Here is a 115,343-nt window from a genome sequence, read left to right as displayed (position 1 = left end):
ATCAGGGCAATGGTTTCGGCCAGGTCGCCGACGGCGTGATAGGCCTCGTCGAACAGCCAGGCATCGAGGCCCGCCCGTTCGGTCGCGTACTCGCGCAGCAACTTGGTGGGCACGGCCTGGCGCGGCTTGCCGCCGGCCAGGAAGTACACGGCCCAGGCCGCGTTTTCCGGCGAGGCGCCACGAAAATACGCTTGCAGCGCCGCCAGCTTGCGGCTGGTGGAGGTCGTCTCGTCGAGTTCCGCATACAGCCGGGCAAAGTCACGCATGGGCGACGTCCTCCGCTGCCGTGGATGCACCGGGCGCACCGTCATCGGCCTCGTCGTCGCCATACTCCGTCTCGAAGCCGCCCGCCTGCCAGCCATTCTGCTGCAGCCAGCGCACCATCACGGGAATCGAGCCGTGCGTGACGATGATGCGCTCGGCCTGCGTGGCCGTGATCGCTTGCATCAGGCCGGGCCAGTCGGCATGGTCGGACAGGACAAAACCCCGGTCCACGCCACGCCGCCGGCGCGCGCCACGCAGCAGCATCCAGCCGCTGGCGAACGCGTCGCTGTAGTCGCCGAAACGCTTCATCCACGGCGAACCGGCGGCCGACGGCGGCGCGATCACCATCGCCGTCTTCAAGGCCGCCTTGTCCGTCACGTCGCTCACCATCACGGTGGCGGGCAAGGCCACGCCCGATTCGCGGTACACCTGCGTCAATGCCTGCGCCGCGCCATGGCAGATGATGGGGCCGATGCTGGCGTCCAGCCCCGCCAGGATGCGCTGCGCCTTGCCGAAGGCATAGCAGAACAGCACGCTGGTGCGCCCTTCGGCCGCATTCCTGCGCCACCATTGGTTGATGTCATCATTGATTTCCTGCGGCGCCTGCCAGCGGTAGATGGGCAGGCCGAACGTCGATTCCGTAATAAAAGTATCGCAGCGCACGGGCTCGAACGGTACGCAAGTGGGGTCGGGCTGCAGCTTGTAGTCGCCCGAAGCCACCCACACTTCGCCGCCCACTTCCATGCGCACCTGGGCCGAACCCAGCACGTGCCCGGCCGGATGCAGCGACACGCGCACGCCGTGGTGGTCGATGCTCTCGCCATACGCGAGGCCCTGGATGGACACGGCGCCCAGGCGCGCGCGCAATACCTGCTCGCCGGGCGCGGCACACAGGTAATGCCGATGGCCAACTCTTGCATGGTCCGCGTGCGCATGGGTGATGATGGCCCGCTCGACGGGGCGCCACGGGTCGATGTAGAACTGACCCGGCACACAGTACAAGCCTTCCTTGCGCACCACCACCATGTCTGCCATACCCTGCCCCCTGCGTTAAAAAAAGCGCGTTGGAATGGTCTGATTCTAGCGCGCTTGCGCCAGATCACTGTTCGGCAGCGCACCATGGCTTCACGCGGGGACAACGAACTCCGCCATGAAGGTGCGCGTGGTGTTTTCCGGAAAGGCAATGGTGACCTGGTCGCCTGCCACCGACAGCACGGTGCCGATCTGGTAGCGGGGCACGCGCACGCGGCTGCCGACGGCGATCTGGGCGGCTGGCGCTGGCGGTGTCGCTTCAGCAGGCACTGGCGGGAACTCGTCAAGGCTGATGGGCGCGGCCAGCGCGGGCGGCGACTGGCAATTGTCGCAGGTGCAGCAGCGCTCGAAATCTCCGGCATCGCCGAAGTAATCGAGCAGCAGTTTCCAGCGGCACAGGCCGCTTTGCGCGTACGCCACCATCTGCTCGAGCGCCTGCTTGTCGCGCTCCTGCTTGTCGACATAGATCTGCGACAGCTGCGCATACGCAGGCGTGGCGGCCGACTGGGCTGTCAAGCGGTAGCCGAGCTTGCGGTCCTGGCGCAGCAGCTTGCCGTCTTTTAACAGTTTCAGGCACACCTTCAAGTGGCCGTCGGAAAACTCGGGCAGGCGCGCTGCCAGGGCGGCGAACGCGAACGTGGCAGGCAATTCTTGCGCCGCCGCCACGATGGCCGCCAGTTCTTCCGCCGTGGGATAGTGCTTGGCCAGAAAGAATTGCTGCACCCGCTTGTCTTCCTGGAAGTACAGCAAGGTGCAGTCGGCGGGCAAGCCGTCGCGCCCTGCCCGGCCCGATTCCTGGTAGTACGCTTCCAGGTTGGCCGGCACTTGCAAGTGGATGACGAAGCGCGTGTCCGGCTTGTCGATGCCCATGCCAAACGCGTTGGTGGCGACCATGATGCGGCGCTCGCCATTCATGAACAAGTCCTGGTTCTGCTTGCGCTCGCGGGCCGCCAGCTTGCCGTGGTAGCACGTGACGCTCTCGCCCAGTTCCGCCAGCCGCGCCGCCAGGTCCTCGACGGCCTTGACGGTGGCCGCATACACGATGCCCACGCCGGGCGTCTCGCGCAGCAGGCGCAAGACTTCGTCCTGTTTCTCTCCCGCATTCGTGACCTGGATCACGCGGTAGCGCAAATTGGCGCGGTAGATGCCCGTGTTGATGACCTGCAGCTTGCGCGCTTCGAGCTGCGCGTCGATATCGTCTATCACTTCGCCCGTGGCCGTGGCCGTCAGCGCCAGCACGGGCGGACGGCCCAGCGCGCGCAGGGCGGCCGCGATTTCCAGATAGGCGGGACGGAAGTCGTGGCCCCACTGGGAAATGCAATGGGCTTCATCGATCACGACCAGGCTGGGCGGCGTGCCGGCCAGCAGGGACAGGAAATCGGGCATCGCCAGGCGTTCCGGCGTGCAAAAGATAATGAGCCTGCCGCCCTGGGCAATGCGGGCGAGGGCGTCGTCCTCTTCGGCGCGCGACAGGCTGCTGTTGAGCTGCACGGCCGTGATGCCCAGTTCGTGCAGCTTTTCCAGCTGGTCTTTCATGAGCGAAATCAGCGGCGACACGACCAGGGTCGCGCCCGGCAACAGGGCGGCGGGCAGTTGGTAGCACAGGGACTTGCCGCTGCCGGTGGGCATGATGGCCAGGGTGTCGCGTCCGGCCAGCACGCTGTCGATGACTTCCTGCTGGCCCGTGCGCAGCCGCGCCACGCCAAAAACCGAGCGCAGCAGGCGCTGAATGTGTCGACCGGACTTGTTCGCAGTAAGCTGCATCGTTGCCATCCCAAAAGTAAAAGCGCCATGCCGACGCCCTTGCGCCTGGCTGCAATTACTTTAAGGCCGGGCCTGGCGCGCCGCCATAGGACGGCTGCTACAGCCCGTGTAGGATATCAAGAAGCAAACAGGATGGCCCAGAACAGCATCAGCAAGCCGGCAATCGACACGCACCACACGAGCGTGCGCACGACGGGCACGCCAAACGCATACAGGGGCAGGTACAGCACGCGCGCGGCCAGGTACAGGGCGGCCCCGTACAAGGTCAGCGCGCTTTCCTGCGCCGTCACGTGGGCGATCAGCACGGCGGCGGCGAACAGGGGCAGGGTTTCAAACAGATTCGCCTGGGCCCGCCGCAAGCGGCCCGTGATCTTGCCCACGGGCGGCCCGTCGCCATCGCGCGCGCTCACGTTATAGGCCGTGCCCGTTTCGCACGTGCGGAACAGCGCGGGCAGGAGGATTTGCACCAGCGCCAGCACCAGGGTGCAGGCCAGCATCGTCAGTTCAGGGGTCATGCTTTACCTCGTGGATGAGACAGGCAAGCCGTGCGGCGCATGCCCGTCAGGGTTGGTCGAGTGCCGCTTGCAACTCCAGCAAATCATAGGGCTTGCGCAAGACGCTGGCGGAAAAGCCCAGTTCATCCATCGACTCCTTGCCATAGCCCGTGGAAAAGATAATGCGCATATCAGGTTTATCGCGCAGCACCATGCGCGCCAGCGCGATGCCGGACATGCCGGGCAGGCTGACATCCGTAAACAGGATATCGAAGTCTTGCTCGTTGAGCAATTTCCACGCCGCCTCGCCATCGGACACGCCGCTGACCGTGTGGCCCAGCATGCCCACCAGTTCGCACACCATCAGCTGCGAATCGAGATTGTCTTCCACCACGAGTATCTTCATCGATGTCGGCATGTCCCCCTGCGGTTCTGGCGCATGCCCCGTCAAGTCCAGCCCCGGCGTGCCGCCTCCCAGCATGCTGACCGACGTGCTGCTGCCAGCCACCGGCGCGCCGGACCGTTCAAACTGGCGCGCACGCATTTGCTGCTGGCGGTTGGCCAGCACGTGGCGCAGCTTGCGCGCCAGCTCTTCGCGCCGGTACGGTTTGCTGAGCAATTCCACTCCCGCGTCGAGACGCCCTTCGTGCACGATGACATCCTGCGCGTAGCCCGACGTAAACAGCACGGCGATATCGGGCTGCAACTCGCGCGCCTGGCGCGCCATCTCCGTGCTGCTGACGGGACCGGGCATGATCACGTCCGTAAACAGCAGGTCGATCTGCGCGCCGCTGTGCAGCACGGCCAGCGCGCTTTCGCCATCTTCGGCCTTGAGCACCTTGTAGCCAAGCGCGCCCAGCATGTCGACCACGGTGGTGCGCACGCCCACGTCGTCTTCCACCACCAGCACCGTTTCCGTGCCGCCCGTGACGACGCCGCTCAATTCCAGTTCCTCGTCCGCTTCGGCCATCAGGGAACGGGGCAAATAGATTTTGACTCCCGTGCCCACGCCAGGTTCACTGTAAATACGGATATGGCCGCGGCTTTGCGTGACAAAGCCATACGCCATCGACAAGCCCAGGCCCGTGCCCGCGCCTTCCGGCTTGGTGGTGAAGAACGGCTCGAACGCGCGCTGCAGCACGGGGCCGCTCATGCCACGGCCCGTGTCCGTCACCGACAGCATCACGTACTGGCCGGCAGGCACGTCGACCAGGTTGTGCACATACTGTTCATCGAGCACGACGTTGCCCAGCTCGATGGTCAGCTTGCCCACGCCATCCATGGCGTCGCGCGCATTGATGGCCAGGTTCAGGATGACGTTCTCGATCTGGCCGCGGTCGACCAGGGTATTCCACAGTCCGCCGCCGCCCACCAGCACGATGTCGATCGCTTCGCCCAGCGCGCGCCGCAGCAGCGCATCCATGTTGCGCACCACGCGCGCCAGGTCGGCCACCACCGGTTGCAAAGGCTGGCGCCGGGCAAACGCCAGCAGATGCGACGACAGCTTGGCGCCCCGCTCGACGGCGGCAATCGCCGTATCGAGGCGCTGGCGCATGACGCCATCCGTGCCCGCCAGGTGCTGCAGCAAATGCAAATTGCCGGAAATGATTTGCAGCACATTATTGAAATCGTGCGCGATGCCGCCCGTCAGCTGGCCCACGGCTTCCATCTTTTGCGCCTGGCGCAAGGCGTCTTCCGCCTTCGTGCGCTCACCGACCTCCTGTTCGACCCGGTGCTCGAGCGTTTCGTTCAATTCATGCAGCGCTTTTTCCACGCGGCGCCGGTCCGTGATATCCGTCTTGACGGCGATCAAGGAACGCGTCTGTCCCTGTTCATCAACCAGACGGCTGACATTACTCGACACCCACACTTGCGAGCCGTCGGGCTTCAGGTAGCGCTTTTCCAGCGAGAACGATTCGCCCGTTTCCACCAGGCGCTGGAACAGCACGCTGTTGCCGGGCACGTCCGCCGGATGCATGATGTCGTTCATGTTCAGGCTCAGCAGCTCTTCGGCCGAGCGGCCCAGCATGCAGCACAGGGCGCCGTTGACCCTCTGGAAGCTGCCGTCGAGGCCCAGTTCGGACAAGCCCACCGAGGCCTGGCCGAAAATGGCCGCCATGCGCTCCTGGCTGGCGTTCAGTTCATCCTCGATCTGGCGCCGCTCCGTCACATCGAACGACACGCCCACGTAGCGGCGCTGGCCCGGCACGCGGCCTGCCACCACCTCGCCCTGGCGCGCGATCCAGCGCAGCGCGCCATCGGCCGGGCGGCGGATGCGGTACTCCACGTATTCGAGGGGATTGGGCGCCACAGCAAGCTTGCTCGGTCCGACCTTTTGCTGGTCGCGCGCATCGACCAGGCTCACCAGCAAGCGTTCCGTCACTTCCACCTCGTCGGCAATGCCCCACAGGCGGCGGAAGGTGGGCGACACCAGCATCGCGCCCGTCTCGGGGAACCATTCGAAGGTGCCGATGCCGCCGGCCTGCTGGGCCAGGCGCAAGCGCTCCTCGCCTTCCATGCGTTCGGTGACGTCGATGCCTTCGACGAGGATGCCCGTGACCGCGCCCTCGTCATCCTTGATGGGCTGGTAGACGAAGTCGATCTGGCGCTGTCCCGTCTGCCCGTCCGCCGTCTGCAAATCCACCTTCACCTGGCGTCCCTCGTACGGTTCGCCCGTGCGGTAGACCTGGTCGAGCAGTTCGATGAAACCTTGCTCCTTGACTTCAGGCAAGGCCGCTTCGACTGTCTTGCCCAGCAGATCGCGGTGACCGACCAGGCGCAGATAATGTTCATTCGCCAGCTCGAACACGTGCCGCGGCCCGCGCAGCATGGCCATGAAACTGGGCGCCTGCTGGAACAGGGCGCGCAGCAGCGCGCGTTCCTCGCCCAGGCGGCGGTTGGCCGCGCGCACGGCCTCGCTCTCGGCCTGCAAAGTCGTGTTGAGTTTGCCCAGCTCGGCCGTGGCCAGCTTCAGCTGGCGCCCTTCTTCCATGCGCGCCGTCAATTCCAGTGCCGTGCACAGCACGCCGTCCACCTGGCCCTCGTCGCCATGCACGGGCGTATAAAACAGGTCGAAGCAGACGTCGGTGCGCTGTCCGCCGCGCAACAGCGGCAAGCAGCATTCGCGGTGCACCTGTGTTTCCCCGCGCAACCCCGTTTCGAGGATGCGCGCATTCCAGTCCCAGATTTCAGGCCAGATGGCCGGCACCGTGCCGCCCAGCGCGGCAGGATGGCGCTCGCCTGCGATCTGGATGTAATCGTCGTTGTAAATCATCACGTGCTGCGGGCCCCACATCAGCACCATCGCCATCGGCGAATTGAGCACGATGTCGACGCTGGTGCGCAAATGGGCGGGCCAGCCATCGAGCGGGCCCAGGCTGGTAGCGGACCAGTCGCGCTGGCGCACCAGCTCGCCCATGCTGCCGCCGCCGCGCGGCCAGGCTGGCGCGCTCATGTAACCAATCCCGCTTGCACGCGCACCTGGCACTGGCGCGGGATGCGCACGGTCGCCAGCGTGCCCTGCGCGGCCGTCGAACTGATCTCGACCGTGCCGCCGTGGGCCTTGACGAACATGTTGACCGTGTACAAGCCCAGCCCCAGGCCCTGCCCCGTCCTGCGCTTCTCGCCCGCCTGCTGGAACGGCTCGAACAGGGTCGGCAGCAAGGCGGCCGGGATGACGCCGCGATTGGCGATGCGCAACTCGATATGGTCGGCGGCCCGTCCATCGAGGTCCAGTTGCACGGGCGTGCCCGGCTCGCCATGTGTGATGGCATTGTTTAACAGATTCGAAATGACTTGCGACAGCAAGCCCGCATCGCATTGCCCGTGCAGATTACCCGCGCTGCCGACCTCGACCAGCGGCGCCTGGCCGGCCGTCTCGAATTCCTCGACGATGGCGCGCGCCAGCGCCAGGTAGTCGTGCGTGCTGCTGCGCAACTCCATCGTGCCGGAACGGATGCGCGCCAGGTCCAGCAGCTGGTCGACCATGCGTCCCATGCGCTTGGCGCTGCTTTCGATACGCTGCGCCGTGACGATCACCTTCGGGTGGTCGCTCATCATCGGCAACAGCATGGCGCCGTTCATCACCACCGACAAGGGCGTGCGCAAGTCGTGGCCCAGCACGGCCGTGAACAGTTCATTCAGGTGCAAGGCATGCTTGAGTTCGTCGAGCTGGGCCGACAATTCGCGTTTCTGCTGGTACAGCTGGACCAGCACGGCCACCTTGCTTTGCAAGGCCTTCACGTCGATGGGCTTGTAGAGGAAATCGACGGCGCCCGCCTCGTAGCCGCGGAAGCTGTAGCTCGGTTCGCGCGACGCCGCCGTCAGGAAGATCAGCGGAATGCTGCGCGTGCGCTCGCTGCCGCGTATCAGCTCGGCCAGCTCGAAACCATCCATGTGCGGCATTTGCACGTCGATCAGGGCCAGCGCCACTTCATGCGTCAACAGCAATTCCAGCGCTTGCGCGCCTGAGCTTGCCTTCAGGATGACAATACCGGGCCGTGCCAGCACGGCTTCGGCGGCGACCAGGTTTTGCGCGATGTCGTCAACGACGAGGATATGGATAGGTGCGGTCACGGAATCATCTTCAGGCATCGCAACGGCAAGATGCCATCGTGTTTCGATATAAACATCAACATTGTTTCAATTCTCACATATATTACACGCACTACACCACTCTCATTCACTTGTGTTCGCCATCGCCGAGCAATGCCAGGCTGGCGGCCATTTGCGGCAAATCGAGCACGCGGTCGGCGCCCGCCAGCTTGAGCGCGGCCGCCGGCATGATGCCACAACTGGCCCGCTGCGGGTCTTGCACCCAGGCACTGCCGCCCAGCTGCCGCACGCGGGCCAGGCCCGCCGCACCGTCGGCCGAGGCGCCCGTCAGGATAATGGCCAGCATGGCGCGCCGGTAAGCGTACGCAGCCGTTTCCAGCAGGACATCGATGGACGGGCGCGAAAAATACACGGGCGCTTCCTGCGACAGGGAAAAGCAGCCATCGGGCTCGACTTGCAGGTGGTAGTCGGGCGGGGCGAAATACACGGTTCCGGCCTTCAGCGGTTCCTTGTCCTGCGCTTCGCACAAGGGCAGCGCGCAGCGCGCCGCATACAGATGCGGCAACTGGCTCGAGCGGCCTGGTGCCAGATGCAGCACCACCACGACGGCCGCGCGGCAACTGGCGGGCAAGGCGCGCAGCACGATGCCCAGCGCTTCCACGCCGCCGGCCGAGGCGCCGATGGCGATCAGGCGCAGGCCGGCGGGCGGTGGCGCGACGTCGCAGCTTGGCAGCATGTCAGGCACGCTGGAAGATGCGTTCGGCCGGGCTCAGCTCGTTGAAGCTGTCCGCATGGCGGCTGAAATGCAGGCTTTCCTTCATGCCCAGCCCCAGGAAGCCCCGGTTCACCAGCGCTTCATGGAACAGGCCAAGGCTGCGGTCTTGCAAATCTTTGTTGAAGTAAATCATGACGTTACGGCAGGAAACCATGTGCACCTCCGAAAACACGCTGTCCGTCGCCAGGCTGTGGTCGGCGAAGACGAACTGGCGCCGCAAGCGCCGGTCAAAGATGGCGCCCTTGTAGGCGGCCGTGTAATAGTCGGACAGCGAGCGCTTGCCGCCCGCCAGCTGGTAATTCTCGCTGAACTGGGCGATGCGTTCGATGGGATAAATGCCCGCTTCAGCGGCGGCCAGCGCTTCCACATTGATGTCGGTCGCATAAATCATGCTGCGCTCGAGCAAGCCCTCTTCTTCCAGCAAGATGGCCAGCGACCATACCTCTTCGCCGCTGCTGCAGCCGGCCACCCAGATCTTGATCGAGGGATAGGTATGCAGGATGGGCACGACTTTTTCGCGCAGAGCACGAAAATACGCGGGATCGCGGAACATCTCGCTCACTTGCACCGTGAAAAACTGCAGCATCTGCGCGAACATGGCCGGCTCGTGCAAGATGCGGTCCTGCAATTGCGACAGGCTGGCGCAGCCGAAGCGCTCCATGGCCTGGCGCATGCGCCGGCGCAGGGACGCCACGGAATAATCGCGGAAATCGTGCTGATAGCGCAGCAGTATTCCCTCAAGCAATAACTTCAGTTCTATATCGAAAATATCGTCATCTAACAACATCCACCTCATCGGATACCTGACCATTGAACAGCGTGCAAAGCGCAGCGCGCAGTCACTGCCAAATGCTAGCAGATCGCCGGCAATTATCCTGCAGAGAAAGTTTCAGTTAGGTACGCTGGCGTACACTCGCGCGTTTTTTTCGGCTCTGTCCTCGACAAGTAGGGGAATTCCGGGAATCTTCCCGTGTCCCTGCTGTCTGACTGAGCATCGCAGACAAGCGGGAGCCTTCCATGCAGCCAGCCCAATGGAAAACCTTCATCGCCCAGTTCGCCGAACTGAACCGCCGCCAGCGCCTGGCGGGCATCGCCCTGCTGCACGGGGCCGCATCGCAAGACGTCGCCGTGGCATTGATCGAAAGCGTGGCCCGCCAACAACCGCACTGTCCGGTTTGCAACAGCAACCATGCTCACCGGCACGGCCATGCACACGGACTGCAGCGCTACCGTTGCGTGCCTTGCGGCCGCACCTTCAATGCACTCACCGGCACGCCGCTTGCCCGCTTGCGCCACAAGGCGCTGTGGCTTGAGTATGCCCATTGCATGCTGACATCGGATTCCGTGCGTAAGGCGGCGTTACAGCTGGGCGTGCACCGCAATACCACGTTTCGCTGGCGCCACCGGTTTTTATCATTGGCAAAAACGGACCGGCCCCATCGCCTGCATGGCATCGCCGAAGCGGACGAGCTGTATGTACTGGAATCGGAGAAGGGATCGCGGCATTTGACGCGCCCGGCGCGGCGCCGTGGTGGTCATGCCTTTAAACGTGGCATATCGAATGAGCAAGTCTGCATCCTGGTGGCGCGTGACCGCACTGGGCAAACCCTCGATTTCGTCACGGGAAAAGGAGCACTGACCAAGGCACAGCTACATGCTTGCCTGCCACCCGTCATCGACAAGGATATCTTGCTGGTCACCGATGGTCATGCCGCCTACCGCGCCTTCGCCCATGAAGCAGGGGTCAGCCACCAGGCCGTCAACTTGCGTGCCGGCATCCGCGTGCGGGGCGCCGCCCACGTGCAAAACGTCAATGCGTATCACAGCCGCTTGCGGGATTGGCTACGGCCGTTTCACGGCGTAGCCACACGCTACCTGTCGAATTACCTGGGCTGGCGCTGGATACTCGACGCCGGGCGCATCCGCTCGCCAGAAACATTATTGAAGGCAACACTAGGAGCATTCCCACATCTAACGGTGACATAGCCTTTTTTCAGGCATCCACGCCCTTCATGCCTTCTTCCGTATAGCGCGCGCCCGCCGCCATGCCCAAAGGAAAGGCCGCGTTCATCGCCGCCAGTTCCGCCCCGTCCAGCCGCACGGCCAGCGCGCCGAGGTTGTCGTACAAATACGCGATGCGCTTGGTGCCGGGAATGGGAATGATGTCGTCGCCTTGCGCCAGCAGCCAGGCCAGCGCCAGCTGGGCCGGCGTGCAGCCTTTTGCGCGCGCGATGTCCCTCACTTGCGCGACGATGGCCTGATTGCGCGCCAGGTTATCGGCGGCAAAGCGGGGATTGAACTGGCGAAAGTCGCCCGCGTCGAGGCTGGCCGCATCGGCAATGGCGCCCGTCAAAAATCCCCGGCCCAGCGGACTGTAGGCAAAGAAGCTGGCGCCCACGTCGCGGCAGGCGGCCAGCACGCCCTGCTCCGGTTCGCGCGTCCACAGCGAGTATTCGCTCTGCACGGCGTCCACGGGGCAGATCGCCGCCGCGCGCCGCAAGGTGGCGGCGCTCACCTCGCACAGGCCCACGGCGCGGATCTTGCCCTCTTGCCGCAGTTGCGCCAGCGCGCCCATCGATTCCTCAAGTGGCGTCTCGAGATTCAGGCGGTGCAGATAGAACAGGTCGATGGCCTCCACGCCCAGGCGCGCCAGCGACGCTTCGCACGCCTGGCGGATGTAGGCGGGGGAATTGTCGACGCGGCGCGCATAACTGCCCGCCTCGCGCGCCAGCCCGCACTTGGTGGCGATCAGGGCCTGGCCGCGATGGCTGGCCAAAAAGCGCCCCAGCAACTGCTCGTTGTGGCCGAAACCGTAGGCGTCGGCCGTGTCGAACAGGGTCACGCCCGCCGCCAGGGCAGCTTCCAGGGTGGCCAGGGATTGCGCCTCGTCCGTGGCGCCATAGAATTCCGACATGCCCATGCAGCCCAGGCCCAATGCCGAACTGGTCAAACCGCTATTGCCGATGTGTCGCTGTTGCATGCTGCTCTCCTCAGTTGTTGACTCGATGCCGCCAGTGTGGACCGCGCCAGCTGGCAAGGGAATGCCCGATTTCGTGATACCTTTCTGGTATGAGAGCCCTCGATACCCATGCCTTGACCCTGTTTTGCGCCGTCGCCCGCTGCCTGAACTTCCGCCAGGCGGCGGAGCAATTGCACATGACCCAGCCACCATTGTCGCGCGCCATCAAGGGGCTGGAAGACAAGCTGGGCGCGCGCCTGTTCGAGCGCGACACGCAGGGCGTGGCCTTGACGCAAGCGGGCCGTACCCTGCTGCCGCAGGCGCTGCACATCCTCGATTTGCTGGAGATGGCGCAGCAATCGCTGCGGCAAGACAGCGCACCCGCGCGCCTGCGCCTGGGCTTGACCAGTTCCGTGGCGGCAGGCCTGTTCCGTCCTTTGCTGGCGGCGCTGGAGGAGCAACTGGGCAATGTCCGCCTGGAATTGACGGCGGCCCCGTCGCCGCGCCTGGTCGCCGCCGTGCGCAAGGGCCAGCTCGATGCAGCCCTGCTTGCCTTGCCCAGCGCCACGTTCGAGCTAGCCGTGCAGCCGCTGGCGCGCCAGCCCATGATGCTGGCCCTGCCCGCCGGGCACCGGCTGGCGAAGAAGCGCAAGCTCAGCCTTGCTGACATCGCCCAGGAACCCATCTACTGGTTCGAACGGGTGCGCCAGCCCGCCTTTTTCGACCATTGCCAGCAAGTGTTCCGCCGGCATGATTTCGCGCCGCATTTCCTGCGCGAAGCACCCGACCACCATGTGCTGCTCGGCGACGTGGCCGCAGGCAAAGGTATGGCGCTGCTGGCCGACTCGTTCCGCGCGCTGCGCATGGATGGCGTGATCTACCGGCCATTGGCGGAAGGCGAGGAATTGGCGGCCGGCATCGGCCTGGCATGGCAGGCCGATCACGGCCATGCGGCCCTGCACCTGCTGCGCCAGCTGGCGCAGGAATATCTGAAACAGTGACGGCCGCGCGCGGATGCGCCAGACGCGCTACCATATCGCCTTCCCCATTTTCAAGCGCCACCACGACCATGACGTTTACCATCAGCGACGCCGCCTACGGCACCGATACCCCCGCCGCCAAGCAAGCCATGTATGCGGACTTGCGCTCGCAGCTGCAAGGCTTGCTGTCAGGCGAGACCGACTTCATCGCCAATACGGCCAACTTCAGTTCGCTGGTCTTCAACACCATGCCGGGCCTCAACTGGGCCGGCTTTTATTTCCTCAAGGGCGAGGAATTGGTGTTGGGACCGTTCCAGGGCAAGCCCGCCTGCATCCGCATCAAGAAGGGGCGCGGCGTGTGCGGCACCACGGTGGTCGAAGGCAAGTCCATCGTCGTGCAGGACGTGCATGCATTTCCCGGCCACATCGCCTGCGACGTCAATTCCCGCTCGGAACTGGTGGTGCCCGTGTTTGCGCACGGCCAGATCATCGGCGTGTTCGACCTCGACAGCCCGTTGATTGGCCGTTTCGACGACGTCGACGCGCAAGGCGTCGAATCCTTGGTGCGCGTGCTGGAAGCGGCTATCGTTGCTGAATAACTAGTTGCCCGCCTTGACGGCGATGAATTCGCCCTTGCCGACCGTCGCCAGGCACGTCGTGTAGCGGCTGTCGGCGCGGATGGTTTCGATGAAGCCGGCCATGTCCGCGTAGTGCGAACTGGCGTTGTCGACCACCAGCACGCCGCCAGCCGCCAGCGCGCGGTCCAGCTGCGGCCACCACTGCGCGTATTGCTGGCGAGCGGAATCGAGGAAGATGAAATCGTAGGCGCCGTCCGCCGCATCGCGCAGCACGTCGCCCGCGTCCGCCAGCAGCTGGCCGATCACGCCCTGCAATTGCGCGCGCACGAAGTTGTCGTGCGCCATGTCGAACTTGTCCTGCGCCTTTTCCACCGTCACCACCTTGCCGCCCAGCGCCTGCACGGCGCGCGCCAGCCACAAAGTGGAATAGCCGTTCGACGTGCCGATTTCCAGCACTCGCCGGGCGCCGCGCGCGTGCACCATCACGGCCAGCAATTCGCCCGTGTCGCGCGTGATATTGAGCATGCGGCTGGCGCGCGCCGTGTGCGCCGCATCATTGGTGTTACCGAATGCTTCCAGTTCACTCAACAGAGTATCGATGCTGGGCATGGCGCCTCCTTGTTCAAAACACCAGCATAGCAAAAAAACTATGCCGGTGCGCGGCGCAGCGGACGTTTCAGGTATTGCACCATCACCACGCCCAGCAGGGTCACGCCGCCGCCGATCACATCGTAGCTGTGCAAGGTTTCGCCGAGGAACAGCATGGCGATGATCACCGTGAATACGGGCAGCAAGTTCATCAAGGTCGTCGCGCGGCTAGGCCCCAGCTTGGCCAGGCCATGCATCCACAAGAACGGCGCGATGATGGAGGCGGGGATGCCGGCAAACAGCACCAGCGGCAAGCCGGCGCTGGTGACAGGCGGCGCGGACTGGCTCAGGTAATACACGAACAGCACGGGCACGGCGCACCAGACCTGGATCAGCAGCGAATGCCAGTTATTCAGGGGAATCTTCCAGCGCTTGAGCAGCACGCCATAGCCCGCATACGACAGGCACGCCAGCAGCATCAGCGCGTCGCCCACGGCTGCTCCATGGGCCAGCAGGGCGGCCGGGTCGCCATGGCTGAGCAAATAAGCGAGTCCCAGCAGCGACACGAGGCCGCCAAACACGCCGCCCACGGTGGGCGCCTCGCCCAGCAGCAGCACGGACAGGCCCACGGCCAGCAGCGGCATCATCGATGCGAGGATGCCCATATTGGTGGCCGTCGTCGTTTGCGCGGCGATGTAGGCGAGGCACTGGTACATGACCATGCCCAACATACCCAGCACAAACAGTTTGCCCAGATACGGTCGCACCACGGAGCGCTGCTTCCACACGGGACGGGCAAACACGAGCGCCAGCAGCACGCCGGCCAGCAGCCAGCGGTAGAACGAGATGGCGGCCGGATCGATCACGCCCACGGCCATCTTGCTGACAATGGTATTGATGGCCCAGATCAGCACGGCGATCACGGGTAACAGATAGTGCTTCACTTGCATGCGGCGTACTCCAGTATTCAAGACCGCCATTTTCGCACGGTCCGATTCCATGGATATAATGCATAGCGGACAATCGATGCGAAGAACAGGACAAAGACACCATGGCCAGCAACCAGCATTTCCCCGCCGTTTCCGACACCCTGCCCTATCCCGTGTATTTCCGCCTCGACGATTACCGCGCGCACCAGCAGTTCGATTACCAGAGCCATCCTTGGGGCCAGCTCACGTATTGCTCCACGGGCGTGATGGAAATCATGGTCGCGGGCCAGCGCTACCTGTCGCCGCCCCAGTACGCCGTGTGGATACCGCCCGAGACTTTGCACGACGGCTATATCCGCCAGGATGTCGTGTTTCACTCGGCCTACATCGACGCCAGCCTGTGCGCGCAGCTGCCGGCCCAGCCGTGCGCGCTGGTATTGAGTCCTTTGCTCAAAGCCATACTAGGCGACTTTGCCGGGCGCAACGTCACCACGCCCGCCACCGAAGCCGACCAGCGCCTGGCGCAGGTGCTGGTCGACCAGCTGCAGCTGGCGCCGTGCAGCCGCAACTATCTGCCTGGCAGCGACGAGCCCGTCATTGCGGCGCTGCTGGCGGCCCTGCAGGCGGAGCCTGGCAGTAACCGCTCACTGGCCGAGTGGGCCGCGCAATTGCACGTGACGGAGCGCACCTTGGCGCGCCGCTGCCAGCGCGAACTGGGCATGCCGTTCGGCGAATGGCGCCAGCGCCAGCGCTTCCTGGCCGCCCTGCCCCTGCTGGAACAAGGAGACACCGTGCAGGCGATCGCGCTGGAACTGGGCTACAGCACGGCCTCCGCTTTCATCGCCATGTTTCGCCGGCAAAGCGGCGGCACGCCTGACCAGTTCCGTCGCGGCCTGCGCTGAAAAAGCGGGTCCGCTTTGTCATGGTTTGTCATATTGGGATGCTAAAATTCAAACATCTTTCCAGAGAGCAAAAGGACGCGCATGAACCCCAGCACCGAGACGGCCACCGATACCCAAGGCAACGAGGACATGCCCCAGGCATCAGCAACGGCCGTGACGGCGCCAGCGCCCCTCAAGCTCGACAAGGAAGAGATACCGACGGTGCTGGGCAAGCTGCGCACCCTGGTGCAGGACAAGACGCGTTTCGAACCGCACGACATCACGCCGCTGGACGAAGAAGACGTGCTGCAGGAGTTTTCGCTGCAAGCGAACTACGCGCTCGAGGCGCGCTTCGAGCAGCGCGTCATCAATGGCTATTTCACGCCAGCGGGCAATGACTGCCGCTGTGGCTCCCACGAGGTGGGAGCGCTCGCTCACGCGCAGGAGAAGGAACGGCTGCGCCGCGCGGCGAGCAGGCTCGACAATGCCTTGCGCCAGGCGGGCCAGGCCTACAACGGCGTCGAGGCGGGCGTCTACCTGCCGCACGCCGTCAAGTACTGGCACCTCGATACCTGCAACAACTGCACCGGCAGCGGCCGCATCAACTGCCACACCTGCTACGGCGCGACGACGGAAACATGCTGGAACTGCCACGGCGGGCGCACCGTCAGCTGCGACGCGTATGGCTGCTACGGCAGCGGCAAGGTGTCGTGCTCGTATTGCAGCGGCAGCGGCACGGTCTCCGAACAAGTCACCGACTACATCACGGTGCAAGTGCCCACTACCACCTACAGCAACGGCAGCTCGCACACCAGCTACCACAGCGAGACGCGGCCCCAATACCGCACCGAGTACCGCTCTTGCTACCATTGCAGCTACGGCAAGGTCAGCTGTAACACTTGCCACGGTTCCGGCAACATCAATTGCGGCACCTGCCGCGCCAGCGGCAAGGTCACGTGCCGCACCTGCAGCGGCGTGGGCGACTTGCGCTGCAACCCGTGCGGCGGTTCCGGCAAGGTGGGCAAGGCGGCCTGGGTCGACGTGCATGTGACGCCCGGCTACAGCGTCAGCCTGCCCAAGCAGGCGCCCGACGATGCGCGCCGCATCCGCGACAAGGAGAGCGTGCACTCACTGGCAGCCATTGCCAGCAGCCTGGCCCTGGCGAAAGTGAGCATTTACAATGAAGACCAGCCGCAGGAAGTCGACGCCCTGTATGCGGCCAAGCTGCGCATCGTGCGCCTCGATGCATCGTGCAACGCGGAAAAGCACCACCTGGTCGCATACGGTACGGACTTGCGCTGGCTGACCCTGGACGACATCGTGGAAAAGCTGCTGCGCGGCGACCTCAAGGCGCTCAGCGACGCGCTGGCCGGCAGCGCCGACGACGGCCTGTTCTCGGCCCACGTGCAAGGTTTGCTGACGCCGCTGCGCGACGTGGCCGCCTCGGAACTGAACTCGGACGTGATCGAGTCCGTCCTCAGCGGCGACGCGGATCACGCGCACGTCGATGTCGTCTCCGCCGACTATGCCAACAATGTACGTACCTGCGTGCTCGGCGCCCTGCGCCAGGTCTACACGCGGCTGGCCAAACAATTCTGGTGGAAAAGCGCGCTGGCCGCGCTGGCCGCCGCCATCGCCACCTGGTTCTTCGCCGGGCGCGGTGCGGCCGCCGTCGCAGGCTTGCTCGTCACGGGCGCCGGCTACTGGCTGTTCAACCGCAAGGTGAAAGCCGTGCTGAGCGAAGCGCTGGGCGGCGAGCGGCAAGCCGAACGGGCCATGGGCATCGCCGGCAAGGGCCGCCGCAACCAGCTGGCGCAAGTGCTGATCCTCGCGCCCGCGAGCGTGGCCGTGCTGGCCGCCAGCTATGGCTTGCCCGTGCGTGTGCGCCCGGCGGCTCCACCGCCGCAAACGGCCATCGCGTCGGCGCCCATCGCGCCCCATGCGCCAGCCGTTGTGCCGGCAGATGCGAGCAGCGCCAAGGCCGTCAAGCTGTACGAAAATGGCGACAAGGTGCAGGCGCTGGCCATGCTGGAAAGCCTGGTCGGCAAGGGCGACGCCGGCGCGTATGGCCTGTATGGCTGGATGCTGCTGATGGGCGAAGGCAAGCCGGGCCCCATCACGGCGCCAACGGCGCAGCAGCGCGAAGCGCGCCAGGTGGCCGCCAAGCCCCTGATCGGCAAGGGCCTCGTGAAAAACGACAGCTATGCGCTGGCGGCGAAAGGCGTGATGCTGGCCGAAGGCTGGCAGGAACCGCGCAACATGGCGCGCGGCCTCGACTTGCTGAAACAGGCCGCGAACAAGGGCAATGTGCAAGCCATGCACTTATTGGGCCTGTACCACGTGCGCGGCTACCAGATTCCCGTCAACCACAAGGAAGCGCGCAAATGGTTCACCCTCGCCGCCGACAAGGGCAGCGCGGGCGACATCTACAATCTGGGACTGATGGACTGGGAAGGAGCGGGACTGAAACGCCCCGACCGCGCCAGCGCCATGCAGCGCTGGAAGATCGCGGCCGCCATGGGCGAGGAGCGCGCAATCAAGGCGGTGGCGCAGGGAAAACCTTAAGCGGCTGCCGCCAGCGCCTGCAGCGCCATCGGGTTCGGCGTCGGCTCGGCGATTTTCGTCAGCAGGTTGCGGTCCGTGTGGTGGAACGGTTCGTCCTTGCCGCGGATGAGCATGACCGTGTCCTCGTCGTAGCCCCACGTGCCATCGGGGTGGATATCGACCTTGATCCGATATTCGACGGTGGTGAACGCATGTTCGAGGAAGGGGTTCGAGCAGATGCCGTACGCCGTCGAATCGCGCTTGGCCACCAGTTCGAAACTGGTGGCGTCCGCCGTCGCCGTGCCGGACGCCATGGCGATCTGGCCACGCGGAATGGCCAGGGTCTGGATCACGGCGCCCGTGGCCGGCTCCCACAGCCAGTAGCCCACCTGCTCATGGTACGTTTTGACTTGATCCGGCTTGGTGATGTGGATGTAGTAGCGCAAGCCGTAGAACAGTTGCGGGCCATTGGTGACGGGGTCGATCGGCTGCAGTTCGATGCGCTCGACGAAGGCCTGCTTGCGCGGGCCGTCCGCTTTCGGCTTGACGTCCAGGCCGCGCGTGCCCGTCCAGATGCCGGCCATGCCCGTCAAGGGGCCCAGGTTGTTCAGGGTATGCACGTCGGCGGACGGCTCGGTGTAGATATCTTCGGGAAAATCGCTCATGCGGAAGTCTTCAAAATGGGGCAACAGTGCTTGCCGCCATTGTAAGACGCAGGGCACTCTCAGGGAAAGAGCGCGATGTGGCGTTCGATGAACAGCAGAGCGGCGGCTGCCAGCGCGGGGCGCTGCGCTTCGAACACCGTTTCGTCGCGCGCCTGCAGCAGATTGGCCGCCACCTCGGGCAGGTCCAGTGCGCCGGCGATGATCGCCGCCACCGCGTCGATATTCGCGTACAGGGCGCTGTCGTAGCCTTCCCAGTCCACATAGGCCAGCCATTCGGCCAGCATCACCATGCCGGCGACGGACGGCGCCAGGGACGCGATGCGCTCCGCGCGCAGCACGCTGTCGCTGCCGATGCCTTCCTGCTGCAGCACGGCCAGCGCCACGTGCTGCAGCGCGTCTTCCGGATCGCGCCGGTACTTGTTCAGCAGACGCTGCGTCAGCGTATAACGTTCGGCGTCGATGCCGCGCAAGGCGGCCGCCACGTCGTCATCATGCAGCGCCAGGTGGCGGGCCGCGCAAGCGACATCCACGCCGGCTTTCGCGGCGACGATATCGGTGAGCTGCTGCCGGCGCGCGTCCTCCATGCTTACACCAGCGGCTCGGTCGAACCGGTCAGGGTAAAGATTTCAAAGCCCGTTTCCGTCACGGCCAGCGAGTGCTCGAACTGCGCCGACAGCGAGCGGTCCTTCGTCACCGTCGTCCATTTGTCGGGCAAGACCTTGACCTGGTAGCTGCCCACGTTGAGCATCGGTTCGATCGTGAAGATCATGCCCGGTTCCAGCACGATGCCCGTGCCGGCGCGGCCGTAATGCAGCACTTGCGGCGTGTCATGGAAGACCTGGCCCACGCCATGGCCGCAGAAGTCGCGCACGGAGGAAAAGCCCTGCGCCTTGGCTACCGCTTCGATGGCGGCGCCCACGTCGCCGAGGGTCGCTCCGGGACGCACGGTGTGGATGCCTGCCATCATGGCGTCATACGCCGTGTTGACGAGGCGGTTGGCCAGGATGGAGACGGCGCCCACCTTGAAGGTGCGGCTGGTGTCGCCGAACCAGCCGTTGAACTTCGGCGTCACGTCGATGTTGAGGATGTCGCCCACTTTGAGGATCTTGGTCTCGGACGGGATGCCGTGCGTGACCACGTTATTGACGGAGATGCAGCTGGCGTGCTTGTAGCCGTGGTAGTCGATGGTGCCGGGGATGGCGCCGGCCGCGCGCATGAATTCTTCGCACAGGGCGTCGAGTTTGGCCGTCGAGACGCCCGGTTTGACGAAAGGCGCGATGTAGTCGAGCGTGTCGGCGGCGATGCGGCCGGCCGCGCGCATGCCGATGAAACCTTCTTCGTCGTGCAGCGGGATTTTCTTGCCGTGTTCAAGCTGGGTGGAATAGCGCATGGGGATTCTTTTCTTTGTTAGTGTGAGGTGGTATGGGCGGCCCAGCCGCGCACGGCGTCGTGCGAGGCGCGCAGCATGGCGTCGACGCTGGCCGGTATCGGCCGCTCCTGGGTCAGGTAAGGTTTGACGACGGCCACGGGCGCATCGATCAGCACGAATTTGAGCAGCATGTGATCGAGGTCAAGCTCCGCGGTGGCGGGCATGGCTTCGGCACAGCGGACAAAGCAGGCGTCGAGCGCGGCCTGCTCCTCTTCCACGGCGGCCAGCAATTCCTCGCTGAGGCCACTGTTGAAATCGGGGCTATCCGCGCATTGCAGCAGGAAGCGCGCATATACGGGCTTGCGCCGGCACCAGTCCAGCAAGCCATGCACGCCGGCCCAGGTGTCGCCGCCGAGCCAGCGGCTGGCCACTTCCTCGCGGAAGTCGCTTTTTACGCGCAGCCACGCGCGCGCCAGGATGGCGTTGCGCGAATCGAAGCGGTGATACACGGAGCCGATGGGCGCACCGGCCTTGACGGCGATGGCGGCCATCGAGACGGCGCCCACGCCGCACTGGGCGGCGACGGCGATTGCGCTGTCGATGAAGTTGTTTTCGTTGAATTTAGCAAGTCTGACCATTCAAATAGAATACAGATTCTATTTGAATTCGTCAAGCACCCAACCATGGACCCACACGAGCGGCAACACGACTGGCCCTGCTGCCTTACAATGGTATGCACGAACCGCCACAAGGAGAATCCGCTTGCTTACGCCCCCCTTCATCGCCTCCTCCCGCTTCGACGATCCACGCCTGGCGCTGGAACAGGTGCAAGCCATCTACCGCAGCAGCATCGAACACTTGCGCGATGCGCTGCAGCGCTTTGTCGCTGGCGAAGACATGCACGAACGTGTGCGTGCCTGCTACCCCTTCGTGCGTATCCAGACGGACACCGTGGCGCGCGCCGACTCGCCGCTGGCCTACGGTTTTGTCGCCGGCCCCGGTGTGTTTGAAACCACCTTGACGCGCCCCGACCTGTTCGGCGATTACTACCTGGACCAGTTCACCCTGCTGCTGAAAAACCATAACAGCGGCCAGAAAGTGCACCTGGAAGTGGGCGTGAGCGCCCAGCCCATCCCCGTGCATTTCTCGTTCGCCGAGCATGACCATATCGAAGGCAATATGGATGCGGGCCGCCGCTTGGCCATGCGCGACCTGTTCGACCTGCCCGACCTGTCGGCCATGGACGACGGCATCGCCAACGGCACGCACGAACCGGCGCATGGCGAAGCGCAGCCGCTGTCGCTGTTCACGGGACCGCGCGTCGATTATTCGCTGCAGCGCTTGCGCCATTACAGCGGCACGTCGCCGCAGCACTTCCAGAACTTCGTCCTGTTCACCAATTACCAGTTCTACATCGACGAATTCATCCGCCTGGGCCACGCCATGATGGACCGCGCGCCCGATGCGGCCGCGCCCTCGGACGACGACGGCTACATCGCCTTTGTCGAACCGGGCAACGTGGTCACGCGCCGGGTCGGCCAGACGGTCGAAAGCGAGGATGCGCTGGGCGCCGCGCCGCCGCGCCTGCCGCAGATGCCCGCCTACCATTTACTGCGCGCGGACGGCAGCGGCATCACCATGGTCAATATCGGTGTCGGTCCCGCCAATGCGAAGACCATCACCGACCACATCGCCGTGCTGCGCCCGCACGCCTGGCTGATGCTCGGTCATTGCGCCGGCTTGCGCACCACGCAAAGCCTGGGCGACTACGTGCTGGCGCATGCGTATGTACGCGAAGACCACGTGCTCGACGAAGACTTGCCGCTGTGGGTGCCGATCCCGCCGCTGGCGGAAATCCAGCAGGCGCTGCAAACGGCCGTGGCGGAAATCACCCAGCTGACGGGGCATGACCTGAAACACATCATGCGCACGGGAACCGTGGCCAGCACGGACAACCGCAACTGGGAATTGCTGCCGCAGCGCACGCCGGAGCGCCGTTTCAGCCAGAGCCGCGCCATCGCGCTGGACATGGAAAGCGCGACGATCGCCGCCAACGGCTTCCGTTTCCGCGTCCCCTACGGCACCCTGCTGTGCGTGAGCGACAAGCCGCTGCACGGCGAAATCAAGCTGCCCGGCATGGCCAATCACTTCTACCGCGAGCGCGTCGACCAGCATCTGCGCATCGGCATCCGTGCCGTGGAACTGCTGCGCCGCCAGGGCGTGGACAGGCTGCACAGCCGGAAATTGCGCAGCTTTGCGGAAGTGGCGTTTCAGTAACAAGCGCCTTTCCCAGCGCCAGCCGCCCCTGCCGGGCGGCTTTTTTTTGTCCTGCTGCCCGCCTTGTTCACCCCCGACATTGTCACAAAAAAACCACAGCTGTCTAGACAGGCGATCAGCAAAGACCAAACTTTCAATGATAATTGAACATAATTGCAAATTTAATTTATTTAACAATTGAAATTTAATACTTTCCTGCTTGCCACAAATAAAATTCATCCACCTTCATTCTGCCTCGTGCCATGCACCTGAACAAATACCCGGCAGTTCTTGACAGTCAAGATCAAAAAATGGTCTGATGAATTGCAAATTTAAAATACTAAATTTGTAAACATAGTCATTTTGAAAATACTTTCAAATAGCTACATAAAACCCTAAGGAAACTAAAGTTTCCTAGTTGGAGGATGGACAATGATTGAAAAGAAATTGAGCAAATCCTTGCGCATGATGTTTGCCGGCACTTTGGTCATGAGCGCAGGTTTCATGCACCAGGCCGTCCAGGCGCAGGAAGCCAAGGCTGGCGAGGAAAAAGTGCAGCGTGTGGTCGTCACCGGTTCCGCCATCAAGCGCGTGGATGCCGAAACGGCCGCACCGGTGGAAATCTACAGCAAGAAAGATATCGAGCGCACGGGCGCCACCAGCGTCGCTGAACTGGTGCGCAACCTGGCTTCCATCGACATCAATGACCAGGGCGAACTGAGCGCCAGCTCGCCTTCCGGTTCCGGCACCACCAACATCAAGATGCGCGGCTTGAGCGAACGCAACGTGCTGATCCTGTTGAACGGCCGCCGCCTGCCGACCAATGCGCTGGCTGACGGTTCGGGCGCGGGCGCCGCGGTCGACGTCAACGCCATCCCGCTGAGCGCGCTGGAACGCATTGAAATCCTGAAGGACGGCGGTTCGGCCATTTATGGCGCCGATGCCGTTGCCGGCGTGATGAACTTCATCACCAAAAAGAATTACCAGGGCCTGGAAGCGAAAACCAGCTACGGCCAAAGCTCGCGCTCGGACGCAAAGGAAAAGACGGCCAACCTCGTGTACGGTTTTGGCGACTATGACACCCAGGGCTTCAACGTGCTGGCTACGGTCGACATCTTCAAGCGCGATCCGATCTACCGCAAGGACCGCGACCTGACCCGTTCGGCCGACTTCCGCCGCTTTGGCGGCCCGGATGGCCGCAGTGGCTATCATCCTAGCGGCAATATCGTCGGCGGCGGCACCCTGGTGCCATGCCCACCTGACGATTTGAGCGACGGTTCCTGCCGTTTCGACGTCAACAAGACCTTGCTGACCTCGACCAACGGCGCCGACCGCGCCAGCGGCATGCTGATCGGCAGCCTGAAAATCAGCGACAGCATTCGCGCATTTGCGGAATTTACCTATTCCGAAAGCAAGGATGACTTCTCGTCCCAGCCTGCGCCAGGCAACTTCAAGGTCGGCAACCAGACCGTTGCCGGCCGCTTCATGCAAATGGGCCCGCGCCAGACCAACCGCAAGGGCACGATGACCCAGTTCTCGACGGGCCTGGAAGGCACGACGCGCGGCATCGACTGGGACGTCGCCATCGGCAAGGGCGTCAGCAAGGCTACCAACCGCGATTCGAACTACGCACACTACGACCTGTTCAACGAAGCGATCGAGAATGGCACGATCAACCCGACCCGCACCGACAACCCGCAGGCCGCCGTCGACAAGATCCGTCTCACGCCTACGCGCGCCGGCAAGTCGGAACTGACCTTCTTCAACGCCAAGGCATCGGCGCCGATCATGGACCTGGCAGGCGGCGCGATGGCTTACGCCGTCGGCGTGTCGTACAACAAGGAAACGCTGAGCGACCAGCCCGACCAGAACCAGATCGATGGCCTGGTCTTCGGCAGCATCCAGCAGGCTGCCGTCAAGGCGGACCGCAATTCCAAGGGCATCTTTGGCGAACTGTCGATTCCATTCCTGAAAAACGTCGAAGCGCAAGTGGCCGTGCGCTACGACGACATCTCGAATGTCGGCAGCAAAACCAGCCCGAAACTGGCCTTGCGCTATCAGCCCCTGAACAACCTGATGTTCCGTGGTTCGTATGCGGGCAGCTACTTGGCACCATCGCTGAAACAGATGTATGGCGGCGTCGATGCGGGCGCCTATACGACGAATGACAAGGAAATCTGCGATGCATTCCCTTCGATCGCCGGCAACTGCAAAAACTTCGCCTACTACCAGGTCTCCGGCTCCAACAAGGACTTGAAACCTGAAACGGGCAAGACCTACAACCTGGGCATGGTGTTCTCGCCAGTGAACTCGCTGACGGTCAGCATCGATTACTTCAAGATCGACAAGAAGAACGAGATCGGCACCCTGACGGAAACCAAGGCGATCGAGCGCGGCAATGTCGAAATCAAGAATGGCGACGCACGCATCCTGCTGAACAACCAGAATCTGGCCACCACCGAAGTGCGCGGTTTCGATACGGACCTGCGCTACACCTCGCCGCAAACGATGTTCGGCAAATTCACGATCCGCAATGCGTCCACCATCTACACCCGCATGGAAACGCAGGATACGGAAACCGATCCGGTGCAAAGCACGCTGAAGACGTTCATGAATCCGAAGTACCGCAACACGTTCACTGCCAGCCTGGAAAAGGACAATATGTCCGGCTCCCTGGTCATCCGTACGACGGGCGACATGATCGACTCGGACTTGCGCCGCGACGAAATCAAGCCGGGCACCCGCACGATTCCTTCGCACACGGAAGTGGATCTGACGGGCCAGTACGTGGCGATGCAAAACCTGACCTTCACGGCCGGCATCAAGAACCTGTTCGACAAGATGCCACCGTTTAGCGCGATGGGCGCCGGCAACCAGTACGGCACTCTGGGCTTTGCCCAGCTGTACAACGTGCGCGGCCGTTACTTCTACATCGGCGCAGGCTACAAGTTCATGTAATGCAGCGCCATCCCGGCGGCCTGAAATGGTTGCCGGTGCTACCCATGAAAGCCGCACTCCTGTGCGGCTTTTTCATGCCCGGCAGACGAAAAAAAACCGCTGCAGGCAGCGGTTTTCAGGCAAGTCCAACGCTTACAGGAAACGATCGAGTATCTTGCGCGTCGTCTTGTCGATATTGAACATGTCGCGTATCAGAAAGTGGATGCCGTGGTTATCGGCGATCAGCAGCGACGTGGCGCCGATGCGGCGGATGTCTTCCTCGCCTTTCAGCACGAATTGCGTCTCGCCCCGGTCCGTGTCGACATACCAGGTACATGGCGTGGCAAAGCTGCTCACGCTTTTCACGCGCGCGATCTCGGGCATGAATTCGCGCCCTTCCAGCTCTTCCTGCAGCAGGCTGCGCGCCGGCTCCGGCAAGGCGTCGATATGGTCGATCCACGCCACTTCCTTGCCATTGCCCAGCACCAGCGAAATGCCTTCATCGGGCGACTGGATGGGAAAGGCGCGCACGGGCGCCACGCCTTCAAAGACCTGGCCATCCGCATCCGTCATCACCAGCTTGCCGAAGGTGTCGCGGCTTAATGTAAAAGTTGTACTGGCCATGCTTATTCCTTGTCGTCGAGCGCGAGTTCGTTGTTGCGCGCCTGTGCTTCGTAGAGGCGGAAATAGGCGCCCTCTTTCGCCATCAGTTCATCGTGACTGCCCACTTCGACGACCTGGCCGCGGTCCAGCACCACCAGGCGGTCGGCGCGGTGCAAGGTCGACAGCCTGTGCGCGATGGCGATCGTCGTGCGGCCCTGCACCAGGTTATCCAGCGCCTTCTGGATTTCCTTCTCTGTTTCCGAGTCGACCGACGATGTCGCTTCATCCATGATCAGGATGCGCGGGTCGATCAGCAGGGCGCGGGCGATCGAGATGCGCTGGCGTTCGCCGCCGGACAAGCCCTGGCCACGCTCGCCCACCATCGAATCGTAGCCTTGCGGCAGGCGCAGGATGAATTCGTGCGCATGCGCGGCGCGCGCGGCGGCGATGATGTCCTGGCGCGTCGCGTGCGGCTTGCCGTAGGCGATGTTTTCCGCGATGGTACCGAAGAACAGGAACGGCTCCTGCAGCACCAGGCCGATATTGCGCCGGTAGTCGGACACGGCGAACGAGCGGATGTCGACGCCGTCGAGCAGGATCGCGCCTTCCGACACGTCGTAGAAACGGCAGATCAGGTTGACCAGGGTGCTCTTGCCCGAACCGCTGTGGCCCACGAGGCCGATCATCTCGCCCGCCTTGATGTTCAGGGTGATGCCGCGGTTGACGGCCCGGTTGCCATAGCGGAAACCGACTTCGCGCAGGTCGATCCTGCCTTCGATCTTGTCCAGTTTCACGGGCTGAGCCGGTTCCGGCACGCTCGACACGTGGTCGAGGATGTCGAAGATTCGCTTGGCGGCCGACGCCGATTTCTGCGTCACGGAGACGATGCGGCTCATCGAGTCAAGACGGCCATAGAAGCGCGTGCTGTAGGCGATGAAGGCGGTCAGCACGCCGACGGTGATTTCGCCGCGCGACAGTTGCCAGATGCCGAAGCACCAGATGACCAATAAACCCATCTCCGTCAGGAAGGAAACGGTGGGCGAGAACAGCGACCAGACCTTGTTCAGTTTATCGTTGACGGCCAGGTTGTGCGCATTGGCGTCGCGGAAGCGGGCCGCTTCGCGTTTTTCCTGCGCAAACGCCTTCACGACGCGGATGCCGGGAATCGTATCGGCCAGCACGTTGGTCACTTCGCTCCACACGCGGTCGATCTTTTCAAAGCCCGTGCGCAAGCGGTCGCGCACCAGGTGGATCATCCAGGCGATGAAGGGCAATGGCGCCAGGGTCATGATGGCCAGCCATGGGTTCATCGACCACAGGATCACACCCGTCATGATGATCATCAGCACGTCGGAAGCGAAATCGAGCAAATGCAGCGACAGGAAGACGCAGATACGGTCGCTGCCGCTGCCGATGCGCGCCATCAGGTCGCCCGTGCGCTTGCCGCCAAAGAATTCCAGCGACAGTTTCATCAGGTGTTCATACGTGGCCGAGCGCAAGTCGGCGCCCATGCGTTCGGACACCAGGGCCAGCACATAGGTCTTGCCCCAGCCCAGCAGCCAGGCCAGCAGGGCCGAACCGAGCAAGCCGCTCATGTAATACACGACCAGCCATGGGTCGATATGCTTGCCGTTCTGATACGGGATCAGCACATTGTCCATCAGCGGCGCCGTCAGATACGGTGGAATCATGTGCGCGGCCGTACTCAGCAGCATCAGCATGAAGCCCAGGGCCAGCTGGCCACGGTAGGGATGGGCGAAGCGCCACAGGCGGAACAGGGTCCAGGTCGATGGCGGCGTATGCAGCACCTTGGCGCAGATCGGGCATTCTTCCTGTTCCGGCTCCAAAGGCGCCTTGCAGCTGGGGCAGACTTCCTGCTCCGCTTCCAGCACGGGCTGGCCCGTCAAATGGCTGTCGAGGCGCTCGACGAACTGTTCCAGCACGCGGATCGCATGCAGGTTCTGGCCCAGGGTAAAACGCCACGACGCCAGGCGGCCGTGGTCGTCGAACAGTTCCAGGTGGCCGACGCCAGCGTGGTCATGGTGCGTCAGGCGTAATCCGTGGCGGAAAGACCAACTTTTCCAGGTGGTATCGCCCGGCGAACGGGCCAGCAAACGCTTCTCAGTGACAACTATTATGCCTTTTGTGAAACGTAATCGCGCATCGAGGTCAACCTCAACGCTACTTAAAACGTTCTCCCCTGGAGAAAGGTTGCTCTCCACTTCCGCCAGCCAGTGTTCCGGCAGCGATGTGAGGGGAATAGTTGTTGCAGGAACACTCAGTTCAGTTGTCATCGTAAAGCATACTCCGGCTCGAGGCCAAGCCCTTCAGGGCGGGATTTGGGGGATGGGGCAGACGCCCGATCAATGTTTGTGTACTGCGCGATGGCGAGGTGGATGCACCAGTGGCAATTTCCTGTATTGTATCGAATGGATGCCTGCCGGTAAGGAATGATGGCAAAACGGCGCAAAAAAATCAGCGTCCGTCGTACGGGAGCAAGTATACAACAGCCCGCTGTTGCGCAAATGCTCCAGCTTTAAGCAGAGTCGGTATCTTTATAACAAGTATGGCAACAATTAGTAACAATTAGAATGACAACACCAGCAGAATAAGGGCAGCAAACGCGACAAGAGGCCGCTAAAAGTGGCACACTGCGCATACCCGGGATAAAGAACCAAGCACGAGCCTGAAAAGACTCTGTAGAGCCAACATAAAGTATCTGGCGCCCAGACGCCTGGCTTGTTATCAAGAAACCACTTACATGATCAAGAAGAAGAACATCGAATTTGCCCGCGTCACCCACTTGCGCGGCCCGAACATCTGGACTTACCGCCCGGTGATTGAAGCCTGGGTCGACATCGGCGAACTGGAAGACTATCCATCCAATACCCTGCCGGGCCTGTACGAACGCCTGGTGGCGTGGCTGCCCGGCATGATCGAGCACCGCTGCGGCGTGGGCGAACGGGGCGGCTTTTTCGAGCGCCTGCGCGAAGGCACGTGGGCGGCCCACATCCTCGAGCACGTGGTGCTGGAGCTGCAAAACCTGGCAGGCATGCGCACGGGCTTCGGTCAGACGCGCTCGACCAGCCAGCGCGGCGTCTACAAGATGGCCTTCCGCACGCGCGAAGAGCACGTGGGCCGCGCCGCTTTGGCCGCCGCGCGCGAACTGCTGATGGCCGCCATCAACGATGAAGCCTACGACCTGGAAGCGGCGCTGGCGCCCCTGCGCGACATGGTCGACTCGCGCTGCCTGGGCCCGAGCACGGCCAGCATCGTCGATGCGGCCACCGAGCGCCGCATCCCTTCGCTGCGCCTGAACGACGGCAACCTGGTGCAACTGGGCCACGGCGCCGCGCAGCGCCGCATCTGGACGGCCGAAACGGACCGCACCAGCGCGATCGCCGAAGGCATCGCCAGCGACAAGGATCTGACCAAATTCCTGCTCAAATCGTGCGGCGTGCGCGTCCCTGAAGGCAGCCTGGTGCGCAGCGCCGAAGCGGCTTGGGAAGAAGCGCAGGACATCGGCGTGCCCGTCGTCGTCAAGCCGTATGACGGCAACCATGGCCGCGGCGTCTCGCTGAACCTGATGACGGAAAGCGACGTGAAGGCCGCCTACGAGCTGGCCGCGCGCAAGGGCGACAGCTCGGCCGTGCTGGTGGAAAGCTTCATCACGGGCGACGAACACCGTCTGCTCGTCGTCGGCAACAAGCTGATCGCGGCCGCCAAGGGCGAATCGCTGTGGGTCGACGGCGACGGCGTCTCCACCGTGCTGGAACTGGTCAACACGCAGATCAATACCGACCCGCGCCGCGGCGAAGGCGAAGATTTCCCATTGGGCACCGTCAAGCCGCACGAGTCGGGCGAAATCGTGCTGGAACTGCAGCGCCAGGGCATGACCGCCCTGTCCGTGCCGCAGGCCGGCCAAAAAGTGCTGATCCAGCCGAACGGCAACGTGGCCATCGACGTCACGGATGACGTGCACCCGTCCGTCGTGCATGCGGCCCTGCTGGCCGCGCGCGTGGTCGGCCTCGATATCGCCGGCATCGACCTGGTCACCACCGACATCACGCGTCCGCTGGAAGAACAGCGCGGCGCCATCATCGAAGTCAATGCCAGCCCTGGCTTGCTGGCGCACATCAAGCCGGGCGTGGGCCAGCCCCGCCCTGTCGGCGCGGCCATCGTCGACCACCTGTTCGCGCCCGAGGAAACGGGCCGCATTCCGCTGATCGGCGTGACGGGCACGCGCGGCGCCAGCCTGATCGTGCGCATGCTGTGCAAGCTGCTCAACCTGTCGGGCCTGCACACGGGCGCCGTCTGCAGCGAAGGCATGTACCTGGACCAGCGCCGTGTCGTCAGCAGCGATTGCGTGAACTGGGACGCGGGCCAGCGCCTGCTGCTCAACCGCACCGTGCAGACGGCCCTGTTCGAGAGCAATCCGCGCATGATCCTGGCCGAAGGCCTGGCCTACGACAAATGTCAGATCGGCGTCGTCACGGACATGGGCAGCCTCGATAGCGTCAAGGATTTCGACGTGCTGGACGAAGCGGGCCTGTACAAGGCCGTGCGCAGCCAGGTCGACGTGGTGGTGCCGACGGGCGTCGCCGTGCTCAACGCCGCCAACGCGCACGTGCTGGAACTGGCCGAACTGTGCGACGGCACGGTCACCCTGTATGCGCAGGATGGCGGCTTGCCAGCCATCGCGGCGCAACTGGCCGCCGGCCAGCGCGCCGTGTTCGTGCGCGGCAACCACATCGTGCTGGCCGAAGGCGGCATCGAAACGGTCCTGCTGTGCCTGGACCTGCTGAAACCGGCCACGGCCGGCAATGTCGACAGCGTGCTGGCCGTCGCCGCCGCCGCCTGGGCCCTGAACCTGCCAGTCGACCTGATTTGCGCAGGATTGCGCACGTTTGACGCGGCCCCTGGCTGCATCGGCAACTAATCGGCAACTAAGGCAAAGCAGCACTCAAGCCCGGCCAGGAAGGCCGGGCCCACAAGAACACAACAGGATTACGGTTTAATTATGGAAGTATCTCGCGTACGGGCCTTGCGGGGCCCTAACCTCTGGAGCCACGACACCGCCGTGGAAGCCATTGTTTCCTGCACCACGCAGGAACTCGACATCGCCCAGCTGCCCGGCTTCGAAGCCCGCCTGCGCGCCCTCTTCCCGCAACTGAGCCCGCTGCAACCGCTGGGCAACTACAACGCCGCGCCGATGGCGCAGGTGCTGGAACTGGCGGCGCTGGGCCTGCAGGCGCAAGCCGGCTGCCCCGTCACCTTCAGCCGCACCACGCCGACACTGGAAACGGGCATCTTCCAGGTCGTCGTCGAATATTCGGAAGAAGCCGTCGGCCGCCTGGCCCTGGAACTGGCGCAGCAGCTGTGCCAGGCCGCGCTCGACGATGCGCCATTCGACCTGGCCGGCGCCCTGCACCAGTTGCAGGAACTCGATGAGGACGTGCGCCTCGGTCCATCGACGGGCGCCATCGTCAACGCCGCCGTGGCGCGCAACATCCCGTTCCGCCGCCTGACCGAAGGCAGCCTGGTGACGTTCGGCTGGGGCAGCAAGCAGCGCAAGATCCAGGCCGCCGAAATGGACGGCACCAGCGCCATCGCAGAAGCCATCGCGCAAGACAAGGAACTGACCAAGAAGCTGCTGGACTCGGCCGGCGTGCCCGTGCCGCAAGGCCGCGTCGCCGTCGATGCGGACGATGCCTGGGCCGCCGCCTGCGAGATCGGCCTGCCCGTCGTCGTGAAACCGAAGGATGGCAATCAGGGCAAGGGCGTGACCGTCAACGTCACCACGCGCGAACAGCTGACGGCCGGCTTCCTCGCGGCGCAGGAATTCCGCGACGATATCCTCGTCGAACGCTATCTGCCGGGCCACGATTTCCGCTTGCTCGTCATCGGCAACAAGATGGTGGCAGCGGCCCGCCGCGACCCGCCGCAAGTGGTGGGCGACGGCCAGCACACGGTGCGCGAACTGGTCGACCAGGTCAACCTGGACCCGCGCCGCGGCAGCGGCCACGCCACCTCGCTGACGAAGATCCGCTTCGACGACATCGCCCTGGCCAGCCTGGCCAAGCAGGGCTATGTGGCCGACTCCATTCCACCGGTCGGCCAGCGCGTCATCCTGCGCAATAACGCCAACCTGTCGACGGGCGGCTCGGCCACCGACGTCACCGTCGACGTGCACCCGGAGGTGGCGGCGCGCGCCGTCGCGGCCGCGCACATGGTGGGCCTCGATATCTGCGGCGTGGACGTGGTCTCCGACAGCATTCTGAAACCGCTGGAAGAGCAGAACGCCGGCATCGTCGAAGTGAATGCCGCGCCGGGCCTGCGCATGCATTTGGCGCCATCGTTCGGCAAGCCGCGCCCCGTCGGCGAAGCCATCATCGCCGCCATGTTCGCCGAGGGCGACGATGGCCGCATTCCCGTCGTTGCCGTCACCGGCACCAACGGCAAGACCACCACCGTGCGCCTGATCGCCCACCTGCTGACGGCTTCCGGCCTGCGCACGGGCATGACCAATACCGATGGCGTGTACATCGAAGGACGCCAGATCGACAGCGGCGACTGCAGCGGCCCGCGCAGCGCGCGCAACGTGCTGCTGCATCCGGACGTGGACGCGGCCGTGTTTGAAACGGCGCGCGGCGGCATGCTGCGCGAAGGCCTGGCCTTCGACCGCTGCCAGGTTGCCGTGGTGACCAACATCGGCGCGGGCGACCACCTGGGCCTGAACTACATCACCACCGTGGAAGACCTCGCGGTCCTGAAGCGCGTGATCGTGCAGAACGTGGCCGACAGTGGCGTGGCCGTGTTGAACGCCACCGATCCGGCCGTGGCCCGCATGGCCAAGAATTGCAGCGGCACGGTGACCTTCTTCGCCGCCGACAAGACCCATCCTGTGATGGCCACGCACCGCGCGCAGGGCAACCGCGTCGTGTACGTGGAAGACGGCAAGCTGGTCGCGGCGCAAGGCAAGGAGCGCCACGAAATCGCCCTGTCGCAGGTACCGATCACGCGCAACGGCGCCATCGGCTTCCAGGTCGACAACGTCATGGCGTCGCTGGCCGCCGCCTGGGCCGTGGGCCTGGACTGGAAAACCATCGCGCTGGGTTTGAAAACCTTTGCCAATGAAGCCGACAATGCGCCAGGCCGCTTCAACGTGTTCGATTACAAGGGCGCCACCCTGATCGCCGACTACGGCCACAATCCGGACGCCATTCTGGCGCTGGTGCAGGCAGTGGAAAGCATGCCGGCCAAGCGCCGCTCGGTGGTCATCAGCGGCGCCGGCGACCGCCGCGACGAAGACATCCGCCAGCAGACGGAAATCCTCGGCGCCGCCTTCGACGACGTGCTGCTGTACCAGGATCAATGCCAGCGCGGCCGCGCCGACGGCGAAGTCGTGGCATTGCTGCGCCAGGGCTTGAACGGCGCCAAGCGCACCAGCCATATCGATGAAATCAACGGCGAATTCGTCGCCATCGACAAGGCCCTGGCGCGCCTCGGCGAAGGCGATCTGTGCCTGATCCTGATCGACCAGGTGGAAGAAGCACTGGCGCACATCGCCAAGCGCGTCGCCGAAGCCTAAGCGCAGCCTGACGGCATACGAGGGCGGCCTGCGGGCCGCCCTTTTTCATCCCTGCGCCTCAGTCGGCGCCAGCTTTCTCGATAGCCTGCGCGGCCAGCGCGCCGGCCCGCATCTCGCTGGCAAACAGCGTCGCCGCATGCGCGATGGCGCGGGTGGCACGCGCGAGGAAATGCGTCCAGTGCTGCTGCTCGAGCAGCAGCATCTCGATGCAGAACCATACCTGACCGCGCTGCACATGGCCTTTCACCAGCTTGATGCGGCGGTTGACTTCATCGAGCGCGGCACGCACGCGCAGCAACTCTTCCGGCGTATCGGTGGTCCACACATTCGGCAACAGCAGTTTCCCAAATTGCGCGTCATCGGCGTCAAAGCACAGGACATAGCCCATGCCTTCGAAACGGAAGACGATATCGCCATCGCTGTCGATCTGCGCCTGATATCCGTCCGCTTGCAAGTGCCGCAGCAACGGTTCGGTGATAGTGGATGCCAACATGGTGCTTCCTTTCATTGAGTGGGATGGCGACGCCCCATCTGGTGCCGCTGCATCGCTACCTCAACGCCGCCACCGGCAAAAAATACAAAACTATTTTCGCCACGTGTGGAGAGCGGGCAAGGCCGGCAGGTGCATGAATGCGGCAGGGATACCGGAATTGATATGGACATCGCAAAAGAAGTCATTTGTGGCGCAAAGTCATTCGCCCCTACCATGCTTCCTGAGCCAGTTCCAGCTCTGGCGGCGACTGCCGCAGCGTTCTCAACATAACTAAAATACAGGTGGAGACAAGATGATGCAATTGATGGCAACGGGCACCCGCACGCCCCGACAAAATACACGCTTGACCTTGAAGGCGACGGTGGCCGCCCTGGCCGGCGCAGGCCTGCTGAGCAGCGCCTCCGTCTGGGCGCAGCAGGCGCCCGCCGTGGAAACACCAGCGGCAGAAGCGGCACCGGCAGCAGCGCCAGCCGACAATGGCGGCATCGCCGTCGTCGCCGTTACGGGCGTGCGCAGGGCGGCGCAAAGCGCGCAGACGATCAAGAAAAACAGCGACCAGGTGGTCGACTCCATCGTCGCCGATGAAATCGGCAAATTCCCCGACAAGAACGTGGCTGAAATCCTCGGCCGCGTGACGGGCGTGCAGGTCCGCCGCGAAGGCGGCGAAGCCGGTACCGTCATCATCCGCGGCTTGCCTGGCGTGGTGACCCTGCTCAACGGCCGCGAAATGTTCACCTCCGTGGGCCGCAGCCTGTACCTGGCCGATATTCCGACGGCCATGCTGCAGCGCGTGGACGTCTATAAATCGCAGGGCGCCGACATGGTCGAAGGCGGCACGGCCGGCGTGATCGACGTGCGCACCAACCGCCCGTTCGACTTCAAGGGTTTTACGGCATCGGGCAACGTGCGCGCCGAACACCGCGACAAGTCCGGCTCGACGGACCCGAACGTCAGCGGCATGGTCTCGAACCGCTGGAAGACCCAATACGGCGAATTCGGCGCCCTGCTCGGCCTGTCCTACCAGCGCGGCAGATACTATGACGAGACGATCTGGAACGCCGAACCCGTCAAGCGCCCGGAAGCGGGCAACATCACGGGCCCCGATTCCGTCGGCATGATCCCGACCGTGGGCGACCGCAAGCGCTACGCGGCCAACGCCGCCTTCCAGTGGCGCCCGAACTCGCAGGTGGAAGTGTATGCGGAAGGCATGTCGACCCTGATCAAGCACGCTTTCGACAGCCAGTTCTTCGTCGGTTCGCTGCCATGGGGCCAGAACCCGGACATCACCCTGATCCCCGGCACCAATCAGGCGGCCACGGTGGGCAAGATCGACGGCCCATGGTCGCCGTTCACGCTGGGCTCGACCCAGGCGCGGCGCGACCGCTCGATCGGATCGCAAGGCGCCATCGGCGCGCGCTGGGACATCACGCCGCAACTGCGCGCCACGACGGAACTGGCGCGCACGGTCAGCAACTTCGAGCGCGAATTCCCCATCCTCGACTTCCTCGCCCATCCGACCAGCGTGATCGGCAGCACGAACGTGAACGGCGGAGCGCAGATCAGCTACCCCGGCTACAACATGATGGACCCGAAGAACTATACGCTGCTCGGCTTCTACGACAATCACAGCCACGACGAAGGCAGCTCGACCGACTGGCGCGGCGACGTCACCTACGACATGGACAGCACGGGCTTCTTCCGCGAATTTTCGGGCGGCGTGCGCCTGGCCAAGCGCAAGGCCGAATCGATCCGCGAAAAAAATGGCCAGGGCGGGCTGGCGTCGGTCATGACTGCGGACGCGATCCCCGGCCTGGCGTGCGCCTCGCACGACAACACGGGCAACTTCGGCCTGCAAAGCTGGCTCACGCCGTGCCGCGACTTCATGCTCAACAACACGTCCGCGCTGCGCCAGTTGTTTACGGGCAGCAGCGAACGCAGCCCCGACGATCCGATGACCCACTACAAGGATGTGGAAAAAACCAATGCCGTCTACGGCAAGGCGCGCATCGGCTTTGACCTGGCGCAGGTACCGGTCGACGGCACCTTGGGCGTGCGCGTGGTGCAGACCAAGCAGGACTTGCAAGGCAATTCCTCGCAAAACGGCATCATCACGCCCGTGCGCGTAAAAACCTCGGATACGGACGTGCTGCCCAGCATGACCTTGAAAGCCATGCTGCGCCAGGACCTGGTCGCCCGCCTGACGGCCGGCAAGGCCGTGCAGCGCCCGAACTTCGCCGATTTCAACCCTGGCGTGAGCCTGGGCCAGAGCCTGGAGATGGTGCGCCCGACGGGCAGCGGCGGCAATCCCGACCTCAAACCCGTGGAAGGCAAGAACCTCGACGTGGCGCTGGAATGGTATTTCGCGCAGACGGGTTCCGTCACGGCCACCGTGTTCCGCCACAACTTCAAGAACTACATCCTGTCCGGTTCGGCCAAGGAAACGTATGGCGGCATCGAGTACGACATCACGCGTCCGCGCAACACGTCGAAGGGCCATCTGCAAGGCCTGGAAATGGCGTACCAGCAGTTCTACGACAAGCTGCCCGGCTGGATGAGCGGCCTGGGCCTGCAAGCGAACGCCACCTACATGACGGGCGAGCTGGAAGAATTGAATGGCAGCGTGCATCCGTTCACGGGCATGTCGAAGTGGTCGGCCAATATCGTCGGCCTGTACGAGCAAGGACCGTGGTCGGCGCGCCTGGCCTACAGCTGGCGCGACAAATACGTCGACGACTACAACTACCGCGGCAAGGGCATCCACCTGACCGTGGCGCCCACCAAGACCCTGGACGCGTCGGTGTCGTACAAGCTCAACCCGAACACCACGGTGACCCTGGACGCGAACAACCTGCTCGACTCGACCTATCGCGACTACCACGACACGCCGGATTATGTGCGCGACGTGCGGCGCTACGACAAGGTCGTAGGTTTATCAGTACGCTGGAGCTTGTGATGGACACCTGACCAAACCGGCTGCGCGGCGCGCTTTGCGGCCGGCGATGCTCACGGACTACAGTGCCGCTGCGCTTCTCGGCCACAAATCACTGCCGCTCGCGATGGTTTTGTCAGGCGTCGAAACGTCGTTGGAATACATGTCTTCTTCCTTGAGGAGTTTCAGCGCCAGCCGGTGACGGTTGGCGTTTTTTTTGCCTTGTGGAATCTATCCGATACAGGAATTGATTTAACGCAAAGTGGCGGCGCCGGGGCGCTTTTATGCTGGCAGTCTGACCATCGAACCCGGCGGGGACAGCATGCGCGATGCACGGCACGTCGACATACAGTTATTTCAACCCGACATCCCGGTGCGGCTCGACATGCGCACGGCGGCGCTGGTCGAACATGCGCTGGCCTTGCAGGAAATGGCCGGCACGGGCGCCGCCGCCCTGTTTTTGCACTGCCACGACGTGGCACTGCCCACCGCCTTGCGCGTGCTGACGACGGGACCGCACCGCAAACCGGCCGGGCCGCACCTGTTTGCCCGCCTGCGCCCGCGCACGGCCGCCCTGGCGCACAGCGCGCCGCTACCGGCCCGCTGACGAATCCTGTACCATCGCCGCAACCTATTCAATGAGGCACGGCGATGCAGGCAGCGACACCCCACGATTCCTATGCGGCACTGATGGACCTGATCAAGGCGCGCCATGCGGAACTGAGCCCGCAATTCCAGGCCGGCGCCCGCTACCTGGCTGACCATCCGGACGAAGTGGCCGTCTCGTCGATGCGCAGCATCGCCGCGCGCGCGCAGGTGCAATCGGCCGCCCTCGTGCGCCTGGCGCAGCAGCTGGGCTTTGCCGGCTGGCCAGAACTGAAAGCCATCTTCGTCGAACGCCTGCGCGCGGGGCCAAGCGGCTACGCGGCAAAAGCGGGCGCGCTGGCCGATAAAGACGGTGATCTTGTCACCGAAGTGTTCACGGTGCAGCAGCGCAACCTGGCCGCCACGGAAAGCGCCAACCACGCCGCCCTGGAGGCGGCCGCCGCTCTGCTGCAGGCAGCGCCCCGCGTGCACGTGGCCGGCTTTCGCGCCGCCCACCCGATCGCCTATACCCTGCATTATCTGTACCGGCTGCTGCGCCCCAGCGTGCAGCTGCTGAGCGGCCAGGGCGGCACCCTGGAAATGGACTTGCGCGCCCTGCAGGCGGGCGAAGCCGTCGTCGTCGTCAGCTTCGCGCCGTACTCGAGCGAAGCGCTGCTGGTGGCGCAGGCGGCGCGCCAGGGCGGCTGCCAGGTGGTCGCCATCAGCGACAGCGCCATGTCGCCGCTGGCTCTGCAGGCTGACGCCAGCATCGTCATCGCCGTCGACAGCCCCTCGTTCTTCCCTTCCATAGTGGCCGGCGTCGCGGCCGTGGAAAGCCTGGTGGAACTGCTGGTGGCGCGCGCGGGGCCCGATGCCGTCACGGCCATCGGGGCGGCGGAAAGCCAGTTGCGGACACTGGGCGCCTACGCAAAAACATCAAATGATGTAAATTAAAAATAAATACATCGATTGTTGCAATGCGGCGCAACGCCTCCTATAATCGGCCATCCCACTTGCCGATAAGAAAGCGATGCCATGAGCCATGTCTTCCACCGCAGCTTGACCGCCAGCTATCCTGTCGCCATGGGCGGCGACGGCCCCTACCTGATCGATGCCGATGGCAAGCGCTACCTGGATGCCTGCGGCGGCGCGGCCGTCTCCTGCCTCGGTCATTCCGATGCGGCAGTGATCGCCGCCGTGCAGCAGCAGATTGCCACGCTGGCGTACGCGCACAGCTCGTTTTTCACCAGCGAGCCGATGGAGCAGCTGGCAGATTTCCTCGTCGCCCGGGCACCAGTCGGCATCGACAGCGTGTATTTCGTCTCGGGCGGCTCGGAAGCGGTGGAAAGCGCGCTCAAGCTGGCGCGCCAGTATTACGTCGAACGGGGCCAGCCGCAGCGCCGCCACGTCATCGCGCGCCGCCAGAGCTACCACGGCAATACGCTGGGCGCGCTGGCCACGGGCGGCAACGCCTGGCGCCGCCAGCAGTTCGAACCGCTGCTGATCGGCGTCACCCACGTTTCCCCGTGCTACGCCTGGCGCGACCAGCAGGCGCATGAAACGGATGGCGACTACGTGGCGCGCCTGGGCCAGGAGCTGGAAGACAATATCGCCGCACTCGGCGCGGACAACGTCATGGCCTTCATCGCCGAACCCGTCGTCGGCGCCACGGCCGGCGCCCTGCCCGCCGTGGCCGGCTATTTTGCGCGCATGCGCGAGATCTGCCAGCGCCACGGCATTCTGCTAATCCTCGACGAAGTCATGTGCGGCATGGGCCGCACGGGTAGCCTGTTCGCCTGCGAGCAGGAAGGCATCAGCGCCGACCTGATCTGCATCGCCAAGGGCCTGGGCGCCGGCTACCAGCCCATCGGCGCCGTCATGGTATCGACAGATATCCGCGACACCATCCGTGCCGGCACGGGCTTCTTCCAGCACGGCCACACGTATATCGGCCACGCCACAGCCTGCGCCGCCGCCCTGGCCGTGCAGCGGCAGATCGAGGAGCGCGATTTACTGGCCAACGTGCGCGCCATGGGCGGCTTGCTGCAAGAGCGGCTGCACCAGCGTTTCGATAGCCACGCGCGCGTGGGCGACATCCGCGGCCGCGGCCTGTTCCTGGGACTGGAACTGGTGCGGGACCGCAATACCAAACAGCCGTTCGACCCGGCCCGCCGCCTGCACGCGCGCATCAAGGCGCAAGCCATGCAAGCCGGACTGATGTGCTATCCCATGGGCGGCACCATCGACGGCCTGCACGGCGACCACATCCTGCTGGCGCCGCCCTACATCATCGACGCCAGCCACGTCGATGAGATTGTCGACAAGCTGGGCGCGGCCATCGATGCCTGTGTGGCGTAGGCACGCATGCCTGCGGCAGAAACGCGCAAAGGCGACTGCAAGCAGTTTCTGTTCACTCCTTGTCAATATTAATTGACTTATTTTAAACAATCGTTTTAAATCAGGAAGTTACTCAAAATCAATCATCTTGGGCATTCAATCATCGCATTACCCCTTTTCGATGCTTGACGCCCATGTTGATGCACTCTGAAGCCAAGGTATATGGAACTGCTCGACTCCCTGCGTCAGCCCCCTCTGCAAGACGACACGATCAGCGGGCACTATGAAGTGCGCCGCTTGCTGGGCGAAGGCGGTTTCGGCCATGTATTCGAAGCGTGGGATGCCAAGCTGTGCCGCAGCGTGGCGCTGAAACGCCTGAAACCGCAAGCCGACGTGCTGCACCCGGAAAAACTGATCAATGAAGCGCGCCTGGCCGCCTCGCTCAAGCATGCGGCCTTCGTGCGCATTTTTGCCATCGAAGGCCAGGGCACGGGCCAGTCCATCGTCATGGAACTGGTCGAAGGCCAGACCCTGGGCCAGTTCATGCACAGCGGCAAGGCGGACTTGCAAGCCGCACTCGACATCGCCTACCAGATCGCCGACGCCATGGACGAGGCGCACGCCATGGACCTCGTGCACGGCGACCTGAAACCGTCGAACCTGATGCTGGAAGCGGACGGTCAAGTGCGCATCCTCGACTTCGGCCTGGCCCGCCACATCGACCCGCAAGCAACACAAACGAACACACTGTGCGATCTGCAAGGCACCATTGCCTACATGGCGCCCGAGCGCCTGATGGGCCGCCTGCCCGACACTCGTGGCGACGTCTACGCGCTGGGCGCCATGCTGTACGAAATGCTGGCCGGCCAGCGCCACTTCGCCCACCTGAACGGCCTGGCCCTGGCCGCCGCCCACATGCAGGCGACGGAACCGTGGCCCGACCTGCCAGAATCGGTACCACCCGCCATCAACGCCCTCGTGCGCGCGATGACGGCGCACGACCCGGCCGAACGGCCACGCACCATGCGCGCTGTGCGCGAGGCGCTAGGTGGGCAGCAAATATCTGCGGCAACAGCGACCGCCCTCGACGCCGACAGCAAACCCGCTCAGCCTGCCAAGCCGCCGGCTTCGATCGCTATCCGGCTGCAGGTGCCCGTCAAGCGTACCATGCTGGCGGCAGGAGCCTTCTTATTACTAGGCTTGAGTGTCTTGCAAGGGCCCGATTTGGTGGCTAGGTTGCGCGGCACTACAGGCGCGCCGGCGTACTCGGAAATTGCGTCCATGAAGGCTGGCATGGATGCCTTACGTACGTTTGACCGCGATAGCAGCCAGAAGCAGGCCTTTGCGCACTTCTCGACAGTGCTGCAACACAATCCTCATAATGCGGCTGCATCGGCCGGCCTGTCGCTGGCAGCAAGCCTCCGCTATATCAGTGATGGCCGCGATGACACCTGGCTGCAACGGGCCGATGTCAGCGCACGACAGGCACTAGTGGCAGACGACCAATTGGCCCTCGCCCATGTAGCACAGGCAGCAGTACATGAGCTACACGGAAAGCGTGACGAAGCACAGCACGCAATCAATACTGCGCTGAACTTGGAACCGAATAATTTGCTAGCCTTGTATGGCAAGGCCCGCCTATTTATAGTTGGTCATCAGTTCGATTCGGCGAAAAAAATATTAGATCAAGCCATCGCCACTTATCCAAGTGAGCATGTATTTGTCGCCCAACTTGGAATCATGCGTTACAAGCAAGGCGACTACATTGGTGCTGAAAAAGCATTCCGCAAAAGCATAAGTATGGATCCGCAATCACCCGGCACTTACGCCTACTTGAACGCCGCGCTGTTACGACAAAATCGCAACGACGAAGCACTGCAAGTACTGCAGCAAGGGTTGCAGATCAGCCCGTATTGGGAACTGTATACGAACCTCGGCACATCACTGTTTGCGAAGGGGGACTATCTTGGCGCAGTACAAGCGTTTGAAAATGCCGTCTCTGAAACCAAGGGTAGTCCCAACATGTATATGTTGTGGGCTAACCTAGCTGATGCACAGCGTTGGATACCAGCGCAGATTCAGGCATCAAAACAGTCCTATCTACGCGCCATTACCCTGCTGCGGCCAATACTTCAACGCATGCCAAACGATGGCACCGTCAATTCCCGCATGGCACTCTATTTGGCTTATGTAGGAGAAAAACAGGCAGCGCTGGCTAGCATGCGACAAGCGCTGAATCTGGCACCGCGAGCGGCCGACGTGCAATTCCGTGCAGCCCTCACGCACGAACTAATTGGCAATCGCAGTGACGCATTGGCTTCACTTTTACAAGCCAGCAAGCTTGGCTACCCTCTCAATCTGATCGAATCAGCCCCCGATCTGTTGAACCTGCGGCGAGATGCCCGCTACCAACAACTTCTCATCAACCTGGAAAGAGACAGTAAAAAATGACGCCTGTAAGCCCTTGGATGAAGTTATCCGTGCATTTTGATGCAGACCAGATTACCAATCAGCTTGACTACAATTTCACCTCCTGCGACGGCACAGCCGATCCTCGCCATGGCCCCTACATGGGCGGCGTGCACTTCCAGAAAGGTCAGCATGTCTATCTCGACGTTACTTGCTGCGGCTCCAAGGATAGCGGCTTCACCTCATTCCAGATCATCGACTGTTGCATCGTCACCGTGCCGCAACTGACGCAAATCGGCCCGAAAGTGCCGACCATTTATTCACCGCCATCACCATTCCTCCAGGCAGTAGGTGCAACCTATCATTTGCCTCTGGACTTCGAAATCCAGCAACTGCTGGGTGAGCCAGACCAGATGCCACTGCACCGCATCCGTCAGGAATGGAAACACAATTTGGACGTAGGTCATACCTCTGGACGCTGGGAATTGTCCTTCGTCATGACGGTACGCATCATGCGCGGCGAAGACGTTCAACCGGAACTACGCGTCTTTTCCTTCGACCCGGAAAGCTCGGTGGGTGGCAGCACTACCATGTAGAGAGTGGTATTGCCGACTATATCGGCAATGCAATGCAAAAGTAACCATCACTGCACGTCCTGGCCTGCCGATGCCATCCACTGCGCCTCGCCAGCGGGCGAAATGCGCCAAGCCACGTCAATTCCATCGACGTGGCTTTTTTCCATCCGCACGCAATACGCCGCCCTGCCCGCCGAAAGCGGTAAAATGACGGCCTTGAACCCAAGCTCCGCCCCTTGGCGCGGCCTTGAATGCACACAGCACCACACACAGCCCGGCAGGCATGCATTTTCCGGCCGCCGGACCAACGACAAAGAACACATGACCACCGTCCCAAAAGAAATCAACGCCGCCGCGGCAAAGAAAAATTCGGCTGAAAAGCTCACTCCCATGATGCAGCAATATTTAGGCATCAAGGAGAACCACCCGACGATGTTGGTCTTCTACCGCATGGGCGATTTCTACGAGCTGTTTTTCGAGGATGCGGAAAAAGCCTCGCGCCTGCTGGGGATTACCCTGACGGCGCGCGGCGTGGCCAGCGGCAATCCAATCAAGATGTGCGGCGTGCCGTTTCATTCGCTGGACGGCTATCTGGCCAAGCTGGTCAAGCTGGGCGAGTCGGTGGCCATTTGCGAACAGATCGGCGACCCGGCTACCAGCAAGGGCCCCGTCGAACGCAAGGTCATGCGCGTGGTCACGCCCGGCACCTTGACGGATGCGGACTTGCTGCCAGAGAAGGCCGAGCGCCCGCTGCTGGCCATGTGCAGCATCACGCAGCGTAAGACGGTGACCACGGGCCTGGCTTGGCTGTCGCTGGCCAGCGGTGCCTTGAAACTGATGGAGTTTTCCGGCGACAGCGCCACTGTGGCCGTGCGATTGCAGCAGGAACTCGAACGCATCGTGCCTGCCGAAATTCTCAGTGGCGACAATGGCAGCCTGTTCGACGACTATGCGGGCACGCACATCAACCGCGTGCCGGACTGGCATTTCGACGTGGTGGGCGGCCACAAGGCCCTGCTCGATCAATTGGGCGTGGCGACCTTGACGGGCTTTGGCGCCGATGGCCTCGGCGCCGCGTTCGGGGCGGCCGGTGCGCTGCTGCGCTATGCGCAATCGACGCAGGGACGCGGTCTGCAGCACGTGCGCTCTTTGATCACGGAAACGGAAAGTGAATTCATCGGTCTGGATGCGGCCACGCGGCGCAACCTGGAACTGACGGAAACCATTCGCGGCCAGGAGTCGCCCACTTTATTTTCCCTGCTGGATCATTGCCGCACGGCCATGGGTTCGCGCATGCTGCGCCACTGGCTGCACCATGCGCGGCGCGATCAGAAGGTGGCGCGCGCGCGCCATGAAGCGATCGCCGCGCTGGCGCAAAGCGAAGCGGCCGGTCCGCTCGCAGCCACCCTGGCGCAAGTGCCCGATATCGAACGCATCACCACGCGCATCGCGCTGCTGTCGGCGCGTCCGCGCGACCTGGCCGCCCTGCGCGACGGCCTGCTGCAACTGCCGGCCCTGCGCGGCGACGTCGTGCGTTGCTATGGTCCTGGCCAGGGCGGCGAAACCGGCTTGCTGGCCGCCATCCACACGGCCTTGGCCACGCCTGTTGCCTGCCTGGACTTGCTGGTGCGCGCCGTGGCGCAGGAACCGGCCGCGATGGTGCGCGACGGCGGCGTGTTTGCCACCGGTTTCGATGCCGAATTGGACGAATTGCGCGCGCTGTCGGAAAACGCGGGCCAGTTCCTGCTTGACCTGGAAACGCGCGAACGGGCGCGCACGGGCATCGCCAATCTGCGCGTGGAATACAACAAGGTGCACGGCTTCTATATTGAAGTCACGCACGGCCAGACAGACAAGGTGCCGGACGACTACCGCCGCCGCCAGACCCTGAAAAACGCCGAACGCTATATCACGCCGGAATTGAAGGTGTTCGAAGACAAGGCCCTGTCGGCGCAAGACAAGGCCCTCGTGCGCGAAAAGATGCTGTACGACCTGCTGCTGGCCGACCTGGCGCCGCACATCGGCACCTTGCAGACGATCTCGCAGGGCCTGGCCCAGCTCGACACCCTGAACGCGCTGACGGAACATGCGCAGCAGCACAACTGGGCCGCGCCGCAACTGGTCGACGAGCCGTGCATCAACATCGTCGAAGGCCGCCACCCCGTGGTGGAAAAGCAGATCGAACGCTTCATCGCCAACGACTGTCGCTTCGTCAACGAACGCCGCTTGCTCTTGATTACCGGTCCGAACATGGGCGGTAAATCGACCTTCATGCGCCAGGTGGCATTGATCACCCTGCTGGCCTACGTGGGCAGCTACGTGCCGGCCGCGTCCGCCACCATCGGCCCCATCGACCGCATCTTCACGCGTATCGGCGCCACCGACGACCTGGCGGGCGGACGCTCGACCTTCATGGTGGAAATGACGGAATCGGCGGCGATTTTGAACGGCGCCACCGAGCACTCGCTGGTGCTGATGGATGAAGTCGGCCGCGGCACCTCGACTTTCGACGGCCTGGCGCTGGCATGGGCCATCGCGCGCCATCTGATCGACACGAGCCGCAGCTTCACGCTGTTCGCCACGCATTACTTTGAGCTGACGCAATTGCCGGACAGCCACCCGAGCGCTGCCAACGTGCATCTGTCGGCCGTCGAGCACAAGGACAGCATCGTCTTCCTGCACGCCGTGCAGCCGGGCCCTGCCTCGCAAAGCTATGGCTTGCAGGTGGCGCAACTGGCGGGCGTGCCGCAGCCCGTGATCAAGGCCGCGCGCAAGCACCTGGCGCGCCTGGAAGCGCAGGCGCTCGACGCCACGCCGCAGCGCGACCTGTTCGCCGCGCCGGCAGCCGATCCGTATGCGCAGGAGGAAGAAGAGGAAGCGGCGGCGCCGCTGGCCGCGCTGAATGCGGCGCAGCAAGCCTTGCTCGACGCCATCGCCGATCTCGATCCCGATGCGCTCACGCCGCGCGATGCGCTCGAGCAGCTGTATCAGTTGAAACGGCTGGCCGCCGCATGACCCTCCGGCGCGGCACGATACACCTGCTGGCCGCCGGCTTGCTGGCTGCCAGCCTGCCATGGCAAGCGGCGCTGGCCGCCCAGAGCGACCAGGCCGGCTTCGAGTTTGCCGTGCTGGGCCATTCCTTCAACGCCGGACCGGACGATGGCCCCCTGAAAAAAGCCATCGCCGACACCAGCGCCTTCAATGCCTCGTTCGTCGTGGCCACCGGCATCAAGGCGGCCAGCGAATCGTGCAGCGACAAGCTGTACAGCCAGCGCAAGGACTTGCTGGACGCCAGCGGCCCGCCGCTGATCGTCTCGCTGTCGACCAGTGATTGGGCCAACTGCCGCAACTCGCGCGGCAGGGTCAATGCCATCGAACGCCTGAACCGCTTGCGCGACGTGTATTTCGCCGACGACCAGAGCCTGGGCCAGCGCAAGCTGACCCTGTCGCGGCTGTCATCGACGGCGAAGTTCCGCAGCTATGCGGAAAACGCCCACTGGGAATATGGCGGCGTGCTGTTTGCCACCATCAACCTGCCCGCGAATAACAACCATTTCCTGCCGGAAGCGGGACGCAACAGCGAATTCGAAGACCGCCTGGTCGCCAACCGTTCCTGGCTGCAGCGCCTGTTCGCCATGGCGCAGCGCAAGAAACTCGACGGCATCGTGCTGTTTTCCGATGGCGACATGGGTGTGCTCGATGAAGACGACAATTCGCTGCTGCCCAGCTTCAGCTCAAAACAAGATGGCTTTGCCGGACCGCGCAAGCAAGTCCGTACCCTGGCGAAGAAGTTCAGCGGCAAAGTGCTGCTGGTCGATACGCAGCGCGATGGCGACGCGGACGGCAAGGAAGGGAAGAGTAAAAAGGCCGCGGCCAAGGCAGGCGGGCCGAAAATCAGCTGGAAAGGCAACCTGGGCCACGTCAGCATCGACAACGACTGGTCCGCCATCGCCGTACGGCCAGGCAAGACGCCATTCTTTGAGGTGCGTCAACGTGCCGTCAGGCCATCGGCGCAAGCGCGCGCCAAAGCGTCGACTGTACGCCGCTAGCGCATCAGCAAACAGGCCGGCATGTAGCCGGCCTGGAACAAGCGATATTAGTGAATCGGATGCGAACGGAAGTGATCGCCTTCGTCACCCTCTTCTTCATCATCACCATGGTCATGGCCGTGTGCGCCATGCACGTGGCCGTGGGCGATTTCTTCGTCGGTAGCGGCGCGCACGTCAGCGACGGTCAGCGAGAAGCGCAGCGCGATGCCGGCCAGAGGATGGTTACCATCCAGCACGACTTTGTCATCGGCGATGTCGGTGACCGTGAAGATCATCGCTTCTTCGTCCGGCGAATCGCTTTCCGGCATGCCTTCGAACTGCATGCCCACTTCCAGCGGCTCAGGCAGGCGATTGCGCGGCTCGACCTTGACCAGGGCGGGATCGTATTCACCGAAAGCATCATCCGGTTCGATCTGGATCGTGTTGGAATAGCCAACTTCCTTGCCGTCGAGCTCTTCTTCGATCTTCGGCAGGGTGTTTTCATAATCACCGTGCAGGTAGACCATCGGCTGACGGCCGTCTTCGATCAGATTGTCTTGCGCGTCTGACAGTTTGTAGTTGACAGTCACGACCGTATTTTTGGCAATCTTCATTATGCTTCCTTTCATTGTATAAGCTGGCAAATTATACCTTCACGCCGCCAACGGCAGGCGCATTCCTGCATTTCCGGTTGTTATAATGGGCGCATGAAAACATTAACTCTCCTCGGCGATATCACGCCGGCGCAATTCCTGCGCGACTACTGGCATAAAAAGCCCCTGTTGATCCGTCAAGCCGTACCGGGCTTCAAGGCGCTGTTCGATTTCAAGGCCCTGGCCGAACTGGCTACCCTCGATCACGTCGAATCGCGCCTGGTCAGCCATGCGGATGGCCACTGGAACATGCAGCAAGGTCCGCTGACCAGCCTGCCTTCGCTGAAACAGAAGGAATGGACGCTGCTGGTGCAAGGCGCCAACCTGCACAGCGCCAAGGCCGACGCCCTCCTGCGCCAGTTCCGTTTCCTGCCGGACGCGCGCCTGGACGACCTGATGGTCAGCTTTGCCACCGATGGCGGCGGCGTGGGCCCGCATTTCGATTCCTATGACGTGTTCCTGCTGCAAGGCCAGGGCAAGCGCCACTGGCGCATCGGCGCGCAGAAGGACCTGAGCCTGATCGACGGCTTGCCGCTGAAAATCCTCAGCAACTTCACGCCCGACGAAGAATTTACCCTGGAACCGGGCGACATGCTGTATTTGCCGCCCCATTATGCGCACGACGGCGTGGCCATCGGCGACTGCCAGACGTATTCGATCGGCTTCCGCTCGCCTTCGTTCCAGGAACTGGGCGAAGCGTTCCTGCAATTCATGGCCGACTCGATCGACTTGCCGGGCATCTACAGCGATCCGGACCTGAAAGCGTCGGGCAAGCCGGCCGAAATCCCCCGTGAAATGCTCAGCACCATCGCGGAAGAGCTGAACAAGGTGCGCTTTACGGAAGAAGACGTCACGATTTTCCTCGGTGAACACCTGTCGGAACCGAAGCACAATGTGTTTTTCACGCCGCTGTCCAAGCCGCTGACGGTGGGCCGCTTCGCGGACGCCGCACAGAAAAAGGGTGTCGTGTTGTCGCGCAAGACCCTGATGCTGTATCGTGGCAAGAATGTCTTCATCAATGGCGAATCGTTTGCCATTGGCAAGGCCGACAAAGCGGCCCTGGAAACCCTGGCCAACGAACGCGCCCTCGATGGCGCCGCCGTGGCCCTGGCTTCCGATGACGTGATGGATGCCTTATATACTTGGTATCAGGATGGCTGGATCGAACTGGCTTGAATGGGTGCAGCGTAGCAAAGTGGTATTACAGTAGGCAAAATAACAGCTTCTGCGCCAGCGCAAAGAAAGATATTATTTTTATATCGTTTTGTCGCGCTTTCGCAAAACACTTACACTTGCTTGCAATTTGCTTCGGCAAATATTGCGATATCACAAAATAGTTGCGAATTTGCCTCTTGCTCCTATTGCGACGCACCAAAAATCGCTATAATATTCGGTTAGGAAGTTTCCGTTGTCTGGCAGGCACCACCTGGTACGAAAAGCCTTCGAAGACGACCTAACGAGCGATAATTACCGGTAATTATTCATCGCAACAATGTTGATTTATTTTTTGAAATAATTAAGGAAAACAAATGAAAAAATCCCTGCTGATCGCCTCCCTGATGGTTGTTGCTCTGGCTGCTTGCAGCAAAAAAGAAGAAGCTCCTGCACCAGCACCAGTAGTTGAAACCCCAGCACCAGCACCAGCAGTTGAAGCTGCTCCAGCTGCTGCTGCTGACGCTGCTGCTTCGGCCGCTACCGACGCTGCTGCTGCTGCTTCGGCTGCCGCTTCGGCCGCTACCGACGCTGCTTCGGCTGCTTCGGCTGCTGCATCGGCTGCTAAGTAATTTAGCACCCTGCACTAGAGAAAGCCGGCCTTAGGGCCGGCTTTTTTGTTGGGTAAACACCCAACCAAACCTACTGCGCGCCGCGCTTTGCGGCCTGCGATGCTCACCGTACTAAAGTACGGCTGCGCTTCTTAGCCACAAATCACTGGCGCTCGCTACGGTTTTGTTGGGCGTCGCAAGCATCTATTGCGTACCCAAAATAAAAAGGCTGTCCCGGTTTGCACCGGGCCAGCCTTTTTTATGATGCGTGGCAGCTTTTGATCGCCGCCACTCAGTGAACCTTATTTCAACTGATCGTTCAGCAGGCCCAGGATCTTCTCTGCCACTGGCGAGGTATCTGGCTGGCCTTCGTTGCTGAGGATGCTGACCAGGCTGGTCGAGCCCGTGCCGGCCTTGACGAGGACGCGGTAGCGCTGCGCTTCCTTGTCCTTGTCGGACGACGAACCCCAGCTGAACAGTTTCGAGAAGAAACCGTCTTTCTTGACCGCGTCCGGATCGACGTAACGCACGAAATACGTGCCTTGCGTGCGGTCGCGGTCTTCCACGGTGAAGCCAACGCGGTCCAGCGCCAGGCCGACACGGCGCCAGGCGCGGTCGAAACCTTCATCGACTTCGATTGCGCGCGCCGGCGTGGCGGCGTCGCCGACCAGCTTGGCGTGCTGCGGCTGCACGATGGCGGCATCGACAGCCGTCTTCGCTTGCGCATCGTCGCTGGCCGCGCCCAGGCGCGTCATCAGCTTGGCCAGGAATTGCGCTTCCAGGCCCGGATCGTTCGGGCGAGCGGTCCAGGTGGTGGTTTCCTTGTCGCGGCCCGTGACAACCTCTTCCACGCCACGGTGGCTGACGTAGATCTCGGTCGAGCCATCGGCCAGGCGCTCCACGCGGGTACGGAACTTGTCTTTTTCACCGGTCGAGTACAGCGAATCGAAGGCCTTGCCGATGGTGCTGCGGATAAAGTCTTGCGGCACCTTGGCGCGGTTTTCATTCCACTCGGTTTCCATGATGCCAGCCGTAGGCTGGTCGACTGCAATGGTAAAGCCCGAATCTTCCCAGAACTGTTTCAGTTGCGGCCACAGCACTTCAGGCGACTGCTTGACGACCAGCCAGCGCTGGTTGCCCGCGCGCTCGACCTTCACGCCGCCTGCCGTGACCGGCACGACACCGACCACGCCGTCGGCGCCCACGACGACGGGCGTACCGGCCGTGGCGTTGCGCTGCGCGTTGTAGCCGGAAGCCGTAGCCACGCCGTTTTTCGCATCCGGCAGCGAGTAGCGGTTGTCCTGCTGCAATTGCGTCAGGTCAGGCGGCACGTCCAGAGTGCCGGCTTTCTTGACCGACTTGTAGTCGACCTTGTCGCCGCCGACTACCGAACTGATCATGCCGCAGCCCGCGAGGCTGGCTGCGATGGCGCCGATGACGATGCCGCGGACGGCGATGGTGGCAGGCGCCGATTGGTTTTTCTTGCAATTAGTCATGTCGTAACTGGATAAGAAGCTAAGTAGCAGCTGGAATCAGGGAAGGTCCGGACTGGTCAAGTCCGGGCTTGAAGTTCGGTCTTAAGACAGGATGCCGGCGTCGCGCAAGGCATCGCGCACGGTCGCATGGCAGTTTTCAGCCAGCGGCACCAGTGGCAAGCGTATGCCGGCAGGCATCAGGCCCATTTCGGCCATCGCCCATTTGACGGGCACCGGGTTGGGCTCGACAAACAGCTTCTGGTGCAGAGGGAAAACCTTGTTATTGATGGCGATTGCCGTGGCGCGCTCGCCCGCCATGGCCGCGACGCACAGTTCGTGCATGGCGCGCGGCGCGACGTTGGCCGTCACGGAGATATTGCCGTGGCCGCCGCAGAACATCAGCGCCATGGCTGTCGGATCGTCGCCCGAGTACACGGCGAAGTCCGCTGGAACCAAACGCAGCAGGTCGATGCCACGGCCGATATTGCCGGTCGCATCTTTCACGCCGACGATATTCGGGATGGCGGACAGGCGCACGATGGTCTCGTTGCTCATGTCGGCAACCGTACGGCCCGGTACGTTGTACAGGATGACGGGGATGTCGACGGCTTCGGCGATGGCCTTGAAGTGCTGGTACATGCCTTCCTGGGTAGGACGGTTGTAATACGGCACCACTTGCAAGACAGCATCGGCACCCGCTTCTTTCGCGTAGCGCGTCAGTTTGATGGCCTCGGCCGTGGAGTTGCCTCCGGCGCCGGCGATGATAGGAATACGTCTCTTGGCATGTTCGACGGTCAACTGGATCAGTTCGCAGTGTTCTTCCACGCTGACTGTTGCCGATTCGCCCGTTGTGCCAACGATGACGATGCCGTCCGTACCCTCGGCGATATGCCAGTCGATCAGCTTGCGCAGACCTGGAAAGTCCAGACTGCCGTCTGCGTGCATCGGGGTGACGATTGCTACAATGCTGCCCTTGATCATAGTAAGTTTATAGCGCCGATAAATAAAACAACGATTGTAGCGGATAGCCCGCGCCTGTGGTGCATTCTGACATAGTATGGCCGCTCAAAACGTCGGCAGCAGCGCCGCCAACCGTGGAAAATCCGGCCGGACGGCACAAATTCGTTGCACCAGAGCAGCTTTTGGCTGTTCCACGCGCCCATCCTCATACGCTACCACACGCAATCCCTGCTGCACCGCCCAGGTCAGCATTTCGCCTTCCTTCAGCAGGAATTTCGGATTCGACGGCTTGCCGAACTGCTCATTGCCCTCGGCAAACGTTTCATACAGCAGCACGCCATCGGGCGCCAGGCTGGCGACCATGGCGTCCAGCAACGGCCGGTGCAGATAATTGGTGACGACGATGCCGGCAAAGCGGCCGGGCGCGAAAGGCCATATGGCGCCCGGCGCTTCCAGATCCACCAGCGAGGTGGTGATGCCCGTGCCGGCCGCTTTTTCCAGCATTTCCGGATCATGGTCGAGCGCGATCACGGGGTGGCCCAGGCTCACCAGGTGGCGCGCGTGGCGGCCTGCGCCGCAGGCCAGGTCCAGCACTTCGCCGCCCGGGATCAGCGGCGCCCAGCGGCGCAGCCAGCCGGAAATCGCTTCGGTTTCTACTGTTGGTTCAATTGCTTGCATCGGTACTTCCATCAATTATTTGCGACCATCCGGTTGCTTGTATCACGTCAACAGGGCCGTCAGGGGCGTGACCATGGTGACAAAAATGCCTATGACAAATTCAATCGCCGCCAGCAAGGCGCGGTTCAGTACGCCCGTGTACATCAGCAGCACCAGGGCACCGAACACATACAGGCTGTAGCGCTCGATGCTGGCGTAAGGGCGCGCCAGTTGCATCGGCAGCAAGCCTGTCATGATGCGTCCGCCATCGAGCGGCGGCACGGGAATCAGGTTAAAGACGAACATGGCCGCATTCACGCTGACGCCGGCGCCCGCCATCTTGCGGAAAAACATGCCCATTTCCGTCGGCGGCATAACGCTGAGCACGACAAAGGCGATCATCCAGCCCAGGCCCATGACGAAATTGGCGCCAGGCCCGGCAAACGCCACCCAGGCCATCTGCTTCTTCGGATTGCGCAGGCGGCTGAAATCGACGGGCACCGGCTTGGCATAGCCGAACGGTACCTGGATCGCGAAATACAGCATCAAAGGCAGCAAGATCGTGCCGAAAGGATCGATGTGCCGGATGGGATTGAGGCTCAGCCTGCCCTCGTTCGAAGCCGTGGGGTCGCCGAAATAGCGGGCGACGTAGCCATGCGCCGCCTCATGCAGGGAAATGGCAAACAGCACCGGTACCAGGTACACCGCAATGGTCTGGACTATCGTATTGAAATCGCTCATGACCGCGATTCTACCAGAGGCGCCACAGCCTCTTTCTTACGTTGTCATTAAGAACAGGTGAAGACCAGCGCGGCAACAGGCGCGCGACACCCCTCTACAAGCCCAGCACGGCCGGGTCGCCGCGCCCCACGCGCACCACTTCCGCCTCCGGTCCCGTCAAGTCGATCACGGTGCTGGGGCCATGCGCGCAGACGCCGCCATCAATGATCAGGTCGACCAGTTTTTCCAGGCGTTCGCGGATGGTGTCGGCATCCGTCAGGCTCTCTTCATCGCCAGGCAAGGTCAAGGTCGCGCCCAGCAGGGGCTGGCCCAGCTCTTCCAGCAGGCATTGCACGATGCGGTGCTGCGGCACACGCAGGCCGATGGTCTTGCGCGACGGGTGGCTGAGGCGGCGCGGCACTTCCTTCGTCGCTTCCAGGATGAAGGTATAGGCGCCCGGCGTGGCCGCCTTGAGCAGGCGGAACTGGCGGTTGTCGACGCGGGCATACACGCCCAGCTCGCTCAAGTCGCGGCACAGCAAGGTGAGATGGTGCTTTTCATCCACACCACGGATGCGGCGCAGGCGCTCGACGGCGCCCTTGTCGTCGAGCTGGCATACGAGCGCATAGCAGGAATCCGTGGGCAGGGCCACGACGCCGCCGGACTGGATGATCTGCGCAGCCTGCTTGATCAGGCGCAATTGCGGATTGTCGGGGTGAATCTGGAAAAATTGACTCATGTGTAAGCGTTCTGGCGAACCAGCTTGTTAAGTTAGCATTATTGTACGCCGCGTAGCGCGGCGATGCGTTGCTCGATCGGCGGATGGGTGGCGAACAGCGCGCCCCAGCCGCCATTGCCGCCGCTGATGCCCAGCGCCTGCATCGATTGCGGCAGTTCACCCGGCGGCACGCCGCCCAGGCGGGCCAGCGCATGCATCATCGGCGTGGGGCTGCCCAGCAGCTTGGCCGAACCGGCATCGGCGCGGAATTCGCGCTGGCGCGAGAACCAGGCAACGATGATGGACGCGAGCAAGCCGAAGATCACTTCGCACACCATCACGGTGACGAAATAGCCGATGCCGCGTCCGCCACCTTCGCGGTTGTTATTTTTCAGCAGCACATTGTCGACAAAGAAACCCACGACGCGCGCCATGAAGACGACAAAGGTATTCACCACGCCCTGGATCAGGGTCAAGGTCACCATGTCGCCATTCGCGACGTGGGCGATCTCGTGGCCCAGCACGGCTTCGACTTCATCGCGGTTCATGCTTTGCAACAAGCCGGTCGAGACAGCCACCAGCGCCGAATTTTTAAAAGCGCCCGTGGCGAACGCATTCGCGTCGCCTTCGTACACGGCCACCTCCGGCATGCCGATGCCGGCCCGCTCGGACAGCGCGCGCACGGTATTGACCAGCCACAATTCCGTCGACGACGTCGGGTTGTCGATCACGCGCGCGCCCGTGCTCCACTTGGCCATCGGTTTGCTGATCAACAGGGAAAAGATCGATCCCGTGAAGCCCACCACCAGCGAAAACACCAGCAGGCTACCCAGGTTCAAGGTACTGCCACGCGCCGGATTGCCCACGCCCAGCAAACTGAGCACGAGCGACAGCACCAGCATCACGGCCAGGTTGGTTGCGATAAAAAGGACGATACGTTTCATGGGCGTTGGCTCCGGAAAAACAAGAATAGCTAAAAGATAAGTGTGCAGCCGCGACTTTTCAAGCCCGCGCAGGCCAGCCGCGCCCTAGAACCAGTCGTGCCAGATCGGGGTTACATTCGATGGCAGCGGAGGCAACTTGGCAAAATCCACGCGCGATTCGCCCGGCGCATGGAAATCCGTGCCGCGCGAAGCGAGGAAGCCGTAGGCGTTGGCCAGTTGCGCGTATTCGGGATACTGGTCCGGACTGTGGCTGCCCGTGACGACTTCGATGGCCACGCCGCCGAGCTGCTTGAATTCATCGAACAGCACACCTTGCGCCATGTCGCTGAAGCGGTAGCGGCCCGGATGGGCGATGACGGCCACGCCGCCCGCGCCGCGTATCCAGCCCACCGCCTCGGCCAGGGTCGCCCAGCGGTGCTCGACGTAGCCAGGCTTGCCTTCCGACAGGTATTTCTTGAACACGTCGGGGATGTTCGCGCATTTCCCCATTTCCACGATGTAGCGGGCAAAATGCGTGCGCGACATCAGGTCCGGGTTGCCGACGAATTTCAAGGCCCCTTCATAGGCATCGGGGATGCCGGCCAGGTCCAGCTGGCGGGCAATCTCGCGGCCGCGCGCGTCGCGCCCCGAGCGCGTCTGATGCAAGCCCTGCACGAGACCGGGATTGTTTTCATCGACTTGCAAGCCCACGATGTGCACGGTTTCGCCGGCCCACGTGATGGAAATTTCCACGCCGGCCACGAAACGCATGCCCAGGTCCAGCGCGGCCGCGCGCGCGGCGGCAACACCGGACACCTCATCGTGGTCCGTCAGCGCCCACACGTCGACGCCGGCCTTGCGTGCGTACGCGGCCACGGCGGCCGGCGCGAGCACGCCGTCGGAGATATTCGAATGACAATGCAGGTCGACTTTAAGCATGTGAAAACAATACCCTGCACGGGCTCAGCATGGAAGAAGTTTTCATTGTACGCTGCTTGTCAAATCGCGCTGCGGCGTTCCCAACACACATCAGGCCAAAAAGGCTTCCACGAGACGCGCCAGTGCCGCCGGTTGATCATGATGCAGCATGTGGCCCGCATCCGCCATCATCTCGCAGCGCACATCCTTGATGCAGGCCAAACGCCGGTCGATTTCTATGCGCGCCTGTTCCTTGGGCCCCATCCATTGCCACATATTCGTGTCATCGGCCTCGACCCACAGCACGGGCGCCGTGATGCGGCGCCAGCACGCCATCACTTCGTCCACCTGGTACAGGATGGGATTGACCCGCTTGTGCTGCGGGTCGCCCATAATGTCCCACTCGCCCGCCTCGTTCTGCGCCGACCAGTGTTCGGCCAGAAACGCCGCGCGCTCGTCCAGCAGGCGCGGATTGGTCTTTTGCAGGCGTTCGGCCACGGCCTTTTGCGTGGAATAGCTGCGCATGGCGGGCGGCTCGCGCAATTCATCGAGCCACTTGGCGTAGCGGCCCGGCGCCTGCTCCGGTTTTGTTGCCATCATGCCGAAGCCTTCCAGGTTGATGAAGCGGCTGATGCGCTCGGGCCGCACGCCCGCGTACAGGCCGGCCACGTTGGCGCCCATGCTGTGGCCCAGCAGATTGACGGGTGCGTCCGGCGAGTAATGCAGCAGCATGGCGTCCAGGTCGGCCAGGTAGTCGGGGAACCAGTAGGTGTCCGATTGCGTGTAGTCGCTGAGGCCAAAGCCGCGCCAGTCGGGCGCGATCACGTGCCAGTCGCCGGCCAGCTCGTCGACGACGAACTGGAACGAGGCGGCCACGTCCATCCAGCCGTGCACCATGAACAGGATGGGCGCCCCTTCGCGGCCCCAGTGGCGCACGTGCGTGCGGGCGCCGCGGATGTTGATGAATTCGGAACGGGAAAGTTTCATGGGTTTCATCGCATGCCTGCCTTGAAAGTGGCGCGAATGGCGCCACATGCTGTGTCTGTAGATAGTGCGGACATAAAAGTACGACCGTTCGATAATTATACCGGATTGGCGGTCGGCGCTCGGACTTGCCCTGCAACAGCGTAAAATAGCGCAAAACTTCCGCGTCCGGCCGCGCCCGGCGCTTCCACCACCGCCACAGGCTAACGATGACACTCTACCAATTGGGCGCCGATGCGCCGCAGATTGATGCTTCCGCTTTTGTTGCCGACACGGCCAACGTGATCGGCAAAGTGACCCTGGAAGCGAATACGTCCGTATGGTTTGGCGCCACGATTCGCGGCGACAACGAACGCATCACCGTGGGCGTCAACAGCAACGTGCAGGAAGGCGCCGTGCTGCACACGGACCCGGGCTACCCGCTCGACATCGGCCAGAACGTGACCATCGGCCACCAGGCAATGTTGCATGGCTGCACGATCGGCGATGGCGCCCTGATCGGCATCCAGGCCGTGATCCTGAATGGCGCGAAGATCGGCAAGAACTGCCTGGTCGGCGCGGGCGCGCTGGTCACGGAAGGCAAGGAATTTCCCGACAATATGCTGATCCTCGGCTCACCGGCAAAAGCCGTGCGGGCCCTGATGGCAGACGATATCACCAGGTTACAAGGCAACGCCGTGAACTATGTACAGCGCGGCCAGCTATTTAATACGCAACTCAAGAAGATTGGATAAAAGAATGACGACTGAAACCACGGGCGCCGTCAGCGCAGCCGCTACCGGCCAGGATACCCTGCAAAAATTTATTTTCGACAACGCCGCCGTGCGCGGCCAGTTCATCGACGTGTCCCACACCTGGCAGGAAGTGGTGTCGCGCCACGCCTATCCGACGGCCGTGAAAAAAGTGCTGGGCGAAATGGTGGCAGCCGCCGCCCTGCTGTCGGCCAACCTGAAATTCAACGGCTCCATCATCATGCAAATCCATGGTGACGGCCCCGTGCGCCTGATGGTGGTCGAGTGCGACTCCGACCTGCGCCTGCGCGCCACGGCCAAGCTCGACCCGGACGCCATCATCGCCGACGTGGCCACCGTGCCGCAATTGCTCAACGCCACGGGCAAGGGCCGCTTCATCATTACCCTGGACCCGGCCGACAAGGTACCGGGCCAGCAACCGTACCAGGGCATCGTGCCGCTGGACGGCGACGATATGGCGACCGTGATCGAAAACTACATGTTGCGCTCGGAACAGCTCGACACGCGTCTGTGGCTGGCCACGGACGACACCGTCTCGCGCGGCCTGCTGCTGCAAAAGCTGCCCCACCATGGCGGCAAGGCCGAAGCGACGCCCGTGTCGGAAGAAGATGCGCTCGACACGTGGAACCGCGCCGTGATGCTGGCCTCGACCCTGAAAGAGGCGGAAATCCTGTCGACGGACATCGAGACCCTGATGCAGCGTTTGTTCTGGGAAGAAACGATCCGCGTCTTCGACCCGCTGCACCCGAGCTTCCATTGCAGCTGCACGCGCGAAAAAGTCGGCAATATGCTCAAGATGCTGGGCGAGGAAGAAGTCAACAGCACCCTGGAAGAAGTGGGACAAGTGGGCGTGAACTGCGATTTCTGCGGCCAGCACTACGAGTTCGACAAGGTCGATTGCGCGCAGCTGTTCGTCACGGATGCGCCGGCAGAGGTGCTCATACCACCCGCAGCCAGCATTAACTAATTGTAATACTCCCCGCGCCGCCCTTCAGGCGGCGCCTTTGTTTCTGCTGTCATCTTCCCGTCATCAGTTCGTCATCAGCCCGTCACGCGCCGCCGTTACGCTGCGCAGCTTGTATTACTTCCAATACTTTCCACAGGCTGATGATGACCACCCACTTGACGCTGGCCCTGCGCCGCCATTCCTTCCACGTGTTGCTGGGCGCTTGCGCCGCAGGCTTGAGTTTGCCTGCCCTGGCGCAAACGGCCGTCGCCGCCGCCGTGGCTTCGGCCACTACCGACATGGCCGCCGCCGCTGATGACGGCGCACCGATGGCCACCGTGGAAATTTCCTCGCGCAAGACGCGCTCTTCCGTCGCCCTGAGCAAGAATGAAATCCAGAAGATCCTGCCCGGCACGAATCCCCTGAAAGCCTTGCAAACCTTGCCGGGTGTTAGTTTCCAGACAGCCGATCCGTGGGGCAACAACGAACAAAACCTGTCGCTGTTCGTGCATGGCTTTTCCGGCCAACAACTGGGCTACACCATGGATGGCGTGCCGCTGGGTGACCAGCAGTATGGCAACTATAACGGCCTGTCGCCGCAGCGCGCCGTGATCAGCGAAAACGTGCGCAGCGTCGTGCTGTCGTCGGGTGCGGGCGACCTGGCCACGGCCTCGACCAGCAACCTGGGCGGCACCATCGAAACCTATTCCAGCGACCCGCTGGCCACGCAGGGCGCCAGCCTGCAGCAAACCGTGGGCAGCCACCGCACCTCGCGCACGTTTGCCCGCTACGACACGGGCGCCTTCGGCGACGGCAGCAGCGCCTACTTTTCCATACTGCACCACGAAGCGCGGGCCTGGGACTTCGATGCGCGCCAGGGCGGCGACCAGTTCAATGCCAAGTACGTCAACCGCAGCGAGGCAGGCAAGCTGACCCTGTTCTTCAATTACTCGGACAAGATCGAGCCGAACGAAGACAGCACCGTGCACGTGGCCGGCGAGACGAGCGCGCCGTACACGCGCCCCTTCCTGTATCCGGACTTCAAGGCGGCCCTCAATTACCTGTCGCCAACGGGCGCCACGCCGGCCGCCGACGGCAACAATTACCGCAATTACTACAGCGATGCGCAGCGCACCGATTACCTGGCCTACGCCAAGTTCGACGCCAACTTGTCCGAAGGCATGACCTGGTCGAACCAGGTGTATTACCACAAGGATGATGGCGCTGGCGTGGTGGCAGGCCCCATCGGCGTGGCCGGCTTGCCGGGCCTGTTCAGCGTCTACTACCCGAAGCAGAACCTGAAGGAAGTCTTCGGCAACTCGGGCTACGCCGTGCGCACGACGGAATACGACATCAAGCGCGGCGGCTTCATTTCCACACTTCGCAAGGAAATCGGCAATCACCAGCTCGAAGCGGGCCTGTGGCTGGAACAGAACCGCTCGTCCGCCTACCGCCGCTGGTATGCGCTGGACGTCAACAACCCGACGTCGCCGTATGACCGCCCGAGCAATCCCTTGATCACGCAATACGGCAGCGAGATCGACAACAAGGTGGTGCAGCTGCACTTGCAGGATGAATGGCGCATCCGCCCCGATATCGCCCTGCAAGCCGGCTTCAAGTCCAGCCTGCAGTTTGCCGACGGCCAATTCCCCGTGCAGCCGGCCAAGGGCGCCATCGCCGGCGGTTCGACGGCCTTGCCGGTCGGCACCATCAACACGAAAAAATGGTTCCTGCCGCAAGTGGGCGCGCGCTGGGATTTCACGCCGCAAGACCAGCTGTATTTCAACATCCAGAAAAACATGCGCCAGTTCGTCACCTATGGCGGTGGCGGCGCCTCGCCGTGGAGCTTGTCGAGCCAGGCCGCTTTTGATTTGTTCAAGCGCGACGCCAAACCGGAAACGGCCCTCACCTATGAAGTGGGCGTGCGCGGCAGCCATCCATTGAACCTGGGCGCCATCACGTCCATCGATGGGCAAATCAACGTCTACCACGTCGACTTCAGCAACCGCTTGCTGCAGATCAGCCCGACCCCCGTGATTTCCTCTATCATCGGCGGCAATCCCGTGCTGGCCAACGTGGGCAGCGTACGCACGGACGGCATCGATATCGCCGGCACTGTTCACTTCGGCAACAATTTTTCGTTCTACAATGCCCTGTCGTACAACCGTTCGCAGTACGCGGACAATTACAACAATGGCGCCGCGCTGGTCCTGACTGCTGGCAAGAACGTGCCCGGCTCGCCGGAATGGCTGAACAAGTTCGTGGCTTCCGCAACGTTTGGCGATATCGAAGTGCAGCTGACGGGAGACTATGTGGGCAAGCGCTACGCGACGTACACCAACGATTTGTCCGTGCCCAGCTATTTCCTGATGGGCCTGGGCGTGTCGGGCAAGCTGCCGGCCATGGCCAGCTGGCTGAAAAACCCGCGCTGGAGAGTGAACGTCAGCAACCTGGCCAACCGCGAAGGCTCGCTGAACGTGGTGGTCGGCGCGGCCGACAAGACGTACAACACTTTCCCGATCGCCCCGCGTCAGGGCTTCCTCACCTTGACGGCGGACTTCTGATGCGTACGCAAATCTTGCCGCAACGGCATTTTTCGCGCCGCAGCTTCATCCGGGCGGCCGCCAGCGGCCTGGCGCTGGCCGCCGCGCCCGGCTTTGCGGCCGGCCTGCTGGCCACGCCACCTGCCCGTCCGCTCGTGTTCGCCCACCGGGGCGCCAGCGCCCTGCGTCCCGAGCACACGCTGGCGTCGTACGCCAAGGCCATCCTCGACGGCGCCGACTACGTCGAGCCGGACCTGGTCGCCACGCGCGACGGCATCCTCGTGGCGCGCCACGAAAGCAATCTGGTCGACACCACCGACGTGGCGCGCCGTCCCGAGTTCGCCAGTCGGCGCGGCAAGAAGATGGTCGACGGCGAATGGCACGAAGGCTGGTTCGTCGACGACTTTACGCTGGCCGAACTGAAAACCCTGCGCGCCATCGAACGGCTGCCGAAAGTACGTACCGGCAACACCTTGTACGATGGACAATTCCACATCCCGACCTGGGAAGAAATCATCGATTTTGTTGCAGCGCAATCGGCTGCCAGCGGACGCATCATCGGCCTCGTGCCCGAGCTGAAAAGCTCGACCTACTTCCGCGATGCGGGCCTGGCGCTGGAAGACCGTTTCCTGTCGACCATGCTGGCGCACGAATACACGCGCCGCGCACCGATCGAAATCCAGTCCTTCGAAGTGGCAAATTTGAAATACTTGCGCGAAAAACTGGGACGGCGCGCCAACGTGCGCCTGATGCAACTGGTGGTGGGCGGCGATATCCGCCCGACGGACGTGGCCAAGGCGGGCGGCAAGCTGACGTTCGGGCAGATGACGACGCCGGCCGGCCTGCGCGACATCGCCGCCTACGCGGACGTGGTGGCGCCGCCCACGCGAGCAATCATCGCGTTGGGCGCCGACCAGCGCCTGGCCAAGCCCACTGCCATCGTCGACGATGCGCACCAGGCGGGCTTGTTGCTGCACACGTGGACCTTCCGTCCGGAAAACCGTTTCCTGGCGGCCGATTTCCGCGATGGCAATGGCGAGAATGCGCGCAACGAAGCGGGTTCCGTGGCGGAAATGCGGCGCTATATCGAGACGGGGCTGGACGGCTTTTTCAGCGACGATCCGGGTTTGGGACGCATCGCCGCCGGATAAACATTTCGTAACAAATTCTTTTTCAGGGCGTGGCCGGCGGCTACGCCCTTATTATTCGTTTCTTGAATTTCTGAAATTGGAATTTGGAATTAGACATATATCGCGAACTCCATTATTGTGCAATGCAACAACAGACCATTCATGGAGGGCATATGTCCACTTTTACCAACACCTACAGCAACGACAACGTCAACTATTTCAGCAACCTGGGCCGTGCAACGCGCGCCTTCCTGGGCGCCCTGCTCGCTTCCAAGCCGTACAGCGACTTGGCACAGAAGGAAGTCATCGCCAGCAGCGTCGCCAATGAAGAGCGCTATGTGCGCCCAAGCAAGCGTGACATCGCCCTGCTGAACTCGGAAGCGGCACGTTACGAAAACCTGATGCCGAATCTGGCTTCTGAGTTGCGCTTCCTCGCCTCGCGCGGCTAACTCAATACTGAAAGGATTTTTATATGATGATTCTCGAAACCGCACTGATCGCCGTAGCCGTCGTCGTTACCGGCATCCATTTCTACCTGATCTCGACCGGCAAGGCCCGTTTCTGATCAGCAAACAGCAAGACAGTCGTGCATAGCAGTAGAAAGTAAGAAGTACCAGGTAGCAATAAAGCTGTGATATGTCAGCCTGGCAATCGGTCCAGGCTGGCAAGTGGGAAGTACTCAGTGCGGCGCGGCAGCGTCCACCGGCGTTTCCTGCAGTGGCGGGGTTTGTCCCTTGCGCACGATCTGCACGAAAATCTCATTCTGTTTGACCATGCCCAGCTCATAGCGGGCACGCTCCTCGACGGCGCCCGTACCATCTTTCAGGTCGCGCACTTCGGATTCGAGCTTGGCGTTTCGCGCCTTCAATTCCACATTCTTTTTATTCGCCACTGCCACTTGGGCTTCCATGTCGGCAACGCGCAGCCAGCCGCCTTTACCCAGCCAGAGGGGAAATTGGATCAGCAGCAGCAGGGCTGCCAGGGCGAGCGTAATCAGGCGCATGGGGTAGTCGGTTAACAAACCGGCCGGATATCTCCGGCCGGCCAGTGGGTTTTACATCAGCTTACTTCAGATTATAGAACGCATCGCGGCCAGGGTAGCTGGCGATGTCGCCCAGGTCTTCCTCGATACGCAGCAGCTGGTTGTACTTGGCCATGCGGTCCGAACGCGACATCGAGCCGGTCTTGATCTGCAGGGCGTTCGTGGCAACGGCGATATCGGCGATGGTCGAGTCTTCAGTTTCGCCCGAGCGGTGCGAAATGACGGCCGTGTAGCCGGCGCGCTTGGCCATTTCGATGGCGGCGAACGTTTCCGTCAGGGTACCGATCTGGTTGATCTTGATCAGGATCGAGTTGGCGATGCCTTTCGAGATGCCTTCTTTCAGGATCTTGGTGTTGGTGACATACAGATCGTCGCCGACCAGTTGCACTTTCTTGCCCAGTTCCGCCGTCAGGATCGCCCAGCCGTCCCAATCGCCTTCGTGCATCGCGTCTTCGATCGAGATGATCGGGTACTTGTCGCACCAGGTCGCCAGCAGGTTGGTGAACTCGGTGGCCGTCAGGCTCAGGCCTTCGCCTTCCATTTCGTACTTGCCGTTCTTGTAGAACTCGGACGCGGCGCAGTCGAGGCCGATGGCGATCTGCGTGCCTGGCTCGTAGCCCGCTTCTTCGATGGCCTGGATGATCAGCTTGATGGCTTCTTCATGGTTGGCCAAGGATGGCGCGAAACCGCCTTCGTCGCCGACGTTGGTGTTCAGGCCCTTCTTGTGCAGGATCTTTTTCAGCGTGTGGAACACTTCCGCGCCGTAGCGGACGGCTTCCTTGAACGACGGGGCGCCCACGGGAATGATCATGAATTCCTGGATGTCCAGGTTGTTGTCGGCGTGTGCGCCGCCGTTGATGACGTTCATCATCGGCACTGGCATCTGCATGGCGCCCGAGCCGCCGAAATAGCGGTACAGCGGCAAGCCCGCTTCTTCGGCGGCAGCCTTGGCGACGGCCATGGAGACGGCCAGGATGGCGTTGGCGCCCAGACGCGATTTGTTTTCCGTGCCGTCCAGGTCGATCAGGGTACGGTCGAGGAAAGCCTGTTCATTGGCGTCCAGGCCCATGATGGCTTCGGAGATTTCGGTATTGATGTTTTCGCATGCTTGCAGCACGCCCTTGCCGAAGTAGCGCTTGGCGTCGCCATCGCGCAATTCCACGGCTTCGCGCGAACCGGTCGAGGCACCCGACGGTACGGCCGCACGGCCCATCACGCCCGATTCCAGCAACACATCGCATTCGACGGTCGGGTTACCGCGCGAGTCCAGGATTTCGCGACCGATAATATCAACAATAGCACTCATGTCATTCTCCAAAGTTAAGCGTAACAGGGGGCTGCACACTGCGTTCTGATGCGCAATTGCACAAAGGGGGCAAAGAAACTCCCGGCGGGAACCATCAGGCCGGGAGCTGTCTTACGGGTAATACTGTCGCGATCGACCGCGTTATTCAGCAGCGGCGTTGGCTTCTTTGTGCGCCAGCGCTGCCTTGATGAACGAGGTAAACAACGGATGGCCGGTGCGTGGCGTCGACTTGAACTCGGGATGGTATTGCACGCCCATATACCATGGGTGGGCATTTTCACCCGTGCGTGGCAATTCCATGATTTCGCACAAATCTTCGCTCGGCGTACGGGCCGAAACGATCAGGCCAGCCGCTTCGACACGGGCCAGGTAGTGATTATTGGCTTCGTAGCGATGACGGTGACGCTCGGTCACCACGCTGCCGTAGATCTCGGCGGCGAGGGTGCCCGGATTGACGGCGCAGGTCTGCGCGCCCAGGCGCATGGTACCGCCCAGGTCCGAGTTTTCATCGCGCAACTCGACTTTACCATCGTGGTTTTGCCACTCATTGATCAGTGCAACGACAGGTTGATCCGTATCAAGGTCGAACTCGGTCGAATTCGCGTTCGGCATGTCTGCCTTGTTGCGCGCGTATTCGATCAAGGCCACTTGCATGCCCAGGCAGATGCCCAGGTAAGGGATCTTGTTTTCACGGGCGAACTGGGCCGCCTTGATCTTGCCTTCCACGCCGCGCTTGCCGAAGCCGCCCGGTACCAGGATGGCGTCGTACTTGCCCAGGCCGTCGCAGCCGGTCGTTTCGATTTCTTCCGAATCGATGTACTCGATGTTGACGCGGCTTTCCGTGTGGATGCCGGCGTGGCGCAGCGCTTCGATCAGCGACTTGTACGACTCGGTCAGCTCGACATACTTGCCGACCATGCCGACGGTGACTTCCGCCTTCGGGTGTTCCATCGTGTAGATCAGCTTGCTCCAGATCGACAGGTCGGCCGGTGCGGGGTCGAGGTCCAGCGCATCGCAGATGATCTTGTCGAGGCCCTGGTCGTGCAGCATTTGCGGCACCTTGTAGATGGTGTCAACGTCCCACACGGAAATGACGGCGTCTTCCTCGATGTTCGAGAACAGCGAGATTTTCGCGCGCTCGTCTTCCGGGATGGCGCGGTCGGCGCGGCACAGCAGCGCGTTTGGCAAGATGCCGATTTCGCGCAGCTTTTGCACCGAGTGCTGGGTCGGCTTGGTTTTCAGTTCACCGGCCGAGGCGATGTAAGGCACCAGGGTCAGGTGGACGAAGGCCGTGTTCTTGCGGCCGGCACGCAGGCTCAGCTGACGCGCCGCTTCCAGGAATGGCAACGATTCGATATCGCCGACGGTGCCGCCGATTTCGCACAGGGCCACGTCGTAGCCTTCGGCGCCACGGCGGATGTAATCCTGGATTTCATTGGTGATATGCGGAATCACCTGCACGGTCTTGCCCAGATATTCGCCCCGGCGTTCCTTGCGGATCACCGATTCATAGATCTGGCCAGTGGTGAAGTTATTCACCTTTTTCATGCGGGTGGAAATGAAGCGCTCGTAGTGACCGAGGTCGAGGTCGGTTTCGGCCCCGTCGTCGGTGACGAATACTTCACCGTGTTGCATAGGGCTCATCGTGCCAGGATCGACGTTGATATACGGGTCGAGCTTGAGCATGGTGACTTTAAGGCCGCGCGATTCGAGGATCGCGGCGAGGGAGGCGGCGGCAATCCCTTTTCCAAGGGAAGACACAACGCCACCAGTGACGAAGACAAATTTGGTCATTGCAGATGGTGCCGAACGGCACGTGCGGGAAATTGAAATTATACACTAAAGCCCGCCTGCGTCGCCTCCCGCGCGCGGAAATTTGCGCCAAATACCGACTATCCCTCCCCCTCCTGCTGTCTACGCACAACAAAATTGCAAGCTAGCAATAACTGAAATATTTCCAATTCCATACTTTGTGTGGGAGAGCGAACAGACCCTGCCGCACCCTGGCGGCACACTGGCATTTTCAACAGGAGGTCCATCATGAGCTACGAAGAACGCGACGCCTACGGCATGTATGTCAACCGCGGCCACAAAGGTCCCGGCCCGGAACTGATGGGTGCAGACACCCTGATCGGCGACCATGTGCACAACGCCAAGGATGAACATCTGGGCGAAATCAAGGAAATCATGATCGACATGCGCAGCGGCAAAATCGCCTACGCCGTCATGTCGCACGGCGGTGTGTTCACCATCGGCGAAAAGCTCTTCGCCGTGCCGTGGGAAGCGCTGCTGCTCGACACTGTCAACAAGCGCTTCACCCTCAACGTCGACAAGGAACGCATCGAGAACGCGCCCGGCTTCGACACCGATAACTGGCCGAACATGGCGGACCAAGCCTGGGCGACGTCGATCCACAGTTATTATGGAACGACGCCGCGCGAGTATTAAGAGCTGGCCTCATTTGGGGTCAGACCCGCCGGGGGCATGCGGCCCAATGGACCGCATGCCGATTCCAAAGGAACTGACCCCAGCTTTAAACTAGAACCGGTACTCCAGCCCCGCCACATACGTCCTGCCCCGCGCCGTACTCATCGGCGTATTGTCGTTCGACTGCGACGGCATCGAGTTCAGCCGGTTCAGCGCTTCCGAGTAATTCTTGTCCATCGCGTTCTGCACGGACAGACGCAGGAACAGGTTGTTCGTCACTTGCCAGCTCGCATACAAATCGATCACGGCCGGGATCTTCGGATTGTCCACCTTCGCCACTTCCCCCGTCACCTCATCGGCTTCGTTGTCCGGCGACAGGCGGCGGTTCGAGCCCGTGTGCTTGATGATGGCGCCCACCTCCATTTTATTGTCCAGCAAGCGCGTACCCACGTCGAGGTTGTAGTAGGTGCTGGGCAGCTCGCTGATGTCGGACGCGCCAAACCACGCGCTGGCGATCGAGGTGGGCTGGCTGGTCTTTTCACGCGTGTACGACAGCCGCGCAAAAGCCGGACCCAGCTGGTATTGCGCTTCCAGTTCCCAGCCGCGCGTACGCACGGGCGTGGCCGAGTTGATGTAGATATACATATTGGTCACGTATTCGTCGACCGTCTCCCAGTCCGTGGCGATCACTTCCGACATATTACACTTGCGCCCGTTGTCACAGACGAGGAAGGATTGGCTGGTGATATAGCCGTCGATCTTGCTCTTGAAATACAAGGCCTTGAAGTTCAGCGCATCGTTGGCGCTCAGCAAACCGTGCAGGCTGGAGTTGAAACCCAGCTGATAGGTCGTCGCCTTTTCTCCCTTCAAAAACGGGTTCATCGAGGCCCCGCCATCGTTCGAGAAAAACACTTCCTGCGGATTCGGCCCGCGCATGGTGCGCTCGGCGCTGGCAAACGGCTGGAACCATGGCGTGACCTGCGCGGAAACGAGCAGCGAAGGATTGATCCCGTGTTCCTTCAGCGCAATATGCGCCGCCCCTTGCGGGAAACATTTCACGCGTTCGTCGCAGGCCGGCTTGTAGCCCGTCAATTCGAAACGCGTGTAATTGAGCCCGGCATTGACCTGATAGATGCCGCGGTTGTATTGCAGGCCCGCATACAGGCTGTCGATCTTTTGCTTGCCGGCCGGGCCAAAGGTATTGTTTTCAATCGACTGCCGGTTGGCATCCGGATTGTCGGGATCGTCGACAAGGCTTTCCACGTGCTTGCTGTATTGATTGCGCATCAGCTTGCCGCCCACGGTCACCAGCGCATCGCCGCCCGCCAGCTTGAAACTGCTCGTGTTGTTGATGTCAAAGGCATCGGCGCGGTTGGCCGTGCTCGTGTTGACGAAATTGATCAAGGCTTCCGGCATGTATTTCTGCTTGCCGCGGCTGCTGCTGGCCGTCACATTCAGGTCGATCAATTCCGAAAACGGCGTGTAGTGATATTTCACATAGTAGTCATTGCTCCGGATATCGCGGCGCGTGAACGTATTGCGGTAATCGCGCGCCGACAGTTCCAGCGCATGGAAATCGCTCAGTTTGAGGTCCAGCTTGAGCAATTGCGACTTCGGCTTTTGTTGATAGAAACGGTTGTAGCCGAAGCCGAATTCCTCGCTATCCGTGCCCTTGCCATTCTTGTAGTTGTTGCCGATCACGCTCGCGCTCGTGGCCGCCATGAAGCCGACGCTGCCGCCATCGAAAGCAGGGTTTTTCATGGCCACGGCCAGCATGGCGCTGCGCCCCACGCCATTGTTACCGGCGGACATCTTCGTGCGCGCGCCCACCTTCTCGCCCGTAAACACCACGTCATCGACGCCGATGGTGCGGAAGTTGGCGCTGCCGCCCAGCGCATTGACGCCGTCGCCACCGACGACATTACCGCGCGACACGTCCACGCCGATGATGAAATTCGGGTCGATCAGGGCGCCGAATTGGCTGCTGGGCACGCTACCATGCGCCACTTCCGACGGTGCGCTGCCATAGTAATTCTGCGTCACGCCATCGACCATGGTGTTGACCCGGCCAAAGCCGGACAGACCGCGGATATTGACGCTGACGGCGCCCTGCGCGGGATCGATCTGGGTAAACGTGCCCGGCATGCCGCGCAGTATCTGGTCGACCGGCTGCAAGCGCGTATCGGCGCCGCGCGCACTGACGGCGCCCGGTTTTTCCAGCGCCTGCTGTTCCGCCGACACAGCCTCGCCCGATACGTTCAGCGGTGAAAACACGACCTTGCCACTCTCTTGTGCCTGTTGCGCCCATCCCTGCTGCGCGAGCAAAGCCATGCAGATGCCCACGGCCTGCGTCATTGTCTTGATATGCATACACCCTCGATTTCTTATGTGATTGAAAATTCAGCTGGTGCCGTGGCCGCTCTCGGCGTCGAGCTTGAACGACACGGGCAAGGTCACTGTCACCGTGCCCTGGTGCAGGACGTTGTCGGGCGGCGCCGGCAGCGGTTGCGCGCGCTGCAGCACTTGCAGCGCTTCGCGGTCGAGCAGCACCGTGCCCGATGAGGTGACCAGTTCGCTGGCCAGCAGCTTGCCGTCGCGGTCCACCTGGAAACGCACCCAGGCGGCGCCGGCCCGCTTGCGCTGGCGCGCGTCGCCCGGATAGCGTTTGAAATGGGCCAGGTGGCCGAGCACGCGGCTTTGCCAGCTGGCGGGCGCGGCATTGGTCGACGGCATATCGCTATCGAATGGCGCCGCCTGCGGACCGCGCACGGCGGCCGGCGCCGGCGTGGCGCTGCTGCTGGCTTGCGCGGGTAATGACGCTTCCTTCGCGGCATCCTTGCCCGGCTCCGTCGACAGGGTCGCTTCCGCCTTCGCCTCTTTTTCCGCAGCGACAATCTCCGGCGCGGCGGCGCGCGCCTGCACGGGCAGCGCCTCTTGCCTAGCCGTGCTCTTTTTGGGTTGGGCGGCGCTGGACGCCGCCGACTGGCGCGCCCCTGCCGCTGCCGCCTGTTGCGTCTCCGGCGACATCGCTTGCGCGGCAAACACCACCATCACGCTGGCGGGCGGCTGCGTGGGCGCGACGCTGTCGCGCCGCCAGCCGGCCCACAGCAGCAGCGCCAGCACGGCGGCCACCACCAGCGACGTGGCGACGCCCCAGCTCAATATCGGACGCGGATTCACCCGCCCTCCCGGCCGACCAGGCCCACTTTCAGATAACCGGCCTGGCGCAAGGCATCCATCACGCCCAGCACGTCTTCATAGGCCGCTTGCTTGTCGGCCTGGAAAAACAGCGTGCGCTGGCGGTCGCCGCCCGTCTGCGCGTCGAGCAGGCTGCCCAATTGCTCGCGCGCCACGGGTGCCTCGCCCAGGTACACGCTGCGGTCGGCTTTCAGGGAAACGAACAGGGGCTTGTCGGGACGCGGTTCCGGCTTGGCCGTGGCAGCCGGCAAGTCGATTTTCAGGTCGACGGTGGCCAGCGGCGAGACCACCATGAAGATGATCAACAGCACCAGCATCACGTCGATGAAGGGGGTGACATTGATCTCGCTCAATTCCGGCATGTCGGCCGTATCGTCGTCCGGCGTAGGGAACAGGGAAGCCATGGCTCAGGCCTGCTTGCGCGTGTCGAGGTCGCGGCTCAGCATCAGCAGCACTTGCGCGGAAGCGGCGCGCAGCTGCGCCTTGTACTGGTTGATGCCCCGGCTCAAGACGTTATAGATGACGACGGCGGGAATCGCCGCCACCAGGCCCAGGGCGGTGGCCAGCAAGGCTTCCGCAATGCCGGGCGCGACTGTCGCCAAATTCGTGTTCTGGCTGACGGCGATGCCGATGAAACTGTTCATGATGCCCCACACGGTACCGAACAGGCCGACGAACGGCGCCACGGCGCCGATGCTGGCGAGCAGACCGATACCTTGCGTCATGCTGCGTACCTGCTGCGCAATCCACTGTTCCTGGCGAAAGCCGGCCCGCTCCTTCAGGGCCGCCGCCGGCGCACTGGCGTGCGACAGCTTCAATTCCTGCTGCACATCGCCGAGCAGCTGTTGCACCAGCACGGACGCCCCGCTCTTTGCCGCCGCGTCCGGCAAGGAGGTCGCCGTCTTCAGCACGGCGACGGCTTGCGACGCTTCGCGCCGGGCTTGCAGCAAACTGGCGCCCTTCACCAGCAAGACCACCCAGGTGGCCAGCGCGGCGACCAGCAAGCCGATGAGCACGCTTTTGACGACCTGGTCGGCAGCGAAAAACATGCCCAGCGGCGACATATCGTGCGGCAAGGTGGACGCTTGCGCGGTGGCATGCAACAGGGACAGCAATACGCCGCAGGTAGCGGCTTTGAGACAGGAGATACGCATGGAAGCTTCAACAGGTAACAGGCATGGCTGCGCCAACGGCGCGCACGCGCATGCAAAAAAATCGGACGAACTACCTGGCTGCTGCGAAGAAGCTTGCTGGGGGAGAATGCCGGGCTGAACGCCCGGCGGAGGTGCTAAGGCTTACTTGGCGCTGGAGACGGCGGGCGTAACAACCGGCGTGAACCAGACGAAATCGGCCTGCGGCGCCTGGACTGCCGCGCCCTGCTGCGCCAGGACCAGCACCAGCGGCGCGGGGCCGCCCGTCAAGTCCTGCACGTGCAGCGGCACGCCCAGGTCCTTGTGCGCGTGGTAGGCGCCGGCGATCAGCACGGCGGGCGCGGGTGCGGCCAGCAGGCGTTCGGCCATGCGGCGGTCGCGCTGCTGCTGCACCGACAGCATGGCGGCCAGGCGCGGCTCGTCGATCTGGTTGTCGTGCATGACGCGGATGATGTCTTTCAATTTGTCATGCACCTTGCCATCGTTGGCCAGGTTCGAATGCTTGCCCTGCACGGCCGGCTTGTCGATAAACATTTGCTTGATCTCGCTGCGGTCCAGGTTGGCCGACCAGACGGGATACGGCGCGCGCATCACCGTCATCACCAGGTCGCCATATTGCGCCCACTTCCAGTTCGGCTGCCAGGCCAGCAGTTCGGCCACGTGTTCGGGGCGCACGACGGGGTCCGTCTGCAGCCATGGCTTGACCTTGTCCACCTTGGCTTGCTGGTCCGGGTTCAGCATTTCCAGCAACACACTGCCTTGCGGACGCTGGCCCTGCAACTGCTGCAACAGCCATTGCTCGATCTGGTGGTGGCTGAGCTGGTCATGCTGCTCGCCCACGATGACACGCGGCGCGGCGGCCAGCTGGGCCAGCAATTGCTCGGCAGTCACGCGCTTGCCGCTGCGCAGGTCGACGATCTCGCCCAGCTGGCGCACGTCTTGCGCAGCGGCAGGCGCAACGGCGGTGGCGCCGGTGACGGGCGTGACGCTGCCGCAGGCGCTCAGGGCCAGCACGCAGGCGGGCAGGACGGCGGCGAGGGACAGGGGGAATCTCATGGGCATGGCCTTTCGGGTTGAAGCACGCATTGCAAAATAACTACTGGCGGGCATTTTAATAGAAATGATTCTCATTTACAACCACTGCGCGGCGCATCATGCGGAATTTTTTACAACTGGCAAAAATGGTGCTTCGGTGAAATCTCCAGGTGCGGGGTAGAATAAAAAAAACGGAGGACTTGCGTGAATCAAACTGACCAGTTGGCGGTACTGAAAAAACCGCTGCCAGACTCTCTTGCTGCCGTACTTTCCCTGATCTTTGCCGACCGCTTTTCCATGACGCAAGCCATGCGCGAACACCATGGCCGCGACGAGTCGAGCTATCCCCCCATGCTGCCGGACGCCGTCATCTTCGCCCATTCCACCGAGGAAGTGGCGGCCGCCGTCAAGCTGTGCAGCGCGCACGACGTGCCCATCATCGCCTACGGCAGCGGCACCTCGCTCGAAGGCCACGTGCTGGCCCTGCATGGCGGCGTGACGATTGATCTGTCGCAAATGAATCAGATGGTCGCCGTGCATGGTGAAGACTTGACGGCCACCGTACAGGCGGGCGTGACGCGCAAGCAGCTGAACGAGGAAATCCGCGACACGGGCCTGTTCTTCCCCATCGACCCGGGCGCCAATGCGTCGCTGGGCGGCATGGCGGCCACGCGCGCCTCGGGCACGAACGCCGTACGCTACGGCACCATGCGCGAAAACGTGCTGGCCCTGACCGTGGTGACGGCCGATGGCCGCATCATCAAGACGGGAACGAGGGCGAAAAAATCGTCGGCCGGCTACGACCTGACGCGCTTGTTCGTCGGCAGCGAAGGGACGTTGGGCATCATCACGGAAGTGACGGTGAAACTGTATCCGCTGCCGGAAGCGATCTCGGCGGCCGTGTGTTCGTTCCCCGGCACGGGCGAAGCCGTCAGCGCCGTGATCCAGACCATCCAGATGGGTATTCCTGTGGCGCGGGTCGAGTTTCTCGATGAAAATGGCGTCAAAGCCATCAATGCCTACGACAAGATGGCGCTGCCGCAAAAGCCGCTGCTGCTGTTTGAATTCCACGGCACGCCGGCCAGCGTGGCCGAGCAGGCGCAGCTGGTGCAAGCCATCACGGCCGAACACGGCGCCAGCGATTTCGAATGGGCCAGCCGCCCCGAAGACCGCTCGCGCCTATGGGCCGCGCGCCACAACGCGTATTTCGCCCTGCTGCAGATGCGCCCCGGCAGCCGCGCCATTTCCACCGATTGCTGCGTGCCGATTTCGCGCCTGGCCGAATGCATCCTCGCCACCAAGGCCGATTGCGAAGCACAGGGCCTCGTCTACGCCATCATCGGCCACGTGGGCGACGGCAATTTCCACGTGCAGATGCTGGTCGACCCGGACGATCCGGCCGACATCGCGCGCGCGGAAAAGGTCAACAGCGACATGGTCACGCGCGCCATCGGCATGGATGGCACGTGCACGGGCGAGCACGGCGTGGGCATGCACAAGATGGCGTTCCTCGTGGAAGAACATGGTGTAGGCGCCATCGACACCATGCGCGCCTTGAAACATGCGCTGGATCCGAAGAACATCATGAACCCGGGGAAGATCGTGCGCTGGTAATCAATACCAACCCAAAAAGCAAATGCCGGGGTCGTACCCTGAGGGTACGCCCCCAGTCCTTGTCGTTGGGGTGATTTTTACAATTCCATGCGCATCGGCACGAAGGCGATGCCGCCCTCTTCCACCTTCGGCCCCGTGGCGACAAAGCCCAGGCTCGTGTACAGGGGCAAGGCATACAGCGAGGAGTTGACGGTAAAGGCCGTCACATCGCCCCTGGCCAGCGACGCATCGCGGGCTGCCTGCCACAAACGGCGCGCCATGCCGCGCCGGTGCAGGGCGCGCGGCACGAACATGTGGAACAGATGCGTGTTGTCGCGCATGGCCACGACGCCGGCCAGCTCGCCGCCGATATGCGCGAGCTGATACGCGTAGCGCGACTGTGACAGATAGCCTTCGATGGCTGGCTGGCGGCAGTGTTCGATGAATTTTTCCGCCCCCGTGCCATCCGGATGCAGGGTCAAAAAGGGCATCAGGTCGTCGATCAGGGCAACGATGGCGGGCGCGTCGGCGACGAGGGCGGGACGCAGTGTCGGTTCGGGTAATGTTGTCATTCTTAAATAATGCCATGCCTTGGGCAAACAAGACAATTCTCAACAAAAATCCCGGCTGCTGGTGCGCAAGCGTCCCAGCAGATGCGACATGTCGACCAGGCGCTTGGCCACCAGGTTGCGCACGATGCCCTCGCGCTGCCACACGCCGTACACGCCCAGCAGTGGCGCACTCAGCACTTCGCGCCGCTGGCTTTCCACCAGGTCGGGCCAGACGATGACGTTGACGGTGCCCGTCTCGTCTTCCAGGGTCATGAAGATCACGCCCTTGGCCGTGCCCGGCCGCTGGCGCACGGTGACGATGCCGCAGGCGCGCGCCACTTGTCCGCTCGTGTACGTCATCAGCGTGGACGCGGGCATGAAACGCTGTTCCAGCAATTGCCTGCGCAGCAGCGCCAGCGGGTGGCGGCCCAGGGTCAGGCCTTGCGCGCGGTAGTCGCTGACGATGCTCTCGCCTTCCGTCGGCGCGGCCAGCATGGGCAAATCTTCCTCTTGCGTCGTGGCGCGCAGCAAATCCCTGTCGGGCACGGCGCCGGCCGCCTGCCACAGCGCTTCGCGCCGGTGCCCGGCCAGCGCGTGCAGCGCGTTGCCGGCGGCCAGCACCTGCAAATCATGACGGTCCAGGCCGCCACGCAGGGCCAGGTCGGCCACGTCGATAAAAGCGGCAATGGCGCGCGCATCCTCGATACGCCGGGCGGCCTCGGCACGCATGCCGAACAGGCTGTTCAAGCCCAGGCGCACGGCGGGCGCGGCCCCTTCCACAGTCTCTTCCAACGTCGCTTCCCAGGCGCTGATGGCCACGTCGACGGGCAGCACCTGCACGCCATGCCGGCGACCATCCTGCACCAGTTGCGAAGGGCTGTAAAAACCCATGGGCTGGCTGTTGAGCAAGGCGCACAGGAAGGCGGCCGGTTCGTGGCATTTCAGCCAGGAACTGGCGTACGTCAGCAGGGCGAAACTGGCCGCGTGCGACTCGGGAAAACCGTATTCGCCAAAGCCCTCGATCTGGCTGAAGATGGCCTCGGCAAACTTTTTCTCATAGCCATTGTCCACCATGGCATTGACGATGCGGTCATGGTAATTGTTCATGCCGCCCTTGCGTTTCCAGGCCGCCATGGCGCGCCGCAACTGGTCCGCTTCGCCGGGCGTGAAATCGGCCGCGATGATAGCCACCTGCATCACCTGTTCCTGGAAAATAGGAATGCCCAGAGTGCGTCCCAGCGCCTTTTCCAGGCCCTTCGGATATTCGACCAGTTCCTTCTGCTGGCGGCGCTGCAGATACGGATGCACCATGCCGCCCTGGATGGGGCCGGGGCGTACCAGCGCCACTTCGATGACGAGGTCGTAGAATTCACGGGGCCGCAGCCGGGGCAGCATGCTCATCTGCGCGCGCGACTCGATCTGGAACACACCGATGGTGTCGGCCTCGCACATCATGTCGTAGGTGGCCGGGTCTTCGCGGGGAATATCCTGCAGGCGGAACTCCTCACCGCGCCGCGCACCGACCAGTTCCAAAGCGCGGCGCAGGGCCGACAGCATGCCCAGCGCCAGCACGTCGACCTTCATCAAGCCCAGCTCCTCGAGGTCGTTCTTGTCCCACTCGATGACGCTGCGCTCGGCCATGGTGGCGTTTTCAATCGGCACCAGGCGCGACAATTTTCCATGCGCAATGACGAAGCCGCCCGGATGCTGCGACAGATGGCGGGGAAAGCCCAGCAGCTGCTGCGCCAGGCCGGCCCACTGCTGCGACAATGCCGCTTCCGGGTCGAGCCCGCATTCGGCAAGGCGCTCCAACAGATCGCGCTTGCCGTCGAACCAGCGGTGCGCCTTGGCCACTTTTTCCACGATGGCCAGGTCGATCCCCAGCGCCCGGCCGCTGTCGCGCAAGGCGCTTTTCGGACGGTAGCTGATCACCACGGCGGCCAGCGCAGCCCGCTCGCGCCCATATTTTCCGTAGATATATTGAATCACCTCTTCGCGCCGCTGGTGCTCGAAGTCGACGTCGATGTCGGGCGGCTCGTTGCGCTCGCGCGACATGAAGCGCCCGACCAGCGAATTGCCGCGTGCCGGGTCCACTTCCGTGATGTGCAGGCAATAGCAGACGGCCGAATTGGCGGCCGAGCCCCTGCCCTGGCACAGGATGTTTTGCGAGCGGGCAAAGCGCACGATATCGTACACGGTCAAAAAGTACGCTTCATACGACAGCTCGGCGATCAGATCCAGCTCCTGCTCGATCTGCTCCTGCACGTTGGCCGGAATGCCCAGCGGAAAGCGGATACGCGCGCCCGCATATGTTTCCTCGCGCAGATAGGTCGCCGGCGTGTGGCCTTGCGGCACCAGTTCGTCGGGATAGTCATAGCACAGGCTGTCGAGCGAGAACTTGCACAGGTCCGCGATGCGCAAGGTTTCCGCCAGCGCTTGCGGCGGATACACATTGGCCAGCCGCAAGCGCGCGCGCAAATGCTGCTCCGCGTTTTGCGCCAACGCATAGCCGCATTCGCCCACGGGCTTGCCCACGCGAATGGCGCACAGGGTATCGAGCAAGGGCTTGCGCGAACGCACGTGCATGCACACGTGGCCGACGGCCACCACGGACAAGCCCTGCGCCTGCGCGGCCGCCTGCACGGCGCCGCGGTGCGCGTCATCCTGCGCCCGCTGCAGCAGGTTCAGGCCGATCCAGCTGCGCTCGCCGCCAAAGGTGGCCGCCATCCACGCCCCCTGCGCGCGCACGGTTTCCGGCTGGGCCGGATAGCTGGGCAGCAAGATCATCAGGCAGCCAGGCAGCCCCCGCAAATGGGCAAACTCCGCCGAAGGCGCAGCAAAATCGTCGGGCGTCAGCAAATAGCGCCCCTTGGCCGCCCGCGTGCGCGCCATCGTGATCAGCTCCGACAAGTTGCCATAACCGTCGATGTCCCGCACCAGCGCCAGCAAGGACAGGGCCGGGCTGCCGTCGGCCTGCGTCAAATGAAAATGCGCGCCGATAATCAGCGGAAAACCGGCCCGTTTGGCCGCCGCATGGGCGCGCACGACGCCCGCAAGCGAGCACTCGTCAGTAATGGCCAACCCCTTGTACCCGAGCTGGACGGCGCGCGCCACCAGTTCTTCCGCATGCGAGGCTCCATGCAGGAAGCTGAAATTGCTCAAGCAGTACAGCTCAGCATACTCGGGTAAGACGGCGCCCCACATGATCCACCTCAATACTGTATATAAACACAGTATACTATACTCATCTGGAAGCAAGGGGCCGGTTTAAGCAGGGGCCAGCACTGCATGAAGAAGCCATAGCGAACGGAAGGGAGAGGTGGCAGGGAAGCGCAACAGCTGTTGATTTAGAAAGTCAAAAGCTGAGAGCATGAAAAGTCAATGCGCGACAATACGAAACTCCGTTGCGGTGGCGATGGGACGAACTTGATTGCGCTCCCGTTTCAATTCCACGATGCCGTAGTTGGACATGGTTTTCAGTGTCCGCGACAGATTGCTCGGTTTACGGCCCGTTGTCTCAGCCAAGGCCGAGATGGATTCCGGTTGCGTTTCCAGAATCACGTGCAGCAATGCCCGGTTTTCGTCGCTCAGGACTTCCGCCAGCGATTTGATGGAAGTGAACCAGACTTTGGGTTCGTTCGGCTTCGGTTTATAGGTACCACGAGCGATGGCGAGCACGCGTTCGCGGATTTTCTCTTGCGGCATGATGCCAATAAAAATCGGTTTCATTGCTTTTTTACCTCCAGCAAAATGCGGTCCACGTCAGCAAAGAAATCATTGATCAGATGCTGTGCGTCCTTGAATTCGTATGGCACTCCCTGATCTGAGGGATGACGGTGTTTATGGTCAAAAGTCACGATACGTCCCGCATATTTGAATTTCTTTGGCGGCTTCACCATATGGGCATTGTCGTAACCGAGGATGCGTTTGCCATACGGTTCGTGCAACGTCAGCGAGTAGCGTATGCCGTGGGGGATCTCATCCGATACCTTTGTCCGTCTGGCTTCTATCTTGATCCAATAACCGCCATCCTGGTCGAGTATGGAACCATCAAGGTCCAGCAATGTATCAATGGCAGGATCGATCCACATGCGGCAAAGTATATCATCAGTTGATATGCAACTTCTACGAAGGCGTCAATAAGCAGAGCCTTGTCGCTACAGGCTGGCAGGATTGCAAGAGGCGTTGCGCATATTTTCGTTTATGCTCGTGTTTTACCTTATGCCTCGCCCACCATGCTCGTCCACTTATTGAAATGTTTCGGCGCCGCACCCGGTGGCGGCAATGCGGCGCTGGTCGTGGAAAACGACGACAGCAGCGAAACGGCGCGCCAGCAATTTGCCCGCGAACGCCAGGTCAGCGCCTGCGTCTTCCTCGACCGGCAAGCGGACGGAGGCGTCGTGCTCGACTATTTTTATCCGCACACGCGCAGTCCCCTGTGCCTGCATGCCACCCTCGCGGCCGCGCATGTGCTGCTGACGGCGCCTGGCGCACCGGCAGCCTTGACGGTGACCACGGCCATGCGCGGGCAAGCTTTGCAGCTGGTGCGCCGCGCGGAAGGTATATTCATCGGCCTGACACCGCAACCGGCGCCTGCCGTCATGGTGGAAAAATATGTGCCGTCGGAACTGATGGGCCAGCACATGCACTTGCTGTCGCCGCCCGTGATCGCCTCCGTCGGCAGCCCGAAGCTGCTGCTGGAAGTGGCCGACCGCACCACCCTGCGCGCGTTGCGGCCGAACCTGGAACTGATCGCCGACTGGAGCGCCTTGCACAAGGTCAACGGCTGCTATGCGTATTGCCGCACGGGCGAACACGAGTACGAAGGACGCAACTTCAACCACCTCGACCCGGCGCTGGAAGACAGCGCCACGGGCGTGGCGGCAGGCGCGCTGTCAGCCCATTTGCAACAGTCGCTGCGCCTGCATCAGGGCCACGTGACGCAGCAGCCATGTTTGATCGAGGTGCAATACAGCGCGCAGGCAATCTGGGTGGGCGGCATGGTGCAACGCAGCACCTGAACGGGGCATGCCGCACCAGTACAAGGCAAGCCGGGCAGCGGCGAAAAGTTAATCAACCAGGAAACAACAGTTACTACAAATTTGTAATAAGAAAACAAAGTATCGCTGGTGAATGGTGAAATGATGGCACTAGAATCAAGTCACGAATCTTGCTCATCAGCCACTTGGAGATACTGCGTGCCGACCCTCACCACCTTGCGTAAAGCAGTCCTCATCAGCCTGTACGGCAGCGCCGCCCTGGCCGCCTTCAGTCCCGCCGCCATGGCGCAGAGCAACGACCCTGCGGCCACAGAAGGCCCCGTACAAACGGTTAGCGTGGTCGGCTCGCGCAGGGTCGCCAGCTCTTCCACCGATACGATGGTGCCGGTCGATATCATTCCGATTTCCAAGGTGGCCGAGCAAGGCGGCCAATTCGACCTGGCGCAATCGCTGCAATACATCTCGCCCTCGTTCAATTCCACGCGCCAGACGGGCGCCGACGGGGCCGACCTGATCGATTCAGCCGCCCTGCGCGGCCTCGGCTCCGACCAGACCCTCGTGCTGGTCAACGGCAAGCGGCGCCACACGACGGCCCTCGTCAACCTGTTTGGCGCGCGCAACCGCGGCAACACGGGCACGGACATGAATGCGATTCCCTTGTTGGCGATCAAGAACGTGCAAGTGCTGCGCGACGGCGCCGCCGCCCAGTACGGCTCGGACGCCATTGCCGGCGTGATCGACATCGAACTGAAGAAAAGCCTGGGCTGCGAAGCGGTGGCCGGCTACAGCCAGTATTCGGAAGGCGACGGCAAGAATTACATGACCTCCGCCTATTGCGGCATTGCGCTGGGCGACAAGGGCACCCTGGCCATCACCGGCGAATACCTGGACCGGGGCCGCTCGAACCGGGCCGATTCCGACAGCATGCGCATCATCGGCGACACCAAATCCAAGAACAAAACCCTGTACGTGAATGGCGACTACGCCACCAGCGGCACGGGCAAGCTGTACTTCACGGCCGGCGCACAGACGCGCGACGCCTCGAGCGCCGCATTTGGCCGGGGCGGCATCGGCAGCGACGACATTCCATCGCGCAATTCGGCCGCCATGTACCCGGACGGTTTCGTGCCTTTCATTAACGGCAAGATCGACGACCAGTACGCCACCATCGGCCACCGCAGCCAGATCGGCGAATGGCATGCGGACTTTTCGCAAACCTATGGCTACAACAAGATGCGCTACGACATCAGCAATACGCTGAACGCCTCGATCGCCAACCTCGACTTGATGAACGGCGGCAAGGGCGTCAGCGCCAGCAGCTACGACGCGGGCGGCTTCTCGTTCCAGCAGCTGACCAGCAACGCCGACTTCAGCCGCTACTATGATACGGTAATGCGCGGCATGAACGTGGCCTTCGGCGCCGAGTACCGCAGCGAGGAATACAAGATCATGGCTGGCGAACCGGGCTCCTACAACGACGCCGACGGCGTGGGTGTGGGCGGCAATGCGGGCAGCCAGGGCTTCCCCGGCTTCCAGCCCGGCGACGCCACGAAGGCCAAGCGCCACAGCATCGCCGCGTATGGCGACGTGGAACTGGAATGGACGGAACGCCTGAAAACCCAGGCCGCCCTGCGCTATGAAAAATTCAGCGACTTCGGCTCCACCGTGACGGGCAAGCTGGCCGGCAGCTACAAGCTGGCGCCGAACGTGCTGCTGCGCGGTTCGGCCAGCACGGGTTTCCGGGCGCCATCGTTGCAGCAAGTATATTTCTCGTCCACCTTCACCGACTTCATCGGCGGCGTGCCCACCGACGTGGTGCTGGCGCCGAACGGCGGCACCGTCGCCAATGCGGCAGGGATCCCGAAGTTGAAAGAGGAAAAATCCACCAGCTTTACCTTGGGCACCACCTGGACGCCGACGCAAGCCATCTCCGTCACGGCCGACCTGTACAACATCAAGATCAAGGACCGCATCGTGCTGTCGGGCCGCTTCAATGCCGACAACTACCCTGACCTGGCCGCGCGCCTGGCCCTGTTGGGCGTGGGCGAGGCGCAATTCTTCGTCAACTCCATCGACACGCGCACGCGCGGCCTGGACCTGACGGCTTCGCACAAGGGCGAGCTGGCCGGCAACCGCCTGAACACCTTCGTGGCCTTAAACTTGAGCAAGACGGAAGTGACGAAAGTCAAGACGCCCGCCTCGCTGACGGGCTTCGAGGATGTCTTGCTGTCCGAGCGCGAACGCCTGTTCATCGAACAGGGCGGCCCGCGCGCGAAAGCCACCTTGGGCTTCGACTACATCACGGGCAAGCTGGAATCGGACCTGCGCATCATCTACTTTGGTCCGCAAACCCTGGGCACCTTCAGCGGCACGGCCGAAGGCGTACCGAACGCCCGCTACAAGGCCAAGACGTCAGCCGACCTGAGCTTCACCTACAGCATCAGCAAGAACACCAAGCTGACTTTCGGCGGCAACAACATCTTCAACGTCAAGCCCACCACGCAAAACGCGGATGAGACGGATAACGGCTTCAAATACGACAGCGTGCAGTTCGGCCTGAACGGCGCTTCGTATTTCGGACGGCTGTGGGTGAAGTTCTGACCACCGTGTCCACCTAAAAAAACAGCGGCTGCGCCAGCATGGGCAGCCGCTGTTTTTATGTCGGCATCACCATTCAATGCTCATCGCCCGCATAGATCCACATGGGCTCTGTTTTCCCGGCACGAACAAATCCCACGGATTCGTAGAACGCGATGGCCTTGCCGTCCGCCGTCAGCATTTGCTGGTGAAATCCCGCATATTTTTCCAGCATGGCCGCCATCATCCTTCTGCCGACACCCTGGCCTTGCGCCATCGGATCGACGAGCATATGCGGAAAGTAGACAACCAGATGGCCATCGGAAATGGCATTGCCGATGCCAATCAATTTGCCATCGGCACGGGCCGTCACCAGGCTGTGGGAATTGCGCAGCGCAGCCATCAGCTCTTTGGGCTTTTCCGCGGACGACCAGTGATTGGCCTTGTAGAGGGCTATCACTTCTTGCTCGGTGATCACATCATTCATGGAAATTTGCATCGGCACGGCCTTCTTTATGGATGACGCTGACCTTCGCAATGGGAAGGTCCAAGCGTTTCGATCACATCACCATCTATTGTATCGATCCACGCCCCACCAGTTTCACAACTCGTAGACGCCCATGCTCCAGTAGCGGCTGCCTTGCCTGTTGCGGGCAAGCCAACCCAATGCCTGCAACTCCTTGCCGATCAAACGATTCATGATGCCATGTCCGACCAGCAGCACAGGCCCCTTGGCGGCAAGCGCAACAAGCCGCTCGGCGGCGGCCCTGGCACGCTGCCGGGTGAGCGTCAGCGAGTCCGAGCCGCGCGCATAACCGCAAAGCCAGAGCAGGCGGAAAATCACTGCCCAGGCTTCAGGCGGCAGCCAGGGCGCTTTCCAGAGCGCAAAGGGAAGCTCCGCTTCAATGAAAATCGCCTCTTGCGTGAATGGCAAGTCGCCCAGTGCCCTGGCCGATGAGCACGCCCTGGGCGCCGTGCTGGCCACGATGGTCGACGCGGAAAGCGCTGCCTCGGGGCACTCCGCAGGGATGCCGCCTTCCTTGATCAGCGATTGATTGTAGAGATCAATCCACTGTCCCATTTGCATGGGCGCTATCCAGCCGCCCTTGGCGAGTTGCGGCTCGCCGTGACGCATCAGTGTTATTCGCATGTTCAGTTCGGTCGCCTCGCATATTTATCAGCCTGCCTCATTGCCCCGACGGTGCCCGGCCAGCACAGCCGCAGTGAACAATGTTTGCCCTGCGGCAGAAAGCACGGATAATAGCGCCTAACTCATAAGCACTGTATTGGATTACCTCATGGAAATTAAAGTCAACTTTCTCGACAAGCTGCGTCTCGAAGCCAAGTTCGACGATTTTACGGTCATCGCCGACCAGCCCATCCGCTACAAGGGCGATGGCTCGGCGCCTGGCCCGTTCGATTACTTTTTGGCATCATCGGCACTGTGCGCGGCCTACTTCGTGAAGTTGTATTGCGATACGCGCAATATTTCCACCGAAAACATCCGCCTGTCGCAAAACAATATTGTTGATCCAGAAAACCGTTATCAGCAGATTTTCAAGATCCAGGTCGAGCTGCCGGCCGATATCTCGGCCAAGGACCGCCAGGGCATCCTGCGCTCGATCGACCGTTGCACGGTCAAGAAAGTGGTACAAACGGGTCCCGAGTTCGTGATCGAAGAAGTGGAAAACCTGGACGCCGATGCGCAGGCTTTGCTGGCTTTAAATCCAGCCCCTGGCGCGAATACCTATATCGTCGGCAAGGATTTGCCGCTGGAACAGACCATCGCCAATATGTCGGGCCTGCTGGCCGGCTTGGGCATCAAGATTGAAATCGCCTCGTGGCGCAACATCATCCCGAATGTCTGGTCGCTGCATATCCGCGATGCGCATTCGCCCATGTGTTTCACCAACGGCAAGGGCGCGACCAAGGAAAGCGCGCTGGCGTCGGCCCTGGGCGAGTACATCGAGCGACTCAGCAACAACCATTTCTACGCCGGTTCGTTCTGGGGCGAGGACATCGCCAACGCGCCATTCGTCCACTACCCGAACGAGCGCTGGTTCAAGCCGGGCCGCAAGGATGCGTTGCCGAAGGAAATTCTCGACGAATATTGCCTGGATATCTACAACCCCGATGGCGAGCTGCGCGGCTCGCACCTGATCGACACCAACTCCGGCAATGCCGAGCGCGGCATCTGCTCGCTGCCGTATGTGCGTCACTCGGATGGCGAAGTCGTGTATTTCCCGTCGAACCTGATCGAAAACCTGTACGTCAGCAATGGCATGAGCGCCGGCAATACCCTGGTTGAAGCGCAGGTGCAATGTCTGTCGGAAATTTTCGAACGTGCCGTCAAGCGCGAAATCCTCGAAGGCGAGATCGCCCTGCCCGACGTGCCGCAGGAAGTGCTGGCGAAATACCCGGGCATCGTGGCCGGTATCACCGGCCTGGAAGAGCAAGGCTTCCCCGTGCTGGTCAAGGATGCGTCGCTGGGCGGCGTGTACCCGGTGATGTGCGTCACCCTGATGAACCCGCGCACGGGCGGCGTGTTCGCCTCGTTCGGCGCCCACCCGAGCCTGGAAGTGGCGCTCGAGCGCAGCCTGACGGAATTGCTGCAGGGCCGCAGCTTTGAAGGCCTCAACGACTTGCCGCAGCCGACGTTTGCCAGCGAAGCCGTCACCGAGCCGAACAACTTCGTCGAACACTTCATCGATTCGAGCGGTATCGTCTCGTGGCGCTTCTTCAGCGCCAAGGCCGATTACGATTTCGTCGAGTGGGATTTTTCCGGCCACGGCGAGAACTCGAATGCCGAGGAAGCGGCGACGCTGTTCGGCATCCTCGCCGGCATGGGCAAGGAAGTGTACACGGCCGAGTACGACCAGCTGGGCGCCACGGCCTGCCGCATCCTCGTGCCCGGGTATTCGGAAGTGTATCCGGTCGAAGATCTGATCTGGGACAACACCAACAAGGCGCTACTGTTCCGTGCCGACATCCTGAACCTGCATAGCCTGGACGATGCCGGCCTGGAAGACTTGCTCGACCGCCTGGAAAACAGCGAACTCGACGAGTACGGCGACATCGCCACCCTGATCGGCATCGAATTTGACGAAAATACGGTGTGGGGCCAGTTGACGACCCTGGAATTGAAGCTGCTGATTCATCTCGCCTTGCAGCAATTCGAGGAAGCGAAAGAGCTGGTGGAAACCTTCCTGCAGTACAACGACAACACGCTCGAGCGCAAACTGTTTTACCAGGCCATGAACGTGGTGCTGGAAGTGGAGCTCGATGACGAACTGGAACTGGACGACTACGTCGTCAATTTCCGCCGCATGTTTGGCAACGAACGCATGGACGCGGTGCTGGGCTCGGTGGAAGGCAGCGTGCGCTTCTTCGGCCTGACCCCGACCAGCATGCAGCTGGAAGGCCTCGACAGGCATCAGCGCCTGATCGACAGCTTCAAGAAACTGCACGCGGCGCGCGCCAAGGCGGCGGCTCGCTAAGTAGGTCGTGGGAAATTATTGTGAAGTTATGACGAACAGAACCGGATGCTCTGCAAGGCGCCCGCTGCGACGCAGTGCAAGCACTGCTAGCAGCGGGCAACACCGCAGAGCGCCGGTTATGGAAGTCAGAAATGACAATAATTTATTACGCCCTACTTAGCATCATCACCTGGAAGCGATGCCATGGCCACACTGGAATTCTGGTTCGATTTCGGCAGCAACTACAGCTACCTGAGCGCCATGCGCATCGAAGCGCTCGCGCATGAAAAGAAGGTGCATGTGATCTGGAAACCCTTCCTGCTGGGCGTCGTCTTCAAGGCGCTGGGCTGGCAGACATCGCCCTTCATCTTGCAAAAACTCAAGGGCGACTACACGTGGCGCGACATGGCGCGCCAGTGCGAAAAGTACGCGTTGCCATGGCAGCAGCCGAGTTCCTTTCCCCGCACGGCCCTCTTGCCCATGCGTGTGGCCTTGATCGGCGCGGACCAGGGCTGGATTGCGCCATTCGCGCGCCGCATGATGACGATGAATTTTGCCGCGGACCGCGATATCGACAACATCGAGGCCGTCAGCGAAGCCTTGGAAGAACTGGGTCTCGATGCACGCGCCGTCCTGGTGCTGGCTTTGACACAAGATAACAAGCTGCGGCTGCGCCGCCAGACCGAGCAGGCACAAGCGCTGAACCTGTTCGGTGCCCCCAGCTTCGTCAGCGCTGGGGAATTATTCTGGGGCAATGACCGGCTCGAGGATGCACTGCTGCATGCAGCAGCCAGCCGCCGTTAAACTCAACTCCCCGCCAGCGCCGCGATCTCCTTCCGCATGTTCTCGATTGCCCGCTCGTTGTACTGGTCGGCGAAATACGCATCGCCAAACAGCTGGCCCGCCTGCGCCTTGGCGCTCAGGTGCTGCAGGGCCAGGCCCCGCTGTTCGTTGAAGCGCACGGGGTCCACGTGCGCGTATTCTCTTCCGATGGCTTGCGTATACGCTTGATACACTTCTTCATCCTGCCCCAGGATGGCCAGGTCGGCGCTGAGCATGGCGTCCTTCAGCGCATGGCTGATGCCGGGTCCCTGGAAGTGATCGGTGGCGCGTATCAATTGCGCCACATCCAGGTTGTCGCCCGCATCGAGGCCGCTGGCCAGCCACAGCTGGGCGCTCGCCTCTTCGCTCGAATACAGGGCATCGTCGTCGTGGCTGTAGACGGCGTCGTGGAACCAGAACGCCTTCTTGACCAGCGCGCTGTCGCGCTTGGGCGCAAAGGTATTGTCGGCCCACACCCGGATCTCGGACAGGCCATGCACCAGATGGTCGAGGTTGTGATAGTGGCGGTCCGCGCCGCCATACGCCTGCGGTCCCGTCAGGTGCGCGAACCAGTGGTCCGCCAGTGCGATGTCATCTTGCGAGGCGGTTGTATAGTTCCACAGCGCTTCCCACTCCTTGCGCAGGCAGTCGAGTATCCATGCCTGGTAGGCGGGACCGGGGACGAATTTCTTCATGGTCCAGTTCCAGCCCACAGGGCCTTCCAGCGCCTTGACGAAGCTGGAACTGACGGAGCCGAGGTCGCGCGGCGGCATCACGAAGATGGTCTTGGCGCCCTGCAGCACGTCCACATTGGTTTGCTGAATCAGGTTTTCATAGTCGAAATCGGCCGTTGTGCGGATGCCGCGGATCAGGTAGTCGCAGCCGTGCTTTTTCGCCGCGCGGGCCGTGTAGTCGCCCTTGACGATGACCACCTGCACATTGTCCCAGCCGCACTCGCGCGCGCTCTGTTCGATGATGCGCTTGCGGTCTTCGGCGGGAAATTGGGGACGTTTTGCGGGGTTTTGCGACAGGAACACGATCACCTCGTCGGCGAGCGAACGCGCTTCGCCGATCACCCACATATGGCCGTTGGTGATGGGGTCGAGGGTTCCTGAAAAGCCGATCTTCTGCATGCTGCGCTCCGTTTGCTTGATTGCTTATTGCGCAGACAATATATGCCAGCGGCGCGCGCGTCAATGCAACATGCCAAAGATCATGATCAAAACGCTATTTTTTCACAGCTTGCGGAAACTCCACGCGCACGCACAGGCCGCCCAGGCGCTCGGATTTATCGAGCACCAGGCGCGCGCCATGGCGCTCGGCGATGGCCTTGATGATGGCCAGCCCCAGGCCGCTGCCGTTGGCGTCCGTGCCGGGCACGCGGTAGAAGCGGCTGAAGACGCGCTCGCGCTCCTCGGGCGGGATGCCGGGGCCGCTGTCTTCCACGGACAAGGTCACGCCGACGGGGCTGGCGCGCAGGTCGATATCGACCGTGCCGCCCTGCGGCGTGTACTTGATGGCGTTGTCGACCAGGTTGCGCAGCATGATGTTGAGCGCATCGGCCTGCCCCGCCACCTTGGCCGCATCCATGTGATGCAGGCCCAGGTCGATCTTGCGCGCCTGCGCGATGCCGGCCATGTCGCCCAGCGCGCGCTTGACGACGTCGTTCAAGTCCACCGCCTGCAACTGGTCGCCGCTGGCGGCACTCGCTTCCTGGCGCGCCAGCACCAGCAACTGCTCGACCAGACGCGTGGCCCGTTCGATGCCGGCGCTCACGCGGGAGATCGCCAGGCTGCGCTTTTCCTGCGATTCGGCCCGCTCCAGGCTCAATACCTGCAGCTTCAATGCCGCCAGCGGCGTACGCAATTCATGGGCGGCATCGGCAACGAAATGCTGCTGCGCGTCGAATGCCGTTTTCACGCGGCCGAACAGCAGGTTCAGCTCATGCACCAGAGGGCGCACCTCGTCGGGCAAGCCCGCTTCCGAAACGGGCGACAAATCGTCCGCCTGGCGCGCCGCCACCTGCTTGCGCACGCGAGAGACGGGCGCCAGCGAACCGCTGACGACCCACCAGACGACCAGCATCAAAATCGGCGCCATCAGCGCGATGGGCCCCACCGTGCGCAGCGCCAGGCTGCCGGCCATGCGCTTGCGCACGGCCATGTCCTGGGCGATCTGCACGGTCTGGGAACTGGTCTGCACGGAGAAGATGCGGTAAGTCGTGCCGTTGGCCTTTACATTCGAAAAGCCCAGCACGGCGCGCTGCGGCAATTCCGCGCGCGTGATCGAACGGAACACCTGCACGCCGTCCGGCGTCCATACCTGCACCACCATGTCGTTGTTGACAGGGTCGGCCGGCAAGGCTTGCGCATGGTTGGCCAGCGGCGCGCCGGAGCGCAGCGACAGGGCCATCTGCTGCATGTGATAGTCGAAAATCTGGTCGGCGTCGTACAGGGCGCTGCGGTAGGCGATCGACGCTTGCGCCAGGGCCGCCATGATGATGGCCGCCAGCAAAAACCACAGCAGGCGGCCGCGCAGCGAGTGCGTCACCGTGACCTTCATCCTCATGCCTTGGGCACCATGTAGCCGAGGCCGCGCACGTTCTGGATCAAGTCGCTGCCCAGCTTTTTGCGCAAGCCATGGATATACACTTCCACGGCATTGCTGTTGACTTCATCCTTCCAGCTGTACAGTTTTTCTTCCAGTTGCGCGCGCGACAGCACGATGCCGGGGCGCGCGATCAAGGCTTCCAGCACGGCCCATTCGCGTGCTGACAGGTTGACGGGATGCCCTTCGGCGATCACTTCGCGCGTCAGCGGATTGATGGAAACGCCCTGGTGTTCGAAGACCGGTTCCGGCCGTCCCGAGGCGCGCCGCAGCAGGGCGCGGATACGCGCCAGCAGTTCGTCGAGATCATACGGTTTCAAGACGTAATCGTCGGCGCCCGCGTCGAGGCCGGCGATGCGCTGCTCGATGGCGTCGCGCGCCGTGGCCACGAGAACCGGCGTGTCGAGCTTGCGCAAGCGCATCGAGCGCAGCACGTCGAGGCCATCCTTGCGCGGCAAGCCCAGGTCCAGCAATACCAGGTCATAGGTCTGCGTCTGCAGGGCCGTATCGGCCATGTCGCCATCCTTGACCCAATCCACCGCGTAATGCTCGGCGCGCAGCAAATCGAGCACCACCTCGCCGATCATCGTATCGTCTTCTACCAGCAATAAGCGCATGGCTTGCCTCTCTATCTCGTTACTCTTGTTTTCAGCCCAAACGCACCGGAATAAAAATCTTGTCGGGGCCCCGCTGTATCAGCAAGGCGACCGACTTGGCGGATTTTTCCACCACGTCGCGCACCTGCTCGACCGTGTTGACGGGACGGCCATTGACCGACAATAGCACGTCGCCCGGCTGCACTCCGGCGTTGGCCGCAGCACCGCCCGCGTCTTCCACCAAGAGGCCGGCGCTGATGCCCGCCTCGCGTTTTTCATCCGATTGTAACGGACGCAGGGCCAGGCCCAGCTTTACCTTGCCGGCGGCGCTGTCGCTCTTCGCCACGTCGGCCACCTTGTCGGCCGCATTGCCCAGGGTTGCCGTCAGGCTCACGATCTTGCCGTCACGCCAGACATCCATGGTGATCTTGTCGCCTGGCAAGGACGTGCCCACCAGCGCCGGCAAGTCGGCCGAGCCGATGATGCGCTGGCCATTCACCTTGCGCACCACGTCGCCCGATTTCAGGCCCGCCTTGTCGGCCGGGCTGCCCCGCTCCACATTGGCGACCAAGGCGCCTTCCGGCGTGGCCAGCTTGAACGAATCGGCAAAGCCCTGGTTGACTTCCTGCACCGTCACGCCCAGTTTGGCGTGGCTGGCCTTGCCCGTGGCGACGATCTGGTCCTTGATACGGCCGGCCAGGTCAATCGGGATGGCGAACGACAGGCCCTGGAAGCCGCCCGTCTGGCTGTAGATCTGCGAATTGATGCCGACCACTTCGCCGCGCGTGTTGAACAGCGGGCCGCCCGAGTTTCCGGGGTTCACTGCAACGTCCGTCTGGATGAACGGCACATTGCTGTCGTCCGGCAGGGAGCGGCCCTTGGCGCTGACTACGCCGGCCGTCACCGTGCTGTCGAAGCCATAAGGAGAACCGATGGCCAGCACCCACTCGCCCACTTTCAGGTCGCTCGAATGGCCGAGCGGCACGACGGGCAGGTTGTTGGCGTCGATTTTCAGCACGGCGATATCGGTTTTCGGGTCCGTGCCCAACACCTTGGCGCGGAATTCGCGGCGGTCGTTGAGCTTGACGGTCACTTCGCGCGCATCGCGCACCACGTGGGCGTTCGTCATGATGATGCCGTCGGGGCTGACGATGAAGCCGGAACCAAGGCCATGCGTGGGCACGTCGCGGCCACCGCGCTGCCCGCCCTGCGGCCCCTGGAAGCGGCGGAAGAATTCGAAAAACGGGTCGTTGCCGAAGTCGTCATTGCCGGCCTGGGCCGAGGGGTCGTAAGCCACCTTGGTGCTGCCCGTCACGCTGATATTGACGACGGCCGGGCTGTTGCGCGCGGCGATCTGGCTAAAGTCGGGCAAGGCCACCAGCGGCGCGGCAGCGGCGGGCGCCACGGCGGCAGCCACGGGGGCGCCTGGGGCAGCGGCAGCGGCATTCGCGCCGGCATTGTTCTGATGCACCACCATGGCGCCACCGGCGCCCAGCACACCGATCGCGGCCAGCGCGGCTACGGTGCGTTTGATTTTCAGGGATGCGGTATTCGTTTGCTGTTCCATGAATTGCTCCTCATTTAATGAGATTTTGATGTATGCAATAGTGGGCCACGAGTCTTAGGCGGTGCTTAACATTTTTCTATTTGGAAACAGGTATTTGCGCCTTTAAGCATGGCTTAATCTGGCCTGCAGCATGCACCTTGCATGGCGCTCAATGAAGGGCCCGAACGGGCTCCAGACGTGACACTGGCCGGATCAACCGGCCAGTATTTTACTGCATGGGGAGGAAGGGAACCCTCCCGGCTGCCAGGGCGCCCGAAGGGGCGCCACGATCAGATCAGGCCGCTTGACGCTGTTCCAGCGCATTCACGTTAGCGGCGGTATTGCTGCCGGCGCCGATCTCGATCTTGCGCGGTTTCAGCGCTTCCGGCACTTCACGCACCAGGTCGATGGTCAGCATGCCGTTTTCAAACGTGGCGCCCGTGACCTTCACATGGTTGGCCAGCTGGAAACGCTGTTCGAAATCGCGGGCAGCGATGCCGCGGTGCAAGAACGTGCGCTCGACGCCATCTTTCTGCTTGCGGCCCGTGACGTGCAGGGAGTCGCGTTCGGTGATGATGTCGATCTCTTCGCGCGAGAAGCCAGCCAATGCCATCACGATGCGGTACTTGTCTTCCGACACCAGTTCGATGTTGTACGGTGGATAGCTCGGTTGCGCATCGGCGCGTTGTTCGTTGAGCAGCTGTGCCAGGCGGTCAAAGCCAATGGCGGAACGGTAGAGGGGAGCAAGGTCAAAAGTACGCATGATAAATATCCTTTTCAAATGAAGCGATAAGAGGGGCGGACCTCACGATGAGCATCCGCTTGTTACCGATATACGGCCTCTCCAGTCCCTTTCAAGGCCTTGAAATTGGCAAAAAGCGCCCCAGACGCCGCGAAATTTGTAAGAAAATTTTACATGACCCATCCCGGGGATTTTGCATGGCGCCCCCCATGCGGGGCCGGCTTTTGGTGTATGCTGACGGCATGAACAATGACACCGACATCCAGCTCAGCGGCCCCTTCAAGGCCACCGACGGCTCCGGCCGTGCCCACGACATCAAGGCCATCCGCATCTTCGACGAAGGCTACGGCATCATCGACGTCTACGTCGATTTCGCCGCCCCGCTCGAAGCGGGCGCCTACAAGGACAAGACCCTGGTCAGCCACATCCTGGCCCGCCTGCGCAGCCTCGGCTACGTGGGCCCCGACTTCGGCCATGGCGACCTGGGCCTGCAAGACAAGAAACTGATTGTTCTGGAAGCGCCCGAGGAATTCTCGGCCTTTGCCGTGAGCAAGGGCTGGAAGGATCTTTCGGCCGAGTTTGACGAAGACTGATCCGTTTTCTCCCCCATCTGCGCCGCGCCAGCTTCTGCTGCCGCGGCGTTTTTCATGGGCGGCCGCTTAGTTACTTAGCTGATATAGCGCGCACTCCACGCGGCGATCACGTTGGCGACGTAGGCAGCGTCATCGCGCCCCGTCAACAGATGGTCGGCGTCGTCGAGCGAAACGAAGCTTTTGGGGTGCTTGGCCGCCGTAAAGATATCCATCGCATTCGACAGGCTGACCGTCGTGTCGTTCGGCGCGTGCATCACCAGCAGGGCGCGGCGCAGGCCGGCGATGTGCTCTTTTAAGCTGTGGCTGCCAGCGTCGTCGACGAATTGCTGGCGGATGCGGAAGGGCCGCCCTTCCAGCTGCACCAGCGCTTCGCCTTCGGCGGCGATTTTTTCCAGGTGGTCGCTGAACATGCGCGTCACGTAGGCGGGCGTGCTCGGCGCGGCCAGGGTGGCGATGGCGGTCGCTTCCGGCACTTGCGACGCGGCGGCCAGCACGGCGGCGCCGCCCAGGCTGTGGCCGATCAGCAATTGCGGCACGGCGTGTCTGGCCCGCAAAAAGTCGGCGGCGGCGACCAGGTCGTCCACGTTCGACGAGAAATTCGTGGCGGCGAACTCGCCTTCGCTGGCGCCCAGTCCCGTGAAGTCGAAGCGCAGCACGGCAATGCCGTGTTCCGTCAAGCCTTGCGCGATGCGCCGCGCGGCCAGCACGTCCTTGCCGCAGGTAAAGCAGTGGGCGAACAGCGCGTAGGCGCGGATGGCGCCGTCGGGCGCATCGAGGCGCGCCGCCAGCACATGGCCGTGCGCGCCGGGAAAGTCTTGCCGGGTGGATTTCATTGTCTCAGATCAAAGCTGCCGCGCAGCGCGGCCGATGGCGCATTGTAGCGCTGTCCGACCACGGCTGTTTTAGCCACGCGATGGTATGTCGAGCCCCTTGATGACGGCAGGCCGGGCCAGGAAAGCATCCAGCACGCGCTGCACATTCGGGAAGTTGTTAAAACCGACGAGATCGCCCGCACCGTAAAAACCCACCAGGCAGCGCACCCACGGGAAGATGGCGATGTCGGCAATCGTGTATTGGCTGCCCATGATCCAGTCGCGGCCCTGCAGGCGCTGCTCGAGCACGCCCAGCAAACGCTTGGCTTCGCCGAGGTAGCGTTCGAGCGGACGCTTGTCCTCGTAATCCTTGCCGGCGAATTTGTGGAAGAAGCCCACCTGGCCGAACATGGGGCCGATGCCGCCCATCTGGAACATCAGCCACTGTATCGTTTCATAGCGCAGGCCCGTGTCCTGGGGGATGAACTTGCCCGTCTTTTCGGCCAGGTACAGCAGGATGGCGCCCGACTCGAACAGCGCCAGCGGCTTGCCATCGGGACCGTTCGGATCGAGGATGGCGGGAATCTTGTTGTTGGGATTGAGGGACAGGAAGGCGGGCGATGTCTGGTCGTTTGTCTCGAAGCTGACCAGGTGCGGCTCGTAGGCCAGGCCCAGCTCTTCCAGCAAAATCGAAACTTTGATGCCGTTCGGCGTCGGCAGCGAATACAGCTGCAGGCGCTCGGGATGAAGGGCAGGCCATTTTTGGGTGATGGGGAAGTCGGAAAGCTGTGTCATGGATATCCTTTGTTTCAATGAAAGATGCGGCGCCGGGAAGCCAGTATAGCCAAGCATGGCAGTTTCAGCAGGACAGCCCATTCAGCCAAACAAGCCATGCAAAAACCAGCGCGGCGCGGCGTCTTCTCCGCTGCCGGCAATGCGCTCGCGGTAGACCCAGTAATGGGCGTGGTCGAGGCCTTCGGCGATGAAGTAATCGCGCGCCTGCGACTGGCCCCACCAGCCCGCCTCTATGCGTTCGGCAACGGACACCATTTTCAAGGGCGAGCCATAAAACGGCCGGTGCTCGCGCATCAGCAGGGCGATGGGCTGGGCCAGCAGCCAGCCGGGACGGGGCATGCCGGGCAAGCCTGGCGGCAAGTCCGGCAGCGCGTTTTTTGCGCCGGCCTTGGCCGGCAGCGGCAGCCACTGGTTGGCCGCCTCGGGGCGGTAATCGGCGCGCGGCGCGGCCTGCAAGACATTGTCCGTGCCCAGGCGCGCCACCAGCAATTCCAGCAGGCGCTGGCGTTCCTGCGGCGTGCCGCCCGGCTCGGGAAACAGGCTGTCGCTGGGCGGCGCCATCGGCTGCACCTGCAGCGCTTCCAGGGTCAGGCCGATCACGGGCGCCTCCAGCACCAGCTGCGCCAGGCGCTCCTGGAGCAGGCGCACCAGGTGCTCGTCGCGCCACACGGCCTCGCCCAGCGCCAGGTCGATGACGGTGGGCGGACGCGCCACCCTGCCCCGCTCGTGCGCCAGCAGCAGCTGGATGCGCTCGACGGCAAATTGCCGCGCGCACAGCCAGCCCGTCATTTGCTGCAGCAGGCGGCGCGCGCCGAACAGCAGCGCGTCGGCATGCTCCACGCGGTCGAACAATTCCAGGCTGGCGCGGAACGTGGGCGGCGCTTCGAGCCACACGAACAATTCCGTGCTGTGGCCATGCGCATCGTCGAGCATATCGAGCAAGGCCCCGCCGCAACGGCGCTGCAAGCCGGGCCGCGGCAAGTGGCGCAGCTGCCCCAGGGTGCGGCAGCCGATGCCCTCGAACCAGTCGAGGTAGGGGCGCGCGGGCGGCAGCAAGGCGCACGGCAGGCCGTCGAGGCGGCGGGTGAGGCTCTCCATGCCCAGCACGCGGCGCCGGCGCATAGCGGCGCGCGCCAGCAGCCAGGCGCCGCGCGCCGTGGGTGCGCACGACAACTGGGCCGTGTAGCCGAGCGCGCGCAAGCTGGCCTCGATGTGCCGACACAGGGCGCGCACGCCGCCGAACAGGCGCAAGCTGGCGCCCGCATCGACCAGCAGGGTCGCTTCCTCGCCTTGCGCCACCAGCGGTGAATATTGCAGCAGCGCCAGCGCCACCGCTTGCAAGGCTTGCGCTTCCAGTTCAGGCGAGCGCTCGTGCAGGCGCGCCTGCGGCGCCAGCATCAGCGCACCGGCGCGGCGCATGCCCGGCTTGATGCCAGCCGCCCGCGCCAGCGGCGACACGGCCATCACTTGCTCCTGCTCCAGCACCACGCCGAGGCTGTCAGCCGACCAGCGCGGGCAAAACACTTCGAGCGGGAGCCGGGGCAGGCACAGGCCGATCCAGAGTCGCATGGCGTCGCAATAATGAGGGAGGTTGCAGGGGCAGGAACAGGGGCGCGTCGCGCTGCGGTCCCCGGCGCTTGATGAAGCCGATCTCGATGCCGCCGGCGGCCGGGCGCACGGACAGGCGCAGCGGCGCCGGCGACGCATCTTGCGCGCCGTGCAGCGGGCGCAGCATGCAGAACAGGGTGTTGCCGCTTTGCGCGGCCAGGTGCAGGCGGCGCAGGCTGTCGGCGCGCACGTGCGGCTGCCAGAACAGCAAGGCGCCGCAGGTACCACTGCGCAAGATATTTTCCGCCGCCCACAAGGCATCCTTGCTGCCGGCGCTTTTGAGCCACAGCAGTTGCGACGGCGCCAGTCCCTGCGCGGCCAGGGCCAGTGCCTGCGGCGGATGGGGCGGCTGCAACAGCACGATGGGCAAGCCCGGCAGTTGCGCCAGCGCGGGGGCCAGCAGCCGCAATTCGCCGCTGCCCGGCTGCTGCACCAGCAGATCGATCAGGCTGCCGCTGGGCCAGCCGCCGCCGGGCAGCTGCGCGGACAGGGCGGCAAAGCCCGTGTCCAGGCAGCGCGTGGCGCCCTGCCCCAGCTGCGATGCACGCCACAAGGACGGGTGCAAGGCTTCCGGCGAGGCCATCAATTGAGAATGTTGCATCATTGGATAGATAGATGAATACTGTATGCATATACAGTACTATCCAGCTCCACTTTTGGCAAGGTTTATCTGACTGCCGCTACCGCCGGGGCCGCTCCGCCATGTCCGAAAAACCCCGTTTTCGGCATCGATTGCTGTACCATAAGCACTCTCCTTACCGGTTGGCAACGTACCAGCCGGCTTCCTCCGTCCATAAGGAAACGCATTTGACCACCATCCAAATCATCAGCGCCATCGTCTTCGGCCTTGCGCTCATCCACACCTTTGCCGCCAAGTCGTTTGAAACCTTGTCGCGGCGCCATCCCCGCCATGCGGGCTTGCTGCACTTGCTGGGCGAAGTGGAAGTCGTGTTCGGCTTCTGGGCCTTTATCCTGATCCTCATCATGGCCTTTGTCTCGGGCAGCGATGCGGCCATCGAGTATGCCGAGTCGCGCCATTACACGGAGCCCCTGTTCGTCTTTGTCGTCATGGTCGTGGCCGCCTCGCGCCCTGTGCTCGACGCCGTGCAGCGCCTGTTGAAAAGCGTGGCGCGCGTGATGCCGCTGCGCACGGAACTGGGCCTCGTCTGGCTGGGCCTCGCGCTCGTGCCCCTGACGGGCTCATTGATCACGGAACCGGCCGCCATGACCCTGGCCGCGCTGATGCTGGCGCCGCAAATCTTCCGCCCGGGCATCCCTGAATGGCTGAAATACGGCGCGCTGGGCGTGCTCTTCGTCAACGTTTCCATCGGTGGTACCCTGACCTCGTACGCGGCGCCGCCCGTGCTGATGGTGGCCACCACGTGGAACTGGGATAGCGCCTACATGGCCAGCCATTTCGGCTGGAAGGCCGCCATCGCCGTGCTCGTCAACGCCACGGGCGTGAGCATTCTGCTGCGCAAATACCTGCACAGCAACACTTCCGACATCAAGCCGAAGGCCGGCGAGGTGGAAGCGCCAAAAGTGCCGCTGGCCGTCAGCCTCGTGCACATGATCGTGCTGGCCGGCGTGGTGACCCTGGCGCACCATCCCGTGCTGTTCATCGGCCTGTTCCTGTTCTTCCTCGGCTTCGTGCAGGCGTACGAACGCTATCAAAGCCCGCTGATCCTCAAGGAAGGCTTGCTGGTCGGCTTCTTCCTGGGCGGCCTGGTGGTACTGGGCGGCATGCAGCAATGGTGGCTGCAACCCATCGTTTCAAGCCTGAAGCCGCTGGCCCTGTTCTTCGGCGCCCTGGGCTTGACGGCCATTACCGACAATGCGGCCCTCACTTACCTCGGTTCGCTGATCGTCGGCATGACGGATGAAGCGAAATACATGCTGATGGCCGGCGCCGTGGCCGGTGGTGGCCTGACCGTCATCGCCAATGCGCCGAACCCGGCCGGCGTGGCCCTGCTGCGCCGCGGCTTCAAGGATGAATCGATCGGCGCCGTCGGCCTGCTGGCCGGCGCCCTGCTGCCGACGGCCGTGGCGGCCTTGGCCTTCCTCGCTTTGTAACGCTACTCACGGGGCGGCTGCCGGCCGCCCCCTGCTTCCTCAATTTCCTCCTCAGTTTCCGTCATACACGAGGAAATGCAGCCGGTCATAGAACAGGCTGTAGGCATAGTCGAACGTGCCCACGCTGCGAAAACCCTTGTGCAGATATACTTGCAGCGCTTCGCTCTTTTCCCACACCGTCAGGGTGATGCGCGCGCAGCCCTTGCGGCTGGCCAGGTCGCGGATTTCATGGAACATCTGCCTGAATAAACCCTGGCCCCGGTATTTCTCGTCGATGGCCAGGCTGCTGACGAAACAGTCGTCGGCACGCGCATGCGCGAGCACGAAGGCGTCATACGCATCGTCGAGCGCCTTCATGTCGTCGCGGTAATAGGAGACGGCGCCGCAGGCCTGGAACTCGTCCATCGTCGCGGCCGTGAAAAAGCCGATGAAACGCCCGTCCTCGTCATGCAGGCCGTGGATGTGCGCCAGATACGGGTCGATGTTTTGCCGCCGCTGCAATTCGACGAATTGCAGATTCAATTTATTGCCGAACGAGCAGTATTCGAGGTAGCTGGTGGCAAACAGCAGCTTCGCCATGCGGTTCTTCGTCTCGTCGTCCAGCAGTTCGCCCGGCACCAGCGTGAGCGGCGCATGCGACAGCAGGTCCGCCTGCGCCTCGTCACCTGGCGGGGCCACATCGCTGACGGCCGGCATGCGGCTGCCGTGGCGGCCAACGGTCGGGCGCCAGAAAGCACCGGCGGCAATATGCTGCGAACGGTGGGCCAGCAGGTAGCGGCAAAAGACAGTATTCACGCGGTCGAGCTGCGGGTCGTCCGACAGCACCGAGTAATAGTGAAAATGGTCGATGTCGGCCCGCAACTGGGCCGCATAGGCCATACGCGGCACTTCCTCGATATCGAACACATCGACGATGTCGGGCAGGATCAAAGGATCGTCAAGCTGCCAGCCGATCTCGTCGAGCCGCGCCACGCAACGCGCATACGCGCGCCGTTCCTCGTCGCTCAAGGGAATGTGCATGTCGGTAATGATATCGTCCAGCAGGCGCATGCCGCGGATGCCGCCCGCCACCGCCTCCCGCGCACCGTCATACAGCACGCAATAGCGCTGGTAGAACTCGGCATGGCTGAGCACGGTCACGCCCAGGTTTTTCTTCCATTCCGCATAGAACTGGCCAAACAGCTGCGCCTCGAATTGCGGGCAGGAACGGGGAATCTGCGCGTCGATGCCCGCATAGGCGAGGTTCACATTGCGCTGGATCACGCGCAGCGCGGCATCGTTCTTCTTGGCGATCAGCATGCCCGTTTCATCGAGAAACAGATTCATCCAGCTGACATGCCGGCGCTCTTCGCTGCCATCCTCCTTGCGCTGGAAATAATCGGGCACTTCCGGCTTCATCAGGAAAATCGTCGCAGGATTATGCGGGATCGTATCGACATCCATATACAGGCCGCCGTATTCGCACATGATGAGGATGCGGAAGTAATCGGACAAGGTGGCGAAGTAGCGCTGCGTATGCAGGGTATCGAGGGTGTCGAAGCGGGCCGGCGCGAAATCGAGCGCCAGCGCGCGCAGCGAGTTGATATGCAGGGTCGTGCCGCCGATGGCGTAGCGGCCTATCGTGTAGCGCCCGGCGCCGCCCGTGGGGCTGAAGCGCTCGTCATTGCGCAGCTGCTGCGCATCCCATACCCACAGGATGGAGACGTACGGCGCGCCGCCGTTGCGCCGCACCTCTTCCAGCGCCGCGCCCCACTGTCCGATCGCTTCGGCCGCGATGGCCGGCAGCGGTCCGCCCATCCAGATGCGGTGCAGGTAGCGCTCGTCGTCGCCGAGCGCGCGCGTGGGAATGCAGCTGAGCGAGGAACAGCTTGCCGCATTGAAATGGTTGAAGTTCAGGGCGACGAAGCTGCGCAGGGCCGCGATGCCCGTCTGGTGCTCCACGGCCAGTTGCTCCAGGTCGCTGCCGGCCGGCCGGACATCGGCCAGGGTGATGTAATCGAGTTTCAGCCGGTTGATGCGGAACTCGTATTCGAGGTTGAAAATCTTTGCTTGATCGTGTTTCGAGGCCAGGTCATCTATTTTCATGGGCGCACCATTTTCCGCAGGAGAGTGTCAATAAACTTCGCAGGAGGTAAAGCAAGGTCGAGAACAAGCGCATCGTTGCGCCATCAGTGCCGGGCCAGCCGCACCCCGCTTTCCCGGCGCCCCGCCATGCCCCGCGTAAACAGCAGCAGGCAGGCCGTGATGGCCACGATGACGGGAATATTGAGCAACGCATACGTTTCCAGCGCATAACCGAAGCGCTGGCACAGCACGTTGTACAGCTGCAGCCAGGCGGACAGATAAATGCAGTACAGCAAGCTCATGGCGGCCGTCGTCAAGGTCATCGCCTCCTTGCTGGCCGTGATGGCGCTACGTATCAGCGCGCCGTTGAACAGGCCGAAACCGATGGAATAGACAAACATGCAGGCGGCAAACACGTCGACGTGGTGGCGGCCCGCGCCGGCGCCCAGCATGCCGGCGGCCGCGATCAGCCCGCCCATGCGCAGCAGGGAGACGAGGGGGAAATCCTGGCGCAGGCGCTGGATGGCGATGCTGCTGAGGACAAAGCCCGACAAGATCACGCATTGCAGGGCGATATACGTGGCGTAGGACGCGCCCATTTCCTGCAGCACAAAGATGGGCGAAAAGCCGATCCAGGCCGTCAGCGGCACGGTGGCCAGCCCGGCCGTGAACATGCCGAACATGAAGCGGCCGTTGCTGAAAATGGCGGCATAGCTGCGCATGATGGCGGCCAGGTCCGGGCGCGTGGCCTTGGGCGCCGCGCGCGGCATGGTCTTGAACAGGCCCAGCAAGGACAGCAGCGCCAGCAGCGCCGAGAGGAAAAAGACGTAGCGCCAGTCCAGCCGGCTGATGATGGCGCTGCCGAGGATGGGGCCGGCCAGGGGCGCGAGGATGGTGGTGCTCGACAGAATGCTGCTCAGCTTGACGGCCGCCATGTCATCGAACAGTTCATGGATCATGGCATAGCCGATGAAGATGAAGCAGCAGCCCATGCCCTGGGTGAAACGCACGGCAAGAAATTGCTCGATCGAGGCGGTCAATGGCACGGCCAAGGTGGCCAGCAGGAACAAGGTATTGCCAGTCAACACCAGCTTGCGCTTGCCGATGCAGTCAGCCAGGGGCCCGAGGAAAATCTGCAGCGAGCTGCCGCCCAGCAAATACAGGCTCAGGGACAGGGGGACGAACTTTTTTTCCGCATGGAACTCTTCGACGATGCCCAGCATCGCCGGCATGATCATGTCGTTCGACAGATAGATGTTGAGCTCAAAGACGAGAAAAAACGCAAAAAACCACAGCAACTGCTTCGACTTGATGGACATGGCGCGTTCCGTAACGTGGGTGGCTGCCGTCAGTGCGTATCAGCCGTCGGGGCATGGGACGGCGGACACGGCTTCACACTGAAAACGTGTACCAATTGTATACCAGTTCGCATTTTTAACGCCTGTTTTTGTGATTTTTAAATACCGCAGCAATACCACTTGAGTGAAATCCATGGTGCTGCGGTATTTAGAATTCAGGCTGAAAAGGGCGCGGCCAGCGTGCCGGCGCGCTGGCCGCGGCCCTGCGGGGAAAGGGAGAACGGTGCGTACCAGTGCCAGCGCACCGTTGCGGCGCGCGGCACGCTGGTTTAGCGGCGGCGGTGGCTGGCGAAGAAATCGAGCAGTATCTTGCTGGCGTCGGGCTTGGCCTTGTCGTTGAACGGCAGGCTGGCGTCACCGCCGCTCCACGCGTGCTCGAGGTGCTCGACCTGCGCCACGCGCAGCAGCACATCCTTGCCCACCTGATAATCGTGCAAGGCATACGCATGGGCCGGATTGCGCCCGCCCGCAGCGCCGCCAGGCAGGCGCTGCGCCGTCACCACGGTATCGAACGGCAAATGGTTGACGCGCACACTCTGGCGCACCAGCTGCGTCTGATTGATGGGCCGCACCACCTTGTCGGCCAGCCCTTGCAGCAGGATGGTGGGCAGGCGGGGAAACGCGGGCTGGCGCGCCAGTACTTCATCGATGGCCGCGTCGGCGCGGGCGGCAGCGCCATGCTGCATCACGCCCAGCGCGCCGATCAGATTATGCCCGGCGCCAAAGACGGGTCCGGAATGCAGGCCCAGCGCCGCGAACAGATGGGGATGGTTCAGGGCCACGATATGCGCCATGCCGGCGCCGGCGGAAATGCCGCAGATATAGATGCGCGCGCGGTCGATCGCATAGCGGGCCGCCACCTGCTCGATGGCGCCGACGATCAGGCGCACGTCGCCGCCGCCCTCCTGCGTCAGCTTGTCGTACCACTTCCAGCAGCGGCGCGCATGCGAGCGCAGCGATTGCTGCGGATACAGCACGGCGTAGCCCTTGCGCTCGGCCAGGCGGTTCATGCGCGTGCCGTCGGCAAACTGCGTGGCGCTCTGCTCGCAGCCGTGCAGCATCACCAGCAGCGGCCGGCCCCGGCTGCGCATGGCGACGCTCGGCGCCTTCGCGGGCAGGTACAGGAAATACGGCAGGCGCCGGCCCGGCATCTGCCCCAGTTCCGGCAGCGGCGCATAGTGGGCGGCCAGCCACTTGCCCGGCGGGGGCGCCGTTCGCTTGCGCACGCGCGGTGGCGACAGGGGCGTGGCAAAGGGCGCCAGCGAGGGTACGGCGTCGCTGGCGGGCCTGGCGCGCGGCGTCGCCTTGGCCTTGACCATGGTCTTGACCACGGGCTTGCTGCGGGGTTTGGCCTTGGGCTTGGCTGGCACGGGCCCGAACAGCACCTTGGCCAGCTTGGTCGCCGTGCGCTGCTGCGCCTTACCGGCGCGCAAGAGCCCGCGCAGCCATTTGGTGGCGGGCTTTACCATGGCACGCGGCGTGCGTGCCGTTGTGGAGCGTACCGCAAGTTCATCCCACTGCATCGTTGCGTCATCAGCATGTGCGGCCTCCTCCTTGGAACGCATAGAGTACCGCAATTGGCTGACAGCACCGTACGTTTGCACACCGATAAAAGTGCCGCTAAGTAATCCTCAGGAAATTATTGTGAATTTATGACGAACAGAACCGGATGCTATGCAAGGCGCCCACTGCGACGCAGTGCGAGCACTGCTAGCAGCGGGCAACGCCGCAGAGCGCCGGTTATGGAAGTCAGAAATCATAATAATTTATTGGGGGTTACTTAGCACCATTGAGGCAGATCAAACGCCACATAGTGCGTATGCTTAATCTGGATGTTCGAACAGCACTTCACACGAGGAGAGAACACCATGAGCTATCTGGACCGCGACATCCTGGGCATGTACCGTAACCACGACGGCCCGGGGCCGGCCCTGATGGGGGCCGATACCCTGATCGGGGACGATGTCTACAATCACGATGACGAGGAGCTGGGCGACATCAAGGAAATCATGCTCGACATGCGCACCGGCCAGATCGCCTACGCCGTGCTGTCCTTCGGCGGCGTCCTGGGCATGGGCGACAAGCTGTTTGCCGTGCCTTGGGAACGTCTGACCCTGGACACCGTCAACAAGCGCTTCCTGCTGAACGTCGACAAAGACTTGCTGAAAAACGCTCCCGGCTTCGACAAGGACAACTGGCCCGACATGGGCAGCGAAGCATGGAACCAGCAGATGGAAGCATTCTATGGCAGCGGCACGCGCTACGGCAGCATGGCAGGCCATATGCCATCCGGCAGCGACCTGCGCAGCGGCGCCAGCCTGCAATCGGGCAGCGAAGGCAGCCTGACCGGCAGCTCCATGAGCGGCAGCCGCGCCGGCACGGGCAGCAGCCAGGGCGACCTGGGCTCGCGCTCAACGCTCAGCGATGATGATGATCTCAACAAGCGCACTTGAGCCGGGTAGGTCGGGTAGGATGGATTAGCGGAGCATGTTGCTGCCCATCGTTAGCGTCAAGGCGCCTCTAGAAACCGTAGCGAGCAAGTTCAATATCGCGTTGAGTAGCGCAACCGTACTCTAGTACGGTGAGCAACGCCGACGCGATAGTGAGCTGCGCAGTAGGTTTATAGAGGCGCCATCACCGCTGCATCGACTCCCATACCTTCTGCAGGCGTTTGGCCGACACCGGCATCGGCGTGCGTAACTCCTGCGCAAACAGCGACACGCGCAGTTCTTCCAGCATCCAGCGGAAGTCGACCAGCTTCGGGTCCGTGTTCTTGCCAGCCTGGCGGTCCTTGGCCTGGCGCAAGTACGGCGCAGCGGCTGATTGCCATTCGGCCATTAACTTGGTGTCGCGCGCGGGGTCGGCGCGCAGTTTTTCCAGACGCACGTTGATCGCCTTCAGATAGCGGGGGAAATGCGCGAGCTGCGTGTACTCGTTTTCCGTCAGGAAGCGTTTATGCACGAGGCCCTGCAGCTGCGACTGGATATCGGTAGCGGCCGCTGCGGGAATATTCTGCAGGCGCTTGGGCAAGCCGTGGAATTCCGTCAGCACTTGCGACAGCAAACGGGCGATTTCATTGACCAGCAAGACCAAACGTGACTTGCCCTCCGCCTGGCGCTTGGCGAACGAGGCGGCGTCCAGCGGCAGCGGATCTTGCAGGCAGGCGATGTCGAGCGCCTTGTTGATGATTTGCTCGCGCAGCTCTTCCTGCGACCCCAGGGCCATGAATTGCATACCCATCTGCTGCAAACCGGGGATGCTTTTCTCGACGTATTTGATCTGCTCCTTCATTTGCAGCGCGAACAAACGGCGCAAACCGATCTTGTGCGTGCGGGCGGCCACAGTCGGGTCGTCAAACACTTCCAGGTCGCAATGCGTGCCCTTGTCGACCAGCGCGGGGAAGCCGATCAGGGTCAGCTTGCCCTGCACGATTTCGAGCAACTCCGGCAATTCACCAAAGGTCCAGCCCGTCAAGCCCATGTGCTGCGAGACGGTGGCATTGCCGGACGCTGGCGCGGCAGCAACGGCAGCACCCTTGGCCGGCGCGCCGCCCTTGCCTGCCGTCGCGTTGGCGGCGGCGCCCTGCGCCTGCGCCTGCAGCCGCGATGCCACTTGCGCACCCGCCACCTTGGCACCGGGCGTGCCCGTGCCGGAAACGCCCGACACTTCGGCCAGTTTCTGAAAACTCTGGCGCGCCTGGCCGCCGAATTCCGCCTGCAAGGTGGCCAGGTTGCGGCCCATGTCCAGCTGGCGGCCATGCTCGTCGATCACCTTGAAATTCATGAAGTGATGGGCAGGCAGGGTTTCCGGCTTGAAGTCCGTCGTCAGCACATTGATCGTGATCTGCGTGCGGATGTCTGCGATGATGGCGTCGATCAAGTCACCGCGGCCAAACACGCCCGCTGCATGCACGCGCTCGCAGAATTTCGCCGCGTAATCAGGCAGCGGCACGCAGTGACGGCGCAGCTTTTGCGGCAGGGATTTGAGCAGCAGATGCACCTTTTCCTTCAGCATGCCCGGCACCAGCCATTCGCAGCGCTCGCGCGGCAACTGGTTCAAGGCATACAGCGGCACGGCCAAGGTCACGCCATCGCGCACACTGCCCGGCTCGAAGTGGTACGTCAGGCCCATTTCCAGGCCCGTCACGGACATGGTTTTCGGGAACAGGTCCGTCGTCACGCCGGCCGCCTCATGGCGCATCAGCTCTTCGCGATTCAGGTACAGCAGCTTCGGGTTGTCGCGCGTCGCCTCCTTGTGCCACTTTTCAAAACCGGCGCCATTGCACACGTCGGCCGGCAGCAGCTGGTCGTAGAAGGCGGCGATCAGTTCATCGTCGACCAGCACGTCCAGGCGGCGCGACTTGTGCTCGAGGTTTTCGATGTCCTTGATCAGCTTGTGGTTGTGCGCAAAGAACGGCGCGCGCGTATCGAAGTCGCCGCCGACCAAGGCATCGCGGATGAAGATTTCGCGCGCTTCCGGCAAGTTGAAATTGCCGTAATTGATGCGGCGCTGACTATACACCACCAGGCCGTACAGGGTCGCCCGTTCGGACGCCGTCACCTGCGCCGAGCGTTTTTCCCAGCGCGGTTCGCCCCACGATTTCTTCAGCAGATGCTCGCCGACTTTTTCCAGCCACTCGGGCTGGATCTGCGCCACGCAGCGCGCGTACAAACGCGTCGTGTCGACCAGTTCGGCCGCCATGATCCACTTGCCCGGCTTTTTCAGCAGCGAGGAACCGGGCCAGATATGGAACTTGATGCCGCGCGCGCCCAGATACCCGGCGCCCGGTTCGTCCTCGCCCTTGAAGCCGATATTGCCCAGCAAGCCGGTCAGCAAGGCCATGTGCAGATTGTCGTAGGTGGCGGGTGCTTCGTTCAGGCGCCAGCCCTGTTCCTTGACGATGGTCAGCAGCTGCGAATGCACGTCGCGCCATTCGCGCAAGCGCATCTGCGACAGGAAATTCGTGCGGCAATTGTCCTGCAACTGGCGGTTGGTTTTCTTGTGCTCGATGGCCGATTCGAACCAGCGCCAGATCTTCAGGTAGCTCAAGAATTCCGATTTTTCATCGGCAAACTTCTTGTGCGCCTCGTCGGCCGCCTGCTGGTGCTCCATCGGGCGGTCGCGCGGGTCTTGCACGGACAAGGCGGAAGCGACGATCAGCACTTCGCTCAAGCACGCGTTATCGAGCGCGGCGAGGATCATGCGGCCCACGCGCGGGTCGAGCGGCAGCTTGGCCAGCTTGTTGCCCAGCGGCGTGAGTTTATTCACCTCATCGACGGCGCCCAGTTCCTGCAGCAACTGGTAGCCGTCGGCGATCGCACGCGCCAGCGGCGGCTCGATGAAGGGGAAGGTTTCCACGTCCGTCAGGTGCAATGACTTCATGCGCAGGATGACGGCGGCCAGCGAGGAGCGCAGGATTTCCGGCTCCGTGAATTTCGGGCGCAGCAAATAATCCTGCTCTTCGTACAGGCGGATGCAGACGCCGTCGGCCACGCGGCCGCAACGGCCCGCACGCTGGTTGGCGGCCGACTGGGCGATCGGCTCGACCTGCAGCTGCTCGACCTTGTTGCGGTAGCTATAGCGTTTCACCCGCGCCAGGCCCGCGTCGACCACGTAGCGGATACCGGGCACGGTCAGCGAGGTTTCCGCCACGTTGGTGGCCAGCACGATGCGGCGCGCATTGCTGGTTTTAAACACGCGCTCCTGCTCTTCGGCCGACAGGCGGGCGAACAGGGGCAAAATCTCCACGTGCGGCGGATGGTGCTTGCGCAGCGCTTCGGCGCAGTCGCGGATTTCGCGCTCGCCCGGCAAGAACACCAGCACGTCGCCCGAGCCGATGCGGCACAACTCTTCCACGCCATCGACGACGGCATCCATCAAGTCGCGCTTTTCCCGCGCAGCTACACGTACATTCGCCGTGCGCTGGCCAGGTTTGTCAGGGTTGGCGGCACCAGGCATGGCCACCTGCTCGCGCTCCACGGGGCGGTAGCGCACTTCCACCTGGTACAGGCGGCCCGACACTTCGATCACGGGGGCCGGTTTTTCCGGCGTGCCGAAATGGCGCGAGAAGCGTTCCGCATCGATGGTGGCCGACGTGATGATGATTTTCAGATCGGGCCGGCGCGGCAGCAATTGCTTCAGATAGCCGAGCAGGAAGTCGATGTTCAGGCTGCGTTCGTGCGCTTCGTCGATGATGATGGTGTCGTAATTTTTCAACAACGGGTCGGTCTGCGTCTCGGCCAGCAAGATACCGTCCGTCATCAGTTTGACGGACGCGCCACGGCTCAGGGTATCGGTAAAGCGCACCTTGAAGCCCACGGTTTCGCCCAGCGGCGTGCCCAGCTCCTGCGCAATGCGCTTGGCCGTCGACGAGGCGGCGATACGCCGCGGCTGCGTGTGGCCGATCATGCCCTTCTGTCCGCGTCCCAGTTCCAGGCAAATCTTCGGCAATTGGGTCGTCTTGCCGGAACCCGTCTCGCCCGAGACGATGATCACCTGGTTTTCCAGCAAGGCCTTGGCGATTTCCGCGCGCCGGCCCGAGACGGGCAAGTCTTCCGGATACGTAATCGGTGGCAGCGGATTGCGGAACGCCTTTTCCGCTTCGCGCGCGGCACGGGCTGCGTCACGGCTTTCGCGCTCTTCGCGGCTAGCTTGGTCATTGCGCGGCGGCTGCCCCTCACGCGGCGGGCGCGGCGCACGCTGCTGCTGTTGCTGTTGCTGTTTCTGTTGCTCCACGCGCGGCGGCTGCTGCCTTTGCTGGCTCACGGGCGGGCGCTGGCGGCCCTGCGCAGGCGTGGCGGCAGGCGCGGAAACATCCCCGCCGGCGGGCACATTTGCAACGTTGGAAGGAGGGGAAGACTTATTGCTGGCTGAAGACATTGTTTTTTACAGGTATTTTAAGCGCGCACATCGCGCAGCGAATTATAATGCGCTTAATGGAAAACCCTACCCAATTCGTCCAATGGCTGCGCTCCGTCGCGCCCTACATCCACGCCTTTCGCGGCAAGACCTTCGTGGTCGCCTTCCCCGGTGAACTCGTCAGCGCCGGGGCGCTGCAGGTGCTGGCCCATGATTTGTCCCTGCTGCATGCGCTGGACATCAATGTCACCGTCGTCTACGGCTCGCGGCCGCAGGTGGCGGAACAGCTGGCCTTGCGTAACGTCGAAGGCCGCTTCCACAATGGCGTGCGCATCACGGACATCGCCGCGCTGGAATGCGCGAAGGAAGCCGCCGGCGAGCTGCGCCTCGATATCGAAGCCGCATTCAGCCAGGGCTTGCCGAACACGCCCATGTCACATGCGGCCATCCGTATCATTTCCGGCAACTTCATCACGGCACGCCCGCTGGGCGTGATCGATGGCGTGGACCTGGAACTGACGGGCATCACGCGCAAGGTCGACGCGGAAACCATCCATTCCATCCTCGGTTCGGACGGCCTGGTGCTGCTCTCGCCGCTGGGCTTCTCGCCCACCGGTGAAGCGTTCAACCTGACCATGGAAGACGTGGCTTGCAGCGCCGCCATCGCCCTGCACGCGGATAAACTGATTTTCATTACCGAAACACCAATGATGGAAGACGCGACGGGCGTGGAAATCCGCGAACTGTCGTCGCACCAGGCCGAAGCCGTGCTGATGGCCGGCTTCCTGCCCGACGCCACGGCGTTTTATTTGAAACATTGCGTCAAGGCCTGCCACAACGGCGTCGAGCGCTCGCACATCGTGCCGTTCTCGATGGATGGCTCGGCCCTGCTGGAATTGTTTACCCATGATGGCGTGGGCACCATGATCAGCCATGAAAACCTGGAAAGCCTGCGCCAGGCCACCATCGAAGACGTGGGCGGCATCATCAAACTGATCGAACCGCTGGAAGCGGACGGCACCCTCGTCAAACGGGGCCGCGAGCTGATCGAACGCGAAATCGATTATTTCTCCGTCATCGAGCATGATGGCGTGATCTTCGGCTGCGCCGCCCTGTACCCGTTCCCCGCACAAAAAATGGCGGAAATGGCATGCTTGACGGTCAACCCGGAAGTGCAAGCCCAGGGCGACGGCGAACGCATCCTGAAACACATGGAAAACCGCGCGCGCGCCGCCGGTCTGAACAAACTGTTCGTGCTGACCACGCGCACCTCGCACTGGTTCAAGAAGCGCGGTTTCGTGCCGGCCACCGTCGACGATTTGCCGAAGGACCGCCAGCATATGTATAACTGGCAACGCAAGTCGCAGGTGCTGATCAAGACCCTGTAACCGGCATCACTGGAAACGTAGAAGCCTGGCATTGCCAGGCTTTTTTGCATTGCAGACAACGGCAACTGCCGGTTTACCTGACCCAGCCCGCCTGGAACAGCAAACGCGTGCGCGACGCCGATTCGCTGGTCGGCACGCCGCCCACCGTCCGGTGCACCAGTTGCAGGTTCAGCAGCAAGCCGCCAGCCATGGCGCTCAGGCCCACGCCGATATCGCCCAGCTTGCGCGACGCGGCGACGCCGGCCGGCGCGGCGATGGACTTGGCCCAGCCATAGTCGGTGAAGATGCTGCCGCTCAGCTGTGCCGCGCCGCCGGTCACCAGCGGCCGGGCCAGTTCGGCACGCAGCAGCGCCGCATGGTCGCCGCTGAGTTCGCCGATCGGATACGCGGCCACGCCGCCGTCGCCGGAAACGCTCATGCGCTCGACGCCATCGAGGCTTTTATTGTTCAGCGACGCCTGCGCCTTGGCGCTGGTGGTCAGCAGGAATTGCGATGGCAGCACGCTGATGCGCGACGCCGCCAGATTCAGCTTGGCATAGCCGCCCTGCGTATCGGCGCCGGCCGCATCCAGCGCTTCGGCGGCCGCTTCCTTGAAGTGCAAACGGCCTACCGTCAGGCTGGCGCTGCTCTGGGTCAAGCCATCGAAGCCCAGGAAGGCGTGCGTGCGCCGGTCCGAAATATTGGCGCTGAGGCTGCTCAACTGCTTGCCCACCGAAGTGTTGGTGGCGCCGATCTCGTCCTTCAAGTCCTTGTAGGCCACGCCCAGGCCCGCTTCCACCGTATGGTCGCGCGTACGCTTGAGCGGCTTGCTGAGGATCAAGTCCACGCCATTCGAAGTGCCCGACGCGTCAAGCGCCGCATACACATCGCTGAGCTCGTAAGTGGTGCGGCTGAGCGCGCCTTCGAGACGGGTACCATCCGTACCCAGCAACGTCGAATACGCCAAGCGGCCATTCAGCAAGCCGCTGTGGCGGGTGGCCATGCCACTGGCCGACAGGCGGTCGCCACGGCCGCTGGGCGAATTCCAGTCGGCATTGAAGCGCAGCCGCTGCTTGCCCGTGTACGTAGAACCATAGTTATCCAGCAACACATAGCCGCCCCATGCGGGGGTGGCTTCCGTGCGGATGGCGAAATCCGAAGTGCCGACCTGTTCGCCAGGCATCACGTCGGCCTGCACCACCTTGACGCCGGGCGTGTCATTGATGATCAACATCGCCCGTTCCAGGGTATCGAGGGACACGATGTCGCGCCGCTTGGCTTCATCGAGCAAACCTTGCACGACACTATCTTGCACGCGCGAAGTATTGCTGAGGATAAATTTGCCATATTGGCCTTCCACCACGCGAATGACCAGCTTGCCATCGGTCAGCTCCTGCGCCGGAATATAGGCGCGTGCCACAAAGTAGCCGCTGGCACGGTAATGGCGCGTGATGCGGGTGGCCAGCTCTTCAAGCTGGGCTAGGGTCAGCGTCTGGCCCTGTGCCGGCGGCAGCAGCGCCAGCAGGGTAGCGCTGTCGATGACACGGTTACCTTCGAGCACAAACCGCGTCACCTTGACCTTGCCGGCGGCATCGCCGGGCAAGGCTTGCAGCGGCGGCGCGGCCGGCACGCCGCCCAGCGCTGGCAAGGATGGCGGCGGCGTCACCGGCGGCGTCACCGGCTGGCTCTGGCGCACGACGTCGCCGATGGTGGGTACTTGTTGCGCCTGCGCCATGGCGGTAGTGCCCAGAGCCAGGCCCAGCGCCAGCGACATGGCCGTGCGTTGGCATGCTGCCTTGCGGGCGGCGGAGACGGTGGCGTTACAGATAAGCATGCTCATTTATTGGGCCTTCACGACAAACAACAATTGGTCCACGCCATCGGGCAGCTTGACGCCGCCATTGACGATTTCCATCAAGGAATTGCGGCTGACGGGCAAGCGCAATGGCTGCGATCCGCCATTGCCCTGGGCGCCCGATGCCTGCAGCAAGCGCTGGGTCTGCGCCAGGGTGACGCCTTCGCTCATCTCGCCCGCGCCGGGGCTGTACAGCAAGCTCAGCGGTGCATTCGCGCCAAAGGTGGCGGCCGACGGCAAGGCGCTGCTGTTCACGGTGGCCGGCACGGCAACGAACGGCATCAAGTCGCTTTGCAGCGCCAGGCCGGCGTCGCGCAGAACCTCGTGCTTGGCGGGAACGCTGGTGCGCGATACTTCGGCGATGGTATTGGCCAAGTTCGCTTTGGGCGCTTCCGGGGTTACCGGTACTTCTGGTGTGACAGGAGTGACAGGCGTCACCGGCGTCACCGGGAGAATCTTCACGGTGCCGCTGGCACTGCCGCCGGCAAGCGTGTAGTTACTGTTGGACAAAGTCAAACCCGACACGTCGACGATACTCCGGTCACCGGCGTCCTTGGAAGATAATGTGGCCTTGCCGCCCAGGGTTGCGCTGTCGCCAGCCAGCACGCCGCGCAACTCCAGCAAGCCGGCGGCCGCATCGGCAGTGCTGTCAAAGTCCCGGCTCGCATTCGTGACGGCCGCCACGTTGATGGGCAAGGCCGTGATGGCCACGCTGCCGGCAGGAACCACGCCGTTCAAGGTGTAGTTCGCATTGTCCAGGCTCAAGGTGCCCAGGCCGCTGATGGCTTGCGCGCCGACGTCCTTGCCTGCCAGGATGGCACTGCCGCTGAGGCCAGCGCTGTCGCCCGCCAGCACGCCGTTCAGGCTCAGCAGGCCGGTGGCCGCATTGACGCTGCCGTCGTAGCGGCGCGTGGCGCCGTTCGCTGCATTCACACTGAGCGCGCGCGGCGTCACCTGCACGTTGCCTGTCGCCGTGGCGTCCGTCACCGTGTAGTTGCTGTTGCTCAAGGTCACGCCAGCCAGGCCCGCGATAGCTTGACTGCCGGCATCCTTGCCCGCCAGGTTCATGCTGCCGCCCAGCACCACGGTGTCGCCCGCGACCACATTGCTCACTTCCAGCAGGCCTGCGCCGGCATTGAGGCTGCCGTCATATTCCTTCTGCGCGCCACCGATGGCGGCCAGGTTGACGGGCAAGGCCGTGATGGCCACGCTGCCGGCAGGCAGCACGCCGTTCAAGGTGTAGTTCGCATTGTCCAGGCTGAGGGTGCCCAGGCCGCTGATGGCTTGCGCGCCGACGTCCTTGCCTGCCAGAACGGCATTGCCGCTCAGGCTGGCGCTGTCGCCCGCCAGCACGCCGCCCAGGTTCAGCAGGCCGGTGGCCGCATTGACGCTGCCGTCGTAGCGGCGCGTGGCGCCGTTCGCTGCATTCACGCTGAGTGCGCGCGGCGTCACCTGCACCGTACCGCTCGCCGTGGCGCCCGTCACCGTGTAGTTGCTGTTGCTTAAGGTCACGCCAGCGATGCCGCTGATGGATTGACTGCCGGCATCCTTGCCCGCCAGGTTCATGCTGCCGCCCAGCACCACGGTGTCGCCCGCGACCACATTGCTCACTTCCAGCAGGCCTGCGCCGGCATTGAGGCTGCCGTCATATTCCTTCTGCGCGCCACCGATGGCGGCCAGGTTGACGGGCAAGGCCGTGATGGCCACGCTGCCGCCAGGCAGCACGCCATTCAAGGTGTAGTTCGCATTGTCCAGGCTGAGGGTGCCCAGGCCGCTGATGGCTTGCGCGCCGACATTCTTGCCTGCCAGCACGGCATTGCCGCTCAGGCTGGCACTGTCGCCCGCCAGCACGCCGCCCAGGTTCAGCAGGCCGGAGGCCGCATTCACGCTGCCGTCGTAGCGGCGCGTGGCGCCGTTCGCTGCCTGCACGCTGAGCGCGCGCGGGCTTACCAGTACATTGGTGCCCAGGCTGGCTGGCGCGAACGTGTAATTGCTGTTGTCCAGAATCAAGTCACCATAGCCGGCCAGCGCCTGCGTGCCCGCATTGCGCGACGCCAGAGTGCCCGTGCCGCTCAGGTTGACGGTGTCGCCACCAAGCACATTCGTGATCTGCAGCAAGTTGGCGTTGAGCTTGTCGGTAGCGTCATATTCCCTGCCGCCCAGGCTGGCGAGATGCACTTCCAACGCGCTGATGGTCGCTGCCAGGTTGACGGTTGGCGTGGACAGGATGTAGTTGCTGGCCAGGCCCGCGTTGGCGCCGCTGCCGTCGCCCACCAACACGTTCGCCGTCACCGTGCGCGCGCCGGCATTGGCGCTATCAAAAGTACCGCTGGCCGACAGCGACAGGTTTTCGCCATTCACGAGGCCCACCAGGGTGCCGGCATTGATGCTGGCCGCGTTCGTGCGGTCATACGTCTTGTTGGCGGCGCCGATGCCGGCAATGGTCAGCACGGCTGGCGTGATCGACAAGGTACCCGTGCTGTAGGTGATCTCATAATCGCTCAGCTTGCCATAACCGGCGCCCAGGGTCGGCGCGAACAGGCCGGCGCCGTAGTTGAAGGTGCCGACTGAGGTTGTCGGCAGCAGGGCCGCGCTCCAGTCGATGCCGCTCACGCACGCCAGGTTGTTGTCGCAGCCGCTGACCGTCCAGCCGCCGACCAGCAGGGGATTGGCGCCGCCATAGTTTCTCGTCAGGGCCGGGTCGTTCAGCGTGATGGTGATCGGGTCGGTATAGCCAAACGTGCGCAAGACGGGATAGCCGTCATTGAGCGTTGCCTTGCGTCCCCATACCCCGCTGTGGAAGGTGAAATCCCAGCTGTTGGTGGTGAACAGATTGCTGTCTTGCATTTGCGCCGTGGTCTTGCCCGTGCCGTCGCCACTGCTGTTCTGCCCGCTGGTCTGCGTATCCCAGAAACTGTTGCTGACGCCGCCGATGCTGACACCCATCAAGCCGCCTACACCCACACCCGGGCTAGTCACCAGGCCGGTCGAATAACTCTTGTCGGCCGTGCCCAGATTGTTACCGATCAGACCGCCCACGTAGTTGCCGGAGGTAGAGACGGCGCCGCGGGCGTAGGTATTGACGACGTGGTTGCCATAATTACGGCCGATCAAGCCGCCCGCATTGTCGCCGGTAGCCGTCACTGCACCGCTCGCATAGCTGGTATTGATTTCATTGTCCGGCGTGGCAACGCCGCCCGAGGCGCTGCTCAGGCCAATCAAGCCGCCGACCGTGCTCGTGCCGGTGACGGCGCCGCTGGCGTAACTTCCGCTGACCTTGCCGTTATTGTTGTTGCCGACCAGGCCACCCGTATTCGTTGTGCCGGTCACTGTAGCGGTGGAGTAACTGCCGGTGATTCTGCCACTGTTGTTGTTGCCCGCCAGCCCCCCCGTGTCGCCCTTGCCTGTGATGGTGCCGCTGGCATGGCTGTCGACGATGTAGCCGTAATCGTTTTGCCCGACCAGTCCGCCAGTCCAGACGCCGGCCGTGTTCGTCACCGTGGCGTTGGCATAACTGTTGGCCACGGTGATCTGGTAAGCCAGGTACCCGGTCAGGCCACCGACATTATTGCCCTGCGAATTGACCGTGCCATCGAAGTGCACGCGGCTGGCCGTACCATCGAAGATCGCGCCGATCAGACCGCCCACATAGCCGCCTGGCCCCGTTACGGTGCCTGCGGCATAGCTGTTGTAGACGCGGCCCATGCTCAGTCCGGCCAAGGCCCCCACACCCTGGTTGGCATACACCACCGCATTCGACATCGCCACGTTGCGCACCGTGCCGTTGTTGGTGCCGAACAGGCCGACATAGCTGCCGGACGGCTGGTTGATGCGCAAGCCGCTGACGGTGTGGCCGAGGCCGTCGAACGTGCCGGAAAGGGACAGCGGCACAAAACCGGCGCCGGTGTTCCAGCCGCTGGTGGCGCTGGCGTCGATATTGCTGGCCAATGCATAGCGGCCGGCACCGCCACCATTGATGCCCTGCAAATCGAGGCTGGTGCTGCTGCCGGCGCTGCCCAGCGCATTGATC

At 62.8% G+C, this 115,343-nt stretch carries 90 protein-coding genes (2 of these 90 only partly in view); 34 read left to right on the top strand and 56 right to left on the bottom strand.

Annotation, left to right across the window (positions count from 1 at the left end):
- The 8 genes from SKZ59_RS05370 to SKZ59_RS05335 form a co-directional block, all read right to left on the bottom strand.
- On the bottom strand, window positions 1–266 hold the 5' end (the start) of the coding sequence (locus SKZ59_RS05370; protein ID WP_319991018.1) for an ATP-dependent DNA ligase. 1,366 nt of this gene lie to the left of the window's left edge; only the first 266 of its 1,632 coding nucleotides appear in the window; the start codon lies at window positions 264–266; its stop codon lies off the left edge, out of view.
- The gene (locus SKZ59_RS05365) at window positions 259–1,299 is read right to left on the bottom strand and encodes a ligase-associated DNA damage response exonuclease (protein ID WP_319991017.1); all 1,041 of its coding nucleotides are present in this window, start codon (window positions 1,297–1,299) and stop codon (window positions 259–261) included. The genes SKZ59_RS05370 and SKZ59_RS05365 overlap by 8 nt, the downstream gene beginning before the upstream one ends.
- 90 nt (window positions 1,300–1,389) lie before the next feature.
- Window positions 1,390–3,060, bottom strand: coding sequence for an ATP-dependent DNA helicase RecQ (locus SKZ59_RS05360; protein WP_319991016.1), 1,671 nt, complete (start codon window positions 3,058–3,060; stop codon window positions 1,390–1,392).
- A 116-nt stretch (window positions 3,061–3,176) separates the two neighbouring features.
- A complete protein-coding gene (locus SKZ59_RS05355; RefSeq protein ID WP_319991015.1) occupies window positions 3,177–3,575 on the bottom strand; it encodes an MAPEG family protein in 399 nt (132 codons plus the stop codon).
- Window positions 3,576–3,621: 46 nt separating this feature from the next.
- Entirely contained in the window at window positions 3,622–7,008 is a 3,387-nt protein-coding gene (locus SKZ59_RS05350; RefSeq protein WP_319991014.1) for a PAS domain S-box protein, read from the bottom strand.
- Window positions 7,005–8,129, bottom strand: a complete 1,125-nt coding sequence (locus SKZ59_RS05345; RefSeq protein ID WP_175444550.1) for a hybrid sensor histidine kinase/response regulator — start codon at window positions 8,127–8,129, stop codon at window positions 7,005–7,007. The genes SKZ59_RS05350 and SKZ59_RS05345 overlap by 4 nt, the downstream gene beginning before the upstream one ends.
- 106 nt (window positions 8,130–8,235) lie before the next feature.
- Entirely contained in the window at window positions 8,236–8,844 is a 609-nt protein-coding gene (locus SKZ59_RS05340) for a chemotaxis protein CheB (RefSeq protein ID WP_319991013.1), read from the bottom strand.
- A 1-nt stretch (window position 8,845) separates the two neighbouring features.
- Window positions 8,846–9,670: a CheR family methyltransferase gene (locus tag SKZ59_RS05335; protein ID WP_200873008.1), complete on the bottom strand. Its 825-nt coding sequence runs from the start codon at window positions 9,668–9,670 to the stop codon at window positions 8,846–8,848.
- A gap of 230 nt (window positions 9,671–9,900) precedes the next feature.
- Between SKZ59_RS05335 and SKZ59_RS05330 the strand changes: the two genes are divergently transcribed.
- Entirely contained in the window at window positions 9,901–10,869 is a 969-nt protein-coding gene (locus SKZ59_RS05330) for an IS1595 family transposase (RefSeq protein WP_070303535.1), read from the top strand.
- 7 nt (window positions 10,870–10,876) lie between these two features.
- Here the strand turns inward: SKZ59_RS05330 and SKZ59_RS05325 are convergent, their stop codons facing one another.
- Window positions 10,877–11,863 carry an aldo/keto reductase gene (locus tag SKZ59_RS05325; protein ID WP_319991012.1) on the bottom strand — a complete coding sequence of 329 codons (987 nt, stop codon included), beginning with the start codon at window positions 11,861–11,863 and terminating at the stop codon, window positions 10,877–10,879.
- Window positions 11,864–11,952: 89 nt separating this feature from the next.
- Between SKZ59_RS05325 and SKZ59_RS05320 the strand changes: the two genes are divergently transcribed.
- Both SKZ59_RS05320 and SKZ59_RS05315 read left to right on the top strand, forming a co-directional pair.
- Window positions 11,953–12,843: a LysR family transcriptional regulator gene (locus SKZ59_RS05320; RefSeq protein ID WP_070303533.1), complete on the top strand. Its 891-nt coding sequence runs from the start codon at window positions 11,953–11,955 to the stop codon at window positions 12,841–12,843.
- A 68-nt stretch (window positions 12,844–12,911) separates the two neighbouring features.
- The gene (locus SKZ59_RS05315; protein WP_070303532.1) at window positions 12,912–13,421 is read left to right on the top strand and encodes a GAF domain-containing protein; all 510 of its coding nucleotides are present in this window, start codon (window positions 12,912–12,914) and stop codon (window positions 13,419–13,421) included.
- On the opposite strand, the gene SKZ59_RS05310 is transcribed toward SKZ59_RS05315, so the two are convergent.
- Complete coding sequence (locus SKZ59_RS05310) at window positions 13,422–14,009, bottom strand: O-methyltransferase (protein WP_070303531.1); 588 nt, start codon at window positions 14,007–14,009, stop codon at window positions 13,422–13,424.
- Window positions 14,010–14,047: 38 nt separating this feature from the next.
- Window positions 14,048–14,938 carry a DMT family transporter gene (locus tag SKZ59_RS05305; RefSeq protein WP_070303530.1) on the bottom strand — a complete coding sequence of 297 codons (891 nt, stop codon included), beginning with the start codon at window positions 14,936–14,938 and terminating at the stop codon, window positions 14,048–14,050.
- A gap of 101 nt (window positions 14,939–15,039) precedes the next feature.
- Here SKZ59_RS05305 and SKZ59_RS05300 point away from each other — a divergent pair, with 101 nt between their 5' ends.
- A complete protein-coding gene (locus SKZ59_RS05300; RefSeq protein ID WP_070303529.1) occupies window positions 15,040–15,819 on the top strand; it encodes an AraC family transcriptional regulator in 780 nt (259 codons plus the stop codon).
- A gap of 81 nt (window positions 15,820–15,900) precedes the next feature.
- Window positions 15,901–18,363 (top strand): hypothetical protein, encoded by a 2,463-nt coding sequence (locus tag SKZ59_RS05295; protein WP_319991011.1) that lies wholly within the window; start codon window positions 15,901–15,903, stop codon window positions 18,361–18,363.
- On the opposite strand, the gene SKZ59_RS05290 is transcribed toward SKZ59_RS05295, so the two are convergent.
- The 4 genes from SKZ59_RS05290 to SKZ59_RS05275 are packed head-to-tail and all read right to left on the bottom strand — an operon-like array spanning window position 18,360 to window position 21,014.
- On the bottom strand, window positions 18,360–19,007 hold the full coding sequence (locus SKZ59_RS05290; RefSeq protein WP_070303527.1) for an FABP family protein: 648 nt from the start codon (window positions 19,005–19,007) through the stop codon (window positions 18,360–18,362). The genes SKZ59_RS05295 and SKZ59_RS05290 overlap by 4 nt on opposite strands.
- 59 nt (window positions 19,008–19,066) lie before the next feature.
- Window positions 19,067–19,591 (bottom strand): hypothetical protein, encoded by a 525-nt coding sequence (locus tag SKZ59_RS05285; RefSeq protein ID WP_319991010.1) that lies wholly within the window; start codon window positions 19,589–19,591, stop codon window positions 19,067–19,069.
- Between the two features lie 2 nt (window positions 19,592–19,593).
- Window positions 19,594–20,397 (bottom strand): type I methionyl aminopeptidase, encoded by an 804-nt coding sequence (gene map / locus SKZ59_RS05280; RefSeq protein WP_051991081.1) that lies wholly within the window; start codon window positions 20,395–20,397, stop codon window positions 19,594–19,596.
- A gap of 17 nt (window positions 20,398–20,414) precedes the next feature.
- A complete protein-coding gene (locus SKZ59_RS05275; RefSeq protein WP_034750636.1) occupies window positions 20,415–21,014 on the bottom strand; it encodes a TetR/AcrR family transcriptional regulator in 600 nt (199 codons plus the stop codon).
- A gap of 124 nt (window positions 21,015–21,138) precedes the next feature.
- Between SKZ59_RS05275 and SKZ59_RS05270 the strand changes: the two genes are divergently transcribed.
- Both SKZ59_RS05270 and SKZ59_RS05265 read left to right on the top strand, forming a co-directional pair.
- A complete protein-coding gene (locus SKZ59_RS05270) occupies window positions 21,139–22,653 on the top strand; it encodes an AMP nucleosidase (protein WP_034750639.1) in 1,515 nt (504 codons plus the stop codon).
- A gap of 411 nt (window positions 22,654–23,064) precedes the next feature.
- Window positions 23,065–25,590, top strand: coding sequence for a TonB-dependent receptor (locus tag SKZ59_RS05265; protein WP_034750642.1), 2,526 nt, complete (start codon window positions 23,065–23,067; stop codon window positions 25,588–25,590).
- Window positions 25,591–25,722: 132 nt separating this feature from the next.
- Here SKZ59_RS05265 and SKZ59_RS05260 read toward each other — a convergent pair whose 3' ends face one another.
- Window positions 25,723–26,193 carry a DUF1854 domain-containing protein gene (locus tag SKZ59_RS05260; RefSeq protein ID WP_319991009.1) on the bottom strand — a complete coding sequence of 157 codons (471 nt, stop codon included), beginning with the start codon at window positions 26,191–26,193 and terminating at the stop codon, window positions 25,723–25,725.
- Between the two features lie 2 nt (window positions 26,194–26,195).
- Complete coding sequence (locus tag SKZ59_RS05255; RefSeq protein ID WP_080698525.1) at window positions 26,196–28,466, bottom strand: ABC transporter ATP-binding protein; 2,271 nt, start codon at window positions 28,464–28,466, stop codon at window positions 26,196–26,198.
- Between the two features lie 467 nt (window positions 28,467–28,933).
- On the opposite strand from SKZ59_RS05255, the gene cphA (SKZ59_RS05250) reads away from it, so the two are divergent.
- Both cphA (SKZ59_RS05250) and cphA (SKZ59_RS05245) read left to right on the top strand, forming a co-directional pair.
- Window positions 28,934–31,111 carry a cyanophycin synthetase gene (cphA, locus tag SKZ59_RS05250; RefSeq protein WP_319991008.1) on the top strand — a complete coding sequence of 726 codons (2,178 nt, stop codon included), beginning with the start codon at window positions 28,934–28,936 and terminating at the stop codon, window positions 31,109–31,111.
- A gap of 81 nt (window positions 31,112–31,192) precedes the next feature.
- Window positions 31,193–33,763 (top strand): cyanophycin synthetase, encoded by a 2,571-nt coding sequence (gene cphA / locus SKZ59_RS05245; RefSeq protein WP_319991007.1) that lies wholly within the window; start codon window positions 31,193–31,195, stop codon window positions 33,761–33,763.
- A gap of 58 nt (window positions 33,764–33,821) precedes the next feature.
- Here cphA (SKZ59_RS05245) and SKZ59_RS05240 read toward each other — a convergent pair whose 3' ends face one another.
- Window positions 33,822–34,256: a hypothetical protein gene (locus tag SKZ59_RS05240; RefSeq protein ID WP_319991006.1), complete on the bottom strand. Its 435-nt coding sequence runs from the start codon at window positions 34,254–34,256 to the stop codon at window positions 33,822–33,824.
- A 292-nt stretch (window positions 34,257–34,548) separates the two neighbouring features.
- Here SKZ59_RS05240 and SKZ59_RS05235 point away from each other — a divergent pair, with 292 nt between their 5' ends.
- The 8 genes from SKZ59_RS05235 (at window position 34,549) to SKZ59_RS05200 (ending at window position 47,140) form a co-directional block, all read left to right on the top strand.
- Window positions 34,549–37,209, top strand: a complete 2,661-nt coding sequence (locus tag SKZ59_RS05235; RefSeq protein ID WP_319991005.1) for a TonB-dependent receptor — start codon at window positions 34,549–34,551, stop codon at window positions 37,207–37,209.
- Between the two features lie 298 nt (window positions 37,210–37,507).
- A complete protein-coding gene (locus SKZ59_RS05230; protein ID WP_319991004.1) occupies window positions 37,508–37,792 on the top strand; it encodes a hypothetical protein in 285 nt (94 codons plus the stop codon).
- Window positions 37,793–37,836: 44 nt separating this feature from the next.
- A complete protein-coding gene (locus tag SKZ59_RS05225; RefSeq protein WP_319991003.1) occupies window positions 37,837–38,724 on the top strand; it encodes a MurR/RpiR family transcriptional regulator in 888 nt (295 codons plus the stop codon).
- A gap of 81 nt (window positions 38,725–38,805) precedes the next feature.
- The gene (locus tag SKZ59_RS05220; protein WP_319991002.1) at window positions 38,806–40,128 is read left to right on the top strand and encodes an aspartate aminotransferase family protein; all 1,323 of its coding nucleotides are present in this window, start codon (window positions 38,806–38,808) and stop codon (window positions 40,126–40,128) included.
- Between the two features lie 201 nt (window positions 40,129–40,329).
- Window positions 40,330–42,558 carry a protein kinase domain-containing protein gene (locus SKZ59_RS05215; RefSeq protein ID WP_319991001.1) on the top strand — a complete coding sequence of 743 codons (2,229 nt, stop codon included), beginning with the start codon at window positions 40,330–40,332 and terminating at the stop codon, window positions 42,556–42,558.
- 29 nt (window positions 42,559–42,587) lie between these two features.
- On the top strand, window positions 42,588–43,112 hold the full coding sequence (locus SKZ59_RS05210) for a hypothetical protein (protein WP_319991000.1): 525 nt from the start codon (window positions 42,588–42,590) through the stop codon (window positions 43,110–43,112).
- A 300-nt stretch (window positions 43,113–43,412) separates the two neighbouring features.
- A complete protein-coding gene (gene mutS / locus SKZ59_RS05205; RefSeq protein ID WP_319990999.1) occupies window positions 43,413–46,106 on the top strand; it encodes a DNA mismatch repair protein MutS in 2,694 nt (897 codons plus the stop codon).
- Window positions 46,103–47,140 carry a hypothetical protein gene (locus tag SKZ59_RS05200; RefSeq protein ID WP_319990998.1) on the top strand — a complete coding sequence of 346 codons (1,038 nt, stop codon included), beginning with the start codon at window positions 46,103–46,105 and terminating at the stop codon, window positions 47,138–47,140. The genes mutS and SKZ59_RS05200 overlap by 4 nt, the downstream gene beginning before the upstream one ends.
- A 47-nt stretch (window positions 47,141–47,187) precedes the next feature.
- Here SKZ59_RS05200 and SKZ59_RS05195 read toward each other — a convergent pair whose 3' ends face one another.
- Complete coding sequence (locus tag SKZ59_RS05195; protein ID WP_070303515.1) at window positions 47,188–47,733, bottom strand: FKBP-type peptidyl-prolyl cis-trans isomerase; 546 nt, start codon at window positions 47,731–47,733, stop codon at window positions 47,188–47,190.
- A gap of 93 nt (window positions 47,734–47,826) precedes the next feature.
- Here SKZ59_RS05195 and SKZ59_RS05190 point away from each other — a divergent pair, with 93 nt between their 5' ends.
- Both SKZ59_RS05190 and SKZ59_RS05185 read left to right on the top strand, forming a co-directional pair.
- Window positions 47,827–48,948, top strand: coding sequence for a cupin domain-containing protein (locus SKZ59_RS05190; RefSeq protein ID WP_034750674.1), 1,122 nt, complete (start codon window positions 47,827–47,829; stop codon window positions 48,946–48,948).
- A gap of 353 nt (window positions 48,949–49,301) precedes the next feature.
- On the top strand, window positions 49,302–49,556 hold the full coding sequence (locus SKZ59_RS05185; protein WP_034783358.1) for a hypothetical protein: 255 nt from the start codon (window positions 49,302–49,304) through the stop codon (window positions 49,554–49,556).
- Window positions 49,557–49,837: 281 nt separating this feature from the next.
- Here the strand turns inward: SKZ59_RS05185 and bamC are convergent, their stop codons facing one another.
- The 8 genes from bamC to SKZ59_RS05145 all read right to left on the bottom strand — a co-directional run bounded on the left by bamC (window position 49,838) and on the right by SKZ59_RS05145 (window position 56,893).
- On the bottom strand, window positions 49,838–51,031 hold the full coding sequence (gene bamC, locus SKZ59_RS05180) for an outer membrane protein assembly factor BamC (protein ID WP_034750677.1): 1,194 nt from the start codon (window positions 51,029–51,031) through the stop codon (window positions 49,838–49,840).
- Window positions 51,032–51,112: 81 nt separating this feature from the next.
- Window positions 51,113–51,991 carry a 4-hydroxy-tetrahydrodipicolinate synthase gene (gene dapA / locus SKZ59_RS05175; protein ID WP_319990997.1) on the bottom strand — a complete coding sequence of 293 codons (879 nt, stop codon included), beginning with the start codon at window positions 51,989–51,991 and terminating at the stop codon, window positions 51,113–51,115.
- An 84-nt stretch (window positions 51,992–52,075) separates the two neighbouring features.
- Window positions 52,076–52,648 (bottom strand): class I SAM-dependent methyltransferase, encoded by a 573-nt coding sequence (locus tag SKZ59_RS05170; RefSeq protein WP_319990996.1) that lies wholly within the window; start codon window positions 52,646–52,648, stop codon window positions 52,076–52,078.
- Window positions 52,649–52,690: 42 nt separating this feature from the next.
- Window positions 52,691–53,368, bottom strand: coding sequence for a site-2 protease family protein (locus tag SKZ59_RS05165; protein ID WP_034750684.1), 678 nt, complete (start codon window positions 53,366–53,368; stop codon window positions 52,691–52,693).
- Between the two features lie 94 nt (window positions 53,369–53,462).
- On the bottom strand, window positions 53,463–54,086 hold the full coding sequence (locus tag SKZ59_RS05160; RefSeq protein WP_070303512.1) for an L-threonylcarbamoyladenylate synthase: 624 nt from the start codon (window positions 54,084–54,086) through the stop codon (window positions 53,463–53,465).
- Between the two features lie 38 nt (window positions 54,087–54,124).
- Window positions 54,125–55,009, bottom strand: coding sequence for a protease HtpX (htpX, locus tag SKZ59_RS05155; RefSeq protein ID WP_070303511.1), 885 nt, complete (start codon window positions 55,007–55,009; stop codon window positions 54,125–54,127).
- Window positions 55,010–55,093: 84 nt separating this feature from the next.
- Window positions 55,094–55,927, bottom strand: coding sequence for a 3',5'-nucleoside bisphosphate phosphatase (locus SKZ59_RS05150; protein ID WP_128142282.1), 834 nt, complete (start codon window positions 55,925–55,927; stop codon window positions 55,094–55,096).
- Window positions 55,928–56,017: 90 nt separating this feature from the next.
- Window positions 56,018–56,893, bottom strand: a complete 876-nt coding sequence (locus SKZ59_RS05145) for an alpha/beta hydrolase (protein WP_319990995.1) — start codon at window positions 56,891–56,893, stop codon at window positions 56,018–56,020.
- A gap of 206 nt (window positions 56,894–57,099) precedes the next feature.
- Here SKZ59_RS05145 and SKZ59_RS05140 point away from each other — a divergent pair, with 206 nt between their 5' ends.
- The 5 genes from SKZ59_RS05140 to SKZ59_RS05120 all read left to right on the top strand — a co-directional run bounded on the left by SKZ59_RS05140 (window position 57,100) and on the right by SKZ59_RS05120 (window position 62,710).
- Window positions 57,100–57,624 carry a gamma carbonic anhydrase family protein gene (locus SKZ59_RS05140; protein ID WP_070303509.1) on the top strand — a complete coding sequence of 175 codons (525 nt, stop codon included), beginning with the start codon at window positions 57,100–57,102 and terminating at the stop codon, window positions 57,622–57,624.
- 4 nt (window positions 57,625–57,628) lie between these two features.
- Window positions 57,629–58,609, top strand: a complete 981-nt coding sequence (gene hslO, locus SKZ59_RS05135) for an Hsp33 family molecular chaperone HslO (protein WP_070303508.1) — start codon at window positions 57,629–57,631, stop codon at window positions 58,607–58,609.
- A 140-nt stretch (window positions 58,610–58,749) separates the two neighbouring features.
- Entirely contained in the window at window positions 58,750–61,152 is a 2,403-nt protein-coding gene (locus SKZ59_RS05130) for a TonB-dependent receptor (protein WP_319990994.1), read from the top strand.
- Window positions 61,152–62,282: a glycerophosphodiester phosphodiesterase gene (locus SKZ59_RS05125; RefSeq protein WP_319990993.1), complete on the top strand. Its 1,131-nt coding sequence runs from the start codon at window positions 61,152–61,154 to the stop codon at window positions 62,280–62,282. The genes SKZ59_RS05130 and SKZ59_RS05125 overlap by 1 nt, the downstream gene beginning before the upstream one ends.
- A gap of 152 nt (window positions 62,283–62,434) precedes the next feature.
- Complete coding sequence (locus SKZ59_RS05120; RefSeq protein ID WP_319990992.1) at window positions 62,435–62,710, top strand: hypothetical protein; 276 nt, start codon at window positions 62,435–62,437, stop codon at window positions 62,708–62,710.
- Window positions 62,711–62,940: 230 nt separating this feature from the next.
- Here the strand turns inward: SKZ59_RS05120 and ftsB are convergent, their stop codons facing one another.
- The 3 genes from ftsB to SKZ59_RS05105 all read right to left on the bottom strand — a co-directional run bounded on the left by ftsB (window position 62,941) and on the right by SKZ59_RS05105 (window position 66,403).
- Window positions 62,941–63,264, bottom strand: coding sequence for a cell division protein FtsB (gene ftsB / locus SKZ59_RS05115; RefSeq protein ID WP_034750706.1), 324 nt, complete (start codon window positions 63,262–63,264; stop codon window positions 62,941–62,943).
- Between the two features lie 61 nt (window positions 63,265–63,325).
- Complete coding sequence (gene eno / locus SKZ59_RS05110) at window positions 63,326–64,609, bottom strand: phosphopyruvate hydratase (protein WP_034750709.1); 1,284 nt, start codon at window positions 64,607–64,609, stop codon at window positions 63,326–63,328.
- A 141-nt stretch (window positions 64,610–64,750) separates the two neighbouring features.
- On the bottom strand, window positions 64,751–66,403 hold the full coding sequence (locus tag SKZ59_RS05105) for a CTP synthase (protein ID WP_319990991.1): 1,653 nt from the start codon (window positions 66,401–66,403) through the stop codon (window positions 64,751–64,753).
- A gap of 246 nt (window positions 66,404–66,649) precedes the next feature.
- Here SKZ59_RS05105 and SKZ59_RS05100 point away from each other — a divergent pair, with 246 nt between their 5' ends.
- Complete coding sequence (locus SKZ59_RS05100; protein ID WP_034750714.1) at window positions 66,650–67,057, top strand: PRC-barrel domain-containing protein; 408 nt, start codon at window positions 66,650–66,652, stop codon at window positions 67,055–67,057.
- Between the two features lie 90 nt (window positions 67,058–67,147).
- Here the strand turns inward: SKZ59_RS05100 and SKZ59_RS05095 are convergent, their stop codons facing one another.
- The 5 genes from SKZ59_RS05095 to SKZ59_RS05075 form a co-directional block, all read right to left on the bottom strand.
- Window positions 67,148–69,406, bottom strand: a complete 2,259-nt coding sequence (locus SKZ59_RS05095; RefSeq protein WP_319990990.1) for a TonB-dependent receptor domain-containing protein — start codon at window positions 69,404–69,406, stop codon at window positions 67,148–67,150.
- A gap of 30 nt (window positions 69,407–69,436) precedes the next feature.
- Complete coding sequence (locus SKZ59_RS05090; protein ID WP_319990989.1) at window positions 69,437–70,216, bottom strand: TonB family protein; 780 nt, start codon at window positions 70,214–70,216, stop codon at window positions 69,437–69,439.
- Window positions 70,213–70,638 carry a TonB system transport protein ExbD gene (gene exbD, locus SKZ59_RS05085; RefSeq protein ID WP_219327589.1) on the bottom strand — a complete coding sequence of 142 codons (426 nt, stop codon included), beginning with the start codon at window positions 70,636–70,638 and terminating at the stop codon, window positions 70,213–70,215. The genes SKZ59_RS05090 and exbD overlap by 4 nt, the downstream gene beginning before the upstream one ends.
- A 3-nt stretch (window positions 70,639–70,641) precedes the next feature.
- Window positions 70,642–71,388 (bottom strand): tonB-system energizer ExbB, encoded by a 747-nt coding sequence (gene exbB / locus SKZ59_RS05080; RefSeq protein WP_319990988.1) that lies wholly within the window; start codon window positions 71,386–71,388, stop codon window positions 70,642–70,644.
- A gap of 141 nt (window positions 71,389–71,529) precedes the next feature.
- On the bottom strand, window positions 71,530–72,441 hold the full coding sequence (locus SKZ59_RS05075) for a ChaN family lipoprotein (RefSeq protein ID WP_319990987.1): 912 nt from the start codon (window positions 72,439–72,441) through the stop codon (window positions 71,530–71,532).
- Between the two features lie 183 nt (window positions 72,442–72,624).
- On the opposite strand from SKZ59_RS05075, the gene SKZ59_RS05070 reads away from it, so the two are divergent.
- Window positions 72,625–74,034 (top strand): FAD-binding oxidoreductase, encoded by a 1,410-nt coding sequence (locus SKZ59_RS05070; protein ID WP_128142272.1) that lies wholly within the window; start codon window positions 72,625–72,627, stop codon window positions 74,032–74,034.
- A 77-nt stretch (window positions 74,035–74,111) separates the two neighbouring features.
- Here the strand turns inward: SKZ59_RS05070 and SKZ59_RS05065 are convergent, their stop codons facing one another.
- From SKZ59_RS05065 to SKZ59_RS05050, 4 genes are all read right to left on the bottom strand, one after another.
- Window positions 74,112–74,585, bottom strand: a complete 474-nt coding sequence (locus tag SKZ59_RS05065) for a GNAT family N-acetyltransferase (RefSeq protein WP_319990986.1) — start codon at window positions 74,583–74,585, stop codon at window positions 74,112–74,114.
- A 39-nt stretch (window positions 74,586–74,624) separates the two neighbouring features.
- Window positions 74,625–77,768 carry an error-prone DNA polymerase gene (locus SKZ59_RS05060; RefSeq protein ID WP_319990985.1) on the bottom strand — a complete coding sequence of 1,048 codons (3,144 nt, stop codon included), beginning with the start codon at window positions 77,766–77,768 and terminating at the stop codon, window positions 74,625–74,627.
- Window positions 77,769–77,942: 174 nt separating this feature from the next.
- On the bottom strand, window positions 77,943–78,293 hold the full coding sequence (locus SKZ59_RS05055) for a transcriptional regulator (RefSeq protein WP_034750728.1): 351 nt from the start codon (window positions 78,291–78,293) through the stop codon (window positions 77,943–77,945).
- Window positions 78,290–78,655, bottom strand: coding sequence for a DUF6516 family protein (locus SKZ59_RS05050; protein ID WP_034750731.1), 366 nt, complete (start codon window positions 78,653–78,655; stop codon window positions 78,290–78,292). The genes SKZ59_RS05055 and SKZ59_RS05050 overlap by 4 nt, the downstream gene beginning before the upstream one ends.
- A gap of 144 nt (window positions 78,656–78,799) precedes the next feature.
- On the opposite strand from SKZ59_RS05050, the gene SKZ59_RS05045 reads away from it, so the two are divergent.
- Together SKZ59_RS05045 and SKZ59_RS05040 are read left to right on the top strand one after the other, a co-directional pair.
- Window positions 78,800–79,585 carry a PhzF family phenazine biosynthesis protein gene (locus SKZ59_RS05045; RefSeq protein ID WP_319990984.1) on the top strand — a complete coding sequence of 262 codons (786 nt, stop codon included), beginning with the start codon at window positions 78,800–78,802 and terminating at the stop codon, window positions 79,583–79,585.
- A gap of 177 nt (window positions 79,586–79,762) precedes the next feature.
- Window positions 79,763–82,165, top strand: a complete 2,403-nt coding sequence (locus SKZ59_RS05040) for a TonB-dependent receptor plug domain-containing protein (protein WP_081368282.1) — start codon at window positions 79,763–79,765, stop codon at window positions 82,163–82,165.
- Window positions 82,166–82,238: 73 nt separating this feature from the next.
- Here the strand turns inward: SKZ59_RS05040 and SKZ59_RS05035 are convergent, their stop codons facing one another.
- Together SKZ59_RS05035 and SKZ59_RS05030 are read right to left on the bottom strand one after the other, a co-directional pair.
- Complete coding sequence (locus tag SKZ59_RS05035) at window positions 82,239–82,628, bottom strand: GNAT family N-acetyltransferase (RefSeq protein ID WP_217653679.1); 390 nt, start codon at window positions 82,626–82,628, stop codon at window positions 82,239–82,241.
- Window positions 82,629–82,742: 114 nt separating this feature from the next.
- Window positions 82,743–83,291, bottom strand: a complete 549-nt coding sequence (locus SKZ59_RS05030) for a histidine phosphatase family protein (RefSeq protein WP_319990983.1) — start codon at window positions 83,289–83,291, stop codon at window positions 82,743–82,745.
- 148 nt (window positions 83,292–83,439) lie between these two features.
- On the opposite strand from SKZ59_RS05030, the gene SKZ59_RS05025 reads away from it, so the two are divergent.
- Window positions 83,440–85,638, top strand: a complete 2,199-nt coding sequence (locus tag SKZ59_RS05025) for an OsmC domain/YcaO domain-containing protein (RefSeq protein ID WP_319990982.1) — start codon at window positions 83,440–83,442, stop codon at window positions 85,636–85,638.
- A gap of 183 nt (window positions 85,639–85,821) precedes the next feature.
- Window positions 85,822–86,421: a 2-hydroxychromene-2-carboxylate isomerase gene (locus SKZ59_RS05020; protein ID WP_319990981.1), complete on the top strand. Its 600-nt coding sequence runs from the start codon at window positions 85,822–85,824 to the stop codon at window positions 86,419–86,421.
- Window positions 86,422–86,423: 2 nt separating this feature from the next.
- On the opposite strand, the gene coaD is transcribed toward SKZ59_RS05020, so the two are convergent.
- The 5 genes from coaD to SKZ59_RS04995 form a co-directional block, all read right to left on the bottom strand.
- Window positions 86,424–87,572 carry a pantetheine-phosphate adenylyltransferase gene (gene coaD, locus SKZ59_RS05015; protein WP_319990980.1) on the bottom strand — a complete coding sequence of 383 codons (1,149 nt, stop codon included), beginning with the start codon at window positions 87,570–87,572 and terminating at the stop codon, window positions 86,424–86,426.
- 94 nt (window positions 87,573–87,666) lie between these two features.
- Window positions 87,667–89,001: an ATP-binding protein gene (locus SKZ59_RS05010; RefSeq protein ID WP_034750754.1), complete on the bottom strand. Its 1,335-nt coding sequence runs from the start codon at window positions 88,999–89,001 to the stop codon at window positions 87,667–87,669.
- Between the two features lie 2 nt (window positions 89,002–89,003).
- A complete protein-coding gene (locus SKZ59_RS05005) occupies window positions 89,004–89,663 on the bottom strand; it encodes a response regulator transcription factor (protein ID WP_034750756.1) in 660 nt (219 codons plus the stop codon).
- A gap of 31 nt (window positions 89,664–89,694) precedes the next feature.
- Complete coding sequence (locus SKZ59_RS05000; RefSeq protein ID WP_051991101.1) at window positions 89,695–91,209, bottom strand: Do family serine endopeptidase; 1,515 nt, start codon at window positions 91,207–91,209, stop codon at window positions 89,695–89,697.
- Window positions 91,210–91,483: 274 nt separating this feature from the next.
- On the bottom strand, window positions 91,484–91,951 hold the full coding sequence (locus SKZ59_RS04995; RefSeq protein WP_319990979.1) for an Hsp20 family protein: 468 nt from the start codon (window positions 91,949–91,951) through the stop codon (window positions 91,484–91,486).
- 221 nt (window positions 91,952–92,172) lie between these two features.
- On the opposite strand from SKZ59_RS04995, the gene SKZ59_RS04990 reads away from it, so the two are divergent.
- Window positions 92,173–92,523: a hypothetical protein gene (locus tag SKZ59_RS04990; protein ID WP_319990978.1), complete on the top strand. Its 351-nt coding sequence runs from the start codon at window positions 92,173–92,175 to the stop codon at window positions 92,521–92,523.
- Window positions 92,524–92,597: 74 nt separating this feature from the next.
- Here the strand turns inward: SKZ59_RS04990 and SKZ59_RS04985 are convergent, their stop codons facing one another.
- The 4 genes from SKZ59_RS04985 to imuA form a co-directional block, all read right to left on the bottom strand.
- Window positions 92,598–93,356 carry an alpha/beta hydrolase family protein gene (locus SKZ59_RS04985; RefSeq protein WP_319990977.1) on the bottom strand — a complete coding sequence of 253 codons (759 nt, stop codon included), beginning with the start codon at window positions 93,354–93,356 and terminating at the stop codon, window positions 92,598–92,600.
- Window positions 93,357–93,425: 69 nt separating this feature from the next.
- Window positions 93,426–94,130, bottom strand: a complete 705-nt coding sequence (locus SKZ59_RS04980; RefSeq protein WP_219327600.1) for a glutathione binding-like protein — start codon at window positions 94,128–94,130, stop codon at window positions 93,426–93,428.
- 81 nt (window positions 94,131–94,211) lie between these two features.
- Complete coding sequence (locus SKZ59_RS04975) at window positions 94,212–95,699, bottom strand: DNA polymerase Y family protein (protein ID WP_319990976.1); 1,488 nt, start codon at window positions 95,697–95,699, stop codon at window positions 94,212–94,214.
- Window positions 95,629–96,339 (bottom strand): translesion DNA synthesis-associated protein ImuA, encoded by a 711-nt coding sequence (gene imuA / locus SKZ59_RS04970; RefSeq protein ID WP_319991091.1) that lies wholly within the window; start codon window positions 96,337–96,339, stop codon window positions 95,629–95,631. Before imuA ends, SKZ59_RS04975 begins: the two co-directional genes overlap by 71 nt.
- A gap of 206 nt (window positions 96,340–96,545) precedes the next feature.
- Between imuA and SKZ59_RS04965 the strand changes: the two genes are divergently transcribed.
- A complete protein-coding gene (locus SKZ59_RS04965; RefSeq protein ID WP_319990975.1) occupies window positions 96,546–97,811 on the top strand; it encodes a putative Na+/H+ antiporter in 1,266 nt (421 codons plus the stop codon).
- A gap of 51 nt (window positions 97,812–97,862) precedes the next feature.
- On the opposite strand, the gene SKZ59_RS04960 is transcribed toward SKZ59_RS04965, so the two are convergent.
- From SKZ59_RS04960 to SKZ59_RS04950, 3 genes are all read right to left on the bottom strand, one after another.
- Window positions 97,863–99,896 carry a GNAT family N-acetyltransferase gene (locus SKZ59_RS04960; RefSeq protein WP_319990974.1) on the bottom strand — a complete coding sequence of 678 codons (2,034 nt, stop codon included), beginning with the start codon at window positions 99,894–99,896 and terminating at the stop codon, window positions 97,863–97,865.
- An 83-nt stretch (window positions 99,897–99,979) separates the two neighbouring features.
- The gene (locus tag SKZ59_RS04955) at window positions 99,980–101,194 is read right to left on the bottom strand and encodes an MFS transporter (RefSeq protein WP_319990973.1); all 1,215 of its coding nucleotides are present in this window, start codon (window positions 101,192–101,194) and stop codon (window positions 99,980–99,982) included.
- Between the two features lie 308 nt (window positions 101,195–101,502).
- Window positions 101,503–102,702 (bottom strand): PHB depolymerase family esterase, encoded by a 1,200-nt coding sequence (locus SKZ59_RS04950; protein WP_319990972.1) that lies wholly within the window; start codon window positions 102,700–102,702, stop codon window positions 101,503–101,505.
- A 399-nt stretch (window positions 102,703–103,101) separates the two neighbouring features.
- Between SKZ59_RS04950 and SKZ59_RS04945 the strand changes: the two genes are divergently transcribed.
- Window positions 103,102–103,686 (top strand): PRC-barrel domain-containing protein, encoded by a 585-nt coding sequence (locus tag SKZ59_RS04945; protein ID WP_319990971.1) that lies wholly within the window; start codon window positions 103,102–103,104, stop codon window positions 103,684–103,686.
- A 181-nt stretch (window positions 103,687–103,867) separates the two neighbouring features.
- On the opposite strand, the gene hrpA is transcribed toward SKZ59_RS04945, so the two are convergent.
- Window positions 103,868–108,064, bottom strand: coding sequence for an ATP-dependent RNA helicase HrpA (hrpA, locus tag SKZ59_RS04940; protein ID WP_413774529.1), 4,197 nt, complete (start codon window positions 108,062–108,064; stop codon window positions 103,868–103,870).
- A gap of 104 nt (window positions 108,065–108,168) precedes the next feature.
- Between hrpA and argA the strand changes: the two genes are divergently transcribed.
- The gene (argA, locus tag SKZ59_RS04935; protein WP_046685875.1) at window positions 108,169–109,479 is read left to right on the top strand and encodes an amino-acid N-acetyltransferase; all 1,311 of its coding nucleotides are present in this window, start codon (window positions 108,169–108,171) and stop codon (window positions 109,477–109,479) included.
- Between the two features lie 73 nt (window positions 109,480–109,552).
- Here argA and SKZ59_RS04930 read toward each other — a convergent pair whose 3' ends face one another.
- The gene (locus SKZ59_RS04930; protein WP_319990969.1) at window positions 109,553–111,292 is read right to left on the bottom strand and encodes a ShlB/FhaC/HecB family hemolysin secretion/activation protein; all 1,740 of its coding nucleotides are present in this window, start codon (window positions 111,290–111,292) and stop codon (window positions 109,553–109,555) included.
- Between the two features lie 6 nt (window positions 111,293–111,298).
- Window positions 111,299–115,343, bottom strand: the 3' portion of a protein-coding gene (locus SKZ59_RS04925) for a beta strand repeat-containing protein (RefSeq protein ID WP_319990968.1). The gene runs 1,463 nt beyond the window's last position; 4,045 of the gene's 5,508 nt are visible here — the last part of the coding sequence; its start codon lies off the right edge, out of view — the gene reads right to left on this strand; it ends in the stop codon at window positions 111,299–111,301.

The sequence above is a fragment of the Janthinobacterium sp. GMG2 genome, assembly GCF_033949445.1.
GTDB lineage: Bacteria > Pseudomonadota > Gammaproteobacteria > Burkholderiales > Burkholderiaceae_D > Janthinobacterium > Janthinobacterium aestuarii.
The sequence above is the reverse complement of the archived record's forward strand: the minus strand, read 5'-3'. Positions and strand labels throughout refer to the sequence as shown.

Coding starts and splice junctions, on each gene's coding strand:
- eno (WP_034750709.1), bottom strand. CDS start 64,609: ATGAGTGCTATTGTTGATATTATCGGTCGCGAAATCCTGGACTCGCGC.
- map (WP_051991081.1), bottom strand. CDS start 20,397: ATGCGCTATTCCACCCAGCTTGAACACGGCAAGAAAATCCCGCTGCAC.
- SKZ59_RS05105 (WP_319990991.1), bottom strand. CDS start 66,403: ATGACCAAATTTGTCTTCGTCACTGGTGGCGTTGTGTCTTCCCTTGGA.
- SKZ59_RS05330 (WP_070303535.1), top strand. CDS start 9,901: ATGCAGCCAGCCCAATGGAAAACCTTCATCGCCCAGTTCGCCGAACTG.
- SKZ59_RS05010 (WP_034750754.1), bottom strand. CDS start 89,001: ATGAAGGTCACGGTGACGCACTCGCTGCGCGGCCGCCTGCTGTGGTTT.
- SKZ59_RS05030 (WP_319990983.1), bottom strand. CDS start 83,291: ATGCGAATAACACTGATGCGTCACGGCGAGCCGCAACTCGCCAAGGGC.
- SKZ59_RS05355 (WP_319991015.1), bottom strand. CDS start 3,575: ATGACCCCTGAACTGACGATGCTGGCCTGCACCCTGGTGCTGGCGCTG.
- SKZ59_RS04945 (WP_319990971.1), top strand. CDS start 103,102: ATGAGCTATCTGGACCGCGACATCCTGGGCATGTACCGTAACCACGAC.
- SKZ59_RS05290 (WP_070303527.1), bottom strand. CDS start 19,007: ATGAGCGATTTTCCCGAAGATATCTACACCGAGCCGTCCGCCGACGTG.
- SKZ59_RS05365 (WP_319991017.1), bottom strand. CDS start 1,299: ATGGCAGACATGGTGGTGGTGCGCAAGGAAGGCTTGTACTGTGTGCCG.
- SKZ59_RS05305 (WP_070303530.1), bottom strand. CDS start 14,938: ATGCAAGTGAAGCACTATCTGTTACCCGTGATCGCCGTGCTGATCTGG.
- SKZ59_RS05275 (WP_034750636.1), bottom strand. CDS start 21,014: ATGGTCAGACTTGCTAAATTCAACGAAAACAACTTCATCGACAGCGCA.
- SKZ59_RS05065 (WP_319990986.1), bottom strand. CDS start 74,585: ATGACAACATTACCCGAACCGACACTGCGTCCCGCCCTCGTCGCCGAC.
- SKZ59_RS05140 (WP_070303509.1), top strand. CDS start 57,100: ATGACACTCTACCAATTGGGCGCCGATGCGCCGCAGATTGATGCTTCC.
- SKZ59_RS05035 (WP_217653679.1), bottom strand. CDS start 82,628: ATGAATGATGTGATCACCGAGCAAGAAGTGATAGCCCTCTACAAGGCC.
- SKZ59_RS05235 (WP_319991005.1), top strand. CDS start 34,549: ATGATGCAATTGATGGCAACGGGCACCCGCACGCCCCGACAAAATACA.
- SKZ59_RS05295 (WP_319991011.1), top strand. CDS start 15,901: ATGAACCCCAGCACCGAGACGGCCACCGATACCCAAGGCAACGAGGAC.
- SKZ59_RS05045 (WP_319990984.1), top strand. CDS start 78,800: ATGCTCGTCCACTTATTGAAATGTTTCGGCGCCGCACCCGGTGGCGGC.
- SKZ59_RS05325 (WP_319991012.1), bottom strand. CDS start 11,863: ATGCAACAGCGACACATCGGCAATAGCGGTTTGACCAGTTCGGCATTG.
- SKZ59_RS05320 (WP_070303533.1), top strand. CDS start 11,953: ATGAGAGCCCTCGATACCCATGCCTTGACCCTGTTTTGCGCCGTCGCC.
- SKZ59_RS05170 (WP_319990996.1), bottom strand. CDS start 52,648: ATGCAAGCAATTGAACCAACAGTAGAAACCGAAGCGATTTCCGGCTGG.
- SKZ59_RS05050 (WP_034750731.1), bottom strand. CDS start 78,655: ATGTGGATCGATCCTGCCATTGATACATTGCTGGACCTTGATGGTTCC.
- SKZ59_RS05340 (WP_319991013.1), bottom strand. CDS start 8,844: ATGCTGCCAAGCTGCGACGTCGCGCCACCGCCCGCCGGCCTGCGCCTG.
- SKZ59_RS05000 (WP_051991101.1), bottom strand. CDS start 91,209: ATGGAACAGCAAACGAATACCGCATCCCTGAAAATCAAACGCACCGTA.
- SKZ59_RS05260 (WP_319991009.1), bottom strand. CDS start 26,193: ATGGCCAGTACAACTTTTACATTAAGCCGCGACACCTTCGGCAAGCTG.
- SKZ59_RS05285 (WP_319991010.1), bottom strand. CDS start 19,591: ATGGAGGACGCGCGCCGGCAGCAGCTCACCGATATCGTCGCCGCGAAA.
- SKZ59_RS05025 (WP_319990982.1), top strand. CDS start 83,440: ATGGAAATTAAAGTCAACTTTCTCGACAAGCTGCGTCTCGAAGCCAAG.
- htpX (WP_070303511.1), bottom strand. CDS start 55,009: ATGAAACGTATCGTCCTTTTTATCGCAACCAACCTGGCCGTGATGCTG.
- SKZ59_RS05225 (WP_319991003.1), top strand. CDS start 37,837: ATGCAGGCAGCGACACCCCACGATTCCTATGCGGCACTGATGGACCTG.
- SKZ59_RS05130 (WP_319990994.1), top strand. CDS start 58,750: ATGATGACCACCCACTTGACGCTGGCCCTGCGCCGCCATTCCTTCCAC.
- SKZ59_RS05265 (WP_034750642.1), top strand. CDS start 23,065: ATGATTGAAAAGAAATTGAGCAAATCCTTGCGCATGATGTTTGCCGGC.
- SKZ59_RS05255 (WP_080698525.1), bottom strand. CDS start 28,466: ATGACAACTGAACTGAGTGTTCCTGCAACAACTATTCCCCTCACATCG.
- SKZ59_RS04980 (WP_219327600.1), bottom strand. CDS start 94,130: ATGACACAGCTTTCCGACTTCCCCATCACCCAAAAATGGCCTGCCCTT.
- SKZ59_RS05200 (WP_319990998.1), top strand. CDS start 46,103: ATGACCCTCCGGCGCGGCACGATACACCTGCTGGCCGCCGGCTTGCTG.
- SKZ59_RS05230 (WP_319991004.1), top strand. CDS start 37,508: ATGCGCGATGCACGGCACGTCGACATACAGTTATTTCAACCCGACATC.
- SKZ59_RS04975 (WP_319990976.1), bottom strand. CDS start 95,699: ATGCGACTCTGGATCGGCCTGTGCCTGCCCCGGCTCCCGCTCGAAGTG.
- SKZ59_RS05220 (WP_319991002.1), top strand. CDS start 38,806: ATGAGCCATGTCTTCCACCGCAGCTTGACCGCCAGCTATCCTGTCGCC.
- mutS (WP_319990999.1), top strand. CDS start 43,413: ATGACCACCGTCCCAAAAGAAATCAACGCCGCCGCGGCAAAGAAAAAT.
- SKZ59_RS05350 (WP_319991014.1), bottom strand. CDS start 7,008: ATGAGCGCGCCAGCCTGGCCGCGCGGCGGCGGCAGCATGGGCGAGCTG.
- dapA (WP_319990997.1), bottom strand. CDS start 51,991: ATGATCAAGGGCAGCATTGTAGCAATCGTCACCCCGATGCACGCAGAC.
- SKZ59_RS05310 (WP_070303531.1), bottom strand. CDS start 14,009: ATGCCCAGCATCGATACTCTGTTGAGTGAACTGGAAGCATTCGGTAAC.
- argA (WP_046685875.1), top strand. CDS start 108,169: ATGGAAAACCCTACCCAATTCGTCCAATGGCTGCGCTCCGTCGCGCCC.
- cphA (WP_319991007.1), top strand. CDS start 31,193: ATGGAAGTATCTCGCGTACGGGCCTTGCGGGGCCCTAACCTCTGGAGC.
- exbD (WP_219327589.1), bottom strand. CDS start 70,638: ATGGCTTCCCTGTTCCCTACGCCGGACGACGATACGGCCGACATGCCG.
- SKZ59_RS05005 (WP_034750756.1), bottom strand. CDS start 89,663: ATGCGCTTATTGCTGGTAGAAGACGATACGATGATCGGCGAGGTGGTG.
- SKZ59_RS04960 (WP_319990974.1), bottom strand. CDS start 99,896: ATGAAAATAGATGACCTGGCCTCGAAACACGATCAAGCAAAGATTTTC.
- SKZ59_RS05075 (WP_319990987.1), bottom strand. CDS start 72,441: ATGAGATTCCCCCTGTCCCTCGCCGCCGTCCTGCCCGCCTGCGTGCTG.
- SKZ59_RS05195 (WP_070303515.1), bottom strand. CDS start 47,733: ATGAAGATTGCCAAAAATACGGTCGTGACTGTCAACTACAAACTGTCA.
- SKZ59_RS05160 (WP_070303512.1), bottom strand. CDS start 54,086: ATGAGTCAATTTTTCCAGATTCACCCCGACAATCCGCAATTGCGCCTG.
- coaD (WP_319990980.1), bottom strand. CDS start 87,572: ATGCAGAAGATCGGCTTTTCAGGAACCCTCGACCCCATCACCAACGGC.
- SKZ59_RS04990 (WP_319990978.1), top strand. CDS start 92,173: ATGAACAATGACACCGACATCCAGCTCAGCGGCCCCTTCAAGGCCACC.
- SKZ59_RS05120 (WP_319990992.1), top strand. CDS start 62,435: ATGTCCACTTTTACCAACACCTACAGCAACGACAACGTCAACTATTTC.
- SKZ59_RS05335 (WP_200873008.1), bottom strand. CDS start 9,670: ATGTTGTTAGATGACGATATTTTCGATATAGAACTGAAGTTATTGCTT.
- SKZ59_RS05060 (WP_319990985.1), bottom strand. CDS start 77,768: ATGTGGGGCGCCGTCTTACCCGAGTATGCTGAGCTGTACTGCTTGAGC.
- SKZ59_RS05315 (WP_070303532.1), top strand. CDS start 12,912: ATGACGTTTACCATCAGCGACGCCGCCTACGGCACCGATACCCCCGCC.
- SKZ59_RS04955 (WP_319990973.1), bottom strand. CDS start 101,194: ATGTCCATCAAGTCGAAGCAGTTGCTGTGGTTTTTTGCGTTTTTTCTC.
- SKZ59_RS05145 (WP_319990995.1), bottom strand. CDS start 56,893: ATGAAACTTTCCCGTTCCGAATTCATCAACATCCGCGGCGCCCGCACG.
- SKZ59_RS05020 (WP_319990981.1), top strand. CDS start 85,822: ATGGCCACACTGGAATTCTGGTTCGATTTCGGCAGCAACTACAGCTAC.
- SKZ59_RS05215 (WP_319991001.1), top strand. CDS start 40,330: ATGGAACTGCTCGACTCCCTGCGTCAGCCCCCTCTGCAAGACGACACG.
- bamC (WP_034750677.1), bottom strand. CDS start 51,031: ATGACTAATTGCAAGAAAAACCAATCGGCGCCTGCCACCATCGCCGTC.
- SKZ59_RS05125 (WP_319990993.1), top strand. CDS start 61,152: ATGCGTACGCAAATCTTGCCGCAACGGCATTTTTCGCGCCGCAGCTTC.
- SKZ59_RS05055 (WP_034750728.1), bottom strand. CDS start 78,293: ATGAAACCGATTTTTATTGGCATCATGCCGCAAGAGAAAATCCGCGAA.
- imuA (WP_319991091.1), bottom strand. CDS start 96,339: ATGCAACATTCTCAATTGATGGCCTCGCCGGAAGCCTTGCACCCGTCC.
- ftsB (WP_034750706.1), bottom strand. CDS start 63,264: ATGCGCCTGATTACGCTCGCCCTGGCAGCCCTGCTGCTGCTGATCCAA.
- SKZ59_RS05190 (WP_034750674.1), top strand. CDS start 47,827: ATGAAAACATTAACTCTCCTCGGCGATATCACGCCGGCGCAATTCCTG.
- SKZ59_RS04985 (WP_319990977.1), bottom strand. CDS start 93,356: ATGAAATCCACCCGGCAAGACTTTCCCGGCGCGCACGGCCATGTGCTG.
- exbB (WP_319990988.1), bottom strand. CDS start 71,388: ATGCGTATCTCCTGTCTCAAAGCCGCTACCTGCGGCGTATTGCTGTCC.
- SKZ59_RS05150 (WP_128142282.1), bottom strand. CDS start 55,927: ATGCTTAAAGTCGACCTGCATTGTCATTCGAATATCTCCGACGGCGTG.
- SKZ59_RS05095 (WP_319990990.1), bottom strand. CDS start 69,406: ATGCATATCAAGACAATGACGCAGGCCGTGGGCATCTGCATGGCTTTG.
- SKZ59_RS05240 (WP_319991006.1), bottom strand. CDS start 34,256: ATGTTGGCATCCACTATCACCGAACCGTTGCTGCGGCACTTGCAAGCG.
- SKZ59_RS04950 (WP_319990972.1), bottom strand. CDS start 102,702: ATGGTAAAGCCCGCCACCAAATGGCTGCGCGGGCTCTTGCGCGCCGGT.
- SKZ59_RS05165 (WP_034750684.1), bottom strand. CDS start 53,368: ATGAGCGATTTCAATACGATAGTCCAGACCATTGCGGTGTACCTGGTA.
- SKZ59_RS04930 (WP_319990969.1), bottom strand. CDS start 111,292: ATGCTTATCTGTAACGCCACCGTCTCCGCCGCCCGCAAGGCAGCATGC.
- cphA (WP_319991008.1), top strand. CDS start 28,934: ATGATCAAGAAGAAGAACATCGAATTTGCCCGCGTCACCCACTTGCGC.
- SKZ59_RS05100 (WP_034750714.1), top strand. CDS start 66,650: ATGAGCTACGAAGAACGCGACGCCTACGGCATGTATGTCAACCGCGGC.
- hslO (WP_070303508.1), top strand. CDS start 57,629: ATGACGACTGAAACCACGGGCGCCGTCAGCGCAGCCGCTACCGGCCAG.
- SKZ59_RS05185 (WP_034783358.1), top strand. CDS start 49,302: ATGAAAAAATCCCTGCTGATCGCCTCCCTGATGGTTGTTGCTCTGGCT.
- SKZ59_RS05300 (WP_070303529.1), top strand. CDS start 15,040: ATGGCCAGCAACCAGCATTTCCCCGCCGTTTCCGACACCCTGCCCTAT.
- SKZ59_RS05360 (WP_319991016.1), bottom strand. CDS start 3,060: ATGCAGCTTACTGCGAACAAGTCCGGTCGACACATTCAGCGCCTGCTG.
- SKZ59_RS04995 (WP_319990979.1), bottom strand. CDS start 91,951: ATGCGTACTTTTGACCTTGCTCCCCTCTACCGTTCCGCCATTGGCTTT.